Below are 112,195 nucleotides of genomic sequence, written 5' to 3' on the forward strand. Positions count from 1 at the left end.
CTATACGGCGGTGGGCCTGCCCTCCCCCTGCCTGGCCGGGGTGCTCCGGCCCGCTGTCTATGTGACCCCCGGGGCGGCGGAGGATGAGACCGCCCTGCGCCACATCCTGGCCCACGAGCTGACCCACTATGCACACAAGGACCACCTCTGGTCCCTGCTGCGGTGCTTGGCTCTGGCCCTCCACTGGTACAACCCCCTGGTGTGGCTGGCGGTGGCGCTGTCCAAGCAGGACGGCGAGCTGGCCTGCGACGAGGGAGCGGTGGCCCGGCTGGGGGAGGGGGAGCGTATCCCCTATGGCCGTACCCTGGTGGATATGGTGGCGGCACGGTCCCCGCGGCCCCGTGACCTGCTGTCCTGCTCCACCGCCATGACGGGCGGGAAGAAGTCCATCCAGCAGCGGGTGGCCGCCCTGGTGAAGAAGCCGGAGACAGTGAAGACCGCCCTGTTCGCCGTGATTGCTGTCGTCGCTCTGTCTGCTGTGTTCGTCTTTGCGGAGCGGGAGGAGCCGGTTCGGAACTTATACGGTCCGTACCGGTATCAGGTAAGCCATACCCAGGCGGTTCAGTTCTCCCCATCCCTCATCTCCAGCCAGATCTACCCCGCCCCCATCACCGACCCCGACCTGCTGGAGCAGGCCCTGGAGATTTTGGACTCAGCCGCCGACCTGCTGAATACCCCTGAGGAGCTGGATCTGGATCTGTCCGACGCCCCGTTTCTCTCTCCCCGCGTCACCCTGCTGGAGAGCCCGGACGACAGAACAAGCGGACACACCTATCTGCTGTACACCGTCCGCGCCGTCAACCGGGACTGGTGCTTGCTGGTCACACCCGCTGAAATGGGCGCGGAGTCCTACCGTGTGGCAGGGACACTGGACGTCTCCGCCCCGGGGGGCCTGGAGAGCCTGGCCCGGCAGCAGCGCTACCGGGAGCGGGAGGACCTGACCCCGGCCACCTTTGACTACAACCAGTACCACGCCCGCCTGGGAATGGCCCAGGGGATCTGGCTGAACATGCCCATGCTCCACGACGGACGAGTGCTCACCGACCCGGAAGAGCTGGAGCAGATCAGGAATCTGCTGATTCTCTCCCCCATCCCCCGTGACGGCCCGCTGGAGTGGGACGGGGACTGGACCCATATCATCGCCTTTTCCTCCACCCCGCCGGACCCGGACTGGACAGGGGCGGACGCCGCCAGCGTTTACTATATCCTGGCCACAGACGAGGGGTTCTATTACGTCTGCTCTGGAGACATGAAGGAGGGCGGGTACTATATCGGCACCATCTCCACTGAACACTGGGAGCAGGCGGTGGAAATCTTTGAAAACGCCCCCTCGGTCGATGAGCGGCAGCACGCGGCCCGAGATGCGGAGCTGGCCCAGAACGAGGAACCGGAACGGGTTCACCCGGTCACCGGCAGCAAAAGCAACAAAACCCCCGGCGGATTGAATCCGCCGGGGGTTTTGTTGCTTTTGCTCACGGAAAGGCCGTTAACTTCCCGCTTTTCTTCCCTTTTGCCCCGTTAAAAAGCCGTTAATTTCGTTGTTTTTCAACCAAAAAGCCGGTATCATATACCATTGAAAAATAGGCTTCCTACTCCTGAAAGGCGGTTATACCCTATGAGTCTGCGCGTCGGCATTGATATCGGCTCCACCACCGTGAAGGTCGTGGTGCTGGACGAACAAAACAAGCTGCTCTTCCGCTCCTACGAGCGGCACTTCTCCAAGACCCGGGAGCGGGCGCTGGAGACATTGAATTCCATCCGGGATATGCTCTCCGGACAGGACATTAAGGTCACCATCACCGGCTCCGCCGGCCTGGGCGTGGCCACCGCCGCGGGCATCGACTTTGTCCAGGAGGTCTACGCCACCGCCGCCGCCGTGAATACATACATCCCCGACACTGACGCCGTCATCGAGCTGGGGGGCGAGGACGCCAAGATCATCTTCTTCGGCGGCGCTCTGGAGGAGCGGATGAACGGCTCCTGCGCCGGGGGTACCGGGGCCTTCATTGACCAGATGGCTACCCTGATGAACGTCACCGTCAGCGAGCTGGACGAGCTGTCCCTGAAGCATGAGAAGATTTACCCCATCGCCTCCCGCTGCGGGGTGTTCGCCAAGAGCGACATCCAGCCCATCCTGAACCAGGGCGGGCGGAAGGAGGACGTGGCCGCCTCCATCTTCCAGGCGGTGGTGGACCAGACGGTGGCCGGCCTGACCCAGGGCCGGGAGCTGAAGGGGAAAATCGTCTTTTTGGGCGGACCGCTCCACTTCCTCATGGGCCTGCGGCAGCGGTTTGTGGAGACGCTGAAGCTGGACGGAGACCACGCTGTGTTCCCGGAGGACGGGGACTGCTTTGCCGCCATGGGGGCCGCCCTGTGCGCCACCGACTACGCCCCCGCCCCCTTCGAAACGGTGATGAAAAAGCTGGAAGACAGCGCCAACACCGCCACGGTGGTGGACACCATGCCCCCCCTGTTTGCCAGCCGGGAGGAGTATGCGGCCTTTCTGGAGCGGCACAACAGTGCCGGCGGCCCGGACATCCTTCCCATCAACGGGTACAACGGGGACGCCTATCTGGGCATCGACGCCGGGTCCACCACCACCAAAATCGTGCTCATCACGGCCGGCGGCGATCTGCTGTATCAGTATTACCACTCCAACCAGGGCAACCCGGTGGCCATCGTGCTGGAACAGCTGAAGGAGATTTACAGGCAGTGCGAAAACCGCATTGTCATCAAGGGGGCCGCCGTCACCGGCTACGGGGAGGACCTGATCAAAAACGCCTTCAACTGCGACCTGGGGCTGGTGGAGACCATGGCCCACTACAAGGCCGCCGCCTTCTTCGATCCCGACGTGGACTTCATCATCGACATCGGCGGGCAGGACATGAAGTGCTTCAAGATACGCAATGGGGCGGTGGACTCCATCATGCTCAACGAGGCCTGCTCCTCGGGCTGCGGCTCCTTTATTGAGACCTTCGCCAAGGCCCTGGGGTATGAGATTGAGGATTTCGCCAAGCTGGGTCTGTTCACCCAGAAGCCGGTGAACCTGGGCTCCCGGTGTACCGTGTTCATGAACTCCTCCGTCAAGCAGGCCCAGAAGGACGGGGCCAGCGTGGAGGACATCTCCGCCGGACTGTCCATCTCCATTGTGAAGAACGCCATTTATAAGGTGATCCGGGCCGCTTCCGCTGACGATTTAGGGAAACACATCGTGGTCCAGGGGGGCACCTTCTACAACGACGCGGTCCTCCGGGCCTTTGAGCAGGAGATTGGCCGGGAGGTCACCCGTCCCGACATTTCGGGCAGTATGGGTGCCTTCGGAGCCGCCCTGGCCGCCCGGGACCTCCATCTGGAGAAATCCGCCCTCCTCTCCCGGGAGGCGCTGGACAACTTCGCCCACACCGCCAAGCCCGCCACCTGCGGCCTGTGTACCAACCACTGTTCCCTGACGGTGAACTCCTTCGACGGCGGGCGGCGGTTCGTCTCGGGCAACCGGTGCTCCCGTCCGTTAGGCGAGGAGCCCCACCGCCTGCCCGACCTGATGCGGTACAAATACCAGGTGCTTCGAACCCTCCAGGGCCGGGGCCAGGGGGACGGCTCCCGGGGCAAAATCGGCATCCCCTTCGGACTGAATATGTACGAAAACCTGCCCTTCTGGTTTGAACTGTTCACCAAGCTGAACTTTGAGGTGGTCCTCTCCCCGGAATCCTCCCGGAAGGTCTATCTGAAGGGCCAGCGCACCATCCCCTCGGACACGGTGTGCTACCCCGCCAAGCTCCTCCACGGCCACGCAGAGGCCCTGGTGGAGGAGGAGGTGGACGCCATCTTCTACCCCTGCATGCCCTATAACTTTGACGAGGGGGCGGGGGACAACAACTACAACTGCCCCGTGGTGGCCTACTACCCCGAGCTGCTGGCGGCCAACGTCCCGGAGCTGAAGCAGGTGCGCTATCTGTACCCCTACTTCGGCCTCCACCGCCCCAAGGACATGGAGCGCAAGGCGGGGGAGTGGTTTTTCAATGAGTTCCAGATCCCTAAGCGGGAGACGGCGGCGGCGGTAAAGTCCGCCTACATCGCCTACAACGCCTACAAAAACGACCTGCGGAACATCGCCCGCACCTACATCGACAACGCCCGGGCGGAGGGCCGGCCCATTCTGGTGGTGGCGGGCCGCCCCTACCACATGGACCCGGAGATCAACCACGGCATCAACGATCTGATTACCTCCTACGGCTTCGTCCTGGTCACCGAGGACGCGGTGGCCTACCTGGAGGACAAGGCCCCCCGGCATGTGCTGAACCAGTGGACCTACCACGCCCGGATGTATAACGCCGCCCGGTACGTCTGCACCCAGCCCGACATGGAGCTGATCCAGCTGGTCAGCTTCGGCTGCGGCATCGACGCCATTACCGGCGACGAGATGCGCTCCATCCTGGAGGGGGGCGGCAAGCTGTACACCCAGCTGAAGATTGACGATATCAGCAATTTGGGGGCAGTGAAAATTCGGATTCGTTCCCTGATGGCGGCCATTGAGGCCAGAAAGGAGCATTGATATGGCTAAGTTAGTTTATGACGACACTGGACGTCTTCTCTTCACCAAGGAGATGAAGGAGGAGTACACCCTCCTCATGCCTCAGATGCTGCCCGTCCACTTCGGCATGATGAAAAAGCTGCTGGAGTGCGAGGGCTACAAGGTGGATATGCTCACCACCAACCACCGGGGCATCGTGGACGAGGGCCTGAAGTACGTCCACAACGACACCTGCTACCCCGCCCTGCTGGTCATCGGCCAGCTCATCGACGCGGTGAAGCACGGCGGCTACGACCCCCACAAGGTGGGCCTGCTCATCACCCAGACCGGCGGCGGCTGCCGGGCCTCCAACTACATCCATCTGCTGCGCAAGGCCCTGGAGAAGGCGGACATGACCTACATCCCCGTGGTGTCGGTAAACCTGTCCGGGCTGGAGAAAAACCCCGGCTTCTCCCTCACCCTGCCCTTTGTCCGCAAGGCGGTGTACGCCATGATGTATGGGGATATCATCGTCAACGTGGCCAACCAGGTCCGCCCCTACGAGGTCACCGCCGGCGATGCCGACGCTATGATTGACCGCTGGTCCCAGAAGCTGGTGGACGGCTTCCAGGCCGGAAAGGGCATGAGCCGCAAGCAGATGCGGGCCAACTTTGACGCGATTTGTTCCGACTTTTCCGCCATCCCCGTGGCGGGAGAACCCAAGATCCGCGTGGGCGTAGTGGGCGAGATCTATGTGAAATTCGCCCCTCTGGGCAACAACAACCTGGAACAATTCCTTCTGGCCGAGGGGGTGGAGCCGGTGGTGCCCGGTCTGACCGACTTCATCATCTTCAAGATCTACAACCGGGTGGCCGATGTGGACCTGTACGGCGGCAAGTGGATCAAGAAGTTCGGCTGTTCCCTGTTCATGAAGTACATCGAAGCCTGCCAGCGGGATATGATCGCCGCCCTAGAGCAGTCGGGCCGCTTCCGGGCTCCCGGAACCTTCCAGGAGCTGCACAGCCTGGTCCAGGGCTACCTGGGGGACGGCAACAAGATGGGCGAGGGCTGGCTGCTCACCGCCGAGATGCTGGAGCTGATCCACTCGGGCACCAACAGCATTGTCTGTACCCAGCCCTTCGGCTGCCTGCCCAACCACATCGTGGGCAAGGGCATGATCCGCAAGCTGAAGGACGACTATCCCTACAGCAACATTGTGGCCATCGACTACGACCCTGGCGCCACCCGCATTAACCAGGAAAACCGCATCAAGCTGATGCTGGCCAACGCCAGAGGACTCACCCAGTCCCAGCCCGCCCGTTCCCGTCCGGAGTCCCAGCCGGAGCGGACGCCCCAGCTGGCCCACGCGCATGTTTAACACAAACCAGGCGGCTGTCCAAATCGCGACAGCCGCCTGATTTTTTCGGCCAATTTCCCCTTTGGAGACGCGCAGGGAACTCCTTCTTATGTCTCCAGGCGGGCTGTCTCAGCCCGGTAGAAGGCAATCTTGTCCTCCAGCCTGTTCAGATGCTCCATCCATTTCTCCTGCTGCTCCTGTACATACGCCCGGTGGACCTCCAGCATCGCCAGCCGCTCCGCCATGGTGGAACGCCCCCGAGCACGCAATTCTGCGTAGCGCCGGATGTCCCGCAGAAGCATCCCGGTCTCCTTGAGCCGGCAGATAAAGGCGACCCACTCCACATCCCCCTCGTCGTAGTCCCGGCGGCCGCCTCCGTCCCGGGCCACCTGAAGCAGTCCCTTTTTCTCATAGTACCGCAGCTTGCTCTCCGTCAGCCCTGTCCGCTGAGTCATTGCTCCAATGGTCATGGTTCACCTCCAAAAAAGTTCTTGACTTGGACTATAGTCCAGGTTGTACGCTCCCATTATAACGCTGAGAGGAGGTGAAATCAAATGGAACAGACACGGTTCCAGCGGGGCTGGGAGTTGCTGAAGCAGGTGGACGATGCGGGCGGCGAGGCGGTAATTGATTCTCTGGCAGAAATCGCACCGGATCTTGGCCGCTACATCGTGGAATTCGCTTTCGGTGACATCTACACACGGGAGGGGCTGTCCTTGCAGGAACGGGAGCTGATTACCGTCGCCAGCCTTCTGACGGCAGGCGGGTGCGGACCTCAGCTTACCGTGCATCTCAACGGCGCTCTGAACACCGGAATCCCTCCGCAGAAGATTGTGGAGGCGCTGATTCACTGCGTCCCCTATGTGGGGTTCCCGCGGGTGCTCAACGCGGTTTCTGCGGCAAAGGAGGTCTTCGCCGCGCGGGGGCTCTGACCGGCACAATACGCAAGGCCCCGGAACGTGAACCGCTCCGGGGCCTCCTTGTTACACCAGCCGCACCTTCACCTCGTCCCCCTGGGCGGAGACGCACAGGGTATCCCCCTTTTTCAGCTGGCCGGTCAGCATCAGGTCGGCGGCGGGGTCCTCCACCAGATTGGCAATGGCCCGGCGGAGGGGGCGCGCGCCGTATTCCCGGCTGCTGCCCTTGCCCGCCAGGAGGGAGACGGCCTCCTCCTCCACCGCCATGGCGATGCCCAGCTTGTCCAGCCGCTTCCGGGTCTCGGACAGCAGCTGGCGGGTGATGGCGTGGAGGGTCCCCTCGTCCAGGGGGTGGAAAACCAGGGTGGCGTCCAGGCGGTTGAGGAACTCGGGGGCGAAGGTCTGCCCCGCGTCGGACAGCACCGCCCGCTCCAGCTCCTCCCGCTCCGCCTCCCCTCCGGCGGCGAAGCCCAGCCGCTTCCCCTTGGCAAACCGCTGCGCCCCCAGGTTGGAGGTCATCACCAGCACCGTGTTGCGAAAATCGGTCTTCCGGCCCTGGGCGTCGGTGAGGACGCCCTCCTCCATCACCTGGAGGAGGAGGGACCAGATGTCGTGGTGGGCCTTCTCCAGCTCGTCCAGCAGGACCACCGACCAGGGGTGGCGGCGGACCCGCTCGGTGAGCTGTCCCCCCTCCTCGTGGCCCACGTAGCCGGGCGGGGAGCCGATGAGCCGGGAGACGGTGTGGCTCTCCATATACTCGGACATGTCGAAGCGGAGGAGCGCCTCCTCGCTGCCGAAGAGGGCGGCGGCCAGAGAGCGGCACAGCTGGGTCTTGCCCACCCCGCTGGGGCCCAGCAGCAGGAAGCAGCCCACCGGCCGGCGGGGGTCCTTCAGCCCCAGGCGGCCCCGGCGGATGGCCTTTACCACCGTCTCCACCGCCTTGTCCTGGCCCAGGATGTGGCGGCGCAGCGCCTGATCCAGACCGGCGAGGGCCTTTTTATCCGCCTCGTCCGGGTCGCTGATGGGCACCCCGGTCCACAGCGACAGCACCGCCTGGATATGGCAGGACTCCACGGCGAACTGCCCCTGGCCCGACTGCCACTTCTGCCGCTCCTCCTCCAGCTCCCGGCGGAAGTCCCGCTCCACGTTGCGGAGGATGGCCGCCTGCTCAAAGTCCTGGCGGCGGACCGCGTCGCTCAGCTGGCGGCTGGCCTGGGACACCCGGCCCTCCAGCCGCTGGAGCTCCGGAGGCAGAGCCTTGCCCGACAGCCGGGCCTGGGCCGCCGCCTCGTCCACCAGGTCGATGGCCTTGTCCGGCAGGAACCGCTGGGGCAGGTAGCGGCAGGACAGGTCCACCGCCGCCTCCAGGGCGCTGTCCGAGATGATCAGGTGGTGGTGGGCCTCATACCGCCCCCGGAGGCCCTGGAGAATGGCGATGGTCTCCGCCCGGGTGGGCTCCTTCACCGTGATGGGCTGGAAGCGGCGCTCCAGGGCGGCGTCCTTTTCGATATATTTCCGGTACTCGTCGATGGTGGTGGCTCCGATGACCTGCAGCTCCCCCCGGGACAGGGCGGGCTTGAGGATGTTGGCGGCGTCGATGGCCCCCTCGGCGCTGCCCGCCCCCACGATGGTGTGGAGCTCGTCGATGAACAGGATGATGTTCCCCGCCCGGCGGACCTCCTGGATGATATGCTTCAGCTTCTCCTCAAACTCCCCCCGGTACTTGGTGCCCGCCACCATGGCGGACAGGTCCAGGGCATACACCCGCTTGCCCACCAGATGCTGGGGGGCGGTGCCGTCGGCGATGGCGGCGGCCAGCCCCTCTACCACGGCGGTCTTGCCTACCCCCGGCTCCCCAATGAGGGCGGGGTTGTTCTTGGTTCGGCGGGATAGAATCTGGATCAGACGGTCCAGCTCCTGCTTCCGGCCGATCACAGGGTCCAGGCGGCCCTCTGCCGCCATGCGGGTCAGGTCCCGGGCACACTGGTCCAGCTGGCGGGTCTCCCCGTTGGGACGGGGCTCCGGCTCCCTGGCTCGGGGCTTGGGAGCGGGGGCCTCCTCGCCCCCCAGGGAGGCGGAGACGGACCGGTACAGCCCCTCTCCGTCCACCCCGCAGTGGGCCAGCAGCCGGGAGGCCCCGCTGCCCTTGCCCCGCAGCAGCCCCAGCAGCAGATGCTCCGAGTTCACCGCGTTCTGCCCCAGGCGGCGGCTCTCCTCCACCGCCCCCTGGATGGCCAGGCAGCAGTTGGGCGTCAGCCCCTGAAAGCTGGACTGTGCGGGCACACCCGTCCCCACCCGCTGGGCGATGGCGGAGCGCAGGGCCTGGCTGTCCGCCCCCGCCCGGCGCAGGGCCATAGCGGCGGGACTGAACTCCTGCCCCGCCAGCCCCAGGAGCAGATGCTCGCTGCCCACATAGCTGTGGCCCAGGCGGGCGGCGTTCTGCTGGGCCAGCCGGATGGCCCCCAGCGCAGTGGATGTGAATTGGCTGTCTGCCATGTAAATCACCTCAGAAAGAAGTCTTCTTCCATCATGCCCGGATTTTCAAAAATTTAGCATTGCTTTTTTCAGAAATTGTGATAGAATAGGGATACCATTTTAATGGAGGTGTACATATCATGGCCTATGTTATCAGTGACGCTTGCATCAGCTGCGGTTCCTGCGCTGACGGCTGCCCCGTGGGCGCGATCTCCCAGGGCGACTCTCAGTACGTCATCGACGCTGGCGCCTGCATCGATTGCGGCTCCTGCGCTGGTACCTGCCCCATGGGTGCGATTGCTCAGGGCTAACAACCAAAAAAACAGCGCCGGGTCTTCCCGGCGCTGTTTTTTTATGCTTGAATCTCCGTCCCCTTCAAACGGAGGCCCTTTTGCACACTCTGTCCGCAGGTGGGTTTATTTCTTCATGGTTCCAAGCGGAATTTCAACAAAAGATAGGGTTCGATTTCCAGCACTGCAGCGATATTGAAAACCAGATCCAGAGATGGACCGCGCTTCATGTCGGGAGCCTCTACTGCCGCTATGTGCTGCCGGCTGACACCTAGCTCTTCCGCCAGCGTTTCCTGTGTATAACCCTTCTTCTTGCGGTAATATTTCACAGCATATGCCAAATGTTCCATCCGCTCGGTATTGTCAAAATGCCGCTCCATATATACCACCACCTTTTGAGTTTATCTTACCCAATCTTTGACATGTTCGAAATAATTCTAAAAACGTCATTGACGTATTTAACACGACAATATATAATGAAATACGAAAAACTGCTCAAAGGGAGGTTTCTATTTGGAAGACCCAGGGAATGGAATCAAGTGATAGCCGCGATGAACAAGGGGCCAAGAAGACGAAGGAGGGGGGGCCGCACTGGCTGAGGCGGCAAGGGGACGCAGGCTCTTTTTATGATATAATCTAATTCTTGAAATTATATTTGGTGATATTTCATATTGATATTCTCTGCGCATTGGGATATACTTATATACAGAAGAAGTATCCAAGCCCGTCTCCTCTGGAAAGGAGTGTGTCCTATGCGCACCAATACGTTAACTGTCAACCCGGCCATCCCCGCCGTCAACGTCCGTCCCCGCCGCTGGGCGGAGGTCCGTGACCCCTACGACGGCCTGCGGCCCTGGTCAGCCATCACCCACGGTGCGGGCGCGGCGCTGGCCCTTTTGGGTACCGCCGTCCTGCTGATCCAGTCCGCCGCCCTGGGCAAGTGGCTGCTGTTCGGGCTGTTCGCCGTCTACGGCCTGTCCATGGTCTGCCTGTACACCGCCAGCACCCTGTACCACTGCCTCAACCTCTCCGTCCCCGGACGGCTGGCCCTGCGGAAGTATGACCACTGCTCCATCTATCTGCTCATCGCCGGCAGCTATACCCCGCTGTGCCTCACCGTGCTGCGAAACGCCGGGGGGATTCCGCTGGTCATCGCCGTGTGGACCCTGGCCCTGGCCGGGACGGCGCTCACCATCGCCAAGCTGTCCATCCCCCGCTGGCTCACCAGCGCCATCTACCTGTTCATGGGCTGGCTGGCGATCTTCGCCATTGTGCCCATCTACCGCGCCCTGCCGGCGGAGGGCTTCGTCTGGCTGTTGGCCGGAGGGCTGCTGTACACCGTGGGCGGCGTGCTCTACGCCGTCAAGTGGCCCGGCCGGGATAACCCCCGCTTCGGCTGCCACGAGATCTTCCACCTGTTCATCCTCCTGGGCAGCGCCGCCCACTTTGTGATGATGTATCGGGTGGTGCTGTGGCTGTGACCGCTTCCAAATCAGGGGTCCGTGCACCGCACGGACCCCCTGTTGCTGTCTGGCCGCAAAATTTTCCACCAGAATTCCTGCAATTCTTCCGGAACCCCTTGCCAAGGACGAAAAAATAGGGTAAAATAAATCAGCTAAGCATACTGAATAGTTTATATAATGGAGGATGATTCCTATGGCAATGATTTCCGCCAGCGATTTCCGCAACGGCGTGACCTTTGAGATGGACGGCAAGGTCATGCAGGTGGTCGAGTTCCAGCACGTCAAGCCCGGTAAGGGCGCGGCCTTTGTCCGCACCAAGATGAAAAACGTCATCACCGGCGGCGTGACCGAGACCTCCTTCAACCCCACCGCCAAGTTCGAGCAGGCCTTCGTGGAGCGCAAGGACATGGAGTACAGCTACAACGACGGCGACCTGTACTACTTCATGGACCCCGAGTCCTTCGACATGATCCCCATCGGCAAGGACCTGCTGGGGGACAGCTTCCGCTTTGTCAAGGAGAACATGACCTGCAAGATCATGTCCTACAAGGGCAGCGTCTTCGGCGTGGAGCCCCCCAACTTTGTGGAGCTGGAGGTCACTGAAACCGATCCCGGCTTCAAGGGCGACACCGCCACCAACGTGACCAAGCCCGCCACCCTGGAGACCGGCACCGAGATCAAGGTCCCCCTGTTCATCAACCCCGGCGACAAGATCAAGATCGACACCCGCACCGGCGAGTATCTGGAACGCTGCAAGGCGTAACGAGGCGCTGCCTCAGAAAGGGAAACAACTATGACTATTTCCGAAAAAGTCGCCTATCTGAAGGGCCTGGCCGAGGGGCTGGACCTGGATACCACCAAGTCCAAGGAGGGTAAGCTCATTTCGGTGATGATCGGCATTCTGGAAGAGCTGGCCATGTCCGTAGAGGACCTGGAGGAGAACGCCCTCAACCTGGGCGAGGAGATCGACGTGCTGTCTGACGACCTGGCCGACGTGGAAGAGGTGGTCTTCGACGAGGACGAGGAGTCCGAGGACTACGACGACGACTGGTTCGAGGTGGAGTGCCCCACCTGCGGCGCCGACATCCTGGTGGACGACGCGTCCCTGGCGGACGGCGAGGTGGAGTGCCCCTCCTGCGGCACCCGCTACGCCATGGAGCTCACCGACGACCAGGAGGGGGAGGAGTTCGAGGAGGACGACATCCCCGAGGACTGACCGCGGTATCTGCCTTTCCGGGCGGCCTGAGGGCCGCCCTTTTTTTGCGCAGAATCGGGAACCTTTTCCAACCAAACTGCGTCTATATTCTTAGAAGCCAAAGCAGAAAGGAGACCTCGTTATGAAACGAATCCTGTCCCTTGCCCTGGCCGCCCTGCTGGGGCTGACCGGCTGCGCCGCTCCCGTCTGTACCGCGGAGCAGGCTCCGGAGAACAGCGGAGGCGCTCAAAGCGCACCCGGCCGCTGGAATCCCTCGCTCATGGCTCTGTCCGAGCCGGTGTACCCCGAATTCCCCCAGCAGCCCGTCCTGCCGGAGGAGGGCCCCGAGGGGGCCTGGGAAGCCTATATGGACGCCTATCACAAGTACACCGACGCCCTGGCCGCCCTGCGCGGGGACGATCCCCACATCACCGAGGCAGAGCACGCCGCCCTCAACGCCTTCGCCGCAAAAAGCGTCCCCCAGGTCCTGGCCGGTCAGGAGGGGAAAAACGCCGTCTACTCCCCCCTGTCCCTGTGGTCCGCCCTGGCGATGCTGGCCCAGTGCGCCAACGGAAACAGCCGCCAACAGGTGCTGAACGCCATGGGCGCGGACAGCGTGGAGGCCCTCCAGGAGCAGTCAGAGCACCTCTGGCGGACTCTGTACACCGACGACGGTCAGAGCGCCCTGATTTTGGCCAACTCCATCTGGCTCAACAGCAACTTGCAGGGAAACTATGTGCAGGAGACGCTGGATCTTCTGGCCCAGAACTACTATGCCGGGACCTACTCCGTCCCAATGGGGACGGATACTGCCGACCAGGTGGTCACCAACTGGGTGGACCGGCAGACCAACGGCCTGATTGGCTCGGACGCGCCCGTGGTGGAAACACAGCCCGATGTTCTGGCCCTGCTGGTGTCCTCTCTGTACTACAAGGCCGCCTGGCAGGACGAGTTCCATGCGGACCAAACGGAGGAGGACATCTTCACCGATGCCGCCGGGAATGAGGTCCGGGTGGACTTCATGCACAAGACCGAGGACGCCAATTTTATCCGCCGGGAGGGCTATCAGGCCGCCCGGCTGGCCACCCACTTGGGGGAGATGGTCTTTGTCCTGCCCGACGAGGGGGTGGCTCCCGAGGCCCTGCTCCAGGAGGAGGATTTCCTCGCCCGCCTGGAGTTCTACGGGGACGCGGCCAGCTGGGGCGAGGTGCAGTGGTCGGTGCCCAAGTTTGACGTCAACTCCGACCTGGACCTGATGGACGCCCTGAAACGCCTGGGCATCACCGACCTGCCCGACTACAACAGAGCCGACCTGTCCGCCCTCACCGACCTGGACGCCTTCCTCTCCGAGGCCAAGCAGCTGGCCCGGGTGAAGGTGGACGAGGAGGGGGTGGAGGCCGCCGCCGTCACCATACTGACGGTCGAATGTACCGCTTTGCCGCCCCAGCCCACCGAGGTCTGCGTCATGGACCTGGACCGGCCCTTCCTCTTCCTCATCCGCACCCAGGATGTGCCCCTGTTCATCGGGATCGTGAATCAGGTTTCGTAAACAGCTCCATCAGTCCCACCACAATGAGAAAGGCGCCGAACAGCTTCCGCAGCAGCTCCACCTCCATGGCGGTGGCCGCCCAGGCGGCCAGGGCGGCGCAGGCCAGTCCCGCTCCAATGGCTGGGAGGAGCACCGGTGTTTCGATGTAGCCGTTTTTCACGTGGGCGGGCAGGGCCAGCAGCCCGGCGGGAAGAAAGTACAGCAGGTTGATCCCCTGGGCCAGCCGCTGCTCCACCCCGGCGAAGGCGGTCATGTAGACCAGCAGCAGAGTCCCGCCCCCCACGCCAAAACCGGACAGCACCCCCGTCGCCGCCCCCACCGCCAGCGGCAAAATCCAGTCTGTCATAAAAAGCTCCTCACCCCTCCGTAAATCAGCAGCAGGCCGAAGGCCCGCTTGAGCCAGGGCATTTTTACCCCCTTGAACCACTTCCCACCGGCCCAGCCCCCCGCCGCGCCGCCGATGAGGTAGGGCAGGGCGGCCATTACATCCAGCCCGCCCCGGAGGAAGTAGACTGCCACCGACAGCACACACAGGGGCAGGATCACCGCCACCGACGTGGCGAAGGCCTTCCGCTGGTCCAGCTTACAGTACCGGGTCAGCAGCGGGACAAACACCGATCCGCCGCCCCCGCCAAACAGGCCGTTGGCAAGCCCCGCCAGCCCTCCGGCGATGGCGTACCTCCACTTTTCCCGCAAAAAACCGCCCCCTTTCAGGTTAGTGTGCCTGAAAGGGGGCGGTTTATGTATTTAAAGCGTCGAACTCCTCCAACAGACGGTTCACCATGGCCCGAAAGAAAAACGCATTGACGGTGCCCTCCTTCGTCCCGGCAGCACCCCGATGGACCGCTTCGATCATTTTCTGCCAGGTCCCCGGTTTCCTCTCGGTTGACCACACCGCCGCCGTGATCACAGCATTGATCAGCTCGTCCTCAACCCTCCATTTCACTTTTGTGTCCACCACACGCGGACGCTTTGGTACATGATTTACCTTATCATTATCCCTGCTCATAGCTGCTCCTTTCGACCGCTTAATTTACCCTATATAAGGATATCCTTTAATATGGTAAATGTCAATAGGGGAATCCAATGGTAAAATACAGCTGAGAGGAGGGATGGCGATGGAGGATGTAAGAAGTATCATCAGTTACCGGATCGATGAATACGGAAGCGTCAAGGTCAAGCTGGCCGAAGTGCTGAACAGTCGCGGGATCACCAGAAATCGCCTGAGAACCCTCACTGGAGTCAAATATGAGGTCATCGACCGGTATTATCAGAATCATGTTGAGCGAGTTGATCTGGATTTTATCGCAAAGGTCTGCTATGTTCTGAACTGCAAAGTCGAGGACCTGCTGGAGTATAGCAACCCTGATGGGTAGCAGATGGTATTACCATGACATTGAAAGAAGCAATCATACAGCGCATCCTCAACCTCTGCGGCGAACACGGCCTGACCGTCAACAAGCTTTCTACCGTCTGTGGTATGACCCAATCCACACTAAACAACATTGTCAACGGCCGAAACAAAAGCACCACAACGTCCACCATCAAAAAAATTTGCGACGGCTTAGACATAACGATAGCAGATTTTTTTGATGACCCCCTATTTCGAAACCTGGAACAGGAAATCAAATAAAAAACCGCCCTACCGGGCGGCTTTTTTATTCGGCCAGCTTATCCAGCAAGGCGGCCAGCTCTTCCAGCTTGGGGCCGGGGTCGCCGGAGGCCACCGCCTCCCGGACGCAGCAGTCCATATGGCCCCGGAGGACCATGCGGTTGGCCTTTTTCAGGATGGACTGGGCGGCCATAAGCTGGCTGGAGATGTCCAGGCAGTAGCGGTCCTCCTCCACCATTTTGAGGATGCCGTCGATCTGGCCCCGGGCGGTTTTCAGCAGGCGGTTGACCTGAGCGTGGTCGGCCTTCACTGGACGGACACCACCTCGTAGCCCGCTTCGGTGACAGCGTCGGTGAGCACCTGATTGTCCACGTCCTTGGACAGGGTCAGGGTGGCGGACTTACCCTCCAGACTCATCTCCACGGCGGACACGCCGTCGATGGCGGACAGGGCCTTCTCCACCCGTCCGGTGCAGTGGGCGCACATCATACCCTCAATTTTCATGGTCTTATTCATGGTTTTGTTTCCTCCTTGATTTGGTTTATCCTTCAACTCCAGGGGACAGGTCCCGCCGCAGGCGGGGGCTGCCGGAGTGTCAGACCGGAATTTGCTCTTGAAAAAGCGCAGGCGCAGGGCGTTGGTCACCACGGTCACCGAGCTGAGGCTCATGGCGGCGGCGGCAAACATGGGGTTGAGCTGCCAGTGGAGGGCGTAGTAGAACACCCCGGCGGCCAGGGGAATGCCCAGGGAGTTGTAGAAAAAGGCCCAGAACAGATTTTGTTTGATGTTCCGGATGGTGGCTCGGGACAGCTCCACGGCGGCGGCCACATCCAGCAGGTCGGACTTCATCAGCACAATGTCGGCGCTCTCAATGGCCACGTCGGTGCCCGCCCCGATGGCCAGGCCCACCTCGGCCCGGGCCAGGGCGGGGGCGTCGTTGATGCCGTCCCCCACCATGGCCACCTTTTTGCCCTCGGCCTGGAGGGAGGCGATCTTCCGCTCCTTGTCCTGGGGCAGTACCTCGGCCATGACCTGGGTTACCCCCAGTTCCTTGCCGATGGCCTCGGCGGTGCGCCGGTTGTCGCCGGTAAGCATGACCACCTCCAGCCCCAGCTCCCGGAAGGCGGCTACAGCGTCTTTGCTGGAGGGCTTGGGGGTGTCGGCTACGGCGATGACGCCCAGTAGTTTTTGCTCTGTTTCGTCCCCAAAGTAGAGGGGGGTCTTCCCCTGGGCGGCCAGTTCGTCCGCCTTAACCGCCAGAGGACCGGGATCAATGCCCGTCTCCTCCACCATGGCCCGGTTGCCGCCGAAGCAGATATTGCTGCCAATGGAGGCCCGGACGCCCCGCCCGTGGACCGCCGTAAAACCGCCCACCGATGTGACCGGAACACCACGCCGCTCGGCCTCCTCCACAATGGCGGTGGCTAAGGGGTGCTCAGAGGGACCCTCCAGGCAGAAAGCGGTGCAGAGCAGGCCGTCCTCATCGTTGCCGGGAGCGGGGATGATATCGGTGACCACCGGCTTGCCCTGGGTGAGGGTGCCCGTCTTGTCCAGCACCACCGTGTCGATGGTGTGGAGGGTCTCCAGGGCCTCGGCGGATTTGATCAGAATGCCGTTTTCAGCTCCCTTGCCGGTGCCCACCATGATGGCCACGGGGGTAGCCAAGCCCAGGGCGCAGGGGCAGGAGATGACCAGCACGGCCACCCCGGCGGTGAGGGCCTGGGTAGCGGTGTGTCCGGTGACCAGCCAAGCCAGGGCAGCGATGAGGGCGATGCCCATGACCACTGGCACGAAGATGCCGGAAACCTTGTCGGCCAGCTTGGCGATGGGGGCCTTGGAGGCGCTGGCCTCCTCCACCAGACGGATCATCTGGGCCAGAGTGGTGTCCTCCCCCACCCGGCTGGCCTCAAAGGTGAAGAAGCCCGACTTGTTGATGGAGGCGGCGGCCACCTTGTCCCCCGGCCCCTTGTCCACAGGGAGAGATTCGCCGGTGAGGGCGGATTCGTCCACGGCGGACTGGCCCTCCACAATGACGCCGTCCACCGGGATGGACTGGCCGGGCCGGACCACCACCCGGTCCCCCACCTGAACCTCCTCCACGGGGATCTCCACCTCGGCGCCCTCCCGCAGGACGGTGGCTGTCTTGGGGGCCAAGTCCATCAGGCGGCTGATGGCCTCGCCGGTCTTGCCCTTGGACCGGGTCTCCAGAAATTTGCCCAGTGTGATGAGGGTAAGGATCATGCCGGCGGACTCAAAATACAGGTCCATGTGGTATTTGGCCACCAGGTCCATGTCGCCATGGCCCAGGCCGTACCCCATCTGGTAGATGGCGAACACGCCGTAGATGACCGCGGCGGCGGAACCCACCGCAATCAAGGAATCCATGTTGGGGGCACGATTCCAAAGGGTTTTGAAGCCCACCTTGTAATACTTGTCGTTGATATACATGATGGGCAGTGTGAGCAGCAGCTGGGTCAGGCCAAAGGCCACCGCGTTCCCGTGTCCCAGCAGGAAGGCAGGAAGGGGCGCGCCCATCATGTGGCCCATGGAGATATAGAACAGCGGAATCAGGAACACGAAGGACCAGATCAGCCGCCGCTTCATCCCAGCCAGTTCCTGGCCCATCGTATCCTCCTGCGGAGCGGACTGGGTCCGCGCGCCCGCCTTTTGGGGCAGGAACGCCCCGTATCCGGACTGTATTACTGCGGCGATAATATCCTCCGGGGATAGGACTCCTTCGTCGTACTCCGCCACCATAGAGTTGGTCATGAGGCTGACGTCGGCGGTCCGGACCCCCTCCAGCCCGCGCACCGCTTTCTCCACATGAGCGGAGCAGGCGGAGCAGGTCATGCCAGTAATGTTGAACTTTTCCTTTGCCATTTGATTCACCTGACTTTCAAGTTTAGCATCACCCCCCCTGGGTGGGGTATCTATATCATAGCCCCGCGGCTCCGCTTTGTCAAGTGGCAGTTTGGACATTCTTCCTCAATTTATTCCCGCCGGCCACCGGCGCCGCACCTTTCCCTCCACCCAGTAGGCTCGATAGGGCCGGTCCAGCTGATAGCCCAGCTTCGCCGCCAACGCCAGCGACCGGCTGTCGTGGGCGTCCCAGCCGGGATAAATCCCCTGCTTCAGGCACTCCAGGATCAGCCGCGCCCCGCAGGCGGCCGCCAACCCCTGCCGGCGGAAGTCCGGGCGGGTGTCGATCTCAATCTCGATCGCCCCATCGCAGACGGCATAGGAGGCCGCTCCTGACACTGGCAGGTCTCCGCCCATAGTGACGGCAACGCCCAATCCCCGTGCCAGAAAATCATCCGCATCCGCAAAGCAGCCGCACAGGTCCCAGGCCCACTCCTGCTCCATTAGTGTGAAGTACATCTCCTTGTCAATAAGCTTCATGAAAAATCCTTGGGGCAGAGCGGACGTAAAGGAGAATAGCCTGCGGCGGTCAAAGTGTTCTGGCGTGTGCCGGGTGGCATACCGGGTGAAGGCAACAGCCTGCTCCCCCAGAACCGCCTCGATCTGCTCCGGCCAGCCCTCGCCGCAGGGGACCAGAATGGGCGCGTCCGTCTGCGCCACCAGCTCAGGGACTGGCTTCCCGCCCAAAAAGCAGAAGTCCCCGATGGAGGCCAGGGCACTCCGCCCGCTCCAGACGTCCACCCGGCCCATGGTCCCCTGAAGGCAGGCCCGCACCACGGGGGTGTTCCAGCCCTCAAACAGGGCAGCAAGCTCGTTCATATGACTCTCCTCTCCATCATCCCCCGGTCTCCTTCCAGGGGCGCAAAAAAGCGGCGCAAGGAATTCTCTCGCGCCGCTTTCTGTCAGTTGGAACGATCCGATGTACTTATGCCCACACGTCAAAGCTATACTGGGCGGGGGCCGGCACGGCAGCCACCATGTCGTTGATCAACGATATCGCCTGGCTTTCGGTGTCGTCCATAGCCCGCTTCATCAGACCGTAGCTGTAGTTGGTCTGCAGCTGAGCCATCTGCATGCCCATCACATCTTCTACCATACACGTCCACTCCCTTCCAATCAGATAGGTGTCGCTCCATTCAAAATATCGGCAGAATGGGCGGCTTTCTTAAGTGGTCCCAGCCGGATTCGGCGGTCACTTTATGGTGCTCACCGAGTTGTCGGTGGGATTCAACATGTAGATGTGCTGCTGGTCCACGCTGAAGAAATAGGTGGCCGCAATGGAACCCGGATCATGCTTGCTGTAGACGTTGAAGCGCCGGCAGTCCAGGCCGTCCACCTTCACGAAACCGTCAATGGGGAAGATGGTGTAATCATCCATGGAGTCTCCGGACAGCCCCAGATGGGCGGGCGACATGCTCCGAATCTGCTCCATCTGCATGCTCACGCTGGAGGGCTCCGTCACACTGGAGGCGCTGGGTTCCTTCTCCGGGTAAGAGATCTTTCCCTCCGGCGCGGAGACCCGGACCGCCAGGTTGGCGCTGGCCTGGGACCAGCCGATGGCCAGCTGGAACAAATGGCCCTCCTCCGCCGAGGCCCGCACCAGGACCAGCACGCCCTCGGCGTCCTGAAGCTCCGGGCGCTCCTCCTGAACCAGGTAGGTGTCATCGGTGATGACAAAGCCCTGCTCGCTGCCCATCAGAATGTCAAGATACCGGTCCATGATAGCGGCACAGCCGTTCAGCTCGTAAATATAGGTGTACCGGCTGTTCACATCGCTGGACTCATCCCCGCTGGGCTTGCCGGGACTGCGAAGGGCGATCAGCTCCCCTTCCCCTTCCTCCAGAATGGTGTCCAGAGAGGGGACGGTATCCTCGCCTACGGTATAAGCCTCCACGCCCTTCTTGGGCAGAGGCTCCTCCAGCTGCGGCCCCTCATCGTCCCCGCCGCCCAGCAGGTTGATCCCAAACTTGGGCAGAACGAATAATACCGCCGCCGCCGCAATGGCGGCCACCAGCACCAGTGCGATGGGGATGAGCAGCAGCTTCTTTTTGCCGCCCTTTTTCTTCTTGCCGCCGGTCTCCCCATTTTCCACCGGGGCGGCCTTGACTTTTTTTGCTTTTTTCATGGCAGATCACTCCATTATGTTTCCAGATACCGGATGACCACGTCATCCTGAGCGCGCAGCTCCTGACTGAAGGCGCACTCCCGACCGTTTACCTGCAGCTCCACACCACGGTCCAGGTGTTCAAAATCAATCCCGGAATGCTCCAGCAGGTCCATCACATAGTAAGGGACTCCATCCGGCTTGCGCGGCAAAAGCAGCGCTTTTCCGTTGAGCACCACCTGAAGCAAAGGGACAGACGGGCGCTGGACCGGGTCCGCCGGCGGCTTCCAGGGGCTGGGGGCCGGAGGCGCGGGGCGCTCCACCGCAGGGGGCGGCGGTGGGGGAGCTTCCGCTCTGGGAGACTCCCACTCCAGGACGGTCTCCTCCGGCTCCGGCGCGAAGACCTGAGGCGGCACAGCCCTGGGGACGCTCGACGGAGGCGGCTCCATTCTGGGGGCCGCTGGCCTGGGCGGCTCAGACGCCTGCGGCGGCCGGACCGGCCGAGTGGAGGTGACGATCTGGTCGCCGGTGTTCAGAAGAGTGTCCAGATCGGCCAGCCGTCCGTTGACGGTAACACCGCCGGTAAAATCCGCCCCCAGCAGGTCCTTCAGCGTCCGCCGGGCGGCTGTCCCGGACACAGCCGGGGTAAATTCGATGTTGTCCCCCGCATAGACCACCGCAGAGGGTGCAGCTTCCGTTCCGTTCAGCTTCAAAACGCAGGGGACCGCCGGTTCTCCCCGGAACAGCATCCGCTGGCCATCCACGGTGACGCTCAGGTTTTTTCCGGTCCGGCCCAGCAGATCGACCGAGCTGTAGCCATTCATCATCAGCAGCTCCAGTACGGTCAGCGAGCCGCTTCGGAAAAGCTTCGCAGGCGTACCGTTGAGCATGATCCGGTAGCTGTCGCTGATCAGACCCAGTCCTGCGGAGACCGCGATGCCCAGGGGAGTGGCCAGCTCCGGATCGTTGAGCTCATAGCGGTCGGAAAAGGCGCTGATCTCATAGTTGTTGCCCGCCAGGGCCACCCGGCTCTCATCCATTTCCAGAGCCTCCGCCACCAGCTCCAGGATGCCCTCCAGCTTGCTGCCGCCCCCCGCCAAAAACAAGGCGGAGGGAGCGCCGCCGTTCAGGGCCGTCACCCGCTGTGCGATCTCCTGGGCCAGGGCCTGGGCGGACTGCTGCACGGTCTCCCGCACCAGCGAGCCGGAAATGGACTGCTCCAGTCCCAACACATCCCGGTAGGTCACCGTCTCCTCGTCCATCATGGTCTTCATCCGCTCTGCAGTGGCAAAGGGGATCAAAAACCGGCGCATCAGCTCCTCAGTGATCTCATCGCCGGCGATGGTGGCCATGGTATAGCCCACCACAGCGCCGTCCCGGCAGACCGCGATGTCCGAGGTGCCTGCTCCGATGTCGGCCAGCACCAAATTCAGCAGCCGGAGGTCGGCTGGGATGGCCGCATTGAGGGCGGCGATAGGCTCCAACGTCAGGCTGGCCACCTCCAAACCGGAGGCCTCCATCACAGAATAGAGGCTCTCCACCACCTCGCGGGGGAGGAACGTGGCCACCACGGTGGCCTCCAGCACCTTTCCGTTATGGCCCCGCAGGGTGGACATGGGATAGTGGTCCAGGTGGTACCCGGCTACGGTGTAGCCCACCAGATAGAACCGCCGCTCCCCCTCCTGAACCTGGCCCAGCTTGGCCTCTGCCGCGGCCACCGCCCCGCTCTCCAGACGGCCGATGGCGTCGTTGGTGATACGGGTGACTTCGGGAAATTCCAGGGCGTAGCTGCCCTGTTCGGTACGCAAAGCCCGCCCGGCGGCGGCCACGCAGACCCGCTGCAGGGTGCAGTCCAGCTTTTCCTCCATGCGGTCGGTCACCCGGCGGGCCACCTTAGCCACCTGCGCAATGTCCTCGATCTGGCCGTCCAGCATGGCCCGCTTGCCATGCTCCTCCTTCTCAATGGCCAGCACCTGCAGGCGGTCGTCCACCACCCGGCCCGCTACGCCGATGATGCTGCGGGTCCCAATATCCAGCGCAAAGATCAGGCCGCTGTCCTGCGGCTTTCGTTTCGTCATCCGGCTACCTCCCATGGTCCTTGATTACGAATATGGCGCCCCGTTTGTCGGGGCGCCATATCCCTTTACTGCAGGACGCGCCGCAGCGCCTGCTTAATACTTGATGCTGGAGAAAGGATTGGCATCGCCGCCGGCATAACCTGCGTCATCGTCGCTGTCGTTCCAGCTGGAGGAAGCAGGGGCGCTGTAAGCGGGCTGAGGCTTGGAGCTATAGCTGTTAAAATCCTGGCGCAGCTTGAACCGGGACAGCAGTTCCTTCATCAGGGACGCCTGGCTGGACAGCTCCTCGCTGGCAGCGGCGGACTCCTCGCTGGTGGCGGAGTTGGTCTGAACCACGGCGGAGATCTGATCAATCCCCTCGGTGACCTGCATGATGGCCTGGGTCTGGCTCTCCACGGCCTCCACCACGACCTCCATCATGCCGACCACACCGCTGGCCAGCTCATTGGTCTGCTCCAGAGAGGTGGTGACCTTGCTCACCGCCTCGGTGCCCTCGCGGACAGCGGTCATCGACCCATCGATCAGGTCCTTGGTGGCCTTGGCAGCCTCGTCGGACTTGGTGGCCAGGTTCCGCACCTCGTCGGCGACCACGGCAAAGCCCTTGCCGGCGGAACCCGCACGGGCGGCCTCGACGGCGGCGTTCAGAGCCAGGATGTTGGTCTGGAAGGCGATGTTCTCAATGGTAGCGATGATCTTTCCGATCTCCTGAGAGGAGCTGGAGATGTTGTCCATGGCCACATTCAGCTGCTTCACATACTCCACGCTGGTTGTGATCTGGCTGCCGGCGTCCCGGACGGACTGGCCTGCCTGCTCGGCGGAGGCGGCGGTCTTCTTGGCGTTCTCAGAGATATCGGCGATGGTAGCGGACAGCTCCTGCACGGCGCTGGCCTGCTCGGTAGCGCCCTGCGCCAAGGCCTGGGCGCTGTTGGACACCTGGTCGGAGCCGGCGGCCACCTGGTCGGAACTCTGGCTGATTTGGGTCAGGTCGTCGCTCATGCTGCGGTTGATTACCTGCACAGAGGTCAGAATCTTGTTCAGAGAACCCACATACAGCTTCTCGTCCTTGGTGCGCACATTGAAGTTGCCTGCGCCCATCTCCTCCAGAAGGTGGCTGGTATCGCTGATGACCTCTCCCAGAACGTGCTGGCTGGTACGCAGGGCGTCGCACATCTCGCCCAGCTCGTTCTTGCCAGTGTAGTCCACAGGAACGGCCAGATTGCCCTGGCTGAAGCCCACCAGCGCGCTGCGAACCTGATTGCTGGGCTCCACAATGCTCCGGATGATTTTGGTGGCCATCATAAGTACGACAAAGGTGGCAATCACCATCACACCGATGATCACACCCAGGCCGATGTTAGAGGTCAGGTTCTGCTGCGCAATAATCTTGTCCTGCTCCCCTTTCAGGAACTCCGCCAGAGCTGTACCTGCATCGGCAGCGGTGTTCAGCGCGGGGGTGCACTCATCGACAATCATCGTGGCCGCGCGGTTCCGGTCGGTCTTGACCACCTCGGCAATGGTCTTGGCCTCCTCCTTCCAGGTATTCAGCGTATTGACAAACGCATCAAGCTGGCTGCGGCTGCTCAGGTCCTTGGGATAGGCGGCCTGCATCTGCGCCATCACGTCATCCAGCTCGGCCAGCTTGGAATTGACGGTGGTGAGTCCGTCCACATTGCCGGACAGGGCCACGTCCCGCAGGCCACGGGCGGCGATGTTGTAGTCAATCCGGCAGTCGGCCACCAGCGTGTTGGTCTCTACATAGTGCTCCAGGATGTCGCTGTATGCTTTTTTCTGGGAATTCATCATAATCAGCGAGGCAACGATGATGGCAACGGAAACCAGGATGGTTGTGCCGAAGCCTACAATCAGGCTCTTTTTAATGGACATGTTTTTAAAGTTCATGCTGTATTCCTCCCATTTTGTTCCCGCGGACGCGCGGTGTGGATATCTTGGGTTCATTATACACCACTTTTTCTTGGGACGCAAGGAAAAGTCAAGAATTTTGTGTTTTTCCTTGTGTTTCCCTGTTTTGGAAGAAAACGGTCAAAAAAGCCATAACTCCCCTCCTTTTTCAGACAATATCTCCATACTTTCCGTGCTGAACGTCCCCCGCCAGTTTTCCGTCCACCAGGGTGACCACCCGGCGGCGCATGATGTTGACGTACTGGCTGGCGTGGGTAGCCATGATGATGGTGGTACCCCGGCTGTTCAGCTCGTTGAGCAGGTGCATGATATCCCAAATGGTGTCATCGTCCAGGTTGGCGGTGAGCTCGTCCAGCAGCAGCACTGGCGGACTGCTGATCAGCGCCCGGGCCAGTTCCACCCGGCGCGCCTCCCCAATAGACAGCTGGGCCGGGAAGCACTCCCCCACCTTAGGCAGGCCCACCAGTCCCAGCGCCTTCTCCGCCGCCGCCTTGCTCTTGCGCTGCATGCCGCTGGCCCGGGCAGCCACCATCAGGTTCTCCATAATGGTGCGCTTGCGGATCAGGATGCTCTGTTGGCTGACAATCCCAAAGGTCCGGGTCAGCCGCACTCGCCAGGGACCGAAAAAGCGGGCAATATTGGCGTTGTCCACAAACACAGAACCCTCGTCCGGGGCGATCTCCCCTCCAATCAGTTTCAGCATGGTGGTCTTTCCCGCCCCGCTGCTGCCGATCAGGAAAACAAAATCTCCCTGCTGAACCGTGAAGTCCAGATCACGCACCGCGTAATGCTTGCGTTTATCCTCAGTTTTATAGATTTTCGACACTTTTTCCATGTGTATTTCTGGCATTTCTCATACGGCTCCTTGGCAGTTATGACGGCGCGCCATAAATTTATAGTTCAAAAAAATCGCTTCTTGTAGTATAATCTTTTTCGAGGCAATTGAAAAGAGCTATTTTCGATTTTTAGGGGGCAGCTGTGAAAAATTATGAGCGACGCGGAAGCTGGAAGCGATATATCCTCCTGGCCCTCCTGCTGGCTTTGGCCTGCGTGGGGGCGGTGGAGCTGTTCGTCTGCGCCTTCCGAGCGCCCGACGTCTACGCATCCATCACCGCTCCGGTCCGGGCCGTTATTGCCTGGGCGGGGGAGACGGGGGACCTGACCTGGAACGCCCTGTGCCAGCGGACTGACCAGGCGGTGGACAGCGGCGTCGCCCAGGTTAAGGCGGGCCTCCGGCGGCTGGACGAGTACCTGGCCTCCCTGGCCCAGCCCCCCGAGCCGGATGAGCCAGACGGACTGGAACTTCTGGAGGAGATTCAGCTGGTGGACGATGCGGTGGCGGCTCCGCCCCCCAGGGTCCAGGCCGACTACTCCATCACCTCCCAGGTGATCCGAGACGGCCAGGCGTACCTTACCGGCGGGGCCTATGACCTGGTCTACTACGACCAGACCGACAGCGCCTGGGCGGAGACGCCCTATGGCACCGACACCATCGGCCGCTACGGCTGCGGGCCGGCGGCCATGGCTATGGTAGTGTCCACCCTCACCGGCGCTGTGACCGATCCAGCCGAAATGGCCCGGCACTGCGTGGACCAGGGCTATTGGGCCAAAAAGCACGGCTCCTACTGGTCCATCGTCCCCGGCGTGGCTGAGGACTACGGCCTGACCTGCACCTCCTTCCTGCCGGAGGAGACCGAGGAGGACGTCATCATCCACGCCTTAAATACCGGCCAGCTGCTGGTGGCCCTGGTGGGACCCGGCCACTTTACCAACGGGGGCCACTTCATCGTCCTGCGGGGCATCACCTTGGATGGAAGCATTCTGGTGGCCGATCCGGCCAGCCCAGAGCGCAGCCTGACCACCTGGGATCTGGACCTGATCCTGGAGGAGCTTTCTCCCAACCGCAGCAGCGGAGGCCCCCTCTGGGCCATCTTCTGAGTTTCCCTCATGAAAGTATCCCCCCTGCGACGCAGGGGGGATCTCTTTATTTCTCCTGTACGTAAAAAGAGTCTTTTCCGCCCATACGGCGGTTCAGCCGCTCGTCCAGCTGTATGATCCGCTCCAGCAGCCGGCGGGCGCTGCCCGTCTGATTGAAGTAGGTGGTCTCCTCCTCCCCCTGGGGGGCGGCCCCCTGATCCAGCGCAGTCACCCGCTCCCGTCCCTCCGGGGACAGGCTCTCTTTCCGCAGTCCTACGGCCTGCTGCAGCTCCTGCAGCTTCTGCAGAGGCTCCTGCCGCATCCCGATCAGCATCCGGACGGATACGCTGTCGTTGCGGTCCATCGCCTCCCCCAGCTGCTGGCTCAGGTCCCAGACCTCAGACAGGCAGTTGTACTGCTTTCGTGCCAGCACTGCCAGGTCCAGCCAATCGCGCTTCGTCATGCCTGCTTCTCCTGCGCGCCGCTGTTCTTCTCCGCAGCGCGGAACGCATCCCGCATCTCGGCCAGCATGGGGCGCAGGCGCTCCAGCTCGGACTTGTTCCGGCCCACCTTGATGCGGCCCAGCTCATAGGTGAAGTAGTCGTACATCCGGGCCAGATCCTGGCTGATAGGGTACTGGTGGTCCAGCGTCTCGTCCAGGTAGTTGACGATATCGGTGCAGCGGTCCAGCGCGGTCTCAAACACCGGCCAGTCCTGCTTATCCAGCGCGATGGAGGCCAGCGTGCTCCGTTTGACCAGCTCATCGTAGAGCAGCAAAAGCAGTTCCCCGGAGGTCATAGAGTTGATGGATTGCTGCTTGTAATTCTGATATCCTCTTGCGTCCATGCAGGATCGTCCTTTCCTATTAGTAGCCGCCCATCAGGCCGGCCAGGGTGGAGCTCTGAGAATTCATCTGCTGAATCAGGACCTCCAACCGGCTGAACTGCTGGGTGTAGCGGTCCACCTGATCCGACAGCTTATCCTGCCACTTCTCGATCTGAGTATTGATGTTGTCAAGCTGGCTCTGCCAGGTGTTGTTCATCAGCGACAGGGAGCTCAGCGGACTGCCGGCCTGCTGGATCAGGATGCCCTTGGGTTCGCCGGTGGTCTTGGCATAGGCGTCCAGCTGGACCTTCAGGTTCTGCATCACGCCGCCGCCGTTCTCGCCGCCCACCCGGGTGAACACATCGGCCACGAGATCGGGATCGCTGTCCAGCATGGCGCGCAGCTTATCCTCGTCCAGGGTGACGGCCTCGCTGCCGTCGCTGATGGTATAGCTGGTGGTGATGCCCATGGCGCGGAGGTAGGCGCCGTCCTCTCCGTTGGGGGAAAAGATATTGCGCATCTTCTCATACATCGTGGACAGGGTCCGGTCACCGAAGAGGATGCCCTGCCGGGCCTTCTCCTCATAGCGTTCGATGGCGCTCTCGGTCATGCCGGCCTTTTCATCATCGGTCAGAGGCTCGTAGTTGGCAAATTTGCCGTTGGAGTTCTTATAGGGCATGGTGGAGTAGGCCGCCTTGACCTCCGCCATCATGACATTATAGTCCTCGATCATGGACTTGATGGCGTCAATGATCTTGTCGGAGTCTGTACTGCTCTTGAAGGTGACGGCGTTGGAGGCCTTATACACCGGCTTGCCGTCCAGACCCAGCACCGGATCGCCGTTGGCGTCCACCTCAGCGCTGTCGAAGGTATCCTGCATGTTGATGGTAAGCCCATCGATGACGATGCTATTGGAGCCGCGAGTCATCTCGATCTGCTCGCCGTTGACCGTAACGGTAAACTTGGCGTCCAGGCCCTTGGTATAGCCCAGCTGTTCGCCCAGCTTGTTGACGATCGTCTCTGCAAGGTTATTCTCCTTGTCATTATAGCTCACGGTCAGCTCCCTGCCGTTCTTGTCTGTGACGATCAAGGAGCCGTCCTTCCCGGAGAAGGCGGCCTTGCTTCCATCTCCCAGGATATTCTCAATGTTGCTCAGAATATGCTCCAGCTTGCTGTCTTCCTCCAGGCCGAAGGTGAACTCCACCTGCTTGCCGCCGACATTGACGGAGAAGATGTTGCCCGCCAGATTCTGGTCTGTGCCCATGCCCAGCAGCGCCTTTGTGCTGCCGCTCAGGTCGATCGCGCTGTTTTTGCTGCGCTCCACGCTGGCCGCGACCGCACTCAGCAGGCTCTCACCGACGCCCTCGCCGGAAGAAGCCGCCAGATCCTCGCCGGTGGCGTTGTCCCGGAGCACAAAGGTCCCCAGGGTTTTATCAAACCGCGCTGTATAATCAAAATTAGCGACGCCGACGTCAGCTTGAATCTCACCAATCAGGTCGTTCAGCTTCTGGACCACATCACTGACGCTGTCCTCCGCTTCGATTCGGAGGGGCAGGTGCATGTTATCGCCAAAGTGAATGGTTGCGTTGTCTCCGGACTCTCCGTAATCGGCGCCCGTCCCCAGGAGGTTGCCCACCTTCTCGTTCGTGCTGAACTGATAGCTGTCCGCCTGCCCGAACATGACTTGGGCCAGGCCGAATCCCATGGTGATATCGCCGTCGGAGCCGGTCTCGGAGGCACTGAACAGGAAGTTGTTGGTAGTCTGGGAGTAGCTGACCTTGACACCGGCCCCCTTGTTGGAGTTGATGTCGCTGATGACCTCCGACAGCGTGCTGTCCTTGGTATAGGTGCCGATGATCGTATTGTTGAGAACGAACCGGTACTGTTTGTTGCCCTTTTCGTCCAGCGCGAAACTGCCGTCGCTGTACCGGAGGGCATAGGAGTCGTCCAGATCCACCAGATCGCCCAGGGTCTTGCTGGTGTTCAGATAGCTGGTGGCAATCCGGCCGATGCCCAGGGTCTCGCCCACCTCGGTGTTGATCAGCAGGTTGGAACCCTCCTGCGGGATGATGCTCAGCTGGAGGGTGCCGTCCGTGGCCAGATTTTCCGCCTTCACCTTGCCCTTGTAGACCTTGTACAGGGTGTCGTTCAGCACCTTGGTGTAGTTTTCCGCGTTATACTCAATCGCCTTGTTCTCCTCGGTGTCCCAGATCATGCTCTTGCCATTCCGGGTGACGATCTCAGGCAGCGTGACCTGCTTGGCGGTGCCGCCGTCCAGACTCATGTTCAAGGTCTTCTCCGACAGATAGGAGGCGTTATCCTCCTGCCGGGTGGTGGAGAAGTCGTAGGTCAGCCCGATGGTCGAGGGTTTATCCTCCGAGGCGTTCTTCAGCGCGTCCTCGATGCCCAGCGTCTTGGCCACGTTGCCGGTGGCCTTGGACATGTAAACGGCGTTGCCCGCGCTGGTCTTGTCCTTAAAGGTGATGTTCATGCCGTCCACCCGCACCTCGATGCGGTCCTTGGCGTCGGCGGCGGAGCCGCCGCTGAAGGTGATGGTCTGGCCCTCCAGCTTCTGGTTGATCAGCTCCGCCAGAGCCTGGCTCTCGGACATGCTCTGGCCATGCTGATTGGAATATTTCTCCTTGATCGCCTCAAGGGCCTCCTTGTCGGTCACCTCATTAAAGTTCAGGGTGATGTTGTTGCTGCCGTAGGTCAGGGTCAGGCTGCCGTTGAGGCTGGACAGGGTGGTCTTGCCATTCAGGTCAAAGCCCTTGCTGGCCTGAACGCTTTTTCCGTCGCCGGCCTTCAGGTTGCCGCTGGTACGGTACTGGGTGGAGGTGGCCAGCTGGTGCACCGCGTTGAGGGCGACATTACTGCTGGTCTTGCCGCTGGCCGTCACCTTGTTGGCGTACAATCCCTGGGCGGCTACCTTCACCGCGTTGTTGAAAAAGCTGGCCGACAGCAGGTTGGTGGGGGAAGCATAGGAGGTGTACTTGTTGCTGAAGCCTACCATCTTGCTGATGATGCTCCGGTAGTCCTCCTGCTTCCACTCGATTTTCGTCACCTTTTGGTTCAGCTGGTTAATCTTCGTCTGGTAGCTCTGCACCAGGCTTTCGATCATACCCTCTGTATCCAGGCCGCTGGCCAGGCCGCTGACAACATTCGCGCTGTTGTACAGGCTGCTTGTCATATTGCTGCTGCTTGCTCCGCTGATAGAGGCCATAAGAATCGCTCCTTCCGTCTTGTCTCTGTGTTCCAACGGTTTTTTATGAAAATTGAACGCAAAAATACTCTGTACTTTTTTATCGGCATGTAGTATGATTAAGATAATAGCTCTCGGAGAAAGATTTTACTGGAGGAGATCGCTTGTCCGCTATCATCACTATTACCAACCAGAAGGGCGGCGTGGGCAAGACCACCACATCCAGCGCCCTGATGGACGGCCTGCAAAGCAGGGGCGCCCGGGTGCTGGGCGTCGACCTGGACCCCCAGGGCAGCCTGGGCTTCTGTCTGGGACTGGACATTGAAAACTGCGCCACCGTCTACGATGTGCTGAAGGGCACCGCCGGCATCCATGATGTCATCATGAAGTCTGACTGCGGGGATATCCTGCCCTCCAACATCCTGCTGTCCGCCGCAGAGCTGGAGTTCAACCGGCCCGGCCGGGAGTTTCTGCTGAAAAACGCCCTGGCTGAGGTGGAGGAGGAGTACGACTATATCATCATCGACACCCCTCCCGCCCTCAACGTACTCACGGTCAACGCCTATGTGGCCGCCGACGGCCTGGTCATCCCCATGGCCCCGGAGATCCTCAGCCTGCTGGGCGTCTCCCAGATCCGGGAGACCATCGACACCGTCCGCCGGTGCTACAACTCCCGCCTGCGGGTGCTGGGCATCGTGCTGAACAAGTTCAACCAGCGCTTCACCCTCAACCGGGAGGTGCTGGACATGGCGGAGCAGATCGCCAAGCAGCTGGATACCTCTGTATTCCAGTCCCGCATCCGCTCCGGCGTGGCGGTGGCGGAGGCTCCCGCTCACGGCGAGAGCGTGCTGTCCTACGCGCCCGACTCCAAGGTGGCTCGTGACTTCCGCCTGCTCATCAATGAGATCGCCCGGATGTACGACCCCACCTATCCTAACTCCTGATACTTCGGAAAGGAGACCATTTCATGGCCGCAAGCAAGAAAAACGCCAAGGGCAGCAAAACTGCCCATGTTCTTAACCTCCTCACCGCGCCCGGAGTCCCCAAGGAGGGCGCGCCCGCCGGTGAGGAGACTGCGGCGGAGGCCGCAGTGGAGCCGGCCGCTCCGGCCGCGCCCTCCCGCCCCCTCCTCCCTCCCATTCTGGAGGTAGCCCAGGCCAATGACGACAATCTGGCCCAGCAGATCCAGCGCGCTTTAGAGGAGGAGCTGGATGAAACTCCCGCCCCTGCGGCGGAACAGCCCACACAATCTGTAATTGAGGAGGTATCCCCAGTGGCGACGGAACTGCCCACCACCGAACAGACCCCCGCGGCCCCTGCGGCCTCGGGCGGCAAAATGAGCCAGGAGGAGATTGAAAAGCTTCTGGCCGCCGCCGGCGCTCCTGCCGCGGAACCCGCACCGGCTCCGGCACCGGCACCGGCTCCCGTGGCCCCGGGCGGCAAGATGAGTCAGGAGGAGATTGAGAAGCTTCTGAGCGCCGCTGCCGCGCCTGCTGCGGAACCCACACCGGCTCCGGCTCCTGCGGCCTCGGGCGGCAAGATGAGTCAGGAGGAGATTGAGAAGCTCCTGAGCGCCGCTGCCGCGCCTGCCGCAGAACCCGCACCGGCTCCGGCTCCTGCACCCGCTCCGGCTCCCGCGGCCTCGGGCGGCAAGATGAGCCAGGAGGAGATTGAGAAGCTCCTGAGCGCCGCTGCCGCGCCTGCTGCGGAACCCGCACCGGCTCCGGCTCCTGCACCCGCTCCGGCTCCCGCGGCCCCGGGCGGCAAGATGAGTCAGGAGGAGATCGAGAAGCTTCTGAGCGCCGCTGCCGCGCCTGCCGCAGAACCCGCACCGGCTCCGGCTCCTGCACCCGCTCCGGCTCCCGCGGCCTCGGGCGGCAAGATGAGCCAGGAGGAGATTGAGAAGCTCCTGAGCGCCGCTGCCGCGCCCACTGAGACGCCCGCGCCTGCTCCGGCACCTGCGCCCGCTCCGCAGGCCGCTCCTGCAGCGGAAAAGCCCGCGCCCAAGCCCCAGGCTCCCAAGGAGGAGGAGATCTCCTACACAAACATCATGCAGGTCCTGGTGGAGGAAAAAGCGCCTAGATATATAAAAAAGTTCGGCATCTGCACCTGCAAACAGTGTGAGGCGGACGTCAAGGCTCTCACCCTCACCAACCTGGTGCCCAAATATGTGGTGTTGTCCAAGCTGGACCGCATCCCCATGCTCACCGTCTACGAGGGGCGGTTCAACTCCACCATCCTGGCCCAGCTGACCCGGGCCTGCAAGACCGTGATGGACCACCCCCACCACGACCGCAAGGACGAGACCTGAGCGCAGACAAAAAAGCCCGCCATATGGCGGGCTTTTTCTTCGTTATACAGCCTTTGCGCCGTTCAGCAGATGGTCCATCACATCCACCAAATGGCCGATCTCCGGCTTGCTCATCTGCTCGTCGGCGCCCAACTGGCGGCCCTTGATCCGCATCTCCTCGCTGATGAGGGAGGAGAAGATAATCAGCGGAACGGGCTGGAAGCGGGGGCTGCTCTTCACCAGCTTGGTCAGCCGGTGGCCATCCATCTGAGGCATCTCGATATCGGTGATAATCAGCGCCACCTGCTCAAACAGAGTTCGATCCTGGGGCAGCTCATTCAGTGCCTCCCACAGCTCACGTCCGTTGGGGAACATGCGCAGGTTGACATACCCCGCCTTATGCAGGCAGTCCTCAATCATCTTGGACAGGAGGATGGAGTCCTCCGCAATCCAGATGGGCTCATCGCTGCGGGAGCGGGGACCCATCTGGTCAATCTCGTCCATCTGGATGGTGGTCTCGGGCGCGATCTCCGCCACGATCCGTTCGAAGTCCAGGATAGTGACCAGGTCCTTGCCGCACTGAGCGATGCCGGTGGCCACCCCCTCAGAGCCGCCGGACACCGTCTTGTCCGGCTTGTGGATATCCGTCCAGGAGATGCGGTTGATCCCTACCACCGTATGCACCCGGAAGGCGATGTACATCTTGTTGAAGTTGGTGATGATAAACAGGTCCTTTTCGCCCTTCTGGCTCTCCGCTCCCAGGTAGGTGGGCAGGTCTACCACAGTGATGACAATGTCGCGGGGCTTAATAATCCCCTCCACGGCCGGGTGAGCATGCGGCATTGGCTTCACCTTGGTGGGCATGATGATCTCCCGCACTTTGGCCACGTTGATGCCGTACAGATTATTATCGATGGTGAACTCCATGATCTCGATCTCGTTGGTGCCGGATTCCAATAGGATACCGCTGTTATGTACCTCCGCCATTTCTGACACTCCTCACTCTATTTAGGATAGCGCCCTCCGGCGCGTCTTTGGTTAGAAAATAATGTCCTTCTGTCCGTAGGACCGGACGCAGGCCTGGCCGCTGGCCACATCAAAAAGCATGGTCCGGGCGATGGAGCCGCCGGTATGCTCTCCGATCAGGCGGATGTTCTCTCGCTTCAGGATGGTGTGAACACTTTCGATGTTGCGCTGGCCGATGTTGCCCAGACCGCTGCCGCCGGCAATCTCAAACATTTTGGCTCCGCCGGCGATCTTCACCGTCATCCGGGCCCGGGACGCGCCTTTGACCTCCAGCTGCCGAAGTGTCTCCTTGATGCCGGTATCGGCATATTTCAGCGTATGGGTCCGGCCGGCCTCCATATTCAGGGGCAGCATGATATGGAGCAGCGCCCCCAGCCGCAGTCTAGGATCGTGAAAGCATAGACCGATGCAGGAACCTAACGCATATGTCACCAGGATGCCCTCCCCCTGGAGCACCTTCATATCCGCAATCCCTACCGTCAGTTTTTGATCAGCCATCGCTAACGCCCAGCTTCCTCAATAAGAACTCAAGAGAGCGCAGGTCGGGGGACAGCAGCAGGTGGCTGGGGATCTCCTGCCCGTTGCAGACAAAATTCCCTCCGATGGTCATCAGATAGTCGGACATGCCGCCGTACTCGGCCATCGGTACCGCCAAAATTGCGCCCTGCATATCCACCGCGAAGGCGGGGACGGTCAGATTGATGTTGATCCCGGCCAGTCCGGACAGAGCCGTGACAAAGGCGGAAATCATAATGTTGCCGATCTCAATGAGCGCCGACTGCTCCAGTCCCGCCAATTCCTCATAACTGCCGATCCCCTGGCCCAGCATGGTCTCCAGAATGAAGTTGACCAGCTCCAGCTTCTGGACGGACAGCATGATGCCGCCTACATCGCCGCTCATCTTCACCAGCACGCCGGCGGTCACCGCCTCGGGCCCGCCAATCCACTCGATGGCCTCGTTATACCCCATGATGCGCACCTCCGGCATGGTGATGCGCACCTCCTTACCCAGCATCTGGGACAGTGCCGTGGCGGCGTTGCCGGTGCCGATACTGCCGATCTCCCGCAGCGTATCGATCTCCAGCGACGTCAACTGATCATAATTCTTTATCATACCCCAGCTTCCCTTCTTTCTAAGTTAGTTGGGCAAACCGTTGATGGTCTGCTCAATCTCATCGGTCGTCTGCACCATCCGCAGCGCATAGCTGTAAGCCCGCTGGGACTCGATCACCTTGACCATCTCCTGGGCCAGGTCTACGTTGGACCGCTCCAGATAGCCTCGGATCACCGTTCCGGTGCCCAGGTACAGGTCGCCGTTTTTGTCAACGGGATTGAACCGGCCGCTGTCCGCGTGCTGCATGCCATCGTAGATGCGATAGTCAAACACGCCGATGTTCAGGTCGGCCTCCCGGTTCAGAGGGTCGATGACAATGAAATTGCCCGCCGGGTCCAGGACGAAGCGGCCCTCGTTGTCAGACAGGCGCCACTCTATCGTGTTTTGAGGCTCGATCTCCTCTCCGGTGTCAGGATCAATCTCCGGTTCGGCATCCTCTGCGGGAGGGATCTCAAACCGGGCCATCATAAATGCCCCATCCCGGGTGAAGGAGATCTCGCCGTTGGAGGGATCGTAGAGGGCGAAAAAGCCGTCTCCCTTGATGGCGAAGTCGAAGGTGAAGCCCGTTTCGGTGTAGCCGCCGGTCTCATAGTCCACGCTGGCCTTGACCATTTTGGTGCCGGTGCCCTTGGGCAGCTGCTCATCGTCGATGCCCGTCACGTTGCCGTACATCAGATGGTGGAAGGTCGCCCGCTCCGCCTTGTAGCCGTAGTTGTTCACGTTCGCGATGTTATTGGCTTGGACATTCATGCGCTGATTCTGCATATACGCGCCCACAGCGCCGGTGTAAAAGGACATATTCATAGCTCACTCACGCCTTTCTTCCCTGGGAGGAGGATGATTATTGCATCCGGCCAATGTCACCGACCACCCGGGTAATCACTTCGTCATAGATCTTGCTCATCTGCGCGGCGCTCTGGAGCGCCCGCTGGGTGGACATCATATTGACCATTTCCTTCACCATGTCCACATTGGACCGCTCTACATACTTCTGAAGGATGGTCGCATTCTCGTTGAGCTGTGCGCCGTCGCCGGTAAAAAGGCCGTAGGGAGTGCGCTCCAGCTCGCCGTTGTCGTCAAACATATACACGCCCAAGGTGCCCAGATACTCGCCGTCCTCGGTGGCAAGATTCCCCAGCTTATCCACGTTCAGCTTGTCGGTGGGCAACTGGATGGGCTCCCCCTCGTTGTCCAGTACATAGCCCAGCTCGGACAGGCACAGGTAGCCCTCGTTGTCCAGCGTGAAGCTGCCCGCTCTGGTGTAGGCCACCCCGTCCATCGTCTGGATGGCGAAAAAGCCCTCGCCCAGGATGCAGAAGTCCAGCGGAAGGTTGGTCTCCTCCGGGGCGCCCTGGGTATAATCGGTGTACAGCTGATCCGGCGCCAGAATATAGGCCTGATAGGTGGGCAGCTCCTCGTAGTGGGACTTATCCAGATTGCCCACCCGCACCGCCATCACCTCGTCAAAGGTGCGGTCGGTATAATGCTCGGCCTTAAAGCCGGCGGTGGATATGTTGGTCATGTTGTTGGCCACAACGTCCAGCCGCCGCCCCTGGGACAGCATCCCGGAGGTCAGGTTGTAAAAGCCCTTTATCATTGCGCAAAACTCCTCTCGTCCAAGCGGGTCACTTGCCGCCGGTCATGTACTGGTTCATATATAGCTTCAGCTTCTGGATGGCCCGGGAGTGGAGCTGGGAGATACGGGGCTCGCTGACCTCCATCACCTGGGCGATCTCCTTCATGCTGAGGTTTTTGTGGTAGTAGAGGGAAATGACAGTCTGTTCATTTTCCCGCAGGGACTCGATGGCCTTGGTCAGCGTCTCCAGCAGCTCCTGCCGGAGCATGGAGTCCTCGGGCCGGCTGTCCGAGCCGCCGTCGGGCACGTCCGCGCCGCCGTTCTGCTCCCGGTCCTCAAACAGGGCGTCCAGGGAGAGCACGTTGCACATAGAGGAGTTGGCCAGGTCCTCCTGGTACTGGTCCGGAGTCACTCCCAGGCGCTGGGCCATCTCCTGGTCGGTGGGATACCGGCCCAGCTCGGAGAACAGCTCGCTGCTGGCCTGGTCGATGTCCCGGGCCTTCCGCCGCACACTGCGCGGCACCCAGTCCTGCCGCCTGGCCAGATCGATCACCGCCCCCCGGATGCGCTTGGAGACATAGGTCTCAAACTTGATGCCCTTGTCCGGGTCGAACTTATCCACCGCTCCAGCCAGAGTGATCAGGCCCTCATTCACGATGTCGTCCACCTGGGCGAAGCTGCTGTATACCCCCCGAACCTGGAGGGCGATGGTCTTCACCAGCCCCATGTAGCGCATCACCAGAGCCCACTTCAGCTCCTCGCTGCCGGTGCGCTTATAGGTCTGGAACAGCTCCTCGGTGGTGAGCGCGTCCAGCTCCTCCTGGCTCCAGGTCAGCTTCTCCGGCCCGGAGACCGCCGCTCCCCCGCTCATACCGCGGCCGCCTTTCGCTCAGGCCGCACCTGCGCTTTGTCCAAGGTGATGTTGCCCAGAGACTGGATCTGCACGTCGCTGGTGATCTCGTTGAAGGAGAGGACGTAGACGCTGGGATAGAACTGGGACAGCATCCGGCTGAGGTAGATCCGGATGACCTGACTGGTGAGGACGATGGGGGTCTGGGAGAGGTCGTTGAATTTTTTCAGGTAGTCGCCCAGCTGGGTGACGATACCCTGCATCAGGTCCGGACCCATGGCCAGATAGATGCCCTGCTCGTTCTTGCTGAGGGAGCTGATGACCCGCTTCTCTACCTCGGCGTCCAGGGTGACCACCCGGAGCTGGCCGTGCTCACAGAAGCGGCGGGTGATTGTGCGGCTGAGCGCCACACGGATGTTCTCGCACACCATGTCAATATCCTTGGTGGTCATCAGGGAGTCCACCGCAGTCTCCAGGATGGTGGCCAGGTCCCGGATGGGGACCCCCTCCTTCAACAGATTGCGGAGGATGCGCTCCAGATTGGCGTAGGACAGCACATTGGGAATGGCCTCCTCCACCAGCTCGGGGGCGGTCTTTTTCAGGTTCTCCACCAGCTGGATCACTTCCGCCCGGCCCAGCAGCTCGTAGGCGTGACGGCGGACCACCTCGGACAGGTGGGTCTGCATCACGGACAGGGGGTCGATGACGGTGTAGCCGTAGATCTCCGCCATCTCCTTGTTTTCGGGGAGAATCCACCGGGAGGGGATGCCGTAGGCGGGCTCGATGGTCTCGATGCCGTCAATCTCGCCAGCGGGGTTAACCGGCTCCAAAGCCAGGTAGTAATCCACCAGAATCTCGCCTCGGGCCACCTCCTCGCCCTTGATCTTGACCACATACTGATTGGTGCCCAGCGCGGAGGAGTCGTGCAGGCGGATGGAGGGGATGACGAAACCCATATCCTGGGCATACTGGCGGCGGAAGATCACGATGCGGCTGATCAGCTTGCCGCCGCTGCTCTCGTCCACCAGAGAGATCAGGCTGTAGCCGAATTCCATTTCAATGGGGTCCACATTGAGCAGCCCGTATACGTTGTTGATATCCTTGTAGTAGTCGGTCTCGCTGGGAGCGGCCGTCATATCCGCCTCCGCCGGCTCGTCTGTCTGGACCAGCTCAGCGGCCTCCTTCCGCTCGATGCGTCCGCTCATCAGGTAGCCCAGCACAGCCAGGCCCACGCCCACGATGAGCAGAGGGACGGTGGGGGTACCCGGAATGATGCCCAGGATGATCAGCACTGCGCCGGCGGTAAGGATAGCTCTGGGCTGACGGGCAAACTGGTTGATGACGTCCGTGTTCAAGCTGCCGTCAGACACCGAACGGGTGACGATCATGCCGGTGGCAGTGGAGATCATCAGGGCGGGCAGCTGAGACACCAGGCCGTCGCCGATGGTGGCGATGGAGTAGGTCTGGGCCACCGTGCCCAGGTCCCCAATGCCGTTGAGGGAGCCAATAATGATGCCGCCAATCAGGTTGACTGCCGTGATGATCAGCGACATGATGGCGTCGCCCTTGACGATCTTGGTCGCGCCGTCCATGGCGCCGTAGAAGTCCGCCTCCCGCTGGATCTTGCTCCGGCGCTCCCGGGCCTGCTGCTCGTCGATCAGGCCGGAGGACAGGTCGGCGTCGATGGCCATCTGCTTGCCGGGCATGGCGTCCAGAGTGAAGCGGGCAGCCACCTCGGCCACGCGCTCCGCGCCCTTGGTGATGACGATAAACTGCACCAGCACGATAATAAAGAAGATAATGACGCCCAGCACGATATTGCCCTGGGTGATCATCTCACCAAAGGTCTGGATCACCTGTGTGCCGGGGGAGGAGGTGCTGCCGTCAAAGCCCAGGATGGACCGGGTAGTGGACACATTCAGGCCCAGCCGGAACAGAGTGGTAATTAGCAGCAGGGAGGGGAAAATAGAGAACTCCAGCGCCTCGGAGATGGTCATGGTGACCATCAGAATCACGATGGACAGGGAAATATTGGTAATGATCAGAATGTCCAGCAACGCCGGAGGAAGGGGGACGATCAGGAAGAGGACAATGACCACCACGAGAAGTGCTATGCTGTTTTGAAAAATCCGCCGCATGGTGTCATCCTTTCCTTTTTATTGTTCCTTTTTATGTAAAACCCAAAAATTCGGGCCTGATTTGCAATGTTAGGGAAGCTTTTTATCCAGCTTCATGACATAGACCAGCACCTCGGCCACCGCACCGTAGAGTTCGGGAGGGATCTCCCGGTCGATGTCCACAGAGGCGTACAGCGTTCGGGCCAGAGGGACGTTCTCCACCACGTGGACACCGTTCTCCTCGGCCACCTTGACAATGCGCAGAGCCAGTTCATCCATTCCCTTAGCCAGCACCTTGGGGGCGTTGTCCTCCTCCTCGTGGTAGCGCAGGGCTACGGCAAAGTGGGTGGGGTTTCGGATGACCACGTCGGCTCCAGGCACCTGCTGCATCATGCGCTGCTGGGCCCTCTGCCGCTGGATCTGCTTGATCTTGCCCTTGACCTGGGGATCGCCTTCGGTCTGTTTATACTCCTCTTTGATCTCCTGTTTGGACATTTTCAGCTGCCGCTCGTAGTCCCACCACTGGTACAGGTAATCAAAGAAGGCCAGCGCGGCAAAGGCCACCGCAATCTGGATCACCAGCGTCATAATGTCCTGAAACAGGATGGAACAGGACTGACTCAGGCTCATATCCAAAAAGCGGCTGAAGCTCAGGGCCACACGACTGAAATAGTTGTAGATGAGTATCAGCAGAATCGAGATCTTTAAAATGCCCTTCAGCGCTTCGATCACGCTGCGCAGGGAAAACAGCCGTTTTAAGCCCTGCAGGGGGTTGAGGCGGCTGAATTTTGGCTTGATCGACTCCCCTGCCACCAGCATTTTGGTTTGGAAGAAGGTGACGCCTATGGCCAGGATCGCGGTGACCGCCAAAAACGGCCCGGCGATCACCACAAAGGTCACAATCACCGTTTTGAGCAGGTCATTCAGGATATTGGCCGGGATCACCGAGCTGCCGGACGCCATGTAGGAAAAGCAGAGGTTCAGCAACGCGTGCATCCGGGATACGAAAACACCGCCCATGGTTTGGATCATAAACAGGCTGCCCACCAGGGTCGCCACGGCGACGGCATCCTTGCTCATCAGGACGTTGCCTTTTTTTCGTTCGTCCCGCCGTCGTTTTGGCGTTGCCTTTTCGGTCTTGGAGTCGCCGGCCATGGAATGATCCCCCCTTTGTCAGCCGTTTTCCCGTTTGTTCAGCCCGACATCAGGGGCAGCACACGCTGGACCGCCAGCAGCATTTCCACCTCTGCGTCCAGCAGGAACCCGCTGATGGGGACCAGCAGGATCAGCAGCATCACCAGACCAATGATGACCTTCAGCTCAATATTGATGGCAAACACATTGATCTGGGGAATGGCCTTCATCAGAATGCCCATACCCACCTGACCCATCAGCTCCGCAGCCAGGATCGGCATGGCCAGCTTGACGCCCAGGATGGTGCAGTCCAAAAAGATCTGGATCATCCCTGCGTAGAAGGTCTCCCCCAGCGCCACAGCGCCAAAGGGAACCACCAGGCCGGAGCTGGCAAAGATGCGGATCAGAGTATGGTGGCCATTGGCCGCAAAAAACAGCAGGGACATCAGGAGATTGAAAAATGTAGAGGTGACCGTCACCTGGATGCCCGAGGCTGGATCGTAGGTGGACGCCATAGACAGGCCCATCTGCATATCGATAACGGAACCCGCCATGATGGGGATATAGAAGAAAATATTGACCACCAGGCCCAGCACATAGCCCAAAAACAGCTCCATCAGAAAGGTCAGGGCCAGGCCCAGCACCGTGGCCGGCATCTCCGGTCCAGAGGGCGTGATCGCGTAGACGCTGATAGACAACAGCAGGGCGAGTCCCCCCTTGACCAGACCGGGGACGCCCCGCCGCCCTAACAGGGGATTGAATACGATCATGCCGGTCATCCGGCCGGTGATCATCAGAAAGAGGGTGAGCGCATTCCAGTCCACGAAAGTCCTCCTCTCCCCTAGCGGGTGGCCATCAGGGTGAAGATACTCTTCGCGTAGTCCAGAAGGGTCTCCATCATCCAGCCCCCTCCAACCAGGAGGACCAGGATAACCACCGTCAGCTTAAAGATAAAGCCCAAAGTCTGTTCATGGATCTGGGTAACTGCCTGGAAGATGGCGATCAATACGCCCACCATCATACTCAGGATCAGCATGGGCCCGCCCAGCTTGATGGCGACCCATATTCCCTCCCGCAGGACTTGTGTGATCATGCTTGTATCCATGTTTCCTCCTTACCCAATGGTGAAGCCTGCCACCAGGGTGGAGAACAGCAATTGCCATCCGTCCAGCAAAATAAACAGCAGCAGCTTAAACGGCGTAGAGATCATGGATGGCGGCAGCATGACCATGCCCATGGACATCAGAGTGGAGGCCACGATCATGTCAATCAGCACAAAGGGGATATACAGCAGAAAGCCGATGATAAACGCCCGCTTCAGCTCGCTGGTGACAAAGGCCGGTATGACCACCGTCAGCGGAAGCTGGGGGACCTCCTCCTTCGTCTCCGGGGCGTCCAAGCCGGACATGGTGCAGTACAGCCCCACATTGTCCAGCTCCGTCCAACTGGCCATGAACCGCTTCAGCGGCACCTGAGCCCGTTCGAAGAACTCCATTTGGGTGATCTCTTCCTCCTGATAGGGGACAAATGCCTCCTCGTTGATGGCCGCCAGGGTCGGACTCATAGTGAACAGGGTCAGGATCAGAGCCATGCCCACCAGCACCATGTTCGGCGGGGTCTGCTGGGTACCCATGGCGCTGCGCAGAAAGGAGAAGACCACCACATACCGGGTGAAGGAGGTCATCATGATGATAAGCGAGGGCAGGAGCATCAGAACAGTGGTCAGAAACAGGATCTCCAGCGACTGCACACTGTCACCATTCACATTTACATTCAGCAGCGCGTCGGTCAGCATCCTTCCTCACCTCGATCCATTCACCGGCACTTCGGGTTATTTTTTCTCTCTCAGCCGCTGCATCAGGGCGCGGAAATCTGGGGGACGTTTTGCCTCCGGTCCCTCAGGGGACGCGGGCGGGTCCCAGTTCTCTCCCTCCTCCTGGCTCAGCTCCGCCAGCAGGGTCAGCCCTGCGGGGGTGCTGCCCAGCAGCAGATACCGCTGTCCGGCCTTCACCACCAGCAGAGCCTGGTCCCGGCCAAGCATGACCCGGTCCAGGACCCGCAGGCGGCTGCCGCTCCGGATCAGCAGGCCGCTGCCGCCAAAATTCTGCCCGGCCCAGCGGGTAAAGAACCACGCTCCCGCCAGCACCAGCAGAATGACGGCCAGCAGACCTAAGACGGAGAGGATCTGGGACCAATATTCCATCAGGGCTCGCCTACAATGGAGGTAACGGTCTTCAGCACGCGCTCAGGCTTAAAGGGCTTCACAATAAAGTCCTTGGCGCCGGAGCGGATCGCGTCGATGACCATGGTCTCCTGGCCCATGGCGGAGCACATGACCACATTGGCGCCGGGATCAGCGGCACGGATCTCCTTCAGAGCCTCCAGGCCGTCCTTGTTGGGCATGGTGATGTCCATGAGTACCAGGTCGGGCTTGAGTTCATTGTACTTCTCCACCGCCATGGCGCCGTCCTCCGCCTCATAAATCTCGGTGTAGCCGGCTTTGCTCAGAGTGTCCTTGATGACCTTGCGCATAAAAGCAGCGTCGTCAACCGTAAGAATCTTAGCCATAGTGAACCATCCTTTTCAAAAAATAGTTTGTGTTTGATCGATCTATATGCAAAGGGCTCAGCCCTGGGTCAGCACATTGATATCCGGCTTCTGCAGAATCTCGGTGATGCGGATGCCAAAGTTATCGTCGATGACCACCACATCGCCCTTGGCTACACACTGTCCGTTAACCAGCAGATCAACCTGATCACCGGCCAGTTTGTCCAGCACCACCAGAGACCCCTTGGAGAAGGACAGGATATCCTGGATCTTCCGCCGGGTCCGGCCGATCTCCACCGCCACCTCCAGGGAGACGGAGAGGATCAGGTCCAGGTTGTCCTTCTGCTCCTGATTCAGCTGGGTCTCGGAACTCAGCTCCCGCATGCGGTTGGGCTGGGCGTTGATCACCTTGGGATCAGGCGGCGCAGCAGGCTGGGGCGGATACATGGGGTAGGGCGGATAAGGGTATGGATACTGGCCCTGCGCAGGCATCTGGCCGTAAGGGGGGTAACCGGGGTAGGCGGCGGGCATCTCGCCCGCCGGGGGCATGCCCGGAGGCGCTGCAGCAGGGGCCGCTGGAACTCCGGCGGGGGCCGGAGCGGCGGCGGGCGCTCCGGCTGCCATCATCCGCTCGATCTCCTCCTGGCTCATCGCCGCTCCTCCGCCGGCGGGGGCCGGAGCAGGGGCGGCGGCGGGCGCAGGTTCGGGGGCCGGCTCAGCCTCCGCATCCAGACCGAAGCCGGCGATCAGCTCCTTACCCAGCTCTACCGACATCACGTTCATGAATTCGCTGTCCAGTACGTCATCGATGGTCAGGTTGAAGCGCACCACCACCACCGGGCCGTGAGTGACGGGGAAGTGCTCCTCCTTCACCTTGTCCAGGTCGTCCAGCTCGAAGGACTCGGGGGTGGAGATGTTCACCATCCGGCCCAGCAAATCGGACAGAGCGGTGGCGGAGGACCCCATCATCTGGTTCATGACCTCACACACGGCGCTGATGGACAGCTCGTTGAGCTCAAATTCCTCGTCGGGTGTCTCGGTCATCAGCAGAATGTCGGTAATGGCCCGCACGTCGCTGCGCTTGAGCAGCATGATGTTGCTGCCCTCCAGACCGCAGACATACTTGATCTCCACGCCTACCGCCGGTTCGATCTTGCCAAGGGTAAAATCCTCCGCGTTGATCACGCTCACCCTGGGAGTTGTGATATCCACCCGGTGGTCCAGCATATTGGAGGCCGCAGTGGCAGAGGAGCCCAGGCTGATATTCATGATCTCCCCGATGGCGTCTATTTCCATCGGGCTAAAAATAGTATCTTCCATCCAGATTCGCTCCTTTTAGCCTACATTTTTATGTAGGTCTCTCCGATTTTCACGGCCACCTGCTTGTTGCTGGTGCCCATTTTCCCGTCAAACCACCTTCGCCCTCCAATATTCAGGAAGACCGGGGAGTCTTTGGATCGCTTGATATCTACCACATCGCCCACGTTCAGGTGATACAGGTCGCTGAGTAAGATCCGGGTCCGGGCCAGCTCGGCTACGATCTCCAGCTCGGAATCCCGCAGGGTATCGAAGATTTCCTCGGACTTATCCTCTCCGGTGGTGCGGCGGCTGGTGCTCTTGCTGATCTCGGAAAAAACATTGGTCAGCATTTCGCCGGGCAGGCACAGGCTCATCCGGCCAGTGCAGTTGGGAAATTTGATGTTCAGGCCCACGATCACCACTGTCTCGTCGTAGCCAATCAGCTGGACCAGGGTGGGATTCACCTCAGTGCGGATGTAGGAGAAGTTCAGGGAAATATAGTTCTCCCAGCTGCCCCCCAGAATGGGGATCAGATCGGCAATCAGGCTGTCGTACATGTTCAGCTCCAGATCGGTCATGTTGTAGTCGCTGGGGACCGTGGGGTCCGGATCTCCCTCGCCGCCCATCATCCGGTCCAGCATGGACAGTACCACCGGCGTGTCCATATGGACCAGAATGGGGTCGTCCCCCTGCAGCTGCTCCCGGTCGATCTCTGCCAAGGCCACCACGTCGCTCTCCGTCAAGGCGTTGGAAAACTCATAGTACCGCTGCTCCTCCACGCTGTCCACATCGATCTCGCAGGTGGCGTGAAGCAGGGCGTTGACCCTGGAGTTGATGACCCGGGCGTAGCTCTCAAAGATGCTGTTGAGCATCTTCAGCCTGTCCTTGGTGAACTTGCGGGGGCTGTAAAAGTCATATTTCCGATATTTTTGTTCTGCAGATTTTTCCGCCGGCTTGTCTACGTCCAGTTCTCCGCTTCTGGCCGCGTTCAGCAGGGCGTCAATCTGACTTTGTGATAAGACTTCAGCCATAACGTTCCCTCATTTATGATACTTCCTCGATCCAGCTTCAGTTTCCGTTGGTATTGTAACTCATAACGGCGTTGCCATCCGCGGCGAAATTGGTGCTGTCCTCGTTGGCCTCGTCGTACATGGTGTAATACTGACGGTAGCTGTCGGTCAGTTCGTTCTCCAGATCGCGGCCGCTGATAATCAGCTCCACGCGGCGGTTTTTTGCCCGGTTCTCACCGGTATCGTTGGGCGCCACGTTGCGCCACTGACCCAAGCCCATGGCGATGATCCGTCCGGGATGGAGCGACTCATAGCTGATGTTCTCCTGAAGGTAGATGGCCACCTCAGCGGCCCGGTCACAGGCAAGATGCCGGTCACTGCTGACCTTGTTGGGCTTGTCGGCGTACTGCTGGGCGGTGTGGCCCAGGACCCGCAGCTCGTCGATATAGGGGCCCGCCTCGATCAGAGCGGGGATGAGCACATCCAGCACATCCTTGCCGTCCCGACGCAGAAAGGAGCTGTTGCCGTCGAAGAAGACGGCGTCGTCAAAGGAGATGAAGACGAAATCGTCCCCCTTGCTGACGGAAATGCTGTCAGCGGCAGCAGCTGCGCTCTGCTGGTATTCCACCAGGAAGTCGTACAGCTCATTCAAGGCCACGTCCACCTCGTTGTTGTCGTCGGGAATGGGCATATCGTCGCCATGCATGCCAGTATTCTCGCCAACGGGACCTTCGGGGATGTCCAGCTCTTCGACAGCGTCCCGGTTGAAGCTCTGGATGAAGACCATCCACTTGTCCTGGTCGATGGTGGAGATGGAGTACAGCAGGACGAAGAAACACAGCAGCAGGGTGACCATGTCGCCGTAGGTGTCCATCCAGTTGGCGCCGCCGCCTCCGCCTCCGCCTTTTTTCTTGATACTTGCCATGGTTTCACCTCAGTTCATAGACGCGGGGGCCTTATTCGCCCTTGCCGCCCTTTTTGCCGCCCTCGCCGCGCTGCTTCTGACCCATGAAGGTGAGCAGCTTCTCCCGCAGGAACTTGGGGTTGGCGCCGGCCTGAATGGACATGATGCCCTCCACGATGATCAGCTTGCAGAGGGTCTCCTCCTCGTCCCGGCGGCGCAGCTGGGTGGCGATGGGGCCGAAGATCATGTGGGCCAGCACGCAGCCGTACAGAGTGGTAACCAGAGCGGTTGCCATGGCGGGGCCCAGGTCGCCGCCGCCGCTCTCCACGTCCATGGCCTTCAGCATGTTGATCAGACCGACCAGCGTACCCACCATGCCGAAGGCGGGGGCCACGGCGGAGGCCTTGTCATACATGCCTGCGCCGTCCTCGTGGCGGGCCACCGACTGCTCGATGTCGTTCATCATGATCTCCTTGGCCTGGTCGGCGTCGTTGTTGTCCACGATGAGCATGATGCACTGCTTGAAGAAGGGGTCCTGCTCCTGGTTGCCCATTTCCTCCAGGGCCAGCAGGCCGTTTTTACGGGCCACCTGGGCCAGCTCCACCAGCTTGTCGATGATGGCCATGGGGTCATAACGCTTGGCGTTCATGATGACCGCGAAGTGCTTAGGGACGGCGGTCAGGGAGCTGATGGGAAAGCTGGCGACCAGCACGGCAAAGGTACAGCCGATTACGATGAAGATACTGGCCGGGTCAACGAAGTTGAACAGCTGGCTGACGGTGAGAAATCCACCCGTGCCGCCCTGCATCATACCGATAATCATGACCGCGAAGGCAACTACTGTACCGATGATATATGTAATATTCACAGGTCCACACTCCTCTCCCCACTGGGGATGTCTTTTTTCTGTTTCGGGGCGCATTTGAAAGGCGTCGGGTCCAGCTATGGGAAGACGGGCCCCTCCGCTTCAGGCTTGACGCCTGTCAAACATGCCCCGTGACCGGCGGCTCAGCGCCGGTCGACGATGTCCAGTTCCCGGCGCACGTCCTGTACCTTGGCAGTGTACTCCGCGATGCGCTTGATGATCTGCTCGGGGGACTCCCGGACAATGAAGTAGTCACGATTCATCATGACGATCTTCGATTCGGGAATCATCTCAATGCTCTCGATTTGGGTGTGGTTGACCAGGAACCGCTCTCCGTTGCGCTTCGTCAGTTGAATCATGACAAACCTTCCTTTCCTCTCGCAAACCTCTCATAAGCCTCCCTTCGCAAAGGGAGCGTGACCGCCGCCAGGGGCGGGGGGCGGCGGGTTTTCTCCGGAACCATCCTGTGCTTCGGGAGAAACCGCCTGCACGGCTCACGCCCGGAGCCCCCTTTGCCAAGGGGGCCTGGGCGGGCGCCTTAACGAAGCGGCTTCCATTACCGCTTCATGTTCACCAGCTCCTCCAGCATGGAGTCGGTGACGGTGATAATGCGGGTGTTGGCCTGATAGCCGCGCTGGGTGGTAATCATCTCGGCAAACTCGTTGGCCACGTCGGTGCTGGAAGCCTCCAGACCGCCGTTTTTGATGGAGTTGGTGGAATCAGACAGAATTGCATCTGCGGCAGTGGGAGCACTCGTAACGTTGCCGTTCGCGTCCGTTACCTCCTTCTGATTGCCCAGATACTTGGTGGGCAGGTCCACCAAGGCGGAGACGCGCAGGTTACCCGCGCCGCCCATAGCCTTGTAGTAGGAGCCGTCCATGTGGGTCACGCCGTCGGGGCTGTCGGCGCTGGCAATGGCCACATAGCCGATGACCACGGTCTTGCCGTTGGCGGCTGTACCGGTAATCGAGCCGTCCGTACCAATCTGCATGTTTTTCAGCTGGACAGGCATCTCATCGGAGATACGGTTCTCATTGGTGTTCTGAGCAACCGCAATCTGTGTTGAATTGATTGCGGTGGTCGTAGTACCGCCACCAGTGCCACCTCCAGTGCCACCTCCAGTACCGCCGCCAGCATTTCCAGTATTCGCCGGATTTGTAGCTTTATCCTTATAGGAGGGATACCGGTTTTCATTGTTTGCATCCAAATAGGGATAAACGGGGTCGCCCTCCTCCCAAAGGGCCTTTGTAGTTGTTACGCCATTTTCGGTCACTTGAACCAGACCGCCATTGCCATCTGTACCCCCAGTCGGCGCGGCGGCAGACAGGGGAACACGCAGAGGGACCAGCTCAGTACTGATGATGGTTGGCTGCTGAGCAAGTTCATACGCCGCTTTCTCTGCTGCAGAAGCATTTGCCGCAGGAGGGGTGGCATTGGGGTTGTAGTTGGGGTTCTGCACCCGGGCAAAGCCGTAGAGCACTTTGTTGTCACGGTTACAGATATAGCCGTTGGCGTCTACCCAGAAGTTGCCCACGCGTGTCAGCAGGGGCTGCGTCAAATCGCTGGCGCTCTGGATTCCGTGGCCAGTAATTGTGGGAGGAGTTGTAGTCTCGTCCCGCTCATACTCAATCTTGTCGCCCACCATGAAGAAGCCTTCGCCGGTGAGCATACAATCCAGGCCAACGCCGGTGGGGGCGTAGGTGGAGGGGGACATATTCAGGTCGATGGAGCCGACGGAGCAGCCGTAGCCGATCTGGGAGGGGTTGTTGCCGCCCATGGTCACGCCGCCGTTGGAGCCGGACTTGCTGGTGGTGTAGATAGACTCCTGGAAGGTCATCCGCTGGGCCTTGTATCCGGGGGTGTTCACGTTGGCCACGTTGTTGCCGATGACGTTCAGCTTGGTCATGTGGGACTTCAGGCCGCCGATGGCGGCATACATTGCACCTGTCATAGAGAATCAAACTTCCTTTCTATGGCGCTGCCGGCCCCCTGTCAGTCGGGCAGGGGACCAAAGCATCCAAAAAGGTCCTGCTTTCTGTTATTTCAGCAGTACAGCGCCGTCGATGTTGGTAAAGATATTTTCCTCCATCTCCTCCTGGGACATGGTGGTGATCACCCGTCCGTGGGGGACGTTGATGATGAAGGCCCGGGTGGCGTCGAAGGCCAGGATGTTGGTGGCTCCCTTGGCCTGTGCCCGCTCCACAGAGTCGGCCAGCTGGTCCATCAGGGCGTCGTCCACCTGGATACCCCGCTCTGCTGCCCGGTTTTGAGCGTGTTTGGAGAAGGAGATCGCGGGCTCCGCGGCTTTCAGTTCCTGCTGCAGCAGAGCGCCAAACTGTCCAGCCGTCCGGCGTGTGACCTGGCTGACCCGTTGGACGCGTTCTACCTGGGACACGCCCTGAATGGAATCGATGCGTTCTGCCATAATTCTTCCTCTTCTTTCTCGCGGACCTCATGCCCGCTTGATTCAGGCCGGATTCCCTTCCGCCTGCGTCAAACTCAGCCCTTCCCCTCGTCCTCTGCGTCAGGCACCTCTTCCTTGTCGGTGCTGTCTCCGGCGTCCGGATTGTCAGGGTCAGGGGCGTCGGGGTCTTCCGGCTTGGGCGGCAGCTTGCCTACGGCCATGATCTCGCTCAGGAAGTAGCCCTTGCCGTTGTCCAGGTAGATGACCTGCTGGCCGTTGTAGGTGCCGGTGCCCTGCACCACGCCCACAATCTCTATGGTCTCCTTGGTCGTCTCGTCGTACTGGCCCACGGTGACCGTCTTCCCCACCAGGGAGGCGGAGTAGCTCATGATGTTGGCCAGAGTCAGCTCCTGAATCTGGGTGCTCATCTCGGTCATGGCCTGCATGGAGCTCATCTGCACCAGCTGATTCATCATGTCGGTGGTGCTGGCCTGGTTGTCCATGGTCTGATACTGGAACTGCGCCACCATCAGGCCCAGCATATCGGTGAAGGACAGCGTGCCCTTGTCCTCATAGAGGGCCAGCTCCTTATCATAGTCCGCAGGGTTGGTGTAGATATCCCGGCCGCGGGTGCTGCCGGTGTTGTAGCGCGACATAATGTCAACGCCGGTTGGGACGATAGAATCTGCCATATTGTTTCACCTCATCTAAGTCATGTCGTCCAGCCCGAAAAGGCCCAAGCGAAGCCGCTGTACAAAGTCGCCGCTGTGCTCGCTCTCCTGCTGGCGCTGCTGCTGTTGCTGCTGCTGCTGATTGCGTCCGTCGGGATCGGCCTGCTGTTGCTGCTGCTGAGCCTGCTGGCTGTCGCCGCCGCGCTGGACCTCCACGTGGACCTCGTTGTTCTGGCCGTAGCCCTGGAGGGCCGCGTTCAGGCCGTCCATGTGCTGGCTGAGCAGGTTGGCCGCCTTCAGATTGGCCGCGTGAAGCACCACCTGCAGGCTGCCGTCCGACGCCTGAGTCAGCTTCACGGTCAGGCTGCCCAGGTTCTCGGGGCTGAGCTTGATCTCGATCTGCCGCAGGCCCTGCTGGTCCGCATAGCGGATCGCGTCGGCCAGGCTGGCGTCCATATCGGGCTGCTCCGTGTCCAGCTGGAAGTTCTCGCCCACCTTCACGGGGGCCGCCTCCACATCCTTGAACAGGGGCCTGTCAGCCGCCATCTGAGCGTCCAGATTGGCACTGTTGTCCTGGTCGTCGGTCTCCTTCATGGCTTCCCCTTGGGTGGTAACCGTCATATCCAGCCTTTTCACGTTGTTCAGGAACTCAGTTTTGGGCTGCTCCGGGAAGAGCTCAAGCTGCTTCCGCTCGCCGCTGGCCAGCACCTGGAACAGCTTGTGGTCGCCGTTCTCCTGGTCCAGGAAGACCTCAAACTGCTCGCCTTTGCTGTTGGTCAGCACAAAGGGCTTGCTCCAGTCGATCTCACCATTGGGCAGCGTGGGCGTGATGATAGCAGCAGGCTGGGCGTCTATCCGAAGCGCGAGGTTCCCGTTGGGCATCTCCACCGGGGTGATAAAACCGGCGGCGATCTGCGCCTGGGTGGCGGGGTCCAGCGCCTGGATGCGGGGATCCCGCATGTCGGTGATAACCTCGCTCTCTGTCTTCTGGGCGGGAGCCTTATCCTGAACGTTTTCGGTCTTTTGCGCTGTGCTGTCCTTCCGGGGGGCCTCCACCTGCTGGTCCTTGGCCTTGTTCATCAGGTCCTGGAAGCTCTCGCCCTTTTCCGGCTTGGACGCGTCGGTGTTCTGGCTGGTCTGGGGCAGAGAAGCGGCCATATTGGCGGCCATCTGCTGCATCCGTTCCAGCATCCACTGGTCGGTTACGTTCATTGTTGTTCACCTCCTTCAAATCGTGTATGGGTCGCTGGGATTGCTGGTGATGCTGAGATCGCGCTGCTCTGTGACGTCCAAACCTTCCTCTTGGAGCTTCTGCTCCTGGACCTCTTGAGCCTCCTGGGTGTTCTCTTCCACCTTGTCGGCCTGTTCAAAGCTGAACCGGTCGCCCAGGCAGGACAGCAGAACTTGAACGGAAAGTTTTGTTGTAGGGTCAACCCACTGTACAAGCTTGCTTCCGTCCTCCAGGACCTCCTCCGACTGAGCCGTAATGGCCTCGCCGGCCTTTGCCAGGGATTCCGTCAGGGTCCGTTCCGTTTTACCGGACGCCTTGTCTTCCTCCGAAGCGTTCATGGCGTCGATCATCGCCATCAAAGCGTCCTCTTCGGCCTCCTTGGCGTTTTGCTCGCGCTGGTCCCTGACCTTGAGCATGTAGTCCAAAAAGAGTTGTTTGGGGTTCCAGCCGGTCTGCTCCTCCAGCGTCTGCTGGGGGGCGGGCGCCTGCCCATACCTCGCGCTGATGTCACAGAAGGAAAGCGGCGTACTCATGGCTTCTCACCTCCTTCCTGAGTGACCTATATAGAGAAACACTGCCTGCAGTGTAACTCACCTGTTACATTCCCATCGCCGCCATGGCGCGGGTGGTGGAGACAAACTCCTCAATGCGCTGCTCCTCGTCCTTCTGCTCCGCCTTGCGGTAGTCCTCCAGCTTGTGCTCCTTCAGCTTCTCGATGGTGGCCGTCTCCTTCCGGGCCTCCACCACCTGAGCCCGCTTGTCTTCCTCCCTGCGCCGCAGGCGGTCCAGCTTGCGGTACTCCTCCTGGAGCTTGCGCTCCAGAGACCGGAGGTACTGCTCAAAGCTCATGGCGTCCAAAACGTTGATGCCCTCCAGCTTGCGCTGGGTAAAGTCGTCGTCCGCCTGACGGTGCTCGGTCTCCAGGTCCTCGATCAGCTGCTCCTGGGCGCGGACCTGGGCCAGGATTGCGCCGTGCTCCGCCCGGAGGGCGTCCAGAGCCTGATTCTTATAATCCAAAACTGTTTCCAGGGAGAAGCGGAATTTCTTCATTGGTCGATTAACTCCTTACCATGGACTTACCGCAAAATGCGCCGCAGCTGCTCCAGGCTGTCCTCATAGGAGAACGCCTCGTCCACGCCCTGCATCAAAAACTGGTTGATGCCGTCGATCTTGCTCAGTGCGTGGTCCAGCTTGGGGTTGGTGCCCGCCTTGTATGCGCCGATGGACACCAGATCGGAATTTTTTTCGTACACACCCATGATATCTCGCAGCTGTCCTGCCAGCTTCCGGTGCTCCGGGGAGACGATCTCCACCATCAGACGGGAGATGCTGGCCCCCACATCAATGGCGGGGAAGTGGTTGGCGTTGGCCAGCTGGCGGGAGAGGACGATGTGGCCGTCCAGGATGCCGCGGACGGTATCCGCAATGGGCTCATTGGTGTCGTCGCCCTCTACCAATACGGTGTAAACGCCGGTGATAGAACCTTTTTCAAAGTTTCCGCTGCGCTCCAGCAGCTTGGGCATCTCCGCGTACATGGAGGGGGTGTACCCTCTGGCCACCGGCGGCTCCCCGATGGCCAGGCCAATTTCCCGCTGGGCCATGGCGAAACGGGTGAGGGAGTCCATCATCAGCAGAACGTCATAGCCCTGTCCGGCAAAATACTCGGCAATGCTGGTGGCCACGCTGGGGCACCGCATCCGCAGCATGGCGGGCTGGTCGCTGGTGGCCACCACCAGCACCGAGCGGCGCATCCCCTCCTCCCCCAGGTCCTTCTGCATGAACTCCAAGACCTCGCGGCCGCGCTCGCCCACCAGGGCGATGACGTTGATATCCGCCTTTACGTTCTTGGCGATCATGCCCATCAGGGTGGACTTGCCCACGCCCGAGCCGGCAAAGATCCCGATACGCTGGCCCTTGCCGATGGTGAGCAGGCTGTCAATGGCCTTAACGCCGAACTCCATCCGCTCCCGGATGGGGGGACGGGACATGGGGTTGATATAGGTGCTGTCCACAGAGAAGGTGTCGCCCCGCTGGAAAGGCTCCAGCCCGTCGATGGGCTGGCCCAGCGCGTTGATCACCCGCCCCCGCAGAAAGGGCCCCACCGGAAGGGTCAGCCGCTTGCCGGTGTTGCGGACGAAGTTGCCCGCAGAAATGCCGCTCATATTGGCATAGGGCATCAGCAGGATATGGTCATTTTTGAAGCCCACCACCTCGGCAGGGATCTGACCGCCGGACTCGTTGGAATAGATGCGGCAGATGTCGCCAATGGCGGCCCGGCCGCCGGAGGCCTCGATGGACATGCCCACGATATTCTCGATTTTTCCCGTCCGGCCCACCGTCTCGGCGGAACGGACAGAGGGGATCAGTTCTCGAAACACGCCCTAAGTCTCCTCTTACTGCGGCCAATAGGCCCCCATCTGATCGTGGAGCACATCCCGGATGTTGGACATCTGCGTGGATACGCTGGCATCAGCGATCTCCTCGGGGGTCTCCACGATACAGGTACCGATCTCGTCGTCCCCCATGGGGATGATCTTGATGTGCTGGGACAGCGCGCCCAGCGAGCTGGTCAGGGCCGGAGAGATCTGGGCCAGCTGGCGGCTGTCGCAGCCGGAGATATAGATGTGCACCCACTCCTGCCGCTTCATCCGCTCGGTCGCGGTCTGGATCATGCGGACGATGACCTCGCTGCTGCTCTTCAGACTGACCCGCACCACCTTCTCGGCTACGGACAGGCACAGCTCCAGCAGCTCATCCCGGGTCTGGAGGAGCATCTCCTCCCGGGCCAGGGACGCCTTTTCCAAAAACGCCTGAACCTCTTTCTCCAACCGGGCGGCGGTGGCCTCCCGGTCCCGGATCGAATCGTCCATCGCCTTGGCGATGCCCTGGGCGTAGCCGTCCCGGTAGCCCTCGTCCCGGGCGCCCGCCCGGATCTCCTCCAGCTCGGCCAACCCCTGCTCCCGGGCCTGATCCAGCAGCTGCTGGGCCTCCTCCCGGGCCTGGTTCAGGATCAGCTCTGCCTGGAGCTGGGCATAGTGGACAGGGGTCTCCTTTTTGGGTTCCTCCGGCTTTTCCGGCTCGGGCGGCGCTTCAGGCTCTGCGGCCGCCTCCTTGAGGGGTTCCTCCAGGACCGGCTCCTCCTCCGGGGGAAGGGGCTCCTCCCCCTCGAAGTGGATGTCGTCCGTGCTGGGCAGAACGTAGGTCTCCGCTTTGGGTTCCAGAAACCCTTTCAGGATATTACGCAATGATATCGTCCTTTCCGCCCTTCATGATGATGATCTCGTTCCTCTCCTCCAGATCGCGGATGACGCCGACGATGCGCTGCTGGGCATCCTCCACGTCCTTCATACGGACATTTGTAGTGACCTCCAGGTCGTCCCGGATGCTCTCGGCCATACGGGCGGACATGTTGGTAAACAGCTTGTTGGACACCTCGGCGTTGGCGGTTTTCAGCGCCAGCACCAGGTCTCTCGGGTCGCAGTCCCGGACGAAACGCTGCACCGAGCGGTCGTCCATGGTGATGATATCCTCGAAGACGAACATCCGCTTGCGGATCTCGTCGGCCAGCTCGGCGTTGCGGGCGGACAGGCCGTCGAAGATGGACTTCTCGCTGGAGCGGTCCAGGTTGTTCATGATACCGGCTACGTAGTCGATGCCGCCCACCTTCACATTGGAGCTGGTGATGATGCTGGAGAATTTCCGTTCCATCTCCGCCTCGATGGTCTTGATGGCGGCGGGGGCGGCGCTCTCCATGGTGGCGATGGCCTCCACCACCCGAATCTGGCGGCGGGGCTCCAGCTGCTCGATGACGCCGGCGGCCTTGTCCGGGTCCACATAGGACAGCACCAGGGCCACCGTCTGAGGACGTTCGTTCTGGAGGGCGGAGAACAGGGATTTGACGTCCGCCTTGTCCAGGAAGGCGAACTCCCGATTCTTCAGGGACTTGGTCACCTTCTCCAGCAGGGCCATGGCGGTCTGGTTGCCAAATGCCTTCTCCAGCACGGCCCGGGCATACTCCAAGCCGCCCTCCGTCACCGCCTTGCTGGTCATGCAGGTCTGATAAAACTCAGTCAAAACCGCTTCGGTCTGCTCCGAGTCCAGCATGCCAAGCCGGGCCACCTCCAGGGTCAGCGCCTCGATCTCCTCCGGGTCCATATACTGGTACAGTCCGGAGGCCTTATCCGCGCCCAGCGAGACGATCACTGCCGCAGCCTTCTGGGGATAGGTCAGTTCAACCTTTGTTGCTTCCTTTGTCGCTTCAGCCACCGGTCTCATCTCCCTTCAGCCAAGCTTTCACCATCTGAGCTGCAATCTCCGGATTGTTCTGGGCGAACTGCCGGACGCTCTTACGCAGCTCCATACTCTTTTCGGTGTTGACCTCCATAATATCGGCTCCGCCGGTGGGAGGGGCGGCGGCGATGATCGCGGCCGCCTCGGCCGCGGCCTGAGCCGCCATCATCTCCTCCTCCAGAGCCTGCTGCTCCTCCAGGCGCTTCTTTCTGCGCCGTCTGGCCAGCACGAGGATGACGATCAGCAGGACCACGAACAGGACCAGTCCGCCGATTGCGGCGTAGAGGATCCAGCTGTTCTCCGGGCTGAGGAACCAGCTGCCACCCGGCGCCAGCACGGTGCCGTCCTCGGCAAAGGGAGCAATGGCCACAAAGACCCGGTCCAGCGCCTCCCCGGTCCCGGCAATACCCACCAGGGTGGCTACATTGTCCCGCAGGGAGTCGATGGTCATGGCGCCGGCATTCGTACAGTTTTGGTTGACGGTCACCGTCACCCGCAGGTCCTTCAGCCGGCCCTCCAGAACCTCCTCCTGGGTGTTGGTCTGGTCGACGGCGTGCGTCCGGTCCGTCTCGTTGCCCACGTAGGTGTCATTTTCGTCGCCGTCCTGGGTCCAGTCGGGATAGTTGGGGAAGTTGCCATTCAGATCAGAGTTGGGAGTGGTACCCACTGTGCCCCCTGTCGGGGTCTCGCCATCCCGGATGCGCTCGTAGAAGAGATGGTCGTTGATAATCAGACCGCCGCCAACCACTGAACCATCGGGCTGGTTATAGGTGGTGCTGTCGATGATCTGGTGGGTCACATCCACTGTGCACAGCACGCTCACCGCCACGTTTTCCGGCCCATAGATCTTATCCAGCGTTTGCCGGATCTGGGTGCGGACGTTGTTGGAGATCCGCTCCTCATATTCCATCTTCAGCGCGGTGGCCTGGTTGGTCTTATCGATGGTGTCGTTATCGGAGTATGTATTGCCATAGATGTCCTCAATGCTGACATTGGAGATGTCCAGCTGCTGCACGCTGTGGCTCACGGTGTGGCGGATGGCCTTGACCACCGCGCTGTCCAGTCCCTGGTCGCTCTCAGGGGTGATGGTCACCGCCGCAGTGGCCGGAATGGCGCTGTCCTGGAGGACAAATACCTGCTGCGTCCCCAGCGCGATCTCCACATTGGCGTTCCGCACGCCGTTAAACTGGCGGATGGTGGCCTCCAGCTTTTGAATCGTGGCGATCCGCAGGGCCTCCCGCCGCTCCGCCTCTGTGCTGATGCCGCTGAGGTTGTCAAGATACTCGTAGTTAAAGCCGGTGGTCAGGTAGCCGGACATGGCCAGTTCAGCCTGCAGCTGGACCTCCCGGCCCGCCGGCACCAGGATGGTATCTCCCTGAATCTGGTAATCCGTCACGCCCCGGTCGGCCAGGTAGGAGCCTACGGTACTGATCTCGGTGGAGTTCAGGCCGGTGTACAGCACGGCGTACTCCTTCTGGTTCAGCAGCACTGCCGCCGCAATGATGACTGCCAGGAGTACGACCAGAAAGACCCCCAGCAGGATCCGGACTTTTTTATTCAGTTTTTTGAAAAAGCTCTTGATTTTTTCCCAGAGCTCCTTCAGCTTTGTCTGAAACGTCTGCAACTTGGATCCCTCCGGACAGTTTTCTCATCTCATATTCTCTTACAGGGAAATGCGCATCAGCTCATTATAGACGTCCATCGCCCTGTCCCGCAGCGTCATCAGCAGCAGGGCGGAGTTGGAAGCCTGAGCGGTGGCCAAGGTAAGCTCCGCCGGATTGTCCAGTTGGCCGGTGGCCAGCTTGTATTCCAGGTCCACCTGCTTGGCGTTGGTCTCCCGCACGTCGTTGATGGCGGACTGGAACACTGTGGAAAACAGAGAGATGCCGGCGCTCCGGCCACTCTGCGCGGACTGTGTCTCGGCTGTCTCGATCAGCGGACGGATCGGGCTGACAGGGGTGAATTCCATGACAAAAACCTCCAGTTTTTGATAAAAATCGCCGGATATTGCAGTATCCCATAGCGCAAATCCAGGCCAGACCAAATTTCAGCCTTTGGGCCTCACGCCCGCCAGTCAAAAACTCGACCTGACCTAGAGTGGCCTTTACTTACCGATCTCCAGTCCCTTGGAGAGCAGAGTTTTCAAAAGATTGAACGCAGTGATATCTGCAGTGAAGGCCTGGCTGGCCGCCATACCGTCGGTAATCTCCTTCACCAGATCCACATTGGGCATCTCCACGTAGCCATCCTCGTTGGCATCGGGGTCACCGGGATCATACTTCAGCTTAAAGTCGGAGGGGTCCTCTGCCACCTCCGCGACCCGGACGCCGCCCACAGTATCTGAGGCGAACCGCCCTCCGCTGCCATTGCGGGTGCGGGCCAGGACGTCCTGGAACCGGCTGCCGCCGTTGTCCGCCTCGAACACCACCACTTTCCTGCGGTAGGGCCCCTCGCCGTTCTCGGTACGGGTCGTGTTCATGTTGACGATATTCTCTGAGATGATATCCAGCCGCTGTTGCTGAGCAGTAAAGCCGGAGCCGATGACATCGATGCTGCTGACGAAGGCCATATGTATTCCTCCATGATCTATAATTCAAAGCGCCGGCGGGGAAGGGACGGCTCCCGCCCCTCGTCCACGCCGGACGGCGCGTGTTACACGGTCACTGTCCCCGGATCAGCGTCCGGATCAGCGACAGGTTGCTGTTGATGGAGTCGATGGTGTATTGCATCTGGTATGCGTTGCGGACCGCCTCGGTCTCCTGATCGGTGACGTTGACGCCGTTGTCGTCCATGCGGGTGCTCTCCGCCTGGGCCACATGGACGATGGGCTGGGAGCGGTCGATGGTGGAGCGCACCGCGGCCAGGCGGCGCTTGTCGCCGCTGTGCAGGGCGGTGCGGATGCTGGCGTCCAGAGCCTCTTCAAAGGTGACATATTTCGCCTTGTAGTTGGGGGTCTCGGCGTTGACAATGTTGTCGTTGATGGTAACCTGCTTGGTCCACTGGAAATTCATTGCGCGCTCCAGCAGCAGCTGGGAATTGGTATACAGAAGACTCGCCACGGAGACTCCCTCCTCTATCATACTGGCTTTGACCGGAATAGTGAGTCAAAGCTATCTTAACATGCTTCGCCGGAAAACGCAAGGGCAGGCGGGCAACTTTTCACGGCGCCATAACGCCCGCCCCCACCTTGCCTAGCGTCGCTTATTATAACGCATTTTTCCGCTCTTTGCAAGACATTGACCGAAGATTATCTCCGGGATTTTAAGCGCCGGTTCGTGAATCTGCACACCCCGCTTTTCCTGCGGCAGAGCGGGTTTGTGACAGTGGTGTTTTTATAGGATACCGCATATCGGGTCCGATTGCAATGGTAATTTCCGGAAGGCCGCTCCCCCGGTCCACCGGCCGCTTTCCTACTTCTTACTACAAAAGCGCTGCTCCGCCTCTTCCAACCACAAGATAAGGGCCGCACACGGATAAATATACGGCCCTTGAAAATATTTATTCTTTTTTCTCCTTCAAAACGCCCAGCAGCTCCAGAGGGGAGACCTCCTCCTCCGCCGCCTCCCGGTTGGCCTGGACGGCCCCCTTCAGCTCGCTGCGCAGGATGGTGACGCTGCGGGGCGCCTGGATGGCCAGACGCACCCGTCCCGCCTCCACAGCCAGGACGGTGACCTCCACCTCATCCCCGATGAGCAGGGACTCGCCCTCCTTGCGCTGTAAAATCAGCATGACGCGCCCTCCTCCTTCCGTCCAAACTCCGACAGAAGGTGGTGCATATGGTAGCCGCCATCCTCCAAAATGACCTGCACCGCCCTCCGGGTCTGGTCGTTGATGGCCACCGGGCAGCGCAGGTTCACGGTGCTCTCCGAGGCCGGGCTGCGCACCACGCACAGGGCGTAAAAGCACAGCTCCTCGCTGCGCTCCACCCCCATGGCCTTCAGCTCGCCGGGCGTGAGCACCGGAGCGTAATTGGGATTCAGGGTAAAGGGGTTCACCGCAACGAAGGCGAGACCAGGCGTGGCCGCGCTCTGAAAGCAGAGCAGACTGTTTTCGCTGCCCTCAAAGGGGAGGAGGAAAAATTCCTTCTCCTCCTCAAAGCCGAACAGCCCGTCGGGAAAGTGGAGCTTATCCTCCTCCAGGCACTCGATCTCGCCAAAATACTTGGTTTTCAGACGCATGTTTCCTCCTGTCCAGGGTCCTGGCCCTCACGTCACAGCCGGCCTCCCCTCGCAGGGGGGACCCGGTCCGTCAGACTCTTACATCCACCGGCTCGTAATTGGGATCGGCGGAGGGGGGCACATAGATGGGGCCGCCCACATATTTGATCACCACATCGGGCCGCTGGGTCACGGTAAACTCGATGTCGCCAGGTGTAAACTCAAAGCTGCCCTCTCCCATCTTCCAGTCGATGGCCAGCTTATCCATCTCATAGCGGATGTTCAGCTCGCCGGGGTCCCAGGTGATCTCCGCGCCGCCCTTGGGCAGGAAGTCGATGCCCACATTGGTCTTGACGTCCTTCATCATGGCGTCCTCGGCAAACCGGGTCACTAGCTCCTCCCCCACCTGGGTCTCCAGCAGCAGCTGGCCCTGACGGGCATAGGTGGCGGTAGCCTCGTAGGCGGCCTGCTTTCCCTTCTGCACGCCCTGCTCCAGATAGCGGGCCAGGGTGGGGGAGAGGGAATTGCGGGCCTCGAAGGTGTCGATGTTGACCTTGATGGGACGGCTCTTGATCTGCAGGCCGTTCTTCTCCCGGGAGATCTCCATCTCCGCGGTGCCGCGGGCGTACTCCAGCTTGGCGTTGGTGGTTTTCATCTCAATCTGAATAGGAACAGTTGTGATCTCAATCAACGGTTTCATTGTGTGACGCGCACTCCCTTCTAGTTATAATCCTAAGGCTTCCCTGCCTCATACACACAACTGAAAAAATATCACATCGTCCGCTGTGCCGGTTCGGGCTGCCGTTCCGGTCAGCTCATATAGTCGATGAGCGACTGGCTGAGCAGCTGATTGCCGATTTTCAGCGCGGAGTTGTAGCAGTACTGCTGCCAGGAGAGGTTGGTAATCGCCTCGGCCAGGTCCACCTGCTCCAGGTCCAGCACCTGCAGGTTCAGGTCGCTCTTCTGGGTGGTCAGCCGGGACTCGGAGGTCTTCAGATAGACCGACTGGGCGTCCAGCTCCACCCACTTCTCGGTGGTGTGCTCCTGGGCGGCCTTCAGCTTATCCATCAAACGGAAGGCCTTGGCCTCATACTCATCGTGGAAGGCGTTGATCTCCGCGGCGAAGTCCGGGTCATCCTTCATTTTCTGCTGGAAATCGGTATAGGACATGTCCTTATACTCATCCGGGACGTATTTCTGGCCGTTCTCATGCCAGTTGTCAAAAACATCGGCCAGCTCCCGCATGATCATGGGCAGGCTCATCGGATCGCCGTCCTTGTCCACGCCATAGTTGAGAAAATCAACGCCGCACAGCGCACTGTTGAAGTAGGTGCCCTTTACAGGGTTGTTGGGGGAGCTCTCCGCCGCGCCCATGCCCAGGTCGATATACATCTCCTCGCTGGCCATCTTGTCCAGCAGCTCCACGTTGCGCTTGTCGTTGTAGTAGTTGTACCACTCCAGGTCGGTGCCGGTCAGCCCGTCGCGGGAGGTTGGCAGGCCGGCGGGATAGGTGTCGCCCTCCTTCATGGCGTCGACGCCCCAGTCCTTGACCGTTTTGCTCTGCTCCTTCAGGGGCGGCTCCTCTTCCTTACGGGTGTAATAGTCGTACCACGCATTGATCTCGGCTTCTGTCAGGGGATACTCCTTTCCGTTGTCAATTGCATCCTTCCGTTCTGCCAGCGTCGCGTCCTTCAGATGCTCCAGGTCCAAATCAACGGTTGGGCACTTCGATGTCGGCTCCACATCGCTGGCCATGGTGTCGTAGTCATACCACTCCTGATAGGACGGGTCGCTGTCCCACATGCTCAACTCCGAGATCTGCCGCACCCAGTCCGGCTCGATGACCTCGCCGTCCTTGTTCACCGGAGAATTCGGCTTTGCAGTATTGCCAGGGTCCTTGTAGTAATTCAGCCACTTGTCTGCATCGACCCGGCTCATGGCGCCGCTGTTTACCGCCCGGTCCGCGTAATCATCCAGCATCTTGGCGATGGTATCGTTCGCTTTGGTCAGAGTCGCGCTTTGTCCTGTTACCCCTTCATACCAAGCCTTGGCGTCCGGCTGCTGCTCCACATACTTCTGGCTCTCCAGCTTGCCCTTTGTCAGGGCCAGCTTCTTCATCCAGCCGGGGTCCGGGGCGGTGGGCTTGGGGATGCTGCCGGAGTTCACGTCGATGCCCCGGTAGAGAAGCTTGCCGTCCTTCCAGGAGAAGGGGGCGTTGAGGGCGTCGTTTCCGGCGAAGATGAAGTGGTCGCCGTACTTCTGGTTCATGGCCTGGACCACCGACTCGGCGGTCTCCCGCAGGACGACGGCCAGAGCCGTGCGGCTCTCGCCTGAGGTCCCGTTATTGCCCCGGATGGAGGACACCCGGGCGTTGGTATCGCTCAGGTCCTCCACCACGCCGCCCAGGTTGTTCCAGGCGGTGTTGAACTTGCTGTAAACGTCCTTGGTGTTGGCCAGGTAGTTGCTGGTCTGGTAGAAATCCCGGCGCAGGCGGAAGGACAGCGTAGCGGCGGCGGGGTCGTCCGCATAGCTGCTGAAGGCCTGCCGGGTCATCATCTGATCCCGGGCAGTGGACAGCTTCAGGGTGGAATTCTGCAGATTGAACTTGTAGGAGTTCATCATCATGTTGGTCGTAATGCGAAAGCCCATCTCAGGTTACCTCCTTATCGAACGGTGTCGTTAATCAGCTTATCCAGCATGGAATCCAGGGTTGTCATCAGCTGGCAGGACGCGGCATAGGACTTCTGGAACATCATCATGCTGGTGGCCTCGTCGTTCAGGTCCACGCCGCACACGCTCTGGCGGCTGTTCTCCAGCGACAGGGCCTCGACGGCGTAGTTGTTGTACAGCAGGCCGGTGGTCTGCTCCTCCACGCCCCGGATATTGTTCATATCCGCCAGCCGCTCCTGGAAGGAGCCGGTGAAATACTTCTTGGTCCCCCCGGCGTTGGCGTCGTCTACAATCTCGTTGGGGTAATAGGTAAAATCGTAACTCATCAAGCCTATGATGTGATACAGGTTGTCGTCACGTGTGCTGTGGGTGATGGGGTTATCCGGGTCGTCCGGGTTGAGGTCGTCCGGTTTCTTGGTGTTCAGGATCCGCACGTCGCCGGTGGACCAGTCCTTGGAGATGGTGATGTTCTCGGCGGTGATATTGGTGAAGTCGTTGGTGTCGCCGTTGTTGCTGAACAGCACGCCGCCGTTGTAGAAGGCCCATACGTCGGTCAGCTGGCCCTGCTCCCGGAGGGTCTCCATGTTCTTGTAGGCGGTCTCCTTCCGGGCCTCAATACCGACACCCTTCGTTTCGATGGCATCAATTTTGCCCTGTATTTCCTTCAGCTTTTTCTGCTTGGCAGCCGCAGACAGTGTGGTGTCCTTAGCTGTGGCCTCATACTCCGCCTTCAGCGTGTCAATATCCGCAAGGTCTTTCGCCAGTTCGTCGAAATAATCCTTGGTCAGCGCCACTTCCTGGCCAGCATCGTTCACGCCCATGATGGCCTTGTGGTCCTTATCATAAAATGCCTTGATATCGGTGCCCGGATTCTTTGGGTCGTCCACTTCATCCCATTTATACGCCTCTGACACCTGGTCAAAGTTCAGCCGGTTGGCCTCGTTCATCACGCCGGCAAACTTCCGGGCCAGCGCGTCCAGGGAGTCCTTGTAATACCAAAGTCCCCGCTTCTGGGCGGCGTTCGGGTCGAACTTCAGGTCGTCGTCGCTGCAGAACTCGCCCCGCTCGGTGAGGAACTCCCGCATGGCCTGGAGGGAGCCGTGAAGCTGATTGTCGGTCAGGTCCACGCTCTCCTTAATCTCCTTGTGGTACTGGTCCCGCATATACTGGCCCTTGGCGTCCACCAGCGGCTCCACCGTCATCCACAGGCGGTTGCTGTCCGAGCCCTCCACGGCGTTCTCCACCTGATTGGCGGCGGAGGCGTCCTCTGTGTAACCGATAATCTCGCCATCATCATCCCGGATGATATAGGGACCGGACGTATTATTTCCATCGGCGTCCTTAGCGTTAATATCATATGCGTTTGCTGTAGTGATGATATCACCAGCTGTGGTAATTCCAAGCGTTTCCTTCAGCGCAGTATTTGAAGCCACCTCATTGGTGATGATATTCCCGTCCTTATCCCGCAGCGCCTCCCGGGCAATATTGGTATACTTAATGTTGCCGGCGGTGCTGTCCTGGCTGATATACCGGTTGCTGGTGGGCAGGTCCGGCTTGTAGTTGGGGTTCCGCTCCGCAGCGATGTCCGGCATGGAGATCTGGGCCCCGTAGATGCCCTGGATGAGCTTGATGGGAGGGGTGCCGGAGTCCGCGATGGAGATGTTGATGCGCTCTACCGAGTTAAACTCGTCGATCTTCTCCATGTCGTAGCTCACGTCGATCTTCATATAGGCGGACAGCTTGTCAATGCACAGGTTGCGGGCGTCCCGCAGCTCCAGGGCCTTGTCGCCGTAGATGCCGGCGTCCCGTATCTCCACGCTCAGGTCCCGGATCTGGGTGAGCAGGGAGTTGACGGTGCCCACGTCCTTCTTCAGCTCGTTCAGCTTGTTGTCCCCCAGGGTGTTCATGGCCTTGGCGTAGTCGTTGAGCAGCCGGACCAGCGTCTGGGCCGAGCCGCGGACGGCGGTGTCGTACTCCACCGAGCCCACCTTGCCGTTGAAGGTTTCCAGCTGGGTGAGCAGGTCGTTGAACTGGGCCTCGACAATGCCGAATTCGTTGGTGCCCTTACCCACCTCGTCCAGGATGTGGGCCAGCTGCTGCAAACAGTCCAGCTTGGCGTTGGCGGAACCCACGTTGGCGTTCTCATTGCGGTAGCGGATGTCCAGGAAGGGGTCCCGCAGCTGGGACACGCCTTCGGTCAGCACACCGTAGCCAATATTCAGGTTGTAGCTGTTGGCGTAGCGGATGTTGCCGTTGGAGTAGAGGGACACCAGGTCCAGCCGCTGGCGGGTGTAGCCCTCGGTGTTGATGTTGGCGATGTTGTTGCCCGTCACATTCAGCGCAGACTGGGAGGCGTAAATCCCCAGCCGCGCAGCGGTGAAGGAACCAAAAGTACCAATAACAGCCATAGTTGTTCTCCTTTATCCTTTATATTGCCCGGACCTCAAGCCCGGAAATCGGTCTGATGTCCCTTGCGTTTTTCCTCTGCCACACCGGCGTCGCCGGCCTGGACGGCCATGATGCGCTCGATCTCCCGCAGGTTGATCTCCAGCGTGTTTCGGGCCGCCTGACTGGCGGCCTGGAACAGGGTGTATTGCCGGCGCAGCTCCTCCACCGTCCGCCTGGTCTCCAGCATGAGGTCGGGCGGGCTGTGGTCCTCCAGCTGGTTGAGGGGAACCCCCTGCAGACCCAGGCTGGCCAGCATCTTATCCCGTCTCTGGTCATAGCCCCGCAGAGACAGACTCAGCACCTGCTCCTGCTTCATGCAGTCCTCCACCCCGGCCAGGTCCCCCTGGGAGGCGGCGGTTTTTTTGTCCTGCTCCACCTTGGTCAGCTGCTCCAGAGTGCGGCTCAGGCCGCTCAGCAGCTTCAGATACTCCTGCCACTGCGTCATGCCTCTTCCTCCGACAGCAGCAGCATCCGGGCCGCAGTCTCCCGGGCGTCAGGGCGGTACTCGCCGGACGCCACCTGGCTGCGCAGGTCCTGGATCTTGCCGGTGGTGTTGTAGGTGCGCACCTGCTGGGACAGACTGGCCGCCAGCTCCCGAAAGGTGGGGCCGGCCGCCTGTCCGCCAGACAGGGTAATCTGGTCAAAGCTGCTCTCCGGCGCCTTGGCGTGTCTGGTCCCGGAGGACCGGGCCGCGCCGGGGGAAGCGATGGGAGCGGTAGAAAATCCCTCTCGTCTTGTCACTAACATAGTCGTAACCTCCTCGTCCCCTCCGGGAGGACGCGCGCTGTCTCAAATCAAAAAGTTATTCTGTATTATTTCTATCGGACCATCCAGAGCAAAAAATAACATATGGGACGAATTTTTTTTACTTCCCCAACTGAAGGTTGCGAACCGGAGAATTTTCCATTATAATAGCGGGGAAAGCCTTCAGGCACAGCCAAGGCAATGTTAAAGAGGTGTGACGTAATGACTCAGTTTTCTCATTGTAAAAAGGCGGAGATCTTTGGTCTCCAGGAAGGTCCGGTCCGGGCGGCCGTAACGATGGGCGCCACCAGCGGGCTGATGGTCATTGTGCCCCGGGAGATCAAGTGTCCCCTGCGCACACCCCTGAACATCCGGTTTTACGACCCGATCCAGGGCGTGGTCCTCTGCCGCTGCCGTCTCACCCACCCCGCCATCTCCGGCGCCATCTGCACCTACCGGTGCCAGATTCTGGAGCATCTGGCCCAGCTTCAGCGGCGGGAGGACATTAAGGTCGGACAGGCCCTTGTGGTCAACGTGGACTGTGAGGGCATATTCGCTCCGGCCACCATCCTGAATATCAGCGCGGGCGGCGTATATCTGGCCTCCAGCCTGGTGGCCGGCGTGGGCGACCGGCTGACTTTCAGCTTCCCTCCCATCCAGCCGCCCCTGATGCTCCACGCGGAGATCCTGCGGGTGGAGCTGCAGGTGATCGACAAGCGCAGCCTCTACGGCTACGGCTGCCGCTTCACCGACCTGAGCGTCGGGGAGGAGAATCAGCTGCGGCGCTATGTATTCCAGGAGGAGCGGAAGATCTACCTCACAGAGAACTGACAGAAAAACGGAGATCTGGAAGACCAGATCTCCGTTTTTTTATGGGAAACCATCGACCAGGGGTCAGCGGCGCTCCTCCACGGGGTCGCGGTCGCGGAACAACAGGGAGACGCACCACACGGCGGACAGGCCCACCAGGGTGTAAATCACCCGGCTGATCATGCTGCCGGACCCGCCGCAGGCAAAGGCCACCAGGTCAAACTGGAACAGGCCCACGCTGCCCCAGTTCAGGCCGCCGATGATCAGCAGCGTCAGGGCTATTTTGTCCATCATCACGTCAAACCACCTCCTTGTTTCGGGTTCCAGGGGGTAGTTTATGTCCTTTTCTGCCTTTTATGCAGCTGGAAAATTTTTACTGCAGCGAGCTGGGACCAAAGCCGCAGGGCAGCAGCTCCGCCAGGGAGACCTCCTTGTAGTCTCCGTCCCCCCGGGCGGCCAGCACCCGCAGTCCGGGGGCGAACTCATACAGCACCTGCCGGCAGGCCCCGCAGGGCCAGCAGTAGTCCTCCCCCTGACCGGCGATGGCAATGGCCGTCCAGCCCTCCCGGCAGCCCTCGCTCACCGCCTTCAGCACGGCGGTGCGCTCGGCGCAGATGGCGGAGCCGTAGGCCGCGTTCTCCACATTGCAGCCGGTGAAAACCCGGCCGTCCTCGGTCAGCAGCGCCGCTCCCACGGGAAAATGGGAGTAGGGCACATAGGAGAATTGGTGCATCTCAAAGGCTTTTTTTACCAGCTCCTGGTCGGTCATAGCGGCCGCCTCCTTTAATTTGATTCTGTCTTGAAAACCCCTTGCGTATCCCTCTGGTTTCTATTATAATACCTCTGACATTTTCATGCAAGGATGGGATCACAAAATGAAACATGCCTTCGCGATTTTTGACATGGACGGCACGCTGGTAGACTCCATGGGCTACTGGAACCGGCTGGCCGACGAGTACCTGGCCCGCCACGGCATCCCCCCGCTGCCTCCAAAGCTGAAGGAGGAGTCGGTCGCCCTGACCCTGGAGGGATCCGCCCAGCTGTTTATCCGGGAGTTCGGCCTGACCAGCACGCCCGAGGAGATCGCCCGGGAGATCAACGGCCTGATGGAGGAGCACTACCGCACCGACGTCCCTCTGAAGCCGGGGGCCGCCGCCTGCCTGGAGCGGATGAAGGCGGCGGGCTTCCAGATGTGCGTGGCCTCCTCCACCGCCCCGGCGCTGCTGGACATCTGCCTGCGCCGCTTAGGGATCCGGGACTATTTCCAGTTTCTGCTGTCCTGTGAGGAGGTGGGCGTGGGGAAGGACCACCCCGATGTCTATCTGGAGGCGGCCCGGCGGCTGGGCGGCTCTCCGGACAACACCCTCATCTTTGAGGACATCCTGGTGGCCGCACGGACCGCCAAGCAGGCGGGCTTCACCTTGGGCGTGATCTATGACGTCAACTCCGCCGACGATCAGGAACAGCTGAAGGCCCTGGCCGACCGCCACTTTACCCGCTGGGACGAGGAGGCGCTCCTCACCTGGCTGGGCGTATAAGCGCAAGCCTCCCCCAGAGGACGGGGGAGGCTTTTTTACGACTCCGTCAGCCGCGCTCTCAGCCCGGAGTACCGCTTGGCCTGCCGGTTGTTGCGCACCATCCCGGCCACCACGGCGGGGTCGCCCACCACGATGAACAGCTCTCTGGCCCGGGTGACGGCGGTATACAGCACCCCCCGGGTCATCAGGACCGGCGCGCCGTCCAGGGCGGCCAAGATCACTGCCCGGTACTCGCTGCCCTGGGCCTTATGTACCGTCACGGCGAAGGCGGGCTCCAGCTCCCCCAGCATGTCCGGGGAATACTCCACCACCTTGCCGTCAAAGTCCACGGTGATGACCTCCTTCTCGATGGAGCGGATCACCCCCACGTCCCCGTTGAACATCCCCATGCCAGAGTCGGTCCCCTGGTCCTCCCGCCACAGGATGTCGTAGTTGTTGCGCACCTGCATCACCCGGTCTCCCGCCCGGAAGATCCAGTCGCCGAAGCGGCGCTCCCCCTTCCCCTCCAGGGGCGGGTTCAGCGCCGTCTGAAGGGCCTGATTCAGGGCGCGGGTGCCCGTCCCCCGGCGGCGGGTGGGGGACAGCACCTGGATCTGGTCGGTGGGGATACCCAGCCGCTCTGGAAGGCGGCGGCGGCACAGGTCCACCACGGTGTCCACCACCGCAGCCGGGTCCCGCCGGGGCAGGCAGAAGAAGTCCCCCTGGTTGCGCAGCAGTTCGGGGACCTGGCCCTGGTTAATCTGATGGGCGTTGCAGATGATGGCGCTCTGGGCCGCCTGCCGGAAGATCTCTGTCAGCCGGACGGTGGGCACCACCCCGCTGCGGATCAGGTCAGCAAACAGCGCCCCCGGCCCCACCGAGGGCAGCTGGTCCGGGTCGCCCACCAGCACCAGGCGGCAGTCCCCCTCCAGGGCGTCCAGCAGGGCGGCCATGAGGGGCACGTCCACCATGGAGGTCTCGTCCACAATGACGGCGTCCGCCTTCAGGGGGTCGCAGGAGTTTTTGGTGAACACCAGCTTGCCGGAGCGGGGATCGAAGCCCGTCTCCAGCAAGCGGTGGATGGTAGAGGCGTCGGTGGAGCACAGCTCCCCCAGCCGCTTGGCCGCCCGGCCGGTGGGGGCGGCCAGGGCAGTCTCCAGCCCCAGCCGCTCAAAGAGTGCCAGCACCCCCCGCAGACAGGTGGTCTTGCCCGTGCCCGGCCCGCCGGTGAGGAGCATCACCTGCCGGTTGGCGGCCAGCTCCACCGCCGCCCGCTGCTGGGGGGCGTAGGAGATGCGCTGCTCCCGCTCGATGCGGCCGATCAGCTGGTCCAGCCCCTCCAGAGGCAGCAGCTCGGCCCGGCTCATTTCCAGCACCCGCTGGGCGATGTACATCTCCGCCTCATATAGGGCGGGGAGGTACACCGCCTCCTGCCCCGCTACCGTCTCGCACTCCGCCTCGCCCCGCTGGATCAGCGCGTCCAGCCCCTCCTCCAGCAGGTCGCCGGGGACCTCCAACAGCCTGGCGGTGGCCTCCAGCAGCTTGTGCCGCGGGAGAAAGGTGTGGCCGTTGTTGTAATTGTTGTGGCTCAGCTCAAAGAGCAGCCCCGCCTCCAGACGCAGCGGGTCCTCCGGCCCCACCCCCAGGGACAGGGCCAGGGCGTCCGCCTGAGAGAACTCCACCTCAAATTCCCGGTCCACCAGCAGATAGGGGTTGGCCTTCACCACCTCCAGGGCCACATCGCCGTAGGCCCGGCGCAGGGACACGGCCAGCTCCATGGGCAGCTGGTGCTCCCCTAAAAACTCCAGCAGGCGGCGGGTCCCCATCTGCTGGCGGAAGGTCTCCCCGATCTGCACCGCCCGCTTTTTGGTGATGCCTTTGATCTTGGTCAGCTGCTCCGGGTCGTCCTCGATGACGGCAAGGGCGTCCTCCCCGAACTCCTCGATGATGAGCCGGGCGGTGGTCTTGCCCACCCCCTTCACCGCCCCGGAGGACAGGTAGTGAAAGATCTCCTTCAGGCTCTGGGGCAGGCGGCGTTCCACCACCTCCGCTTTCAGCTGGGGGCCGTAGGCAGGGTGACGGGTCCAGCGGCCCCGGACGGACAGATACTCCCCCGGCGCCACCCCGGCCATGGTCCCCACCACGGTGACCTCCTCGCCGCGGACGTCCAGCTTGAGGATGGCGTAGCCGTTCTCCTCGTTCTGAAAAATAACGGCGGAGACGGCGCCCTCCAGCAGCTCCAGCTCCTGCTCTGACATAGGGCGCCATCTCCTTTCCTTCAGCCCTCCGCGATGTAGTCCGCCAAATCGCCGGCCGGCCACAGAATGACCCCGGGCCAGCGGGCGGTCAGCCGCAGGGCCAGCTCCCAGCCGGCGGGGGTCAGGCCCACGTCGGCGATGACAATGGGGCAGCGCAGCAGCCCCAGGCCCCGCAGCCAGAGAAAGGACCGGACCTGCTGCTCCAGCGCCTCCCCGCCGCCCCGGCCGGCCAGGACCACCTTGGCCTCCCGCCCCGGCAGGGGGCGCAGCAGAAGCCCGAACAGCCACCAGCCCACCAGGGCCAGGCCAAGTATGCAGACCACGGCCAGGGCCGCGTCCCAGAATGTACCCACAGAGCAACACCTCCGGGCCATTCTATGCGCCGGCGGGCCAGATGGTCAAACCGCCCCGGAAAACAGGTTGACTCCCACATGGGTCAGGGCCAGCATAATCCCCCCGGCGGTGAGCACCCCCATGGTGATGGCGGGCATGGCTTTTTTCAGCCGCATGTCCAAAAAGGCCGCGGCCATGGCCCCCGTCCAGGCCCCCGTCCCCGGCAGGGGGATGGACACAAAGAGCCACAGGCCCAGATATTGGAACTTCTGCACCTTTTTTCCCTTCAGGTGGGCCTTTTTCTCCAGGCGGTCCACCAGAAAGTTGAGGCGGGGCAGATGCCTGCGCATCAGCATAAAAATGCGGCGGATATAGACGACGATGATGGGCGCGGGGATCAGATTGCCCGCCACCGCCGCCGGAAAGGCCAGGTAATAGGGCAGCCCCAGAGCCACCCCGAAGGGGATGCCCCCCCGCAGTTCGATCACCGGGAGCATGGACACCAGCATGGTGAAGATGCATTTCCCCGTTATGGTCGCCGTGAGCCATTGAAACAGTTCCATGAAACTCTCCTAATTCAGGCCGGAATCGTCCGTCCGGTCCAGCAGATCGTCGGTGGTCACGCCGAAGTGGTCGGCCAGAAATATCACCGTCGTGGCGGGGACGTGAGTTTTAGAGCATCTTCCGCAGATACTGCCCCGTATAGGACCCCGGGCAGGCGGCCACCTCCTCGGGGGTGCCGGTACAGACGATGTTCCCGCCGCCGTCGCCCCCCTCGGGGCCCAGGTCGATGATGTGGTCGGCGGTTTTGATCACGTCCAGGTTGTGCTCGATGACCACCACTGTATTGCCCCCCTCCACCAGCCGCTGGAGTACCTCAATCAGCTTGTGGACGTCGGCGGAGTGCAGGCCGGTGGTGGGCTCGTCTAGAATATAGATGGTCTTGCCCGTGGACCGTTTAGACAGCTCGGTGGCCAGCTTCACTCGCTGGGCCTCGCCGCCGGACAGCTCGGTGGAGGGCTGTCCCAGCTTCACATAGCCCAGGCCCACCTCCTCCAGGGTTTTCAGGCGGTTGTAGATTTTCGGCAGGTTCTCAAAGAAGGGCAGGGCCTCGTCCACCGTCATCTCCAGCACCTCGTAGATGTTTTTGCCCTTGTAGCGCACCTCCAGCGTCTCCCGGTTGTACCGCCGGCCCTTGCACACCTCGCAGGGGACGTAGATGTCCGGCAGAAAATGCATCTCGATTTTCAGCAGGCCGTCGCCGGTGCAGGCTTCGCACCGCCCCCCCCGGGTGTTAAAGGAGAACCGTCCCGGGCCGTAGCCCCGGCTCTTGGCGTCGGGGGTAGAGGCAAAGAGGTCCCGGATATCGCTGAACAGGTTGGTATAGGTGGCAGGGTTGGACCGGGGGGTCCGGCCGATGGGGGACTGGTCGATATTGATAACCTTATCCAGGAACTCCTCCCCCTCAATGCGGTCGTGCCTGCCGGCGCGGGTCTTGGTGCGGTTCAGGTCGGCCCCCAGCTTTTTGTACAGGATCTCGTTGACCAGGGAGGACTTTCCGCTGCCTGACACCCCCGTCACGCAGGTAAAGGTCCCAAGAGGGATGTCCACATCCACATGGCGCAGGTTGTGCTCCGCCGCGCCGAACACCTTTAAATAGTGTCCGCTCCCCTTCCGCCGCTCCGACGGAACGGGGATCTTTTTCCGCCCGGTGAGGTAGTCGCCGGTGACGGAGGCGGGGTTGTTCATGACCTCCTCCGGGGTGCCGGCGGCTACGATGACGCCGCCGTTCACCCCCGCGCCGGGGCCTACGTCGATGATATAGTCGGCGGCGCGCATGGTGTCCTCGTCGTGTTCCACAACCAGAAGGGTGTTGCCCAGGTCCCGCAGCTCCTTCAGGGTCTCCAGCAGCTTGTCGTTGTCCCGCTGGTGCAGGCCGATGGAGGGCTCGTCCAGGATATACAGCACCCCCATGAGGGAGGAGCCGATCTGAGTGGCCAGCCGGATGCGCTGGCTCTCGCCGCCGGAGAGGGTGCCCGCCTCCCGGGAGAGGGTGAGGTATTGCAGCCCCACCGACTGGAGGAACCCCAGCCGGTTTTTGATCTCCTTCAGGATCTGGGCGGCGATCATGGTCTGGGTCTCGTTCAGGACCAGCTTCTCCACAAAATCCAGCGCCTCGGTGACGCTTTTGCGGCAGTAGGTATCGATATCCAGCCCGCCCACGGTGACGGCCAGGGATTCCCGCTTCAGCCGCCGCCCCTGGCAGGTGGGACAGGGGCACTGGGACATGCACTCCTCCAGCTCCCGCTTCATGGCGTCGGACTGGGTCTCCCGGTAGCGGCGCTCCAGGTTGTTGACGATGCCCTCAAAGGGCTGGTACAGGGTCCCCTTGCCCCGGGGCTGGTCGTAGTGGAGGGTGAGCTTCTCCCCGTTGGTGCCGTAGAGGACGATATCCATAATCTCCTTGGGCAGGTCCTTGACGGGGGTGTTCAGCTTGAACTTGTACTTTTTCGCCAATGCGTCGAAGTACATCCGGGATATGCCGTCCGACTTGATATTGTTCCACCCAGAGGCGGTGATGGCCCCCTCCACGATGGACAGGTCCTTGTTGGGGATGATCAGCTCTGGGTCAATCTTCATCTGAGAGCCCAGGCCGGTGCAGGTGGGACAGGCCCCGAAGGGGTTGTTGAAGGAGAACATCCGGGGGGACAGCTCCTCAATGGACACGCCGCAGTCCTCACAGGCGTAGTTCTGGGAGAACATGATGTCCCGGTCCTCCCCCACGATGTTGACCACCACCAGGCCCCCCGCCAGGTTGGAGGCCACCTCCACAGAGTCGGTAAGGCGGCGGGCAATGTCGTCCCGGATGACCAGCCGGTCCACCACAATTTCAATGTGGTGCTTCTTGTTCTTGTCCAGCTTGATCTCCTCGGACAGATCATAGAGGGAGCCGTCCGCCCGGACACGGACATAGCCCGACTTTCGGGCGTCCTCGAAAATTTTGGCGTGCTCCCCCTTCTTCCCCCGGATCACTGGGGCCATCACCTGGATGCGGGTGGCCTCGGGGAGGGCAAGGACCTGGTCGATGATCTGGTCGATGGTCTGCTGCTTGATCTCCTTGCCGCAGATGGGACAGTGGGGGGTGCCCACCCGGGCCCAGAGCAGGCGCAGATAGTCGTAGATCTCCGTCACCGTGCCCACGGTGGACCGGGGGTTCTTGCTGGTGGTCTTTTGGTCGATGGAGATGGCCGGGGACAGGCCGTCGATGTAGTCCACGTCGGGCTTCTCCATCTGGCCCAGGAACATCCGGGCGTAGGAGGACAGCGACTCCACATACCGCCGCTGGCCCTCGGCGTAGATGGTGTCGAAGGCCAGGGAGGATTTGCCCGAGCCCGACAGCCCGGTGAGCACCACCAGCTTGTCCCGGGGGATTTTGACGTCGATGTTCTTCAGGTTGTTCACCCGCGCGCCCTTGACGGTGATGTGTGTATGCATGGCTTTGTTCTCCTTGTACGCAAATATCGAGTTTACAGAAGTATACCCGCCAAACGGGGAATAGGCTGAAAAATCAAAAGTGCCAGGAAGGCAATGACGACAAAAAACTCCCAGGCCAGCCCGCAAAACAGAGTGAAACGGCCCAAGAAACCTTTTAAAGTCGGGTCTCGTCTGGCATAGGACGCCTTCAGCTTCCCTTCCCGCTTCCATTTCGCCCGGATTTTCAACAGGATCCAAAGAATCAGCAGATTTGGCACCAGCAGAAGGACCAGAATCACATTGAGCAAAAGGACATGGGCCGCAGCCCAAGTCAGAACCGCCTCCAAAGCCATACCGATATAAAAGGCCGGAATCATTAGAAGAAATATCCATCCGAACAGCGCCATAAAGGCCATCGTGCCCGCCCCCCTTACTCCGCCCGCTCCGCCTGGAAGAAGGCACCGTCGCAGTAGATAAGCAGACTGTCGCTGCCCAGGACAACGAAGTCCCGGCCCAGAAGCCGGTTTTGGCCGATATTCCCCTCAATATTCACCGTGACGTGGAGCAGCATGGAGGCCGACACTCCCAGCTCGGAGGGAGCCAGCCCACAGGCTGTCTCGAAGCCCTCCGCCGTGACGATGTCCTCGGCGTAGGCTGTGCCGGGCAGAAATTCACAGGTGATCCCCTCGGCCGTGAAGCTGTCCTCCCCGTAGGAGAAGGTCAGCCCCACGCAGGCATCCAGCTCCTCCTGGCTCATGGCGCAGGTTGGGGCAGTCCCCAGACAGGCGGTCACCGCCCAATCCCCGAAGTAGGCGGGCACGATAGCCTCCGGCTCTGAGGCGGAAGCCGAAGTCCCCGATGAGACCGCCCCCTCCTTCGGCACGGGTCCGCAGGCGGACAGAAGCAGGATCGCGCTGAGCAGTATAACAGAAAGATGTATTTTCATCCCGCGGCACCTCCCTTTACATGGCATTGCGCGGGGGCTTTGCCTTCATCAGAATCAGCCGCTGAATCTCCTCCAGCTGCTCCGGCTTTTTTACATCCATCACCAGCCACTTGCCGCCGTTGAAGGGCGGAGTCTCTTCATACAGCTTGCGGAACGGGGCGGAGAAGGTGGGCAGAAGGGGCTCCAGCCCGGCCACCTCCTTGGCCCTCAGGGTCACCATGGCGGTGAACCAGCCAGAGCGGACATAGAGGGCGCACAAGGCCCTGCTCCCCTTTTTATATTTCACGTTCCATCCCCGGTCCATGGAGCACCGGCTGAACTCGATGGAGGGCTCCAGCTGATAAGTCTCCTTCATCCAGTCCGCCAGCTCCTCCAGAAGGGGGTTGTTCACCCAGGCCCCAATGTCGGACAGGGCGGGCTTCGTATGCTGGGGCCAGGCCACGTCCCAGGGCACAGGGCCCTCCGCTTTGGCCGGGTCCTTCTTTTTGGGGGCCTTCTTCCTGGGCAGGGGGGTGACCTCCTCGGCCAGGCGGACCGCCTGGCGCAGGGTATCCCGGTCGTCGGGGTCCAGGAGATAGTGGTCCTTGGCCCCCTGGTAGGGCGGCTCGGTGGGGCGGCCCCGGAGCAGCTCCTCCAGACAGGGCAGCATCTTCACCATGGGCCGGTCGCCGCAGATGATGAGCACCGGCTTGTCGTTGAGGTAGACCATATACTCCCCGAACATCTTTCGGGAACGGACGGCCCCCAGGCCCTCCAGCTGCTCACAGATGTAGTTGGCAAAATCAGGGCTGCTCGCCATAGTTTTACCTCCTCAAACGGTCAAATCCGCCGTTGTCCCGCCCACCAGAGCGATCAATGCGGCGGGGTCCAGCTCCACCTGAAAGCCGATCTTCCCGGCGGAGACGCAGATGGTATCGAACAGCTCCGCCGTCTCATCGAAGACGGTGGGGTACTGCTTCTTCATCCCCACCGGGGAGCAGCCGCCGTGGACGTAGCCCGTCAGGGGCAGCAGCTCCTTCTGGGCGATCATGGCGACCGACTTCTCCCCCACGGCTCTCGCCGCCTTTTTCAGGTCCAGGCTGTCCCCCACCGGGATATCGAACACATACAGCCCGCCGGAGGCCCCCCGGGCCACCAGGGTCTTGAACACCCGCTCCGGCTCCTGCCCCAGCTGCCGGGCCACGCTCACCCCGTCCGTCCCCGCCAGCTGGTCGTAGGCGTGGGCGGTATAGGGGATGTTTTTTTGCTCCAACACCCGCATTACGTTGGTTTTTTCTGTCTGTCCGGCCATTGCCGCCACATCCTTCCCTTACAGCACCAGCAGCTGGCGTCCCCAGAGCACATAGGCCCCGCACAGAAACACCAGCAAAAGCTCCCAGATGATCAACAGGAGCAGGCCGTATTTCACCATAGTCAGCAGCATCGGCCACATGAAAACGATGATCAATCCGCCCATGGACGGCGCCTCCCTTATTTTCCCCGCAGCTCGATGATCTGGTCCCGGAGGGCGGCGGCCAGCTCGAACTCCAGCAGCTTGGCGGCCTCCCGCATTTCCTTCTCCAGCCTGGCGATGCGCTCCGCCTTCTGCTGCTTGGTCAGGCCGGCCACCTCGCCCCGGCGCTCGGCGGTGTCCCCGTCGTCCTGGGCGGCCAGATCCAGCAGGTTGCGCACCGACTTGATGACCGTCTTGGGCACGATGCCGTGGGCCTTATTGTAGGCGTCCTGCTTCTCCCGGCGGCGCTCCGTCTCGTCGATGGCCCGGCGCATGGAGGGGGTGATGGTATCAGCGTACATGACCACCATGCCCTCCGCGTTCCGGGCGGCCCGGCCGATGGTCTGAACCAGGGAGGTCTCCGACCGGAGAAAACCCTCCTTGTCCGCGTCCAGAATGGCCACCAGGGACACCTCGGGCAGGTCCAGGCCCTCCCGCAGCAGATTGATGCCGATGAGCACCGAAAACAGCCCCATGCGCAGATCCCGGATGATCTCCATCCGCTCCATGGCGTCGATGTCGTGGTGCATGTACCGCACCTTGATGCCCGCCCCCTGAAGGTAAGTGGTCAGGTCCTCCGCCATCCGCTTGGTGAGGGTGGTCACCAGAATCCGCTCGTTCCGGGCGGTGCGGGTGTTGATCTCACCGATCAGATCGTCAATCTGGCCCTCCACCGGACGAACTTCAATGAGCGGGTCCAGCAGGCCGGTGGGACGGATGACCTGCTCCACGATCTGCCCCGACCGGGTGCGCTCGTATTCCCCCGGTGTGGCGGAGACGTAAATCAGCTGGTTGACCCGCTTCTCAAACTCCTCAAACTTCAGCGGCCGGTTGTCAAAGGCGCTGGGCAGGCGGAAGCCGTAGTCCACCAGGGTGGTCTTCCGGGCCCGGTCCCCGTTGTACATGGCCCGCACCTGGGGCAGGGTGACGTGGCTCTCGTCAATGAACATGATAAAATCTTTTGGGAAATAGTCCATCAGGGTGTTGGGAGGCGACCCCGCCGGACGCCCGCCGATGATCCGGGAGTAGTTCTCGATGCCGGAGCAGTAGCCCAGCTCCTGGATCATCTCGATGTCATAGAGGGTGCGCTGCTTGATGCGCTGGGCCTCGATCAGCTTGTTTTCGCTCTCGAACAGGGTCACCCGCTCCTCCATCTCCTTATAGATCTCCTGGACCGCCGCGTCCAGCTTCTCCTTGGGGGTGACATAGTGGTTGGCGGGCCAGACCGGGATGTTGTTCAGCCGCCGGATAGGGGAGCCGGTGACCACGTTGATCTCGGAGATGCGGTCGATCTCGTCCCCGAAGAACTCCACCCGGATGGCGTTGTCCTTCCAGTAGGCGGGCCAAATTTCCACCGTGTCCCCCCGGACCCGGAACATGTTGCGCTCGAAGGCGATGTCGTTGCGCTCATAGCGGATGGCGATCAGCCGTTTGAGCAGCTCGTCCCGCTCCAGGGCGGCCCCCACCCGGAGGGAGATCATCATCTTTCCGTAGTCGTCCGGCTCGCCCAGGCCGTAGATGCAGGACACCGACGACACCACGATTACGTCCCGCCTCTCCAGCAGAGACGCGGTGGCGGACAGCCGCAGCCGGTCGATCTCCTCGTTGATGGAGGAGTCCTTCTCGATGAAGGTATCGGTGTGGGGGATATAGGCTTCGGGTTGGTAGTAGTCGTAGTAACTGACAAAATACTCCACTGCGTTGTTGGGAAAAAACTCCTTGAACTCGGCGCACAGCTGGGCGGCCAGAGTTTTGTTATGGGCCAACACCAGGGTGGGCCGCTGGACCTGCTCAATGATCTTGGCCATGGTAAAGGTCTTTCCGGAGCCGGTCACGCCCAGCAGGGTCTGCTCGTCCAGCCCCATCTCGATGCCGTTTGACAGGGCTTCGATGGCCTCCGGCTGGTCGCCGCTGGGGGTATATTCGGATACCACTTCAAACTTAGGCATGCGTTTCACCTCAGTGCCCTCTATTGTAGCAGAACTAACGTTCCATATCAAGAGGGAAATCGAACAAATTTTTCACCACAGGTTGGTATGGATCAGCTGATAGCTCCTCCCCGGACCGGACGCCTCCGATTCCTTGATGGAGACCAGATCTCCGTCCGAGAAAATCAGGTGGTCCATCATCCGCAGGCCCAGCGGCTCCAGAACCGTCCGAACCAGGCTGGTGGTGTTGATATCCTCCGGGGAGGGCAGCGCCAGGCTGCTGACATGGTTGTGGGCAAGGTAAAAGAAGGAGGCCCGCAGCGCCAGACACTCCTCCGCCACCCGGCGGATGGTCACTTCCGAGCTGCTGTTGTTGCCCTCCGAGATTTTCCGGACGCCCAGCAGCTTCTCCTTGGCGTCCAGGCACAGGACGTAGACCATCTCGTTGCGCACACCGTAAAAATAGGGGGCCAGAACGTGTCCGGCCTCCGCAGTGGTCTGGATGAGACTGCCCGGCCCGGTGCGGCCCTCCAGATAGCGGCCCACCACCGCCGGGATCAGCTTCAGCAGGGTAACCGAGTGCTCCCCCATCCCTTTCACCTTCATCAGCTCGCCGGGCAGGGCGTCCAGCACCCCGTCCAGCGTGCCGAACCGGTCGATGAGCTCGTGGGCCAGAGGATTCACATCCCCCTGGGGGATGGCGTAGAACAGCAGCAGCTCCAGGACCCGGTGGTCGGGCCAGCCATCCACGCCCCGAGCGCAGAACTCCTCCTTCACCCGCCCCCGGTGGCCGGTGTGGACAGCTCTCTTTTTCTCCGCCATGAAGCCCACCTCTTTCCGCAAAATGTCAGTCGCTCAGGGACGCGCCGATGACCACAAAAAGATCCGCCCTCCGGTCATATACCGGCCAGCAGGCACCGGTCCTATTTGGCTGCCAACAGCCGGGAAACGGGTGATCGGTCAGCTCAGTCACCTCTCAGCCTGATCAACGCACATGCCGGCGGCCCTCCTTACCTCGCCCCGTACTGGGCAAGGTAGTCCTCCATCTTCCCCTTCATATCATCGTCAATATAGACCTTTCCGTCCACCGGGTTGTTGTGGAGGAAGGAGATCACCTCCCGGACCGTGACGATGGGGAAGACCTGGATGCCGTAGTCCTGGCGCAGCTCGTCCAGGGTGGAGCAGTCCCGGGTTCCCCGCTCCATCCGGTCCACCGAGACAAAGAGGGCCTTCATGTCCACCTTGGCCACGTGCTTAAACAGCTCAATGGACTCCCGCACGGCGGTGCCGGCAGTGACCACATCCTCGATGATGGCCACCCGGTCCCCGTCCTGTGGCTTATAGCCCACCATGGAGCCCCCCTCGCCGTGGTCCTTGGCCTCCTTGCGGTTGAAGCAGTAGGGCAGGTCCCGGCCATAATTCCGGTACAGGGAGGCGGCGGCGGACACCGCCAAAGGGATGCCCTTGTAGGCCGGGCCGAAGAGGCAGTCGATTCCCTCCGGCAGGCGCTCCTGGATGCAGGCGGCGTAGTAGTCCCCCAGCTTGGCGGCCTGGGCTCCCGTCTTGTAGTTGCCGGTATTGACGAAATAGGGGGTTTTCCGCCCCGACTTGGTGGTAAAGTCCCCGAAGGTGAGTACGCCGGAGCGCACCATAAAGGTGATGAATTCTTCCTGATAGGTCATGGCGGTCAAACCCCTTTTCTCTGTTTTGCGGCCTGGAGGCCGTAACGGTTTATTATACCACTCTTTTTCCCCGGGTACAAGCCCTTGCCGCCGCGGCATATTTCGGCTCTGTTAAGATTTTTCCTCTCCCCAGCCCGCTCTTTACCTTTTTCCGGACATTTGATATAATCAAACCAGTCCAACCTTGGAAAGGAGGCGGCTCCATGCCCCAGCATCTGAAGGACCTGTACCACTGGCTGGATGTGCAGGCCCACCGCGTCCCGGCCATCCCCCGGAACCTCGGTGTGACGGCGCTGTTCCTCTGCGCCGCCTACTGGACCAGCAGCATCCTCATCACCCATACCGGCGGAGAGAACAACTCCGCCCTGGTCTTTGTGCTGGCGGTGGCGCTGATCTCCCTGCTCACCTCCGGCTACTTCTACGGCATCGCCGCCTCCATCATCGGGGCCTTCAGCATCAACGTCTATTTTATGGAGCCCTACTCCGTCTTCTCACTCAGCCGGACGGGCTATCCGGTGGCCATGCTGTCCATGGTGACCATCTCCTGCGTGGTGTGTGCCCTCACCGCCCGGGTGAAGCGCCAGGCCCTGGAGGCCGTCCGCCGGGAGAAGAAGGCCAAGGCTCTCTACGAGCAGAACGAGCGGCTCAATGCGGAAAAGGCGGCCATCCAGCTTCAATCCGAACGCATCTCCATCCGGGAGAACATTCTGCGGGCGGTGTCCCACGACCTGCGCACCCCTTTGACCTCTATCTCCGGGGCGGCCTCGGTGCTGCTGGCCAGCCCGGACATCTCGGACAAAAACGCCGCTATGCTGGCCGACATCAAGCAGGACGCCGACGGACTGATCGTCATGGTGGAGAACCTGCTGTCCGTCACCCGGGTGCAGGACGGCACCATCCCCCTGAAAAAGCGGGAGGAGATGCTGGAGGAGGTGGCAGGGGACGCCCTGCTCGCCACCCGGCGGCGCTTCCCGGACTGCCACGTGGAGCTGGACCTGTCGGAGGACATCCTCTACCTGCCCATGGACCCGCTGCTGGTCAAGCAGGTCATCGTCAACCTTCTGGAGAACGCCATCCGCCACTCCGGCGACCTGGAGCACATCGTCCTGTGCCTGTACCGCCGGGACGACTGGGCGGTGGCGGAGGTTCGGGACCAGGGCCGGGGGCTGTCGCCGGAGGTGCTCCAGGCCATCCGGGCCGGCCAGCCCATGCCCCTGTCTGGGGACGCCACCCGGGGGATGGGCATCGGTCTGTCCGTCTGCCAGAGCATCATCAAGGCCCACGGCGGCTTTCTCACCGCCGAAAACCACCCGCAGGGCGGGGCGGTGTTCCGCTTCGGCCTGCCCACAGAAGGAGAGGGACCATGACCGAAAAACAGAGCATCCTGATCATCGAGGACGAGCGGGCCATCAGCAACTTCATCAGCCGGGCTCTGTCCGCCAACGACTACCGCACCATCCCCGCTTACACCGGCAAGGAGGGCCTGTCCCTGTTTTTCTCCCACGGCCCCGACCTGGTGCTGCTGGACCTGGGACTGCCCGACATGGACGGCCTGGATATCCTGGCCCAGCTCCGGGGCCTGCCCCGGGAGGCGCCTGTCATCATCATCTCCGCCCGGGACCGGGAATCGGAGAAGGTGCGGGCCCTGGACATGGGGGCGGACGATTACGTGGTAAAGCCCTTCGGCGTGTCCGAGCTGCTGGCCCGCATCCGGTCCGCCCTGCGCAGGGCGGACCGGCTCAAGCTGAGCCAGGGCATCCAGCGCAGCGTTTACCAGATCAAGGACCTGACCATCGACCTGGCCAGGCACCAGGTGACTTTGAGCGGGGAGGAGATCCACTTCACCCAAAACGAGTTCAAGATCCTGGAGCTGCTGGCCATCCACGCCGGAAAGGTGCTCACCTACGACTTCATCCTGGAACACATCTGGGGTCCCTACAGCGGCAGCGGCAGCAACCAGATTCTGCGGGTCAACATGGCCAACATCCGCCGCAAGCTGAAGGAAAACCCCTCCGACCCCAAGTACATCCACACCGAACTGGGCATTGGCTACCGAATGCTGGACGATTGACCCTCCCCTGCGGTCCAACGCCCCCTCCGGGCAAAGAAAAAGACGGCCCCCGGCCGCCCGCAGACAAAAAAGAAATGACCCTTGACTGCCCGTTTTGTAATCCGCTGCAGTCAAGGGTCATTTCTGTTCTGTCTTATTATCTAACATCATATGGCTACCTCCGTTTCTATTGGATACGCTCCGCCGCGTCCCCTCCAGCAATCCTCCAGTTCTTCCACGGCCATCCTTCTTGCTGCCGTTCTTACGGCTGAACTCCTCATATGTGAGGCCCTTGGCCGGATCGCTTTCCTGCTTGCTGTTCGGGCTGGGCTTTGCGCTGGCTGAATCCCGTGCGTTCTGGTCATCTGGAGACGCATGTTTCCTTCTCAGAATCCTGAAGCTTGCTTGTCTCTCCTTGGCTCCCTCTCACGGCCGATGCGAATTTTTAATACAGAATGATTTGACCACGCATCCGGTTTCAGCTGCTGGGGCGTTTACCTGTACATTGGACTCACCCTTCCTTGATCTGTCTATAATTTACCACACTAATGTAGTTTTGTCAATCTTTTTTGTTCGTTTTATTCAACAAATCTCGCCCCCTGTTTTTTACGTTTTGCATAATTCTCCGGAAATTCCTGCAAAAAGCGGCCCCGAACAAGCTGCTTCGGGGCCGCCGGTCACATTCCTTCCGGTTCCGGATCACCGGGCAGGGAGCAGAGGAAGCGGTACTGGGACACCAGTGACTTCCACCCCTCCAGCACCTGCGCGGCCAGCTTTGGGGTGAAGAACACGCCCTCGCAGTTGCACTCCCTGGAAAAGCTGATCCGCCGTCCGTTATACCAGGGGTAGAGCAGGGGCCCGGGATCGCCCTTGGGCCGCTTATACAGGTCGTTGTCCAGGACAAACTCCCCCCGCTTCTCCACCGCCCTGGCCAGCTTTTCCACCGGCTTCGGGTCCCGGTCGATCCGGGCGCGGAGCTTGGCCATAGTCACCGGCGGAACCATCCAGCAGCCCATGCCATAGCCGTAGTGGCTGGCGGCTACCTCGAACCAGAAGCAGGGGATGCAGCCGTCGCGCTCCCCTGGCTTGCGCAGAGAGAACCACAGGTGATCCTTATAGGGCCCCCGTCCAAAGAGCCGCCGGGCATCCCGGTAGATCCGGCTCACCTTGGGTTCCAGGCCCAGCTCGGGGTACGCGGCGGTCATCTCCTCGGTGAGCTGGGCGCACAGCTCACGGGTGGGACGGTCCACCAGGGCCAGGAATTCCTCCTTATGCGCCTGGAACCAGGGACGCTCGTTGTTCAATGTCAGGCCCCATAAAAAGTCAATGGTCCCCTGTGTATAGCCTTGAAACATAGTCATTCCTCTTTATCTGTCTTTTGATGAAAGCTCCCGCCCCTTTCGGGGCGGGAAGCGAACGGTCCGGGCCTCAGCCCGCTGCCTGACCAGGGTCGATGGGAGCAATACCGGAGTCGGAGGGCTGGGGAACCTCCGGCACGCTGGGGGACTGCTCGCCGGGGGTCTCCGGCGCGGCTGTACCAGGATCGGTAGTCCCGGGATCGGTGGTACCGGGGTCCTCCGGAACCTCCGTTGTGCTGGAACCGGCGGCGGGAGGCTGGCCGTTCACCCAGGTGGAGGGGTCGCCGTCGGCGGGATTGTAGTGGTAACTGTTGGGCCGCATGTTGTACTTGCTGGTGCCCATGTCCTGCTTCTCGATCTCGTTGCCGTCCTTGTCGTAGATATAGCGGTAGGTATGGGCGCTCCAGCCGGTATAGGCATACTGCTCCCGGTCCAGCACCAAGGTACCCCGGGGGACGCTCTCGTCCGGGACATAGACGGTGGTGGGAGCCACCTTGTCATAGGTGGTGCTCTTGGGCACGGCGTAGATGCCATCCGGGTTGGTGCCATAGATCTGCACGTTCAGGTACCGCTTGCCGTTGGAGTCGTAGCTGTTGGTGACGATCTTGATGGGGTAGTCGGTATTGTTCCGGAAGCGGAAATCCAGGCTGCCGTAATAGACGGTGGCGTCCATGCCCAGGGACACGTAGCCGGTGTTGAACTGGTGGTCGTGGCGCTCCACCACCTCCAGCGCGGTGTGAAGGACGGCGTAATAGATGGTGGAGGAGGTCTGGCAGATGCCGCCGCCGATGTCGTCCACCGACTGGCCGGCCACGTAGGTGGGAGCGTTCTTATACCCCTTGGCAGCAGTGCGGCTGCCGGTGGTGTTGTTGTAGGAGAACTCCTCGCCGGGGAGGAGGATGATGTTGTTGCACGCCTCGGCGGACAGCTTCACGTTGTGCTTCCGGTTGGCCGAGCCGGACACTGCGGTGGTGCCCTCCCCCAGCAGGTCCTTGAACAGCTGGCCCCCCAGGTCCTCCTTGGTCACCTTGGGCTGAGTGATGGTCAGCGGGATGGAGAAGGTCTCGCCGCTTCGGGCGGCCTGATAGGCCCGTTTCAACTCCTTCACGTCGAAATCGACGCCCACCACGTGGTCGGTAATCTCCATAGACTCCAGGTCCAGGGAGGCGTCCACCGCCTCGGTATAGATCTCCTGGTGGATGGCCTCAAAATCCGGGTCCTGCTGCTGGCTCTGGGAGGCGGACAGGGTGATGGTCTTTTCCACAAGACCCTCCCCGCTGCTCAGCCGCTCCTCCACGGCCTCCTGGGCGCTCTCCCGGACGCTGCCCAGCGTCTGATCCCAGTTGATGGTGGTGACCGGGGCTCCCTTGGTCATCACCAGCTGGTCCCCCTCTATCTGATAGCCGTGGTCCACTGTGGCGTCCTTCACGGCCTGCTCCATGTCTGAAACAAAGTCATCCAGAGCGAAATTCTCCTCCGCCAGGGGGAGCGGCACCTGACTGGACATGCCCAGCATATGCCCCACCAGCTGGGGGCCGCCGGTGAAAAAGTTCCTATGGCCGACCTGCTGGGCCGCTTCCACCCCCTGCTCCACATCCAGCGCCAAACCGGCGCAGTTCAGCCGTTTTTTCCAGGTCCTCATAGGCCAGGGTGAGGGTAACGTCCTGGCCCGCCTGATCCGCCGCAGTCCTGACGGTATCCCGGGCCTGCTCCACCGTCATGCTGGACACGTCGATCCCGGCCACCGACACGTTGGGCAGGATAACGTCCTGCCCGGCCGCCCAGGCGCAGATGCCCAGATAGGCCGCCGCCAGCACTCCCGCCGCCGCGCCGGCGGCGATGACCGGCAGCTTGCCGCCGCCCTTGCTTTTTGCTACGCGCTGTCCTTCCATTGCTGATCCCTCCTGTCCGGCCCGGTCCGGGCCGGCTGCACGCGGGCTTGCCCCGCGATGTTCATGTATGACTCCGGCTCCGCATTGTGAACCAATGTTATATTATAGCACGGGGAACTTTCAAAAGAATTACAGAATAGTTACAAGTCCCCTGAAAGATTCCGCCAATCCAGCGGCTCTTTTCCAGAAAAAAGCCGCCAGACCATTTACTTTTCGGCTCCGCTGCGTTATGATAGGGGCGGCGGTGTTCTGCCGCCATATCTTCACGGAATTTTAAGAAAAAATCAATTCCATTTTGGGAATTATCTGCTATGATAAGGGTCGTTAGGATTTATAAGGGGGGCTACCACATGTCTGACTATCAGGGCAAAAAAAGCGGCGGCGACGGCTTCTACTGGCTCATCGCCCTGGGCCTGATCCTCTCCGGCTTCGCCGCTCCCATCGGCGTGCTGATGATCGTGCTGAAGATGCTGAGCGGAGGAAAGAAACGGGGCCAGCATCCCTACAACACCCAACAGTACAGCCAGACCCGCGCCGGAGCCCGGACCACCTCGGCGCCCCCAGTCTGGGAAACGCCCGCCCAGGAGCCGCCGCCCGTCCGGAAGCCGGCCGCCAAAGCGCCTAAGAAACGGCCCGTCAAGGACCCGGTGGCCAAGCTGGACCGGAGGGGCAAAGAATGGGCCATCGCCGGGGGCGCCACAGCGGCAGGCTGTTTTATCGGCCTGGTCGGCAGTCTGGGGGATTGTCTGTACTGGCTGTTCCGGGGAGACTTCGCCTTTTTCATGGAGGAGCTCACAGGGCCGATGGTCCTGCTCTGCTGCGTCGCCGGCGGGCTGGGCGCTCTGGTGGCTGGACTGCGCAAGCAGAAACAGGCCCGGCGCTACCGGAATTACTTGGCCATGATCGGCCGGCAGACCTCCGTGTCCATCTCCGCACTGGCTTCGACCACCGGGCGGTCCCCCGCCAAGGTGCGGGACGACCTGGCCGACATGCTGGATGACGGCATCTTCCCCCAGGGCTTTCTGGACTACGGCGGGGACCGGCTGGTTCTCACCGGCGACGGCGTCCCGGAGCCCCCCAAGGCGCAGCCGGCGCCCCCTCCGCCCGCGAAGGAGGATGAAAACGCCATCCTTGCGGAGATCCGGGCCGTCAACGACGCCATCGACAACGAAAAGATGTCCGCCCAGATCGACCGGATCGGGGTGATCACCGCAAAGATTCTGGACTACCAGAAGAGCCACCCGGACAAGGCCGCCCAGCTCCACAGCTTCCTCAGCTACTACCTGCCCACCACCCTGAAGATCCTCCGGGCCTACGGCCAGCTGGAGGACCAGGAGATCTCCGGCCAGAACATCACCGCCGCCATGTCCCGCATCGAGGGGATGATGGACAAGGTGGTGGAGGGCTTTGAAAAACAGCTGGACCTCCTCTTCCAGGGGGACGCCATGGACATCACCACCGACGTGGAGGTGCTGGAGCGGATGCTGGCCAAGGACGGCCTGTCCGACCAGCAGGGCCTCACTTTGGGGCTGTAAGCAAAAACCGCCTCGGACCCGAGGCGGTTTTGTTATGCTCTTTTGTAGGTCACCCGGTGAAACTCGATCTCACCCTCCCGCTGTACCGGCCCCTCCTCTGCAATCCGCCACTTCGGATGCAGGTCCAGGTTGGGAAAGCAGCAGTCCGCCGGGAACGCCCGGTGAACCTTGGTCACATAAGCGGTGTCGCAGCAATCCAGCAGGGCCGCATACACCGAGGCTCCCCCGATCACAAAGGAGTCCTCGGGGGCCCGCTTCAGGAGGGACTCCAGGTCCGGGAAGACCTCCGCCCCCTCCGGGGCGAAATCCGGGTTCCGGGACAGGATCAGGTTGTTCCGGCCCTTCAGGGGCCGCCCGCCGGGGAAGGTAGCCAGCGTCTTCCGCCCCAGGATCACGGGGTGGCCCATGGTCGTCTCCCGAAAATACTTCAAATCGCCGGGGATATAGATGACCTGGTCTCCGCCGTTCCCGATCCCCCAGTTTTCATCCACCAAAACAATTGCTTTCACGGGAAGACCTCCAGTAATTTTTTGACCGTCCCCTTCACACCGCCACCGGGATCTTCCCCTCCAGGGGATGGGCCTGATAGCCCTCCAGGTGAACGCTGTCCGGGGTGAAGGCGTAGAAATCGGTGACACTCCCGTCCAGGCAGAACCTGGGGGCATCGAAGGGCGTGCGGGCGATGAGCTCCTCCACCACAGGAACGTGGCGGTCGTAGATGTGGCAGTCGGCGATGACGTGAACCAGCTCCCCGGCCTCAAAGCCGGTGACCTGGGCAAGCATATGGAGCAGCACGGCGTACTGCATCACGTTCCAGCCGTTGGCGGTGAGCATGTCCTGGGACCGCTGGTTCAGGATGGCGTTGAGGGTGCGTCCGGACACGTTGAAGGTCATAGAATAGGCACAGGGGTACAGGGCCATCTCGCTGAGATCGTGGTGGTTATAGAGGTTGACCATGATCCGCCGGGAGGCGGGGTCGTGCGTCAGGTCCCAGAGCGCCTTGTCCACCTGGTCCATGTCCCCCTGGGGGTAGTGGTGCTTTACCCTCAGCTGGTAGCCGTAGGCCTTGCCGATGGAGCCGGATTCGTCCGCCCAGGCGTCCCAGACGTGGCTGTTCAGGTCGTGAATGTTGTTGGACTTCTTCTGCCAGATCCACAGCAGCTCGTCCACCGCCGACTTGAGAAACTGCCTGCGCACTGTGAGGACGGGAAACTCCCGGCGCAGGTCGTAGCGGTTGACCACCCCGAAGAGCTTCACCGTGTGGGCGGGGGAACCGTCCTCCCACCGGGGGCGGACCTCCCGGTCCGTGTCCCAGACCCCTTTGGACAGGATGTCTTTGCAGTTCTGGATAAAGATCTGGTCGGCGCAGCTCATAGACGGCTCCCTCTTTTACACGTTCTTATTTGATCATTTTAGCACAAAAAAAAGCGGAACACAAGACATTCACTGCACCCCATTTGTTAGACAGTACGATATACCGAATCACAAGTGGGGTGCAGTTCAGATGTGCCCGCCTTTTTTCAAAGTCCTTTGTATTTCTTCCGCGTGGCAATGCCTCCCCGGATGTGGCGCTCGGCCTTGTTCTGCTCCAGAACCTCTTTCACCTGGAGGTAGAGCGTCCGGTTGAAGGTGGGCAGGCGCTCGGACAGATCCTTATGTAAGGTTATCGCTAATTAGAACGGTACTGTCCAGCCCTAAATCGCCCAAAAGGCGCAGGTAGATGTCAACATTCCCCTCTTTATCTACCTCGATCTTCTGTATAATACGCTTGAGCTGGGTGTTGGTCATCTGATGTACGTCGGTGATGTCCTCGATCTCCTTGAAGGTGCTGGTCAGGACGCTCTCCAACTGCTCCCCTTTGGTCAGGTTGTAGGAGATCATCTTCAACTCGTTCTCCAGCCGTTCGATCTCCTTGCGCATCCCGCCGATCTTGGCGTTCAGCTCGTCACGGGAGATCAGGTCGTCGGCGTACATATCCATGTACTTCTGCCGTGTCTTTTGCAGCTTGGTGAGCTGGGCGGTCAGCTCCTTCTCGTAGTCCAGGTTCTCGTCCTTGGCCTTGTAGACCTTCTGAAACTGGTTCACCACATAGCTGATGACGGACTTCTTTGCTTTCAGCAGTCCGGCGAAGTATTCCTGCAAGACCTCGATCAGTTCCTCCTCATCCACCGTCACGGCGTTGGGGCAGCTGTCGGCTCCCCGTCCGTTGTGACCGGAGCAGACCCAGCGTACATAGGTGTTTTTATAGGTGCGGACGGTACGCCGGAAAGACCAGCCGCACTCCTTACACTTGATGAGGGTAGAGAACAGGTGCTTATTGCTCTGCCGCTCCCGAGTGATCTTGAAAGCACTGTGCCGGGAGTGCAGGACTTCCTGTGCTTGTTGGAAGGTTTCATCGTCAATGATGCGCAGCTCGGGCTTGTCCACCACGATCCAGTCAGTTTCGTCCCTGTCCGCCCGCTGTCCGGTGAGGAAGTCCGTGACCTCCTGCTTGCCATTGATGATCTTCCCGGTATACAGCTCGTTTCGGAGGATATGCCCCACAGCGTTCTGGCTCCACTGGCAGTTGCGTTTGGTCTTCAGGCCACGCTCGTTGAGCATATTGGCAATCTTGGCGGAGCCGTAGCCCTCCTGGGTGTACCAGTGATAGATCTGCCGGATGACAGCAGCCTCCTCCTGGTTGATGGTCAGGTTAAAATAGTCCCCGATGGTTTTGTCGTAGCCGTAGACGATATTGGGAACCCGTCCCTTCTCGGCGTTCAGCTTCTTGCCGAACTTCACCCGCTTGGAGGTGTTGGCACTCTCCTCCTGAGCCAGCGCACCGAAGATGGTTAAAACAAACTCGCTGTTGCCCATGCTGGTCATGTTGGCGGTGAGGAACTGGGTCTCGATGCCCAGGGCTTTCAGCCTGCGGACATTTTGCAGCAGGTCAACCGTGTTCCGGGCAAAGCGGGAGATGTCCTTGACCACCACCATGTCGAACAAGTGGTGCTCGGCGTCCGCCATCATCCGCAGGAACTCCTTGCGATTCTTGATCTTCGTGCCGGACAGGCCCTCGTCAGCGTACAGGCGGATGAGGGTGTCTCCGGTACGCTTGGTGTACTCCGAAAAGAACTCCTTCTGGGCCTCCAGACTGTTGAGCTGGTCTTCTTTCTCCGTGGAGACACGGCAGTAAGCGGCGATGTTCATAGGTAAACCTCTCTATCAAAGTCGAAACGTTCTGCTATATCTGTATAATAGCATACCTCGGCCAGAGAATCAATGTAGAAATTTAGTGGGGCTGCCTTTAGTAAATCATAATTGACTAACCTACATCTGATGTGGTATACTAAATGAAAAGGAATGGGGGTGTTGCTATGTTTATTGGAAGAGAGCGGGAGTTGAAATCATTGGAGCAGCTATACGCATCAGGCAAGTTCGAGTTCGCCGTTGTGTATGGCCGCCGCCGCGTGGGAAAGACGGCCCTTCTGACCCAGTTTATCCAGGGTAAGAAAGCCATCTACTTCATGGGCGTGGAGAGCAATGCCAAGCAGAACCTGGAGAACCTCAGCAAGAGCATCCTGGAGTACGCCAGCGGCATTGCGGCAGAGACGTCTTTCATGTCCTTCCAGGCGGCGTTGGAATATGTGTTTAAGCTGGCAGAGAAAGATCGGATCGTCCTTGTGCTGGATGAGTACCCCTATGTGGCTCGCTCTTCCAAAAGCCTTGCCTCCACCTTGCAGCTCCTGATCGACAAAAATAAGGATACCTCCAAGCTGATGTTGATTCTCTGCGGCTCGTCCATGTCCTATATGGAGGATCAGGTGTTGGCATACAAGGCCCCGCTCTACGGCAGGCGCACGGCACAGATGAAACTGCTGCCCTTCGACTTCGAGGAAACCTGCCGCTATTTCAACCACTTCAAAGGCGAGGACAAGGCGTTGGCCTACGGGATCGTCGGAGGGACACCACAATACCTGCTGCAAATCAACGACCGTCTGAGTATTGAGGAAAACATCAAGAACACCTTCCTCAATCCCATTTCCTTTCTCTATGAGGAGCCGGTGAACCTTCTGAAGCAGGAGGTGCGGGAACCAGCCATTTACACGGCAATCATTACCGCCATTGCAGCAGGGGCTTCTCGGATGTCGGAGATTTCAAGCAAGGTCGGCGAGGATACCAACGTCTGCGCCAGCTACATCAAGAATCTCATCAGCCTGGGGATCGTGCAGAAGGAGACTCCCTATGGGGAGAAGGCTTCCCGTAAGTCCCTGTACTCCATCGAGGATAATATGTTCCGCTTCTGGCATCGCTTTGTGCTGGAGAACAATTCCTTGATTGCCCGTGGAGCCGCTGACCTGGTGTACCAGCGCATCGCGCCGCAGCTCGGCCACTACATGGGCAAGGTGTTTGAAGAGATATGTAAACAGTATCTTTGGAAGCTGCTGCTGGATGGGCGCTCCCCGGTGGAGTTTGCTTCCCTGGGTCGCTGGTGGGGGAATGATCCTGTTGAAAAGGCCCAGGCGGAGATCGACATATTGGGGGAGCAGGACAAGACTACCGCCCTCTTTGGCGAGTGCAAGTGGACGAACGAAAAGGTTGACCTGGGTGTGTTAGAGACGCTGCTCCACCGCAGCCGGTTGTTCCCATACAGCAAGGTACACTATTTTCTGTTTTCCAAGTCCGGCTTTACCAAGGGCTGTATGGAGAAAGCAAACGAGCTGGGTAATGTGACGCTGGTCAGCTATGATGATATGCTGAAGGCTATGGAATGCAGATAAAAAAGAGGGACACCCCGCATCATGCGGAGTGTCCCTGGCAGCGATCCGGTCCCTCATCGGCAGCGAGGGTGGTATCGGCGGCATTTTGTATTGCCGCCTCCACCTTTCCCGCGTTGGCCTCAATTAAAATTTTTAGTATGTAGTCGGCGGTCACTGCCGCTGGGTTGGGATCGTGGAACCGGTAGTTGAGCTTGCGCTGCTTCATTGCGGCATTGCCACCTCCTCCTTGATGCCTCGTCCAATCCTATGAGAGCAGAGCCGGAAGTAGTACATCGAAACCGTACTTCCTGTGTGCTATCAAGAGAATATGTAGTCAAAGGCAGAAGAGATACGGCGGCATCGCATTACGAAGGGAACCCGTACTTCTCTGTGCATTTTCCTCACCTCGCAGGGAGAGGACCACCCACAGTCCAGAGGGCCGCAGGATGGCTTCGGCTGTCGATTTACGCAGCCTGCGCGAAGTTCATTTTTCAGGGGGTGGAAACACCGTCCCCTAAATTGCGCTCTTATCGTAGCTTGCTGAGTTTGATAGCGTAGAACCGTTTGCCACCAGTGCCGTTGATCTGCACGGTGTTCTTGCTCTCGACCAGCTTTAGCGCACCCTTAGACAGCAAATAGCTGATACAATCGACAAAGCTGAGGCTTGGGGTGAAGCTCAGGAGCTTCTTCTCCAGACGCTTACCTCTCAGGCAAAGGCAGTCATAGTAAATCAAACCATCATGTTTTTCAGGCTTGAAGTTCTCTGCATCCTTTGCCAGATGAAATGCTCCTTGCTTATAAAGATCCCGAATAAGGTCAAGATAGTCTATCGTCTTTACCTCGATGCTCTCCTTGAATCGAGTCTCTTGTGCCTGTACCAGTGTGCGAAGCTGGGTGCTGAAGCTCTGGTATGTATCCTTGGCATCTTCTTCAGAGCAGAACCCAGAATCCTTGCAAAACTCCAGCAACACCATGTAGGAAATCTCAAGGTAGAACTGGGTATCCCGTAGCCTACCGTGAGTAGTGGAGGAAGCCGTCGCCCTGCGTAGCTGAGTAAGCTTTGCGTCAATGGAATCCCGAATCTCATTGAAATGGTCAACATACCATCGGATGAAGTAGTAGTAGAAGGTCGATACCAGAAGTGGGCGATTGCGTTGGTATTCATCCAGGACCGCACCGTTAGGTGGTTCCGTGATGTTTACTACCAGTGCGCGGGGGATTGTGGACGCCTTGCCAATAGTGTACTCGCCGATGAACACAGCGTTGCCCCGGAAGCTCCGTTGCACCTGTGCCTTTCCATCCATCCGCCCACGCCCAGTATCGTCAGCTATGCGGCGTATGATTTCTTCGGCGGTGTCCTCATTCTGCCGTTTGATACCTCTGGATTCTGCTGTGTGCAGATCATCAAGGACCGCTGTACACTCGCTGTGTTCGTATAGCGTGTCCTCAATAAACCTCTTTGTCGAGTTGAACCGGGTAACAGGGCCGATTCCATCGGCTCGATTGTAAAGCTGAACTAAATGGGGAACATAGTGAGACTTTAGCATCCCGGATTTTCCGACAATGACCAACACCGCACAGGGGGTCATGCCAGCCTCTTTGAAAGCTGCCCTGATAATTCCAGAGATTGTGTGTGCCGCAAGGACTGGTCCGATCTCAGGGCTGAGACTGATGAGCCACATCATGCGGTCAATAGCCGTATTGATGTCGATATTCTCGTCAATATCCAGGCGGAGCGGGAGCTGTCCCAGTTCAAAGTCTGGATCAGTTCTCGGTGCGGAGGACTGGGTGATGACCCGGTTCCCCGCAACAAAGATAATTGAATCGCCAATATGGTAAATCCCGGTCCGGTCAAGGACGTACCGCCTCTCCACAGGGACGTTGCTGACCCCGGCGCGGATAGTATCGGCAATGTACCCTCTGGCCCGACGGTACTCCGAGTTCGTCAGGCAGCGATGGTCTATCTTGAACCAATCCACACGGTTAAGGTCTGATAGTGGGACAGTGGTTTCTGTATCGCTGCCATTCTTAAACCGTAGTCGTACCCTAACAGCCTCCCGTTCATCAGTGGAACCGACTACCCTGACTACGCCGACTGCCGAGGGGATGAAGGTGGAGACGGGTACTCCAGATTCATTAAAGAAAACCCACTCGGGACGCCGAGGCTGCACTGATGCGGTCTGATTCATAAAGCAGCTCGCAGGGCTCTCCTTGAAGGTTTGCGATTGAAGAAGAATCCGAGAGCCACAGTTGCTATAGCCGTTAAGACCTTGGGGATGGCTTTGCAGATGGCGTCCCCCAACTTGTTGAAGAACCCCCTTGTGCTGCTGTCGTCCTTGCGCCTATTAGCTTTCTCAGTGGCCTCTTCCTCCGCTCTCCGCCTCTCGGCCTCCTGCTTCATCAACTTGTTGTGCTTACGCAAAGCCTTTGCCAGAGCTTTGAAAATCTTCCGCTCCTTCCGGCTGAGGGCGGGCTGCTGTTTAGCCTTACCAGCGGACTCACTGGCAGGTACAACCATCTCACCCGTAGTGTTTTCGTACTTATCCAGTAGATTTGCCATGACAATTCCCTCCTTTTTGAAATATTGAGAACTTTCAAATCTGATTTTGGGCCTCTACGTCACCTCCGCTTCATAGCCCAGGATCAATGTAGCCCTGAGCGCGGACCTGCCAGATCCACTTGGCGAAACTCGTGGGCTTGGTTACTGCCCGGAGTAGTGCCCTTGATTCTTATTAGGTTGAAGAATGTAATATTGACATTCTAGCAACTATCTATTACAATGATAATAGCACATAGCGGTACAGTTGTCAAGTAGAACTTTGGAAAGTTTATTACATAACTTTCTATCTGCAGACGGCGATTCAGACCATCGACACTACAAGGAGGAAACACCGTGGCTTACATTGGATTTGATGATCGCGGGTATGAATTTTTCGATGAGGGGCACTATCTTCTATTTTCTGAAGACAACTCACATGAACTCCTGTTCCATTACGTTGCCCAAGATTTATCTAGCCTGCCTGAGTTGTTTGAACAATATATCTCTCAGCGGATGGACACCTCAACTTTCAAGCTGCGTGATTGTCCAGGTGGTGAAGCCTCTCTTGACCAGATGAAAAGAGTTTTAATGGATGCCCACCCGTATTACAGGCATGAAGTCCGGGAGGTTTTCATTAAAGCAATCGGTGACTACTTTAATGAACTCCTGCTCTATTCGTGCTACCGTCAAGATGGGACTATTCCAGGCTTCTCTGAAGCATGGTATGTGGAAAGAATAACGGCACTGCTGGCCTCCTTGCTGGAATTAGGGGATACTTACCCTAGCGACTTTTATAATGAATACCTAGAGCGGACTGGTGGGAACACCTACACCGCCGATCAACCCGATGATGAGATAGAGACGGCTATCTACGGTGTACCGAGAGAGATGCCTACGGGGTTTAGCCGTGAGATCAGGACGCAGCGTGAGATCTATAATATGCTCTACTTCCTTTTGGACATAGCGGCACCGGGGTTAGAGACGTTGACAACACCCCAACGCATATGGCTCTACGGCAACATTGTGGCAAGTAGCGGGTCTGAGATGACTGTGCCCAAGCGTCTTTCTCTTAAACATCCAACCTTATATCAAAGCGGACATGATTACAGCCAAGCGGTGGAACGTAGCCGTGAGCTGGATGATAAGTTTTACCCGCTCTACGCTCTTGGTAAATTGAATGTGGGGCGTGATGGTATCCCCGCTGGTATGGAAGAAACCTTTCGTTCGGCTATTGAACACGCAAGGGAAATTACAGTGAACAAACCCTATGAGGAATACAGGATTAACAACCTGCGCCAGCTATTGTACCTGGAACTATGGTCGATGCTCCAGGATAAGGTGATGGTTCGGAAGTGTAGGCATTGCGGTAAATACTTCGTTGCCGCCAATCGAAGAATTGCCTATTGTGATCGAGTCGATGGCTCTGGGATGCGCTGTTCCGCTATCGGTTCCCAGCAGTCTTTTCAGAAAAAGATGGCGTCTGATGAAGCCCTCTTGATTTACAATCGGGCTTACAAGACGCACCACGCCCGTGTAAGGAAAGGGACAATGAGCAAGGAGGACTTTGTACGCTGGTACAGCGAGGCAAAGCTGAGGTTGGACAAAGCCAGAGCTGGCGAATTAGACGTTGCCCAGTTCCAGGAGTGGTTAAAAAAATAAGATGATGAGGGACGCTGCGCTGGTGGCAGCGTCCCTTATAAGTTTCCAGGTTAAGCATACGTAGGGCCTGCTTCATAACCTCAAACAGCTTGGAAGACAAGCAATATGGGATGAAATATGGTAGAATAGGTGCAAGGGAATTGGGAAAAAGCAAGGAAAAAGCGTGCACTTATAGGGGGCGGAGTGGATGTATAAGGACAACAGTCAGCTTCGGATGGAAGATTTCATCTTTCCATATGGGAAACTGGACCCAGAAAACGATTGGGTGAAACTGGCGGCGCTGGTTCCGTGGGAGATAGCGGAGGAACGGTATGCAGCGCGATTCGTGAACAATGGTCACCCGGCCCATCCGGCACGGATGGCATTAGGGGCGCTGCTGATTCAGCGGCGGCTGAAATGCAGCGACCAATGGCTGGTGAAGCACATTGGAGAAAACCCGTATCTGCAATATTTCATCGGCATGAAGGAGTACGGGCCGTGTCCGTTCGGGGCGTCCACGCTGGTAGCGTTCCGGAAACGGTTCAGCGAGGAGGACCTGGCAGCAATTCTGGAGGCGTCTGTCCCAAAAGCGGAGACAGGGAAACAGGATGACTCGGATGACGGGAACGATCCGCCTAACAGCGGGACACTGATTCTGGACGCCACATGCTGCCCCGCGGACATCGCCTATCCTCAGGACATCGATTTACTCAACCAAGTGCGGGAGAAAGCGGAGAAAACGGTGGACGAGCTGTGTAAAGCGGCAGGACAGAAGAAGCCCCGGATGTACCGCAAGCGCGCCCGGAAGGACTATCTCCGTCTGTCCAAAAGCAAGAAGCGCAGTGGGAAAGCAATCCGTTCCGCGATACGCAAACAGCTGCAATACATCCGCCGGGATATCAGGTACATAGCTGAATTGGTTCAAAAAGGTGCAAAATTGTCTTCAAAGCAGGCGGACCACCTGAATATCATGACTACTGTCTACGAGCAGCAGCGCCTCATGTTTGAATCCGGGACCCACAGCATTCCCCGGCGCATCGTCAGTCTGGCCCAGCCCTGGGTCCGGCCCATCGTTCGGGGAAAAGCCCACGCCAATACCGAGTTTGGCTCAAAACTGCATATCAGTCTGGTGGATGGCTATGCCAGGATCGAACGGCTGGACTTCGAGCCCTTCAACGAATCGGAAGACCTCTGGCGGGCGGTGGCTCGGTATCGGGAGCGCTATGGCTGTTACCCGGAACGTATCCTGGCGGACAAAATCTACCGCAGCCGCCAGACACTGGCTTTTTGCAAAGAGCATGGTATTCGTCTGTCCGGTCCGGCCCTGGGAAAGCCGCCAAAAGCTCCCGGCCTGTCCCGTCAAGCAAAGAAACTGGAGTATCAGGACAACTGCGACCGCAATGCTGTGGAGGGTCTTTTCGGGACGGTCAAGACCGCTTACGGCCTGGACCGCGTCATGGCACGCCTACAGGAAACCGCTGTCTGTGTGATTGGCGTTACACTGCTGCTCTCAAACCTTTCCTTATCCCTGAGGGCCGCTCTCGCTCTGTTTTGCCTTATGCTTCTGCTGTTTGTTTTGCTGACGTTGCGGAGCAGAGCCTACGTATGTGGGTGGTATGGTGGTATCGTACCACACATACCACCGTGTTTTTATAACAATCTTATTCCAATTACCGGTTGCTAGTCCCCGCTTCAAACTGGTTGCTTGTTCCTGCCAGGTGTGGTATACTGATTCCAAGAAAATTCCATCGGAGGTACAGCACGATGACAGATGTAGAGAGACGCACCGCCGCCGCCCGGTTTGCTGCGGAAGGCACACCAGAACAATGACAGGGCCGTGATGATGGCCTATGGCTTCTCCATCAGGGACATGACCGAGAGCAAGCACTGACTGAGAAACAATAAAACAGGGAAGAGGGGCTGCACCATGAGCAGCCCCTCGTGCTTAGATATTTAACCCCAACTTCTCTGCAATCTCTTCCGGTGTAAGCCCAGCCTCCTTTGCTGCCGCCATCACCGTTTTCATATTAACAGGATGCAGGAGCTTCTGCTTCTGAGTCTCCAGAGCTTCGATCTCAGCTTGCTTCTTGGCGATCTTCTCATCAATCGCAGCAATGCGTTCCTCTGCTGTCTTCCCGGCCATGTTTATGCCCTCCGTCTTCAAAAGATGAATCCATTTTACATTGAAAAGATAGGCTTGTCAACAGCATTTGAACCTCGCTGCAATGATTATTTTAAGAAATAAGAATAGATGTTGTCCAGGTACTTAATCTCATGCCGCTTAGCAATGGTAACAGGGGACAAATGAATCTTAGTAAAGGATTCCATCACCTTTTCCACGTCTCGACAATTTCGTGCTTTCTGAGCCAGGTGCAGCGACTTCTTGTCGGGGATCAATGACAAGAGCCGTAGCATCTTCCTCCGCATGATGCTGTCTGTTATCTCACTGCGGACGATCTCGACAGCAGCATCCATCTTGTGAAAATCACCGAAAGGGACTACCCGAGCGAAGGTTTCCATGAAGATGTCTGCGCTGCACTTTACTATCTTTGTGATCTGACTGACAACATCGCTTGCGTCCGCATATTCCCGGATGGCCTTGGGCTTGGTGAGCTTTACCTCAGCCCGAAGGATACCCTTGGTCTGCTCACTAGCTGACTGTAGTTGCTTCCGGCCTGCGTCTGCACCTCGTAGCTGACCCATGACAGCTTTCTCCAAATCGTACAAGAGGAAGTCTGTGCCATTGCTGTTCCCACTTAAACAGAAGCTGGCCTTCTCGTCAAAACAATCATAGCTGACTGGGGAGAACCCCTTGACCTTACCGATCCTCTTTATGACTTTTAGGTAGTCCGACACCTTTTCATAACTACCAACATTGATGTCCAGGGTTAAGGTCACACCGGACAATGTGAAGTCGTCCAGACTGTAGCTGCTATCAAAATATTTAGCGATATGCTTGTCCAACTTGTGAAGCAGCTTGCCAGTGTCAGACGGGTCATTCACGACCATGCCAGTGTTGACAAGCAGCCTAATCTTCTTTTTGTACCTGCTGTCTCGATAGATGGCGGTGATACCTTTCGCCGCCAGGGAAGTGTCAAGATACTCGCCACCAAGCTCCTCCAGATAGCCAACCTTGGCGTTGAAAATCCGATGGAATGGAGCTGCATCAAGTATCATAGATAACTCAAATGTGTGATTTAGAAACATAATGATCCGCCTTTTTTACAAAGATATTTTACCGAAAGGTTGTGGATGATTACTATTTCTATCCTGCATTAACGGCGGTATGCAGTGGTAAGGAACGGCATACCACCGCCACTGTTTGCCAGTGGTACATTTCATCTCGATGACTGCGCTAATACAAATGCGTTGGCTGTGGAACACTCATTTAACTAGGACTGGCATAGGATGGGTGGCTTGGGCAAAGACTCCTACTCTTTGCTATAATCAAAGCCATCAACCATCTTTGCCTGACTAAGTGGGAAGTTCGAGAAAAGATGTACTTTACATGGATTTCGGAGAAGCCGTGCTCGCCCCACGGCTTGCTCCAACTCGCTTTCAATCATCCAGAATTGAAGATGCCGTAAATCTTCATTGTGGAAGGTCGTAAAACGAAAACGATAGCCATTGTGTGTGACTACCTGGGGTTCCACCTCTTCATCTTCATCGAAGTCAAGCCCCATCGTAAATGCAGCCAGCTTGTATAAGAAGTCGGCATGGTACGGTGTTCCAACAACGAGAATATCTTTGCCCTCTAGGATGTTGCTGCCATCGGTGTTCCCGAAGTGCAGAGGTCCAATATTCTCCTTCATGAATGTGATAACACGCTCCTCGTTCATGTCAAAGCGTTTCATCAGGCGGCGGACGATGCCCGAATCACTTGCTATGGAGCTGCGGCTCATGGACTTACCGGGATACTGGCGTAGCGGTCCCATATACTCAGCCCTTTTACATTCGTAGAAATCCACTCTATCCCAACCGAAGTATTGACGGCATATACCCTCGTCAACGGTAGCTGAAACTATGATGTATTTTATATCTTTGAAGAACTCTGGGAGTTTTAGATAAACAATGGCATCTTCTTTTAGATTAAGCTCCTTATCGCTTCTACGAACATAGAATTGCTCTGCCTGGCAAAATGACGGCAGATCAAAGGAGTATAGTTTATCATCCTTATCGTCCCATTCAAAGCTATCGAGTTCAATGCGCGACTGATCTTTGGCCTTCCTCAATAGGGATTTTATCTTTTGGGACAGGTGGTTGTCGGTAGTCTTCTCCAACAGCTTCTCCAGCTTAGCAACTGGAACTTCTCCTTGATTTGGGATGATGCTCTTGAAGATGATGTCCTCATCAATGATGATCGCATCAAACTCTTTAAGACGCTTTTCATCCATATTCAGCAGATAGCGATGGGTGGTGATAACATTGCCTTTGAAATTTCTTAGGGCCTCGCGCTCCTTCATATACTTCCTCAAACAAGGAATGTTTTTGGTTTTAAGTACCTTCTCAATGTACGGATGGACTAGTTGATGTTGTCCGCTCTTATGAAATCTCTCAATGCGTCTCTTTACCTTCTCCGGCATCTCATCCTTGATCTGTTCCAAGGATGGAGTCTTACACACAGCAATACCCATGCGCTTCGCCTTGTTGAAGATCTCATCTTTCAGCAAATTTGTGGGAGCTGCGATCAGGAAACGATCATCGGGATTCTCTGCCATGAGTTGCAGGTAACTATAGGACTTGCCAGCTCCGGTTTGACTTTTGATGATATGAACATTGCTGTCCTCAGCACGATACGCTTTGCTGATGGCCTCGTATGTATCATCTTGAACATCTTCTATCGAATAGAACTTCTCACTGTACCCTGGTAGCCTTTCCATCATTCCAGGCTTAGGATGTACCGTAGACAGGATGTTTGTACCGTGGTTACATTCCTTGCAGTAGGGACAAAAGCTGTCGCAGCCATAGGGCTTGTACTCTTGCTGACGTATGTAGGAAAGGTGACTTTCCCACTTCTCTCTCCGCTCATCATCATAGAACTCGGGATGCTCCGCTTGGATCTCTTTGAATCGTTGAATGCCTGATTCGACCTGCTTCAGATTGGTAGCCAGACCAAACAATTCATCGTGGCTCATGTCCCTCTCGCCAGTCTCGAACTCCCTGAACAACTGGCATCCTCGGCTCGTATCTGACAATACAGATGATCGGTAGGCTCCATGATTCTTATATCCTCTATTCAACACACCTGTTCTGCTAACAGGTGTGTTGACAGAAGACTTGCTGGTGCTACCACTGAGCTTAACTCGATAAAACATCTTCGGGAAATTCTCGCCATCCGCTATTACATTAAAGGGGATATTTATAATAGGGCTTGGCGAGATTTTCCCATCCTGAGCTGATAGAGATGCACCAAGGGCTTCAGTCGGATCATCAGTCATGGTGACATCCAGAAGACCGTTCTTGTTGAGAGCGATGCCTGTCTCTCGTGAGAACCTGGACAGCTTCTCCTTGTAATGATTTCCTGTTGTATCCCGCAAGAAGTACGTCAGACCTCTGAATATGGATTCGACATTGATGGTAGGGATGGTATCATCGTAATAAATCAGTCCCTTTCCTCCAAAGAACATTCTGGCGCTGTCTGTGTAACACGACTTATCGGCTTCAGGGAAGATCGTACCCAGTGCCAGTTGCATAGCTTCTACAATTCTTCTGTGAGAAATAGAGACATCATTAAGGAACACTACTCGGAACTTGTTGTGATCTGTACTGGAGAAGGTATCGTAGGCGAACAAGATAGGGAGATCATACTTCTTTGCCCTAGCTATTACTTCCTCAAATGAAACTCTTCTGTCCTGAGCTTTGTTATCGAAGTCTAACGCGAACATCTGCTGCTGCTCGAAGTGATCCTTGCTCCGCCTGCCATTCTTGAACGTGGCAGGGCAGAATGTGTGCCCATCACGACCTACAGCGAAGGTGAAGTCCCTTATATCGGCCGGACTACGGAGTTCCTTGATGGAGCTACCCAGTCGGTTGTGTATCCTGGCTATCTCCTTGCCTTGCGGCTTCTCCCAGTTTTCCATCTGGTCAAGCGAGACTTTGACATTATCCATGTTTTCAACTCCTTTGGGGTTTGGATTTATCTCCCAGTAGGAGTTGATTGCTAAAAATAAAGATGAAGGACAAAGGGTGGGGATGTCCCCATCCCTTGCCCCTCGCGTTCGTTCATAGCTAAACTTGATTGCCGTTGCCCAGCACAGACCTGTTGGTAGCTTGCTTCACTCTGCGGTAGAACGTGGTCTTGCTCATCTTCAGTGTCCGCATGGCTTCCGTTTGTCAGCGCCAATGATAAAATGAAAGAAAACGCCGAGGAAAAAATGTAGTTTTGTGGCGGAGGTGAAGGAAAAAAGATAGACTCCCAATCAGGGCGAAAAAGAGCCCGGAAAGGGAGTCAGGAAATGAAAGGAGTACAGTGGATGGATATCCGAAGCGACAGACAAAAAGGGCTGAGCTATGTGGAGCTGGGCCGGAAGTACCACATGGACCCACGAACAGCAAAGCGGTACGCGGAATCGCCGCAGAAGCCGGAGTACACATTGAGCGAACCCAAGCCAACAAAGATGGACCCGTACAAGCAGATCGTGGACGAGTGGCTGGAGGAGGCGCCGTATTCAGCGCTGCGGATCCTGGAGAAGCTGCGGGAGATGGGATTTGACGGGGGCTACAGCATCGTCAAGGCGTATGTGAGCAGCCGGAAGATGGACTTGAATGAGAAAGCAACAGTGCGGTTTGAGACGATGCCGGGGAAGCAGGGGCAGATGGACTGGGGATTCTTCGAGGATCACCTGGTGTACGAGGATGGAAAGTGGAAGAAACTGTACTGCTTTCTCATGATTCTAGGGTATTCGCGGATGCGGTACATCGAGTTTGTAACGGATATGAGCACAAACACACTGATACGGTGCCACCAGAACGCATTCCGGTACTTTGGAGGATACCCAGAGGAGATTCTATATGACAATATGAAGCAGGTAGTGATCAAACGGCTTTTGAAGCAGGAGGACTCCACACTGAACCGGCAGTTTGAGGATTTTGCGGGATTCTACGGATTCAAACCCATTCTGTGCCGGCCCTACCGTGGCCAGACGAAAGGAAAAGTGGAGCGGACGGTGCAGTTTGTGCGGGACAACTTCATGGTCGGAATCAAGTACAACAGCCTGGCAGACCTGAACGGACAGGCCCTGGCCTGGTGCAACAAGGTCAATGGCAAGGTTCACGCCACCACCAACGAGATTCCCTTTGAGCGGCTGAAAAAAGAGGGCCTGAGCCCTCTCTCCCGTGAGTACATCATCGACAAAATCAACCTGAGGCGGGTACAAAAAGACTGCCTCATCTCGTACGCCGGCAATCAGTACTCCGTGCCAGCGGAGTACATCGGCAAAGATGTGGCAGTCGTAGCCCTCGACAGTATGCTGGCAGCCTACTATGAAGGCAAGCAGATCGCTCTGCACCGAATATCGTATCAAAGGAAGGACATGGTTGTCAATCCTCAGCATTACCGAAGGCTTACGTTGAAGCAGACGATGGACGCAGAAAATGTTCTGCTGGAACAGGGCAAAGTGATAGATTTCCCCTTGAAGCCCTCCGATTTGTCCAGATATGACGAGGTGCTGTATGACTGAATTTACTATGGACAGGCTGAGGGAAAACCTGGAAGCCCTGAAAATGAAAAACACCCTGGAGATTCTGGATAACTACCTGGAACGGGCCGTGGCTGAAAACCTCAACATTGTGGAGGTTTTGGATCACATTTTTTCAGAAGAAGCCAAATCCAAACGGAGACGGGCCTATGAGAAGCAGATCCAGATGTCCGGCTTTCCCATCAAGAAGACCCTGGACGATTTCGATTTCTCCTTCCAGCCCTCCATCGACAAGCGCCAGATCGATGAGTTAGCTACCATGCGCTTCCTGGAAAACGGGGAGAATGTGGTCTTCCTTGGCCCGCCCGGCGTGGGCAAGACCCATCTGGCCTCCGCTCTGGGCCTTGTGGCGGCACAGCACCGCTTTTCCACCTACTACATCAACTGCCATCAGCTTATTGAGCAGCTCAAGAAGGCCCATTTTGAGAACCGTCTGCCAGACAAGCTCAAGGTTCTCGCCAAGTACAGGATGCTCATCATTGACGAGATCGGCTACCTCCCCATGGACATCCAGGGCGCAAACCTGTTCTTCCAGCTGATTGCCAGAAGGTATGAAAAAACGTCTACCGTCTTTACCTCCAACAAGACCTTCTCCCAGTGGAACGAGGTCTTTGCCGACGTCACCATCGCCTCCGCCATCCTGGACCGCGTCCTGCATCACTGCACTGTCATTAACATCAAGGGCGAGTCTTACCGCCTGAAAGAACGCAAGGAATTTATGCGCCAGAAGCAGCAAATCGTGAACACTCTTTTTGAGCAAGGAAACGCTTGATTTTGTCCCCCCTTACCGCCGAAAAACTACAAAATTTCTTCGGCGTTTTCTTACAATTTCAAATTGGCGTTGACAAATGGTATAGCCGCCTACGGTGAACGCATATCCGGACAATTCCCCGTCCAGAAGCTCCGACTCCTCCAGCTCCCGCTCATCCCTGGCATCAGCCCACACGCATGTGAAAGCAATATTGTCACCCAAGTGCTTGCGGAGGGTTTTCATGCCGTCACTCTCATTCGCCTTGTAGGTGTTCCGAAGCAGTTCTTCCAAGGTATAGACCTTATCCTTATCAGCAGTCACTTTCTGAATCAGGTCATTTGCTGCCTGCTGTGCAATGTCGATACCAGCCCCTTGCCCAAGCTCGCTTGTTTTCCCGAGGAATCCATACAGCCAGTGAGTGGCGAATATAAGCCATATCAGATCGTATTGGGACTTGCGGGTTTCATCACGGGAGCCGAACTGCATAGGCACATTGTAGCTAGCCGCCAGCTCTTTATAACTGAGAATCCTAGTATTGTAATACTCCTCGAACTTCTTGTGGCCCTTCCTGCCCTTTCCCAGGGAAGATCGGCTTACCCGCAGCACACATTTGTCCTGGGTATAGCCAAGCATCAGACCATAGCTGTTATAGAGAACACCTACCTCCGCAAGCTGCTTTTTAGTCAGATCATGGTGGCCGATGATGATGACCTTGCCGGGATAACCCTCATCGTAGTCACCCGCATCCTTGAGCTTTGCTTCAATCCCCATCGACTGGATATGTCTGCAAAGGTTGAAGGCTGCTGCATAAGGAGCCTTGCCATCGTAGAAGATGGTAACAACAGGTTTGTCCGCTGGTGGGGTCTGCCTCCGATATTCCGGTTCCTCTCCTAACTGATAATACTGATCTCCCGGATGATACACATGATGCTTGCGCCACATGTTGCGTTCTAACAACTTCTCTCTAATCAGATGCCCCTTGGTTGGCACGCCCAACATGTTCGAGACAAACTTCACCAGCTTCATGGAAGTCCCTGCCCGACGGACCAAGCAGGTAGTGACCCCATACTTGTTGCCGCCCGCTATATCAGCACGCATACTGTTGCCGACATGGGCCATCTGAGATTTATCTACACCATACCTGGAGGCGATCATCTCAAAGCCGCTGGTCTCCGGCTTCTTTGCCCTGGCGATACAGTAATCCGCTCCCAGGTCTTTACAGGCCCCCTCTGCCAGTTCCTGTTGGGCGTTGGTCAGTAGCACGACAGTAAAGCCCATCGCTTTCAGACCTTGCACCAGTTCTCTGGCCTTACCCGGCATGGTGACAGTCAGCCCCGGAGCGTTGGCCTGTAGTTTGTTGATGAAGCTATCGTCGATTGTATCATCAATGTCGAAGGAGATCAGCTTGATCCCGTTCTCCTTCAGCCGTGCATAGTCGATTCGATAGATGTCCTCCTGGTAAACGTCTGGAACATAGATCATCAGCTCGTCATCTGAGTAATGTTCCAGTGCAGTTTGGAAGGATTCTCTATCCGACCTTTCATCCAGCAGAATTACATTTGCCTTGTCATATATATATTTTATTGCCTTCTCCGGCAATCCTGTCTTCCACAGAGTTATTGCCGCAGTCATCGCCAGCTTTAATGTCATATAAATCACCATGCAGGCCGCTACACGGCTGCCCTTCTCATTGAATAGAATAGGTGTGTCAATCCGACGAAGGTAGAATATTGCCAAGCACAGCCCTCGTGCACTCCATATCCAGTTCCTCCCGGATGCTCTGGGCACATTTCAGCCACAGCAGATCATATTGAGATTCACGGGTCTCACTGCGATAGCCAAAGGTCATTGGTACACCGTACTTCTCTGCCAGTTCTCTGTAATTGAGCATCTCCTGGTTGTAGTAGACAGCAAACTCCTTGCGGCCCTTCTTCCCAGGACTCAGATCTGACCGGCAGGCTCTTAGCACATACCGCCGATTCTTCACTCCCATCTTCAACCCGTACTCGTTGGAACACAGGGGAACACGCGCCATCTGATCCTTAGTGAAATCGTGATGCCCTATGATGACCCACTGGCAATACTCCTCTGCCGAAGTACCCTCCAGACGGCTGTGGTACATCTCCGGGTCGATAGCGGCGGCCTGATACCCCAGCTCCCCCAGGTACTTAGCGAGGTTTTGGGCGGCAGTATAGGGAGCCTTGCCGTCATATATGACAAAAGCGAACTTCTTTAACTCCTGTATGGCTTCGTCTCGTTCCTTTTGCCTTTCATCCATTCGTTTCTCTACTGCTTTACCAACCTTTGATCCAACGTATCCATAGGCCAGTACCTTTGCAAGATCTTCAATCATTTGTCAGGACCTCCCTTCTATCACTTGTGAGTATGTAGACATATAGATTACAACAATCTTTCAGCTTCCAGGCTGGGAGCATAGTTGGGGAAGGAATAACACGCCAATGTAAAGTAAGTATATCACGAATACCCCTAATAGTCAATCTAAATACCTCTATCAGATGTTTCTTCGTATCGCTTCATCTGGTTACAATAATCAGGGGGTGATTGCATGGACTATAAGGGGTTGGGAGAGCGCATCCGTGAAGAACGCCTCCGACTACACCTTACCCAAGCTCAGCTTGCAGAGGCCGTAGACATCTCAGATACCTACATGGGTGCCATTGAGCGAGGAGAACGGAGCCTTACGCTGGACACGCTGGTGCGGCTCGTCAACCGTCTTGGTGTGACGGTGGACTACCTGCTGGCTGATTCCGTATCCGACAGTGACACCAACATCATGGAGCAGTTCAAGCAGATCATAGATCAGCAGCCATTGGACCGGAAGCAAATGGCGATCAACGTACTGCGGACGATCTTCTCATACTTTGATGACAAGAGAGGGGCGTAGTGGGCTACGCTCCTTCAATCTGTCCGATGCGTAGACCTCTTACAAAGTCAACATCATTCACTAGCCGCTTGACAGCCACGTTGACCAGCAGTTCCACCGGCAGGGAATACTCGACCGAGAGCGTGTGCAGCCTGTCATAGAGCATGGGATCGGTGATCTGGATTCTAAAGTCCTCCAATGAGGGTTTACCTTCGCTGATGGTACAGTTCTTATCAATGTTCATGTCCGCAACCTCCATATGAACCCGTATTGTAGTCTATGGAACATGGATTGTAAAGCCTTGAAAAGCAAGTTTGTGTGAAACATGCACAAAAATTGGTTCAATTATATATTATGGATTTCATTGTCTATATTGCACAAACTGTTGAGAGGTACAGGGTACTCATGCACTGAGAGAATATATACTTTCGGATACAACTCATCCGCCCTCTTCAGCAGCTTCGAGCGTAGTCGGGTTGAGAATGATAATCCTTCTGTCGAGCTTCCGAGCGTATCGGACGGTTGCCGCAGTACCACCGCGCCACTCTCCATTATAGACCGCCAGCAGTACCCCAGTGGCTTCTATCAGCCGATGGTTCCTGTCGAGCATACACCCATCGTAATACTCACGGCTTACATACTCTACGGAGTCAGCCTTCTCCAAGATTGAATGATACCGCTCCTGTGCTGAATCACTCCACTTGTCCGCCTGTCCTTCATGGGGCAGGATCAGATGGAGTCTCAGTGCAGGATTGTTTTTTCTCAGCTCCAGGACAATCAACGAGGCCCAGCAGTCTACCCCATCAGCTCCACCACTGTAGAAGTCCGTCACCCCGGCATCGACTAGCTGTGTGATCTGCCTCACTAACGCCGCTTTCAATGCCGAGCAGCGGCTATCAGATTCGTTGTACCGCCACGGCAGTTTGTGTGGCCGATGACCTGTGAAGGCACAGCAGCTATCCAGCATAGGGGAACACCTCCGCTAAGAGTTACACCTAATTATACTCCATACGTCGAGTTTCGTCCATGACGTTCTGGATTTAACACGTCTAGTTCGCTCATAATATGGATGAAACATCGACGTAGGAGGGATAGCGATGGACTTCAAGCAGGGAGGACAAGCGATACAGCGTATACGCAAGGAGCGAGGCATGACCCAGGAGCAGCTTGCGGAGATAACAGATGTTGCCTCCAACTCGATCTCACGGATTGAGCGTGGGTTGCTGATGCCAGCCCTGCCTACCTTGATCGACATCTGCAACGCCCTTGGAACCGGAGCTGATGCCATCCTGTCAGCCTATGTTACGGTGGATACTCCCATTCGATGGACACCTCTGGCGGAGAAGCTGGGAGGGCTGGACTTGGAGAAGCAGCATAAGATTGAGGCTATACTTGATTGCTTGATCGAGACGATTTAGAATGATAGGAAATAGCATAACAAGGCCAGCACCCACAATCAGGTGCTGGCCTTACTGCTCTACTTGACGATCCATATTAACCGTTCTATTTTACCCCATCCATATGTACCGAGCTCTTGCTGATGCCAAACTTTTGTGCGGCGGCCCGCACCGTGGTCCGGTTCTCCAGGATGTAGAGCGCCAGACGCTCGGCCCGTTCCTCCATGTTTCCTTTCAAAGCACAACACTCCCCGCCTCTTGCTGTTTCAATCTATGCGGCCTTTTGGGGAGTTATGAGCCTTTTTCCCCGCTCCGGCATAGCCTGGAGGGGAGATGATCCAATGGGAAACCTGTTTGACTATCTGTCCTGGCGGGGGGACCTGACCTTTGACCGTTCCCCCTTCCGCCCGGTAGACGGGCTGATTCTGTCCGCGCTGGCCTACGTCCACTTCGGCGCCCTGGTCCCGGAGGGGCCGGACGCCCCCGTCCCGCTGGGCCGGGCAGCGGAGGGCTATCTGTCTTTGCCCCCCGCCCGCCGGGGCCGCTGCCGGTGCGGGGACGACCTGCGCCTGCTCCGGGCGCTGGCGGAGGCTCCCCGGTTCGCCCGGCTGGGACTGTGCCGCCAGGCCGACCGGTTCGTCCCCAGGGAGGAGACCCAGTTCGCCGCCCTGACCGTCCTGCTGGAGGACGGCTCCGCTTTTCTGGCCTTCCGGGGCACCGACGGCACCCTGGTGGGCTGGAAGGAGGATTTTAACCTGAGTTTTCTGGATGTGGTCCCCGCCCAGCTGGAGGCGGCAGACTACGTCCAAACCTTTGCCGCCGGCTTCTCCGGTCCGCTGCGCCTGGGCGGCCACTCCAAGGGAGGCAACCTGGCGGTGGCGGGGGCGGCGCTGGCCGGAATGAAGGCGCGGGATCAGATCCGCTCGGTTTGGTCCTTCGACGGACCCGGCCTGAACGCCTACCTGCTGGCCCGGCCGGGGTATTCGGAGCTGCTCACCCGCATCCGCAGCTTTGTGCCAAAATCCTCCGTTGTGGGGCTGCTGCTGGCCCACGAGGAGCCCTACACCGTGGTGGACAGCGACCAGGATGGGCTGTTCCAGCACGACCCCTACTCCTGGCAGGTCCAGGGGCCCGGCTTTGTCCGCCTGGAGGAGGTGGACCCCGGCAGCCGCCTGATCGACCGCACCCTGAAAAACTGGCTGGCCGGGCTGACCAACGCCCAGCGGGAGGCGGTGGCGGACACCCTCTATGAACTGCTGTCCTCTGGGGACGCCACAACGGTCAAGGAGGCCCTGGAGCCCAAAAATCTGGCCAACGCCCTCCGGGCCGCCCTGGACGCCGACCCCAAAGACCTGCTTACCGCCGCCTCCTCCTTAGGCCGGCTGGCCGGCGCGGCCCTGCGGGCGCTGTAATACAGAAAGTCCCCCGCTTTGTCAAGACGGCGAAGCGGGGGCTATAATATCCCACTGAATTTCCAGCTCCCAGCAGTCCAGCGCCTCATTCAGCCGCCTGGTAATGACCTGGCCCTCCGGGTCAAGGCTCTGCCCGTCCAGAAGAGCATAGCAGACGGTGGCCTCCTTTACCGGGGACAGCATCAGAAAATCGCAGTCCAGGTTCGCGGTATGCCCGGCGCAATACCGGGCGGTGACAGGAGCCTGCCGGGGAAAGCGCATGTAACCCGTCCGGTGTTCCAGGGAAACCTCTTGAGGCATATGACTGACCCCGGAATACCAGAAAGCAGAACCCTCTGTGTCCACATAATCCGCAACGTTCAGTATCTCTCCAGTCCGGACGTCCAAAACATAATGTTCCCCCTCCCGCAATGTCTGCCCGCATACATCACATTTGGACCCATAGTACAGCCTGGCGCAAAAATACGTCAGACAACACAGGACAAAGGCGGCAAACAGTCCCAGGACCGCCTTCTCATAGCTGCTGCGCTTATCCCAAAACAACAATATGTTTTTCATAAATAGCACCTCCAACATCATATAAATAATGCGCCCAGTATTATATAGTAAGTATAACATCCTAAACATGCTATTTCAACTCCTTATAAAATAAAGGTCAGAAAGTTAAACTGGTATGCAGAGGTGAAGCTTATGAATCCCGCATACCATGAGATTTTTCGGATAATGGGCTTAAATATCGCCTATTATCGTAATTTGAGACAGATGAGTCAGGAACAGTTGGGTGACAAACTTGGCTTTGAACAGAGTTATATGAGCAAAATAGAACGGGCAGCTGTCGGGATTTCAATGGATACTCTGTGCGACATTGCCAAATTTTTGAATGTAGAGCCCTATCTTCTCTTAAAGCCGAAAGATTAAAAAGCAGGCACGCGGCGGCGTGTCTGCTTTCCTTATTTCTTATCCACAATTTTCGCGGTATGCTTCAGCTTCCGGTCCCCCGCGTTCCGCCGGTTCAGCCGGGCCACCAGGGCGGAGATCTCCCCCTGGGCCTGCTCCACCTCCGCCTTGAAGGCCCGGGCGGACAGCCGCAGGGCCCCGTGGCCCAGGATAATCAGCTGCTCCAGGCCGTCGGACGTCGCCACCCGCACCCGGTGGTTTCTCCCCAGGTCGTAGGTGGCCTTTTCAATATAGGCGTCCGCGGTCTCGGCCTCCTTGGTGTACACCACGTAGATGTTGTTCTTCTTCTCCACCGACCCAGGATTGCCCTTCACCTTGTAGGCGTCGAACACCAGGATCACCACGCACTTGCGAAAGCCCTGGTAGTTAGAGAGGATGTCCTCCAGCGCGGCGCGGGCGGCGGCCACGTCCTGCCGGGCCAGCTCCTTCAGCTCGTCCCAGGCGAAGATAATGTTGTAGCCGTCCACCAGGAGGTACTCCGGGCCGGTCTTCTGCTCCCGGACGGTATATGTTCTCTCGTCCAGGCTGGTCCGGGCGGGCTTTTTCGGCTGGGGACGAAAGGCCGTCCGCTCCACCTTGCCGTAGGTGCGCTCAAAGACGGCCAGCAGCTCCTTGTCCTGTTCCAGGCTGCCTCCCCGGTACTGCCGCTGTCCCCCGGCGGGGACGTCCGGCTCTTTTGGGAGGGGCTCCACACCCAGCCGCAGGCCGCTGTCCACATGCATGTGGTCCTTGACCTGATTCCACTTCACCGTCACCCCCGCCCCGTGGGAGCAGAAGACGGAATCGGCCGGATTTTCCACATCCCGCTCCGGGTCATAGGCGAATTGGGAGACAACCTCCTCCTGATTGGCGCAGGGCTCGTACCCCCGCAGGGAGCAGGACAGCCGTCCCCGCCCCCGGGTGTAGGCGGTGACCTCCCTCCAGTAGTCCCGCAGGCCGGCCACCGGGGCGTGGCCCGTCAGGACGGCCAGCTCCCCCTCCTGCTCCGGACCCTCCACCGCGCCCCCCATGGTCCGAAGGTCGTTCATGGCCCGGCCTACGCAGTCAGGGGGCAGCTCCAGGACAAAGTTGTAATGGGGCTCCAGCAGGACGCTCTCCGCCTGCATCAGCCCCTGGCGCACCGCCCGGTAGGTGGCCTGACGGAAGTCGCCCCCCTCGGTGTGCTTGACATGGGCCCGTCCGGCCACCAGGGTGACTTTTATGTCGGTGATAGGGGCGCCGGTGAG

General features: G+C 59.3%; 114 protein-coding genes and 3 pseudogenes (2 of these 117 cut by a window edge). 28 read left to right on the forward strand and 89 right to left on the reverse strand.

Going from position 1 to position 112,195, the window contains the following annotated elements; all coding sequences use genetic code 11:
* From VV088_RS13455 to VV088_RS13465, 3 genes are all read left to right on the forward strand, one after another.
* On the forward strand, window positions 1-1,522 hold the 3' portion of the coding sequence (locus VV088_RS13455; protein ID WP_334601221.1) for a M56 family metallopeptidase. Its footprint begins 533 nt before the window's first position; only the last 1,522 of its 2,055 coding nucleotides appear in the window; its start codon lies off the left edge, out of view; the stop codon is at window positions 1,520-1,522.
* Window positions 1,523-1,615: 93 nt separating this feature from the next.
* Window positions 1,616-4,552 (forward strand): acyl-CoA dehydratase activase, encoded by a 2,937-nt coding sequence (locus tag VV088_RS13460; protein WP_334601222.1) that lies wholly within the window; start codon window positions 1,616-1,618, stop codon window positions 4,550-4,552.
* A gap of 1 nt (window position 4,553) precedes the next feature.
* Entirely contained in the window at window positions 4,554-5,888 is a 1,335-nt protein-coding gene (locus tag VV088_RS13465) for a 2-hydroxyglutaryl-CoA dehydratase (RefSeq protein ID WP_334601223.1), read from the forward strand.
* A gap of 86 nt (window positions 5,889-5,974) precedes the next feature.
* Here the strand turns inward: VV088_RS13465 and VV088_RS13470 are convergent, their stop codons facing one another.
* Complete coding sequence (locus tag VV088_RS13470) at window positions 5,975-6,337, reverse strand: MerR family transcriptional regulator (protein WP_334601224.1); 363 nt, start codon at window positions 6,335-6,337, stop codon at window positions 5,975-5,977.
* Window positions 6,338-6,421: 84 nt separating this feature from the next.
* On the opposite strand from VV088_RS13470, the gene VV088_RS13475 reads away from it, so the two are divergent.
* On the forward strand, window positions 6,422-6,799 hold the full coding sequence (locus tag VV088_RS13475; RefSeq protein ID WP_334601225.1) for a carboxymuconolactone decarboxylase family protein: 378 nt from the start codon (window positions 6,422-6,424) through the stop codon (window positions 6,797-6,799).
* Window positions 6,800-6,850: 51 nt separating this feature from the next.
* Here the strand turns inward: VV088_RS13475 and VV088_RS13480 are convergent, their stop codons facing one another.
* A complete protein-coding gene (locus tag VV088_RS13480) occupies window positions 6,851-9,280 on the reverse strand; it encodes an ATP-dependent Clp protease ATP-binding subunit (protein ID WP_334601226.1) in 2,430 nt (809 codons plus the stop codon).
* Between the two features lie 119 nt (window positions 9,281-9,399).
* Here VV088_RS13480 and VV088_RS13485 point away from each other — a divergent pair, with 119 nt between their 5' ends.
* A complete protein-coding gene (locus VV088_RS13485) occupies window positions 9,400-9,570 on the forward strand; it encodes a DUF362 domain-containing protein (RefSeq protein WP_160637665.1) in 171 nt (56 codons plus the stop codon).
* Window positions 9,571-9,683: 113 nt separating this feature from the next.
* Here the strand turns inward: VV088_RS13485 and VV088_RS13490 are convergent, their stop codons facing one another.
* Window positions 9,684-9,929 (reverse strand): helix-turn-helix transcriptional regulator, encoded by a 246-nt coding sequence (locus tag VV088_RS13490; protein ID WP_334601227.1) that lies wholly within the window; start codon window positions 9,927-9,929, stop codon window positions 9,684-9,686.
* A gap of 372 nt (window positions 9,930-10,301) precedes the next feature.
* Here VV088_RS13490 and trhA point away from each other — a divergent pair, with 372 nt between their 5' ends.
* The 4 genes from trhA (at window position 10,302) to VV088_RS13510 (ending at window position 13,756) form a co-directional block, all read left to right on the forward strand.
* Window positions 10,302-11,030 (forward strand): PAQR family membrane homeostasis protein TrhA, encoded by a 729-nt coding sequence (trhA, locus tag VV088_RS13495; protein ID WP_334601228.1) that lies wholly within the window; start codon window positions 10,302-10,304, stop codon window positions 11,028-11,030.
* A 181-nt stretch (window positions 11,031-11,211) separates the two neighbouring features.
* Window positions 11,212-11,775 carry an elongation factor P gene (gene efp / locus VV088_RS13500; protein ID WP_334602070.1) on the forward strand — a complete coding sequence of 188 codons (564 nt, stop codon included), beginning with the start codon at window positions 11,212-11,214 and terminating at the stop codon, window positions 11,773-11,775.
* A gap of 30 nt (window positions 11,776-11,805) precedes the next feature.
* Window positions 11,806-12,228 (forward strand): CD1247 N-terminal domain-containing protein, encoded by a 423-nt coding sequence (locus VV088_RS13505; protein ID WP_334601229.1) that lies wholly within the window; start codon window positions 11,806-11,808, stop codon window positions 12,226-12,228.
* Window positions 12,229-12,349: 121 nt separating this feature from the next.
* A complete protein-coding gene (locus tag VV088_RS13510; RefSeq protein ID WP_334601230.1) occupies window positions 12,350-13,756 on the forward strand; it encodes a serpin family protein in 1,407 nt (468 codons plus the stop codon).
* On the opposite strand, the gene VV088_RS13515 is transcribed toward VV088_RS13510, so the two are convergent.
* Genes VV088_RS13515 through VV088_RS13525 form a run of 3 tightly spaced genes read right to left on the reverse strand, consistent with a single transcriptional unit; the run spans window position 13,728 to window position 14,702 of the window.
* Window positions 13,728-14,102: a sulfite exporter TauE/SafE family protein gene (locus VV088_RS13515; RefSeq protein ID WP_334601231.1), complete on the reverse strand. Its 375-nt coding sequence runs from the start codon at window positions 14,100-14,102 to the stop codon at window positions 13,728-13,730. The genes VV088_RS13510 and VV088_RS13515 overlap by 29 nt on opposite strands.
* On the reverse strand, window positions 14,099-14,452 hold the full coding sequence (locus tag VV088_RS13520) for a sulfite exporter TauE/SafE family protein (RefSeq protein ID WP_334601232.1): 354 nt from the start codon (window positions 14,450-14,452) through the stop codon (window positions 14,099-14,101). The genes VV088_RS13515 and VV088_RS13520 overlap by 4 nt, the downstream gene beginning before the upstream one ends.
* A 43-nt stretch (window positions 14,453-14,495) precedes the next feature.
* Window positions 14,496-14,702 (reverse strand): hypothetical protein, encoded by a 207-nt coding sequence (locus VV088_RS13525; RefSeq protein ID WP_334601233.1) that lies wholly within the window; start codon window positions 14,700-14,702, stop codon window positions 14,496-14,498.
* Window positions 14,703-14,874: 172 nt separating this feature from the next.
* Between VV088_RS13525 and VV088_RS13530 the strand changes: the two genes are divergently transcribed.
* Together VV088_RS13530 and VV088_RS13535 are read left to right on the forward strand one after the other, a co-directional pair.
* Window positions 14,875-15,132, forward strand: a complete 258-nt coding sequence (locus tag VV088_RS13530; RefSeq protein ID WP_334601234.1) for a helix-turn-helix domain-containing protein — start codon at window positions 14,875-14,877, stop codon at window positions 15,130-15,132.
* Between the two features lie 14 nt (window positions 15,133-15,146).
* Window positions 15,147-15,389, forward strand: a complete 243-nt coding sequence (locus tag VV088_RS13535) for a helix-turn-helix domain-containing protein (RefSeq protein WP_334601235.1) — start codon at window positions 15,147-15,149, stop codon at window positions 15,387-15,389.
* Between the two features lie 25 nt (window positions 15,390-15,414).
* Here VV088_RS13535 and VV088_RS13540 read toward each other — a convergent pair whose 3' ends face one another.
* The 8 genes from VV088_RS13540 to VV088_RS13575 form a co-directional block, all read right to left on the reverse strand.
* Entirely contained in the window at window positions 15,415-15,678 is a 264-nt protein-coding gene (locus tag VV088_RS13540; RefSeq protein WP_334601236.1) for a metal-sensing transcriptional repressor, read from the reverse strand.
* On the reverse strand, window positions 15,675-18,248 hold the full coding sequence (locus VV088_RS13545; protein WP_334601237.1) for a heavy metal translocating P-type ATPase: 2,574 nt from the start codon (window positions 18,246-18,248) through the stop codon (window positions 15,675-15,677). Before VV088_RS13545 ends, VV088_RS13540 begins: the two co-directional genes overlap by 4 nt.
* Window positions 18,249-18,353: 105 nt before the next feature.
* On the reverse strand, window positions 18,354-19,106 hold the full coding sequence (locus tag VV088_RS13550) for a GNAT family N-acetyltransferase (RefSeq protein ID WP_334601238.1): 753 nt from the start codon (window positions 19,104-19,106) through the stop codon (window positions 18,354-18,356).
* A gap of 106 nt (window positions 19,107-19,212) precedes the next feature.
* The gene (locus tag VV088_RS13555) at window positions 19,213-19,383 is read right to left on the reverse strand and encodes a putative motility protein (RefSeq protein WP_334601239.1); all 171 of its coding nucleotides are present in this window, start codon (window positions 19,381-19,383) and stop codon (window positions 19,213-19,215) included.
* Window positions 19,384-19,479: 96 nt separating this feature from the next.
* On the reverse strand, window positions 19,480-20,412 hold the full coding sequence (locus VV088_RS13560; protein ID WP_334601240.1) for a hypothetical protein: 933 nt from the start codon (window positions 20,410-20,412) through the stop codon (window positions 19,480-19,482).
* Between the two features lie 14 nt (window positions 20,413-20,426).
* The gene (locus tag VV088_RS13565) at window positions 20,427-22,469 is read right to left on the reverse strand and encodes a cell division protein FtsA (protein WP_334601241.1); all 2,043 of its coding nucleotides are present in this window, start codon (window positions 22,467-22,469) and stop codon (window positions 20,427-20,429) included.
* A 93-nt stretch (window positions 22,470-22,562) separates the two neighbouring features.
* Entirely contained in the window at window positions 22,563-24,368 is a 1,806-nt protein-coding gene (locus tag VV088_RS13570) for a methyl-accepting chemotaxis protein (RefSeq protein WP_334601242.1), read from the reverse strand.
* A 169-nt stretch (window positions 24,369-24,537) separates the two neighbouring features.
* Window positions 24,538-25,239 (reverse strand): cell division ATP-binding protein FtsE, encoded by a 702-nt coding sequence (locus VV088_RS13575; protein ID WP_334601243.1) that lies wholly within the window; start codon window positions 25,237-25,239, stop codon window positions 24,538-24,540.
* Between the two features lie 128 nt (window positions 25,240-25,367).
* On the opposite strand from VV088_RS13575, the gene VV088_RS13580 reads away from it, so the two are divergent.
* Window positions 25,368-26,327 (forward strand): C39 family peptidase, encoded by a 960-nt coding sequence (locus VV088_RS13580; protein ID WP_334601244.1) that lies wholly within the window; start codon window positions 25,368-25,370, stop codon window positions 26,325-26,327.
* Window positions 26,328-26,373: 46 nt separating this feature from the next.
* On the opposite strand, the gene VV088_RS13585 is transcribed toward VV088_RS13580, so the two are convergent.
* From VV088_RS13585 to fliD, 3 genes are read right to left on the reverse strand one after another with little or no spacing between them, the layout of a single operon-like run.
* Window positions 26,374-26,769 carry a hypothetical protein gene (locus tag VV088_RS13585; protein ID WP_334601245.1) on the reverse strand — a complete coding sequence of 132 codons (396 nt, stop codon included), beginning with the start codon at window positions 26,767-26,769 and terminating at the stop codon, window positions 26,374-26,376.
* Window positions 26,766-27,152, reverse strand: a complete 387-nt coding sequence (gene fliS, locus VV088_RS13590; protein ID WP_334601246.1) for a flagellar export chaperone FliS — start codon at window positions 27,150-27,152, stop codon at window positions 26,766-26,768. Before fliS ends, VV088_RS13585 begins: the two co-directional genes overlap by 4 nt.
* Before the next feature lie 19 nt (window positions 27,153-27,171).
* The gene (fliD, locus tag VV088_RS13595; RefSeq protein WP_334601247.1) at window positions 27,172-30,354 is read right to left on the reverse strand and encodes a flagellar filament capping protein FliD; all 3,183 of its coding nucleotides are present in this window, start codon (window positions 30,352-30,354) and stop codon (window positions 27,172-27,174) included.
* Window positions 30,355-30,497: 143 nt separating this feature from the next.
* Here fliD and VV088_RS13600 point away from each other — a divergent pair, with 143 nt between their 5' ends.
* Window positions 30,498-31,277, forward strand: a complete 780-nt coding sequence (locus tag VV088_RS13600; RefSeq protein WP_334601248.1) for a ParA family protein — start codon at window positions 30,498-30,500, stop codon at window positions 31,275-31,277.
* A gap of 23 nt (window positions 31,278-31,300) precedes the next feature.
* On the forward strand, window positions 31,301-32,644 hold the full coding sequence (locus VV088_RS13605) for a late competence development ComFB family protein (protein ID WP_334601249.1): 1,344 nt from the start codon (window positions 31,301-31,303) through the stop codon (window positions 32,642-32,644).
* 42 nt (window positions 32,645-32,686) lie between these two features.
* On the opposite strand, the gene VV088_RS13610 is transcribed toward VV088_RS13605, so the two are convergent.
* From VV088_RS13610 to VV088_RS13795, 38 genes are all read right to left on the reverse strand, one after another.
* Entirely contained in the window at window positions 32,687-33,610 is a 924-nt protein-coding gene (locus VV088_RS13610) for a chemotaxis protein (protein ID WP_334601250.1), read from the reverse strand.
* 51 nt (window positions 33,611-33,661) lie between these two features.
* Window positions 33,662-34,147 (reverse strand): chemotaxis protein CheD, encoded by a 486-nt coding sequence (locus VV088_RS13615; RefSeq protein WP_334601251.1) that lies wholly within the window; start codon window positions 34,145-34,147, stop codon window positions 33,662-33,664.
* On the reverse strand, window positions 34,140-34,763 hold the full coding sequence (locus VV088_RS13620; RefSeq protein ID WP_334601252.1) for a chemotaxis protein CheC: 624 nt from the start codon (window positions 34,761-34,763) through the stop codon (window positions 34,140-34,142). Before VV088_RS13620 ends, VV088_RS13615 begins: the two co-directional genes overlap by 8 nt.
* A 24-nt stretch (window positions 34,764-34,787) precedes the next feature.
* Window positions 34,788-35,567, reverse strand: coding sequence for a flagellar hook-basal body protein (locus VV088_RS13625; protein WP_334601253.1), 780 nt, complete (start codon window positions 35,565-35,567; stop codon window positions 34,788-34,790).
* Window positions 35,568-35,604: 37 nt separating this feature from the next.
* Window positions 35,605-36,360 (reverse strand): flagellar hook-basal body protein, encoded by a 756-nt coding sequence (locus VV088_RS13630; RefSeq protein WP_334601254.1) that lies wholly within the window; start codon window positions 36,358-36,360, stop codon window positions 35,605-35,607.
* Between the two features lie 28 nt (window positions 36,361-36,388).
* Complete coding sequence (locus VV088_RS13635; RefSeq protein WP_334601255.1) at window positions 36,389-37,210, reverse strand: sigma-70 family RNA polymerase sigma factor; 822 nt, start codon at window positions 37,208-37,210, stop codon at window positions 36,389-36,391.
* Window positions 37,207-39,327 (reverse strand): flagellar biosynthesis protein FlhA, encoded by a 2,121-nt coding sequence (gene flhA / locus VV088_RS13640; RefSeq protein WP_334601256.1) that lies wholly within the window; start codon window positions 39,325-39,327, stop codon window positions 37,207-37,209. Before flhA ends, VV088_RS13635 begins: the two co-directional genes overlap by 4 nt.
* Before the next feature lie 69 nt (window positions 39,328-39,396).
* Window positions 39,397-40,461 carry a flagellar biosynthesis protein FlhB gene (gene flhB / locus VV088_RS13645; RefSeq protein WP_334601257.1) on the reverse strand — a complete coding sequence of 355 codons (1,065 nt, stop codon included), beginning with the start codon at window positions 40,459-40,461 and terminating at the stop codon, window positions 39,397-39,399.
* Window positions 40,462-40,499: 38 nt separating this feature from the next.
* Complete coding sequence (locus tag VV088_RS13650) at window positions 40,500-41,264, reverse strand: flagellar biosynthetic protein FliR (RefSeq protein WP_334601258.1); 765 nt, start codon at window positions 41,262-41,264, stop codon at window positions 40,500-40,502.
* 17 nt (window positions 41,265-41,281) lie between these two features.
* The gene (fliQ, locus tag VV088_RS13655; RefSeq protein WP_334601259.1) at window positions 41,282-41,545 is read right to left on the reverse strand and encodes a flagellar biosynthesis protein FliQ; all 264 of its coding nucleotides are present in this window, start codon (window positions 41,543-41,545) and stop codon (window positions 41,282-41,284) included.
* Between the two features lie 9 nt (window positions 41,546-41,554).
* A complete protein-coding gene (gene fliP / locus VV088_RS13660) occupies window positions 41,555-42,235 on the reverse strand; it encodes a flagellar type III secretion system pore protein FliP (RefSeq protein ID WP_334601260.1) in 681 nt (226 codons plus the stop codon).
* A 36-nt stretch (window positions 42,236-42,271) separates the two neighbouring features.
* Complete coding sequence (gene fliO, locus VV088_RS13665; protein ID WP_334601261.1) at window positions 42,272-42,643, reverse strand: flagellar biosynthetic protein FliO; 372 nt, start codon at window positions 42,641-42,643, stop codon at window positions 42,272-42,274.
* Window positions 42,643-43,008, reverse strand: coding sequence for a response regulator (locus VV088_RS13670; RefSeq protein WP_334601262.1), 366 nt, complete (start codon window positions 43,006-43,008; stop codon window positions 42,643-42,645). Before VV088_RS13670 ends, fliO begins: the two co-directional genes overlap by 1 nt.
* Before the next feature lie 57 nt (window positions 43,009-43,065).
* Window positions 43,066-44,307: a flagellar motor switch phosphatase FliY gene (gene fliY / locus VV088_RS13675; protein WP_334601263.1), complete on the reverse strand. Its 1,242-nt coding sequence runs from the start codon at window positions 44,305-44,307 to the stop codon at window positions 43,066-43,068.
* Window positions 44,308-44,327: 20 nt separating this feature from the next.
* A complete protein-coding gene (locus VV088_RS13680; RefSeq protein ID WP_334601264.1) occupies window positions 44,328-45,317 on the reverse strand; it encodes a flagellar motor switch protein FliM in 990 nt (329 codons plus the stop codon).
* Between the two features lie 37 nt (window positions 45,318-45,354).
* The gene (locus VV088_RS13685; RefSeq protein WP_334601265.1) at window positions 45,355-46,221 is read right to left on the reverse strand and encodes an OmpA/MotB family protein; all 867 of its coding nucleotides are present in this window, start codon (window positions 46,219-46,221) and stop codon (window positions 45,355-45,357) included.
* A gap of 31 nt (window positions 46,222-46,252) precedes the next feature.
* A complete protein-coding gene (locus VV088_RS13690) occupies window positions 46,253-47,068 on the reverse strand; it encodes a motility protein A (protein ID WP_334601266.1) in 816 nt (271 codons plus the stop codon).
* A 140-nt stretch (window positions 47,069-47,208) separates the two neighbouring features.
* Window positions 47,209-47,424: a flagellar FlbD family protein gene (locus VV088_RS13695; RefSeq protein ID WP_334601267.1), complete on the reverse strand. Its 216-nt coding sequence runs from the start codon at window positions 47,422-47,424 to the stop codon at window positions 47,209-47,211.
* 197 nt (window positions 47,425-47,621) lie between these two features.
* Window positions 47,622-49,016: a flagellar hook-basal body complex protein gene (locus VV088_RS13700; protein WP_334601268.1), complete on the reverse strand. Its 1,395-nt coding sequence runs from the start codon at window positions 49,014-49,016 to the stop codon at window positions 47,622-47,624.
* 87 nt (window positions 49,017-49,103) lie between these two features.
* Window positions 49,104-49,490, reverse strand: a complete 387-nt coding sequence (locus VV088_RS13705) for a TIGR02530 family flagellar biosynthesis protein (RefSeq protein WP_334601269.1) — start codon at window positions 49,488-49,490, stop codon at window positions 49,104-49,106.
* 74 nt (window positions 49,491-49,564) lie between these two features.
* On the reverse strand, window positions 49,565-50,161 hold the full coding sequence (locus VV088_RS13710; RefSeq protein ID WP_334601270.1) for a flagellar hook capping FlgD N-terminal domain-containing protein: 597 nt from the start codon (window positions 50,159-50,161) through the stop codon (window positions 49,565-49,567).
* A 15-nt stretch (window positions 50,162-50,176) separates the two neighbouring features.
* A complete protein-coding gene (locus VV088_RS13715; RefSeq protein WP_334601271.1) occupies window positions 50,177-51,352 on the reverse strand; it encodes a flagellar hook-length control protein FliK in 1,176 nt (391 codons plus the stop codon).
* A 15-nt stretch (window positions 51,353-51,367) separates the two neighbouring features.
* A complete protein-coding gene (locus VV088_RS13720) occupies window positions 51,368-51,904 on the reverse strand; it encodes a hypothetical protein (RefSeq protein ID WP_334601272.1) in 537 nt (178 codons plus the stop codon).
* Between the two features lie 64 nt (window positions 51,905-51,968).
* The gene (gene fliJ / locus VV088_RS13725; protein WP_334601273.1) at window positions 51,969-52,421 is read right to left on the reverse strand and encodes a flagellar export protein FliJ; all 453 of its coding nucleotides are present in this window, start codon (window positions 52,419-52,421) and stop codon (window positions 51,969-51,971) included.
* Window positions 52,422-52,447: 26 nt separating this feature from the next.
* Window positions 52,448-53,749 carry a FliI/YscN family ATPase gene (locus VV088_RS13730; RefSeq protein ID WP_334601274.1) on the reverse strand — a complete coding sequence of 434 codons (1,302 nt, stop codon included), beginning with the start codon at window positions 53,747-53,749 and terminating at the stop codon, window positions 52,448-52,450.
* 15 nt (window positions 53,750-53,764) lie between these two features.
* Window positions 53,765-54,616 carry a FliH/SctL family protein gene (locus VV088_RS13735; protein WP_334601275.1) on the reverse strand — a complete coding sequence of 284 codons (852 nt, stop codon included), beginning with the start codon at window positions 54,614-54,616 and terminating at the stop codon, window positions 53,765-53,767.
* A complete protein-coding gene (fliG, locus tag VV088_RS13740) occupies window positions 54,609-55,646 on the reverse strand; it encodes a flagellar motor switch protein FliG (protein ID WP_442913158.1) in 1,038 nt (345 codons plus the stop codon). Before fliG ends, VV088_RS13735 begins: the two co-directional genes overlap by 8 nt.
* A complete protein-coding gene (fliF, locus tag VV088_RS13745; protein WP_334601277.1) occupies window positions 55,630-57,285 on the reverse strand; it encodes a flagellar basal-body MS-ring/collar protein FliF in 1,656 nt (551 codons plus the stop codon). Before fliF ends, fliG begins: the two co-directional genes overlap by 17 nt.
* A 39-nt stretch (window positions 57,286-57,324) precedes the next feature.
* Entirely contained in the window at window positions 57,325-57,630 is a 306-nt protein-coding gene (locus tag VV088_RS13750; protein ID WP_334601278.1) for a flagellar hook-basal body complex protein FliE, read from the reverse strand.
* 135 nt (window positions 57,631-57,765) lie between these two features.
* Window positions 57,766-58,230, reverse strand: coding sequence for a flagellar basal body rod protein FlgC (gene flgC, locus VV088_RS13755; RefSeq protein WP_334601279.1), 465 nt, complete (start codon window positions 58,228-58,230; stop codon window positions 57,766-57,768).
* Window positions 58,231-58,321: 91 nt separating this feature from the next.
* Complete coding sequence (locus VV088_RS13760) at window positions 58,322-58,720, reverse strand: flagellar basal body rod protein FlgB (protein ID WP_334601280.1); 399 nt, start codon at window positions 58,718-58,720, stop codon at window positions 58,322-58,324.
* Between the two features lie 439 nt (window positions 58,721-59,159).
* Window positions 59,160-59,390, reverse strand: a complete 231-nt coding sequence (csrA, locus tag VV088_RS13765) for a carbon storage regulator CsrA (protein ID WP_334601281.1) — start codon at window positions 59,388-59,390, stop codon at window positions 59,160-59,162.
* Window positions 59,384-59,839 (reverse strand): flagellar assembly protein FliW, encoded by a 456-nt coding sequence (gene fliW / locus VV088_RS13770; protein WP_334601282.1) that lies wholly within the window; start codon window positions 59,837-59,839, stop codon window positions 59,384-59,386. Before fliW ends, csrA begins: the two co-directional genes overlap by 7 nt.
* Window positions 59,840-59,909: 70 nt before the next feature.
* On the reverse strand, window positions 59,910-60,518 hold the full coding sequence (locus VV088_RS13775; RefSeq protein ID WP_334601283.1) for a DUF6470 family protein: 609 nt from the start codon (window positions 60,516-60,518) through the stop codon (window positions 59,910-59,912).
* 110 nt (window positions 60,519-60,628) lie between these two features.
* Window positions 60,629-62,467 carry a hypothetical protein gene (locus VV088_RS13780; RefSeq protein ID WP_334601284.1) on the reverse strand — a complete coding sequence of 613 codons (1,839 nt, stop codon included), beginning with the start codon at window positions 62,465-62,467 and terminating at the stop codon, window positions 60,629-60,631.
* A 14-nt stretch (window positions 62,468-62,481) separates the two neighbouring features.
* The gene (locus tag VV088_RS13785; RefSeq protein ID WP_334601285.1) at window positions 62,482-64,896 is read right to left on the reverse strand and encodes a FlgK family flagellar hook-associated protein; all 2,415 of its coding nucleotides are present in this window, start codon (window positions 64,894-64,896) and stop codon (window positions 62,482-62,484) included.
* 35 nt (window positions 64,897-64,931) lie between these two features.
* Entirely contained in the window at window positions 64,932-65,381 is a 450-nt protein-coding gene (locus tag VV088_RS13790) for a flagellar export chaperone FlgN (protein WP_334601286.1), read from the reverse strand.
* Window positions 65,378-65,683, reverse strand: a complete 306-nt coding sequence (locus tag VV088_RS13795; RefSeq protein WP_334601287.1) for a flagellar biosynthesis anti-sigma factor FlgM — start codon at window positions 65,681-65,683, stop codon at window positions 65,378-65,380. Before VV088_RS13795 ends, VV088_RS13790 begins: the two co-directional genes overlap by 4 nt.
* 219 nt (window positions 65,684-65,902) lie before the next feature.
* Between VV088_RS13795 and VV088_RS13800 the strand changes: the two genes are divergently transcribed.
* Window positions 65,903-66,511 (forward strand): PilZ domain-containing protein, encoded by a 609-nt coding sequence (locus tag VV088_RS13800; RefSeq protein WP_334601288.1) that lies wholly within the window; start codon window positions 65,903-65,905, stop codon window positions 66,509-66,511.
* Window positions 66,512-66,574: 63 nt separating this feature from the next.
* On the opposite strand, the gene VV088_RS13805 is transcribed toward VV088_RS13800, so the two are convergent.
* Together VV088_RS13805 and cdd are read right to left on the reverse strand one after the other, a co-directional pair.
* Window positions 66,575-66,784 (reverse strand): DUF378 domain-containing protein, encoded by a 210-nt coding sequence (locus VV088_RS13805; protein ID WP_035103403.1) that lies wholly within the window; start codon window positions 66,782-66,784, stop codon window positions 66,575-66,577.
* 79 nt (window positions 66,785-66,863) lie between these two features.
* Window positions 66,864-67,259: a cytidine deaminase gene (gene cdd, locus VV088_RS13810; RefSeq protein WP_442913159.1), complete on the reverse strand. Its 396-nt coding sequence runs from the start codon at window positions 67,257-67,259 to the stop codon at window positions 66,864-66,866.
* A gap of 106 nt (window positions 67,260-67,365) precedes the next feature.
* On the opposite strand from cdd, the gene VV088_RS13815 reads away from it, so the two are divergent.
* Window positions 67,366-68,028 carry an HAD family hydrolase gene (locus VV088_RS13815; RefSeq protein ID WP_334601289.1) on the forward strand — a complete coding sequence of 221 codons (663 nt, stop codon included), beginning with the start codon at window positions 67,366-67,368 and terminating at the stop codon, window positions 68,026-68,028.
* A gap of 35 nt (window positions 68,029-68,063) precedes the next feature.
* Here the strand turns inward: VV088_RS13815 and recD2 are convergent, their stop codons facing one another.
* The 12 genes from recD2 to pyrE form a co-directional block, all read right to left on the reverse strand.
* On the reverse strand, window positions 68,064-70,265 hold the full coding sequence (recD2, locus tag VV088_RS13820; RefSeq protein WP_334601290.1) for an SF1B family DNA helicase RecD2: 2,202 nt from the start codon (window positions 70,263-70,265) through the stop codon (window positions 68,064-68,066).
* 20 nt (window positions 70,266-70,285) lie between these two features.
* The gene (locus VV088_RS13825) at window positions 70,286-70,618 is read right to left on the reverse strand and encodes a hypothetical protein (protein WP_334601291.1); all 333 of its coding nucleotides are present in this window, start codon (window positions 70,616-70,618) and stop codon (window positions 70,286-70,288) included.
* A gap of 45 nt (window positions 70,619-70,663) precedes the next feature.
* Window positions 70,664-71,161: a COG2426 family protein gene (locus VV088_RS13830; RefSeq protein ID WP_334601292.1), complete on the reverse strand. Its 498-nt coding sequence runs from the start codon at window positions 71,159-71,161 to the stop codon at window positions 70,664-70,666.
* A 109-nt stretch (window positions 71,162-71,270) separates the two neighbouring features.
* Window positions 71,271-74,093: an excinuclease ABC subunit UvrA gene (uvrA, locus tag VV088_RS13835; RefSeq protein ID WP_334601293.1), complete on the reverse strand. Its 2,823-nt coding sequence runs from the start codon at window positions 74,091-74,093 to the stop codon at window positions 71,271-71,273.
* A 32-nt stretch (window positions 74,094-74,125) separates the two neighbouring features.
* Complete coding sequence (locus VV088_RS13840) at window positions 74,126-74,488, reverse strand: hypothetical protein (RefSeq protein WP_160664432.1); 363 nt, start codon at window positions 74,486-74,488, stop codon at window positions 74,126-74,128.
* A 14-nt stretch (window positions 74,489-74,502) separates the two neighbouring features.
* Entirely contained in the window at window positions 74,503-75,018 is a 516-nt protein-coding gene (locus tag VV088_RS13845) for a hypothetical protein (RefSeq protein ID WP_334601294.1), read from the reverse strand.
* Window positions 75,019-75,034: 16 nt separating this feature from the next.
* On the reverse strand, window positions 75,035-75,817 hold the full coding sequence (locus VV088_RS13850; protein ID WP_334601295.1) for a DUF3788 family protein: 783 nt from the start codon (window positions 75,815-75,817) through the stop codon (window positions 75,035-75,037).
* A gap of 12 nt (window positions 75,818-75,829) precedes the next feature.
* Window positions 75,830-76,309, reverse strand: coding sequence for a Cys-tRNA(Pro) deacylase (gene ybaK, locus VV088_RS13855; protein ID WP_334601296.1), 480 nt, complete (start codon window positions 76,307-76,309; stop codon window positions 75,830-75,832).
* A gap of 18 nt (window positions 76,310-76,327) precedes the next feature.
* Complete coding sequence (locus VV088_RS13860) at window positions 76,328-76,474, reverse strand: hypothetical protein (protein ID WP_334601297.1); 147 nt, start codon at window positions 76,472-76,474, stop codon at window positions 76,328-76,330.
* Between the two features lie 14 nt (window positions 76,475-76,488).
* The gene (gene uvrB / locus VV088_RS13865) at window positions 76,489-78,459 is read right to left on the reverse strand and encodes an excinuclease ABC subunit UvrB (protein ID WP_334601298.1); all 1,971 of its coding nucleotides are present in this window, start codon (window positions 78,457-78,459) and stop codon (window positions 76,489-76,491) included.
* 72 nt (window positions 78,460-78,531) lie between these two features.
* Entirely contained in the window at window positions 78,532-79,260 is a 729-nt protein-coding gene (locus tag VV088_RS13870; protein WP_334601299.1) for a JAB domain-containing protein, read from the reverse strand.
* Between the two features lie 188 nt (window positions 79,261-79,448).
* The gene (gene pyrE, locus VV088_RS13875; protein ID WP_334601300.1) at window positions 79,449-80,120 is read right to left on the reverse strand and encodes an orotate phosphoribosyltransferase; all 672 of its coding nucleotides are present in this window, start codon (window positions 80,118-80,120) and stop codon (window positions 79,449-79,451) included.
* A 203-nt stretch (window positions 80,121-80,323) separates the two neighbouring features.
* Here pyrE and VV088_RS13880 point away from each other — a divergent pair, with 203 nt between their 5' ends.
* Window positions 80,324-81,487, forward strand: a complete 1,164-nt coding sequence (locus tag VV088_RS13880) for a sensor histidine kinase (protein WP_334601301.1) — start codon at window positions 80,324-80,326, stop codon at window positions 81,485-81,487.
* Window positions 81,484-82,191: a response regulator transcription factor gene (locus VV088_RS13885; RefSeq protein WP_334601302.1), complete on the forward strand. Its 708-nt coding sequence runs from the start codon at window positions 81,484-81,486 to the stop codon at window positions 82,189-82,191. The genes VV088_RS13880 and VV088_RS13885 overlap by 4 nt, the downstream gene beginning before the upstream one ends.
* A 656-nt stretch (window positions 82,192-82,847) precedes the next feature.
* Here VV088_RS13885 and VV088_RS13890 read toward each other — a convergent pair.
* The 3 genes from VV088_RS13890 to VV088_RS13900 form a co-directional block, all read right to left on the reverse strand.
* Entirely contained in the window at window positions 82,848-83,525 is a 678-nt protein-coding gene (locus tag VV088_RS13890; protein ID WP_334601303.1) for a DUF2461 domain-containing protein, read from the reverse strand.
* Window positions 83,526-83,598: 73 nt separating this feature from the next.
* Window positions 83,599-85,170, reverse strand: coding sequence for a VanW family protein (locus VV088_RS13895; RefSeq protein WP_334601304.1), 1,572 nt, complete (start codon window positions 85,168-85,170; stop codon window positions 83,599-83,601).
* Window positions 85,082-85,420 carry a hypothetical protein gene (locus VV088_RS13900; RefSeq protein WP_334601305.1) on the reverse strand — a complete coding sequence of 113 codons (339 nt, stop codon included), beginning with the start codon at window positions 85,418-85,420 and terminating at the stop codon, window positions 85,082-85,084. Before VV088_RS13900 ends, VV088_RS13895 begins: the two co-directional genes overlap by 89 nt.
* A gap of 350 nt (window positions 85,421-85,770) precedes the next feature.
* On the opposite strand from VV088_RS13900, the gene VV088_RS13905 reads away from it, so the two are divergent.
* Window positions 85,771-86,955 (forward strand): 5-bromo-4-chloroindolyl phosphate hydrolysis family protein, encoded by a 1,185-nt coding sequence (locus tag VV088_RS13905; RefSeq protein ID WP_334601306.1) that lies wholly within the window; start codon window positions 85,771-85,773, stop codon window positions 86,953-86,955.
* Window positions 86,956-86,987: 32 nt separating this feature from the next.
* Here the strand turns inward: VV088_RS13905 and VV088_RS13910 are convergent, their stop codons facing one another.
* The 4 genes and pseudogenes from VV088_RS13910 to VV088_RS13925 all read right to left on the reverse strand — a co-directional run bounded on the left by VV088_RS13910 (window position 86,988) and on the right by VV088_RS13925 (window position 90,144).
* Window positions 86,988-87,464, reverse strand: coding sequence for a dihydrofolate reductase (locus VV088_RS13910; RefSeq protein ID WP_334601307.1), 477 nt, complete (start codon window positions 87,462-87,464; stop codon window positions 86,988-86,990).
* A 34-nt stretch (window positions 87,465-87,498) separates the two neighbouring features.
* A complete protein-coding gene (gene thyA, locus VV088_RS13915) occupies window positions 87,499-88,329 on the reverse strand; it encodes a thymidylate synthase (protein ID WP_334601308.1) in 831 nt (276 codons plus the stop codon).
* Between the two features lie 146 nt (window positions 88,330-88,475).
* Window positions 88,476-88,619 (reverse strand): annotated as a pseudogene (locus tag VV088_RS13920) (sporulation transcriptional regulator SpoIIID); the annotation flags it as partial.
* A complete protein-coding gene (locus tag VV088_RS13925) occupies window positions 88,609-90,144 on the reverse strand; it encodes a recombinase family protein (protein WP_334601309.1) in 1,536 nt (511 codons plus the stop codon). The pseudogene VV088_RS13920 and the gene VV088_RS13925, both read right to left, overlap by 11 nt.
* A gap of 167 nt (window positions 90,145-90,311) precedes the next feature.
* On the opposite strand from VV088_RS13925, the gene VV088_RS13930 reads away from it, so the two are divergent.
* Window positions 90,312-91,715, forward strand: coding sequence for an ATP-binding protein (locus VV088_RS13930; RefSeq protein ID WP_334601310.1), 1,404 nt, complete (start codon window positions 90,312-90,314; stop codon window positions 91,713-91,715).
* A 19-nt stretch (window positions 91,716-91,734) separates the two neighbouring features.
* On the opposite strand, the gene VV088_RS13935 is transcribed toward VV088_RS13930, so the two are convergent.
* The 3 genes from VV088_RS13935 to VV088_RS13945 form a co-directional block, all read right to left on the reverse strand.
* A complete protein-coding gene (locus VV088_RS13935) occupies window positions 91,735-91,920 on the reverse strand; it encodes a hypothetical protein (protein WP_016317029.1) in 186 nt (61 codons plus the stop codon).
* A 301-nt stretch (window positions 91,921-92,221) separates the two neighbouring features.
* The gene (locus VV088_RS13940; protein ID WP_334601311.1) at window positions 92,222-93,883 is read right to left on the reverse strand and encodes a hypothetical protein; all 1,662 of its coding nucleotides are present in this window, start codon (window positions 93,881-93,883) and stop codon (window positions 92,222-92,224) included.
* Entirely contained in the window at window positions 93,880-94,254 is a 375-nt protein-coding gene (locus VV088_RS13945; RefSeq protein ID WP_299966628.1) for a hypothetical protein, read from the reverse strand. Before VV088_RS13945 ends, VV088_RS13940 begins: the two co-directional genes overlap by 4 nt.
* Window positions 94,255-94,587: 333 nt before the next feature.
* On the opposite strand from VV088_RS13945, the gene VV088_RS13950 reads away from it, so the two are divergent.
* Both VV088_RS13950 and VV088_RS13955 read left to right on the forward strand, forming a co-directional pair.
* Entirely contained in the window at window positions 94,588-95,892 is a 1,305-nt protein-coding gene (locus tag VV088_RS13950) for a DUF6076 domain-containing protein (protein WP_299966631.1), read from the forward strand.
* Window positions 95,893-96,079: 187 nt separating this feature from the next.
* A pseudogene (locus VV088_RS13955) lies at window positions 96,080-97,474 on the forward strand (IS5 family transposase); the annotation flags it as partial.
* Between the two features lie 342 nt (window positions 97,475-97,816).
* Here VV088_RS13955 and VV088_RS13960 read toward each other — a convergent pair.
* From VV088_RS13960 to VV088_RS13970, 3 genes are all read right to left on the reverse strand, one after another.
* A complete protein-coding gene (locus VV088_RS13960; RefSeq protein ID WP_300689864.1) occupies window positions 97,817-98,014 on the reverse strand; it encodes a hypothetical protein in 198 nt (65 codons plus the stop codon).
* An 86-nt stretch (window positions 98,015-98,100) separates the two neighbouring features.
* Window positions 98,101-99,078 (reverse strand): hypothetical protein, encoded by a 978-nt coding sequence (locus tag VV088_RS13965; RefSeq protein ID WP_334601313.1) that lies wholly within the window; start codon window positions 99,076-99,078, stop codon window positions 98,101-98,103.
* 224 nt (window positions 99,079-99,302) lie between these two features.
* Entirely contained in the window at window positions 99,303-101,981 is a 2,679-nt protein-coding gene (locus tag VV088_RS13970; RefSeq protein WP_334601314.1) for a hypothetical protein, read from the reverse strand.
* Window positions 101,982-102,326: 345 nt separating this feature from the next.
* Here VV088_RS13970 and istA point away from each other — a divergent pair, with 345 nt between their 5' ends.
* Window positions 102,327-103,550: an IS21 family transposase gene (gene istA, locus VV088_RS13975; RefSeq protein ID WP_334599537.1), complete on the forward strand. Its 1,224-nt coding sequence runs from the start codon at window positions 102,327-102,329 to the stop codon at window positions 103,548-103,550.
* Window positions 103,543-104,340, forward strand: a complete 798-nt coding sequence (gene istB, locus VV088_RS13980) for an IS21-like element helper ATPase IstB (RefSeq protein ID WP_334599536.1) — start codon at window positions 103,543-103,545, stop codon at window positions 104,338-104,340. Before istA ends, istB begins: the two co-directional genes overlap by 8 nt.
* A 12-nt stretch (window positions 104,341-104,352) precedes the next feature.
* Here istB and VV088_RS13985 read toward each other — a convergent pair whose 3' ends face one another.
* Both VV088_RS13985 and VV088_RS13990 read right to left on the reverse strand, forming a co-directional pair.
* Window positions 104,353-106,056 (reverse strand): HAD family hydrolase, encoded by a 1,704-nt coding sequence (locus VV088_RS13985; protein WP_334601315.1) that lies wholly within the window; start codon window positions 106,054-106,056, stop codon window positions 104,353-104,355.
* Entirely contained in the window at window positions 106,028-106,672 is a 645-nt protein-coding gene (locus VV088_RS13990) for a hypothetical protein (protein ID WP_334601316.1), read from the reverse strand. Before VV088_RS13990 ends, VV088_RS13985 begins: the two co-directional genes overlap by 29 nt.
* A gap of 213 nt (window positions 106,673-106,885) precedes the next feature.
* On the opposite strand from VV088_RS13990, the gene VV088_RS13995 reads away from it, so the two are divergent.
* Entirely contained in the window at window positions 106,886-107,224 is a 339-nt protein-coding gene (locus VV088_RS13995) for a helix-turn-helix domain-containing protein (RefSeq protein WP_300691587.1), read from the forward strand.
* Between the two features lie 4 nt (window positions 107,225-107,228).
* Here the strand turns inward: VV088_RS13995 and VV088_RS14000 are convergent, their stop codons facing one another.
* Window positions 107,229-107,447 (reverse strand): hypothetical protein, encoded by a 219-nt coding sequence (locus tag VV088_RS14000; RefSeq protein ID WP_289290056.1) that lies wholly within the window; start codon window positions 107,445-107,447, stop codon window positions 107,229-107,231.
* A 195-nt stretch (window positions 107,448-107,642) separates the two neighbouring features.
* Entirely contained in the window at window positions 107,643-108,170 is a 528-nt protein-coding gene (locus VV088_RS14005) for an SLOG family protein (RefSeq protein ID WP_334601317.1), read from the reverse strand.
* 130 nt (window positions 108,171-108,300) lie between these two features.
* Here VV088_RS14005 and VV088_RS14010 point away from each other — a divergent pair, with 130 nt between their 5' ends.
* Window positions 108,301-108,621, forward strand: a complete 321-nt coding sequence (locus VV088_RS14010; RefSeq protein WP_016317002.1) for a helix-turn-helix domain-containing protein — start codon at window positions 108,301-108,303, stop codon at window positions 108,619-108,621.
* Between the two features lie 97 nt (window positions 108,622-108,718).
* Here VV088_RS14010 and VV088_RS14015 read toward each other — a convergent pair.
* Window positions 108,719-108,838: pseudogene (locus VV088_RS14015) on the reverse strand (sporulation transcriptional regulator SpoIIID); the annotation flags it as partial.
* 103 nt (window positions 108,839-108,941) lie between these two features.
* Between VV088_RS14015 and VV088_RS14020 the strand changes: the two are divergent.
* Window positions 108,942-110,012: an Mbeg1-like protein gene (locus VV088_RS14020; RefSeq protein WP_334601318.1), complete on the forward strand. Its 1,071-nt coding sequence runs from the start codon at window positions 108,942-108,944 to the stop codon at window positions 110,010-110,012.
* Window positions 110,013-110,033: 21 nt separating this feature from the next.
* On the opposite strand, the gene VV088_RS14025 is transcribed toward VV088_RS14020, so the two are convergent.
* Complete coding sequence (locus tag VV088_RS14025; RefSeq protein ID WP_334601319.1) at window positions 110,034-110,570, reverse strand: hypothetical protein; 537 nt, start codon at window positions 110,568-110,570, stop codon at window positions 110,034-110,036.
* 132 nt (window positions 110,571-110,702) lie between these two features.
* Between VV088_RS14025 and VV088_RS14030 the strand changes: the two genes are divergently transcribed.
* Window positions 110,703-110,930: a helix-turn-helix domain-containing protein gene (locus VV088_RS14030; protein WP_334601320.1), complete on the forward strand. Its 228-nt coding sequence runs from the start codon at window positions 110,703-110,705 to the stop codon at window positions 110,928-110,930.
* Between the two features lie 32 nt (window positions 110,931-110,962).
* On the opposite strand, the gene VV088_RS14035 is transcribed toward VV088_RS14030, so the two are convergent.
* Window positions 110,963-112,195, reverse strand: the final stretch of a protein-coding gene (locus VV088_RS14035; RefSeq protein WP_334601321.1) for a translation factor GTPase family protein. 1,392 nt of this gene lie beyond the right edge of the window; 1,233 of the gene's 2,625 nt are visible here — the last part of the coding sequence; its start codon lies beyond the right edge, outside the window — the gene reads right to left on this strand; its stop codon occupies window positions 110,963-110,965.

Origin of the sequence: Lawsonibacter sp. JLR.KK007, from assembly GCF_036941135.1 — a bacterium.
GTDB lineage: Bacteria > Bacillota > Clostridia > Oscillospirales > Oscillospiraceae > Lawsonibacter.

What these genes read in the sequence shown, in the direction of transcription:
- VV088_RS14005 (WP_334601317.1), bottom strand. Translation starts at nt 108,170, where the DNA reads ATGCTGGATAGCTGCTGTGCCTTCACAGGTCATCGGCCACACAAACTG.
- VV088_RS13510 (WP_334601230.1), top strand. Translation starts at nt 12,350, where the DNA reads ATGAAACGAATCCTGTCCCTTGCCCTGGCCGCCCTGCTGGGGCTGACC.
- VV088_RS13695 (WP_334601267.1), bottom strand. Translation starts at nt 47,424, where the DNA reads ATGATTCAACTGACGAAGCGCAACGGAGAGCGGTTCCTGGTCAACCAC.
- VV088_RS13505 (WP_334601229.1), top strand. Translation starts at nt 11,806, where the DNA reads ATGACTATTTCCGAAAAAGTCGCCTATCTGAAGGGCCTGGCCGAGGGG.
- VV088_RS13750 (WP_334601278.1), bottom strand. Translation starts at nt 57,630, where the DNA reads ATGGAATTCACCCCTGTCAGCCCGATCCGTCCGCTGATCGAGACAGCC.
- VV088_RS13960 (WP_300689864.1), bottom strand. Translation starts at nt 98,014, where the DNA reads ATGGCCGGGAAGACAGCAGAGGAACGCATTGCTGCGATTGATGAGAAG.
- VV088_RS13905 (WP_334601306.1), top strand. Translation starts at nt 85,771, where the DNA reads ATGTCTGACTATCAGGGCAAAAAAAGCGGCGGCGACGGCTTCTACTGG.
- VV088_RS13995 (WP_300691587.1), top strand. Translation starts at nt 106,886, where the DNA reads ATGGACTATAAGGGGTTGGGAGAGCGCATCCGTGAAGAACGCCTCCGA.
- VV088_RS13560 (WP_334601240.1), bottom strand. Translation starts at nt 20,412, where the DNA reads ATGAAAAAAGCAAAAAAAGTCAAGGCCGCCCCGGTGGAAAATGGGGAG.
- VV088_RS13470 (WP_334601224.1), bottom strand. Translation starts at nt 6,337, where the DNA reads ATGACCATTGGAGCAATGACTCAGCGGACAGGGCTGACGGAGAGCAAG.
- VV088_RS13625 (WP_334601253.1), bottom strand. Translation starts at nt 35,567, where the DNA reads ATGAATATGTCCTTTTACACCGGCGCTGTGGGCGCGTATATGCAGAAT.
- VV088_RS13800 (WP_334601288.1), top strand. Translation starts at nt 65,903, where the DNA reads ATGACTCAGTTTTCTCATTGTAAAAAGGCGGAGATCTTTGGTCTCCAG.
- uvrA (WP_334601293.1), bottom strand. Translation starts at nt 74,093, where the DNA reads ATGCATACACACATCACCGTCAAGGGCGCGCGGGTGAACAACCTGAAG.
- VV088_RS13970 (WP_334601314.1), bottom strand. Translation starts at nt 101,981, where the DNA reads ATGGATAATGTCAAAGTCTCGCTTGACCAGATGGAAAACTGGGAGAAG.
- VV088_RS13715 (WP_334601271.1), bottom strand. Translation starts at nt 51,352, where the DNA reads ATGAACGTAACCGACCAGTGGATGCTGGAACGGATGCAGCAGATGGCC.
- VV088_RS13635 (WP_334601255.1), bottom strand. Translation starts at nt 37,210, where the DNA reads ATGAGCGGGGGAGCGGCGGTCTCCGGGCCGGAGAAGCTGACCTGGAGC.
- VV088_RS13890 (WP_334601303.1), bottom strand. Translation starts at nt 83,525, where the DNA reads ATGTTTCAAGGCTATACACAGGGGACCATTGACTTTTTATGGGGCCTG.
- VV088_RS13685 (WP_334601265.1), bottom strand. Translation starts at nt 46,221, where the DNA reads ATGGCAAGTATCAAGAAAAAAGGCGGAGGCGGAGGCGGCGGCGCCAAC.
- VV088_RS13885 (WP_334601302.1), top strand. Translation starts at nt 81,484, where the DNA reads ATGACCGAAAAACAGAGCATCCTGATCATCGAGGACGAGCGGGCCATC.
- VV088_RS13945 (WP_299966628.1), bottom strand. Translation starts at nt 94,254, where the DNA reads ATGGCAAATCTACTGGATAAGTACGAAAACACTACGGGTGAGATGGTT.
- VV088_RS13545 (WP_334601237.1), bottom strand. Translation starts at nt 18,248, where the DNA reads ATGGCAAAGGAAAAGTTCAACATTACTGGCATGACCTGCTCCGCCTGC.
- VV088_RS13795 (WP_334601287.1), bottom strand. Translation starts at nt 65,683, where the DNA reads ATGTTAGTGACAAGACGAGAGGGATTTTCTACCGCTCCCATCGCTTCC.
- VV088_RS13555 (WP_334601239.1), bottom strand. Translation starts at nt 19,383, where the DNA reads ATGGTAGAAGATGTGATGGGCATGCAGATGGCTCAGCTGCAGACCAAC.
- fliW (WP_334601282.1), bottom strand. Translation starts at nt 59,839, where the DNA reads ATGCGTCTGAAAACCAAGTATTTTGGCGAGATCGAGTGCCTGGAGGAG.
- VV088_RS13925 (WP_334601309.1), bottom strand. Translation starts at nt 90,144, where the DNA reads ATGAACATCGCCGCTTACTGCCGTGTCTCCACGGAGAAAGAAGACCAG.
- istB (WP_334599536.1), top strand. Translation starts at nt 103,543, where the DNA reads ATGACTGAATTTACTATGGACAGGCTGAGGGAAAACCTGGAAGCCCTG.
- flhB (WP_334601257.1), bottom strand. Translation starts at nt 40,461, where the DNA reads ATGGCCGGCGACTCCAAGACCGAAAAGGCAACGCCAAAACGACGGCGG.
- VV088_RS13990 (WP_334601316.1), bottom strand. Translation starts at nt 106,672, where the DNA reads ATGATTGAAGATCTTGCAAAGGTACTGGCCTATGGATACGTTGGATCA.
- ybaK (WP_334601296.1), bottom strand. Translation starts at nt 76,309, where the DNA reads ATGGCCGGACAGACAGAAAAAACCAACGTAATGCGGGTGTTGGAGCAA.
- VV088_RS13880 (WP_334601301.1), top strand. Translation starts at nt 80,324, where the DNA reads ATGCCCCAGCATCTGAAGGACCTGTACCACTGGCTGGATGTGCAGGCC.
- VV088_RS13705 (WP_334601269.1), bottom strand. Translation starts at nt 49,490, where the DNA reads ATGGCAGAACGCATCGATTCCATTCAGGGCGTGTCCCAGGTAGAACGC.
- VV088_RS13900 (WP_334601305.1), bottom strand. Translation starts at nt 85,420, where the DNA reads ATGGAAGGACAGCGCGTAGCAAAAAGCAAGGGCGGCGGCAAGCTGCCG.
- VV088_RS13570 (WP_334601242.1), bottom strand. Translation starts at nt 24,368, where the DNA reads ATGAACTTTAAAAACATGTCCATTAAAAAGAGCCTGATTGTAGGCTTC.
- VV088_RS13935 (WP_016317029.1), bottom strand. Translation starts at nt 91,920, where the DNA reads ATGAAGCAGCGCAAGCTCAACTACCGGTTCCACGATCCCAACCCAGCG.
- VV088_RS13860 (WP_334601297.1), bottom strand. Translation starts at nt 76,474, where the DNA reads ATGGGCGGATTGATCATCGTTTTCATGTGGCCGATGCTGCTGACTATG.
- pyrE (WP_334601300.1), bottom strand. Translation starts at nt 80,120, where the DNA reads ATGACCTATCAGGAAGAATTCATCACCTTTATGGTGCGCTCCGGCGTA.
- VV088_RS13480 (WP_334601226.1), bottom strand. Translation starts at nt 9,280, where the DNA reads ATGGCAGACAGCCAATTCACATCCACTGCGCTGGGGGCCATCCGGCTG.
- VV088_RS13930 (WP_334601310.1), top strand. Translation starts at nt 90,312, where the DNA reads ATGTTTATTGGAAGAGAGCGGGAGTTGAAATCATTGGAGCAGCTATAC.
- flgC (WP_334601279.1), bottom strand. Translation starts at nt 58,230, where the DNA reads ATGGCCTTCGTCAGCAGCATCGATGTCATCGGCTCCGGCTTTACTGCT.
- VV088_RS13620 (WP_334601252.1), bottom strand. Translation starts at nt 34,763, where the DNA reads ATGATAAAGAATTATGATCAGTTGACGTCGCTGGAGATCGATACGCTG.
- VV088_RS13485 (WP_160637665.1), top strand. Translation starts at nt 9,400, where the DNA reads ATGGCCTATGTTATCAGTGACGCTTGCATCAGCTGCGGTTCCTGCGCT.
- fliY (WP_334601263.1), bottom strand. Translation starts at nt 44,307, where the DNA reads ATGGAAGATACTATTTTTAGCCCGATGGAAATAGACGCCATCGGGGAG.
- VV088_RS13535 (WP_334601235.1), top strand. Translation starts at nt 15,147, where the DNA reads ATGACATTGAAAGAAGCAATCATACAGCGCATCCTCAACCTCTGCGGC.
- VV088_RS13490 (WP_334601227.1), bottom strand. Translation starts at nt 9,929, where the DNA reads ATGGAGCGGCATTTTGACAATACCGAGCGGATGGAACATTTGGCATAT.
- VV088_RS13550 (WP_334601238.1), bottom strand. Translation starts at nt 19,106, where the DNA reads ATGAACGAGCTTGCTGCCCTGTTTGAGGGCTGGAACACCCCCGTGGTG.
- thyA (WP_334601308.1), bottom strand. Translation starts at nt 88,329, where the DNA reads ATGAGCTGCGCCGACCAGATCTTTATCCAGAACTGCAAAGACATCCTG.
- fliS (WP_334601246.1), bottom strand. Translation starts at nt 27,152, where the DNA reads ATGGACGCAAGAGGATATCAGAATTACAAGCAGCAATCCATCAACTCT.
- VV088_RS14025 (WP_334601319.1), bottom strand. Translation starts at nt 110,570, where the DNA reads ATGAAAAACATATTGTTGTTTTGGGATAAGCGCAGCAGCTATGAGAAG.
- VV088_RS13700 (WP_334601268.1), bottom strand. Translation starts at nt 49,016, where the DNA reads ATGACAGGTGCAATGTATGCCGCCATCGGCGGCCTGAAGTCCCACATG.
- VV088_RS13785 (WP_334601285.1), bottom strand. Translation starts at nt 64,896, where the DNA reads ATGGCTGTTATTGGTACTTTTGGTTCCTTCACCGCTGCGCGGCTGGGG.
- VV088_RS14010 (WP_016317002.1), top strand. Translation starts at nt 108,301, where the DNA reads ATGGACTTCAAGCAGGGAGGACAAGCGATACAGCGTATACGCAAGGAG.
- VV088_RS13895 (WP_334601304.1), bottom strand. Translation starts at nt 85,170, where the DNA reads ATGAGGACCTGGAAAAAACGGCTGAACTGCGCCGGTTTGGCGCTGGAT.
- VV088_RS13830 (WP_334601292.1), bottom strand. Translation starts at nt 71,161, where the DNA reads ATGGAACTGTTTCAATGGCTCACGGCGACCATAACGGGGAAATGCATC.
- VV088_RS13460 (WP_334601222.1), top strand. Translation starts at nt 1,616, where the DNA reads ATGAGTCTGCGCGTCGGCATTGATATCGGCTCCACCACCGTGAAGGTC.
- csrA (WP_334601281.1), bottom strand. Translation starts at nt 59,390, where the DNA reads ATGCTGATTTTACAGCGCAAGGAGGGCGAGTCCCTGCTCATCGGGGAT.
- fliG (WP_442913158.1), bottom strand. Translation starts at nt 55,646, where the DNA reads ATGAGACCGGTGGCTGAAGCGACAAAGGAAGCAACAAAGGTTGAACTG.
- VV088_RS13780 (WP_334601284.1), bottom strand. Translation starts at nt 62,467, where the DNA reads ATGGGCTTTCGCATTACGACCAACATGATGATGAACTCCTACAAGTTC.
- VV088_RS14000 (WP_289290056.1), bottom strand. Translation starts at nt 107,447, where the DNA reads ATGAACATTGATAAGAACTGTACCATCAGCGAAGGTAAACCCTCATTG.
- VV088_RS13630 (WP_334601254.1), bottom strand. Translation starts at nt 36,360, where the DNA reads ATGATAAAGGGCTTTTACAACCTGACCTCCGGGATGCTGTCCCAGGGG.
- VV088_RS13775 (WP_334601283.1), bottom strand. Translation starts at nt 60,518, where the DNA reads ATGAAACCGTTGATTGAGATCACAACTGTTCCTATTCAGATTGAGATG.
- VV088_RS13850 (WP_334601295.1), bottom strand. Translation starts at nt 75,817, where the DNA reads ATGGCGAGCAGCCCTGATTTTGCCAACTACATCTGTGAGCAGCTGGAG.
- VV088_RS13710 (WP_334601270.1), bottom strand. Translation starts at nt 50,161, where the DNA reads ATGGCAGATTCTATCGTCCCAACCGGCGTTGACATTATGTCGCGCTAC.
- fliJ (WP_334601273.1), bottom strand. Translation starts at nt 52,421, where the DNA reads ATGAAGAAATTCCGCTTCTCCCTGGAAACAGTTTTGGATTATAAGAAT.
- VV088_RS13610 (WP_334601250.1), bottom strand. Translation starts at nt 33,610, where the DNA reads ATGGCGGAGGTACATAACAGCGGTATCCTATTGGAATCCGGCACCAAC.
- VV088_RS13615 (WP_334601251.1), bottom strand. Translation starts at nt 34,147, where the DNA reads ATGGCTGATCAAAAACTGACGGTAGGGATTGCGGATATGAAGGTGCTC.
- fliQ (WP_334601259.1), bottom strand. Translation starts at nt 41,545, where the DNA reads ATGGATACAAGCATGATCACACAAGTCCTGCGGGAGGGAATATGGGTC.
- recD2 (WP_334601290.1), bottom strand. Translation starts at nt 70,265, where the DNA reads ATGTCAGAGCAGGAGCTGGAGCTGCTGGAGGGCGCCGTCTCCGCCGTT.
- fliO (WP_334601261.1), bottom strand. Translation starts at nt 42,643, where the DNA reads ATGGAATATTGGTCCCAGATCCTCTCCGTCTTAGGTCTGCTGGCCGTC.
- VV088_RS13565 (WP_334601241.1), bottom strand. Translation starts at nt 22,469, where the DNA reads ATGACGAAACGAAAGCCGCAGGACAGCGGCCTGATCTTTGCGCTGGAT.
- VV088_RS13805 (WP_035103403.1), bottom strand. Translation starts at nt 66,784, where the DNA reads ATGATGGACAAAATAGCCCTGACGCTGCTGATCATCGGCGGCCTGAAC.
- fliP (WP_334601260.1), bottom strand. Translation starts at nt 42,235, where the DNA reads ATGCTGACCGACGCGCTGCTGAATGTAAATGTGAATGGTGACAGTGTG.
- VV088_RS13515 (WP_334601231.1), bottom strand. Translation starts at nt 14,102, where the DNA reads ATGACAGACTGGATTTTGCCGCTGGCGGTGGGGGCGGCGACGGGGGTG.
- VV088_RS13790 (WP_334601286.1), bottom strand. Translation starts at nt 65,381, where the DNA reads ATGACGCAGTGGCAGGAGTATCTGAAGCTGCTGAGCGGCCTGAGCCGC.
- VV088_RS13530 (WP_334601234.1), top strand. Translation starts at nt 14,875, where the DNA reads ATGGAGGATGTAAGAAGTATCATCAGTTACCGGATCGATGAATACGGA.
- flhA (WP_334601256.1), bottom strand. Translation starts at nt 39,327, where the DNA reads ATGCGGCGGATTTTTCAAAACAGCATAGCACTTCTCGTGGTGGTCATT.
- VV088_RS13870 (WP_334601299.1), bottom strand. Translation starts at nt 79,260, where the DNA reads ATGGCGGAGAAAAAGAGAGCTGTCCACACCGGCCACCGGGGGCGGGTG.
- VV088_RS13720 (WP_334601272.1), bottom strand. Translation starts at nt 51,904, where the DNA reads ATGAGTACGCCGCTTTCCTTCTGTGACATCAGCGCGAGGTATGGGCAG.
- VV088_RS13965 (WP_334601313.1), bottom strand. Translation starts at nt 99,078, where the DNA reads ATGTTTCTAAATCACACATTTGAGTTATCTATGATACTTGATGCAGCT.
- VV088_RS13670 (WP_334601262.1), bottom strand. Translation starts at nt 43,008, where the DNA reads ATGGCTAAGATTCTTACGGTTGACGACGCTGCTTTTATGCGCAAGGTC.
- istA (WP_334599537.1), top strand. Translation starts at nt 102,327, where the DNA reads ATGAAAGGAGTACAGTGGATGGATATCCGAAGCGACAGACAAAAAGGG.
- efp (WP_334602070.1), top strand. Translation starts at nt 11,212, where the DNA reads ATGATTTCCGCCAGCGATTTCCGCAACGGCGTGACCTTTGAGATGGAC.
- VV088_RS14020 (WP_334601318.1), top strand. Translation starts at nt 108,942, where the DNA reads ATGGGAAACCTGTTTGACTATCTGTCCTGGCGGGGGGACCTGACCTTT.
- VV088_RS13680 (WP_334601264.1), bottom strand. Translation starts at nt 45,317, where the DNA reads ATGGCTGAAGTCTTATCACAAAGTCAGATTGACGCCCTGCTGAACGCG.
- fliD (WP_334601247.1), bottom strand. Translation starts at nt 30,354, where the DNA reads ATGGCCTCTATCAGCGGAGCAAGCAGCAGCAATATGACAAGCAGCCTG.
- VV088_RS13815 (WP_334601289.1), top strand. Translation starts at nt 67,366, where the DNA reads ATGAAACATGCCTTCGCGATTTTTGACATGGACGGCACGCTGGTAGAC.
- trhA (WP_334601228.1), top strand. Translation starts at nt 10,302, where the DNA reads ATGCGCACCAATACGTTAACTGTCAACCCGGCCATCCCCGCCGTCAAC.
- VV088_RS13585 (WP_334601245.1), bottom strand. Translation starts at nt 26,769, where the DNA reads ATGACGAAGCGCGATTGGCTGGACCTGGCAGTGCTGGCACGAAAGCAG.
- VV088_RS14030 (WP_334601320.1), top strand. Translation starts at nt 110,703, where the DNA reads ATGAATCCCGCATACCATGAGATTTTTCGGATAATGGGCTTAAATATC.
- uvrB (WP_334601298.1), bottom strand. Translation starts at nt 78,459, where the DNA reads ATGCCTAAGTTTGAAGTGGTATCCGAATATACCCCCAGCGGCGACCAG.
- VV088_RS13465 (WP_334601223.1), top strand. Translation starts at nt 4,554, where the DNA reads ATGGCTAAGTTAGTTTATGACGACACTGGACGTCTTCTCTTCACCAAG.
- VV088_RS13940 (WP_334601311.1), bottom strand. Translation starts at nt 93,883, where the DNA reads ATGAATCAGACCGCATCAGTGCAGCCTCGGCGTCCCGAGTGGGTTTTC.
- cdd (WP_442913159.1), bottom strand. Translation starts at nt 67,259, where the DNA reads ATGACCGACCAGGAGCTGGTAAAAAAAGCCTTTGAGATGCACCAATTC.
- VV088_RS13575 (WP_334601243.1), bottom strand. Translation starts at nt 25,239, where the DNA reads ATGCCAGAAATACACATGGAAAAAGTGTCGAAAATCTATAAAACTGAG.
- VV088_RS13845 (WP_334601294.1), bottom strand. Translation starts at nt 75,018, where the DNA reads ATGAAAATACATCTTTCTGTTATACTGCTCAGCGCGATCCTGCTTCTG.
- VV088_RS13605 (WP_334601249.1), top strand. Translation starts at nt 31,301, where the DNA reads ATGGCCGCAAGCAAGAAAAACGCCAAGGGCAGCAAAACTGCCCATGTT.
- VV088_RS13475 (WP_334601225.1), top strand. Translation starts at nt 6,422, where the DNA reads ATGGAACAGACACGGTTCCAGCGGGGCTGGGAGTTGCTGAAGCAGGTG.
- VV088_RS13840 (WP_160664432.1), bottom strand. Translation starts at nt 74,488, where the DNA reads ATGGCCTTTATGGCGCTGTTCGGATGGATATTTCTTCTAATGATTCCG.